This is a genomic window from Streptomyces sp. NRRL B-1140 (assembly GCF_001280065.1).
Classification (GTDB): Bacteria; Actinomycetota; Actinomycetes; order Streptomycetales; family Streptomycetaceae; genus Streptomyces.
In genome coordinates this window covers 114,136-212,319 of the sequence record NZ_LGEA01000173.1, presented here as the reverse complement: position 1 = coordinate 212,319, position 98,184 = coordinate 114,136, and the positions used below count along the sequence as shown (strand labels likewise).

91 protein-coding genes and 2 tRNA genes (1 of these 93 only partly in view) are annotated in these 98,184 nt (G+C 71.4%); 50 read left to right on the top strand and 43 right to left on the bottom strand.

What is annotated here, in order from left to right; translation table 11 throughout:
* Nucleotides 1-1,179: M6 family metalloprotease domain-containing protein (locus tag ADK65_RS36515; protein WP_053675999.1), on the bottom strand; the 1,179-nt coding region annotated here is incomplete at its 3' end.
* A gap of 297 nt (nucleotides 1,180-1,476) precedes the next feature.
* Here ADK65_RS36515 and ADK65_RS36510 point away from each other — a divergent pair.
* On the top strand, nucleotides 1,477-2,121 hold the full coding sequence (locus tag ADK65_RS36510) for a TetR/AcrR family transcriptional regulator (protein ID WP_053675966.1): 645 nt from the start codon (nucleotides 1,477-1,479) through the stop codon (nucleotides 2,119-2,121).
* A gap of 198 nt (nucleotides 2,122-2,319) precedes the next feature.
* On the top strand, nucleotides 2,320-3,861 hold the full coding sequence (locus tag ADK65_RS36505) for an MFS transporter (RefSeq protein WP_053675964.1): 1,542 nt from the start codon (nucleotides 2,320-2,322) through the stop codon (nucleotides 3,859-3,861).
* 97 nt (nucleotides 3,862-3,958) lie between these two features.
* Here ADK65_RS36505 and ADK65_RS36500 read toward each other — a convergent pair whose 3' ends face one another.
* Nucleotides 3,959-4,492: a MarR family winged helix-turn-helix transcriptional regulator gene (locus tag ADK65_RS36500; RefSeq protein WP_053675962.1), complete on the bottom strand. Its 534-nt coding sequence runs from the start codon at nucleotides 4,490-4,492 to the stop codon at nucleotides 3,959-3,961.
* 90 nt (nucleotides 4,493-4,582) lie between these two features.
* Between ADK65_RS36500 and ADK65_RS36495 the strand changes: the two genes are divergently transcribed.
* The gene (locus tag ADK65_RS36495; protein WP_053675960.1) at nucleotides 4,583-5,368 is read left to right on the top strand and encodes a dioxygenase; all 786 of its coding nucleotides are present in this window, start codon (nucleotides 4,583-4,585) and stop codon (nucleotides 5,366-5,368) included.
* A gap of 37 nt (nucleotides 5,369-5,405) precedes the next feature.
* Here ADK65_RS36495 and ADK65_RS36490 read toward each other — a convergent pair whose 3' ends face one another.
* Nucleotides 5,406-5,924: a GNAT family N-acetyltransferase gene (locus tag ADK65_RS36490; RefSeq protein ID WP_053675958.1), complete on the bottom strand. Its 519-nt coding sequence runs from the start codon at nucleotides 5,922-5,924 to the stop codon at nucleotides 5,406-5,408.
* Nucleotides 5,925-6,119: 195 nt separating this feature from the next.
* Here ADK65_RS36490 and ADK65_RS36485 point away from each other — a divergent pair, with 195 nt between their 5' ends.
* Both ADK65_RS36485 and ADK65_RS36480 read left to right on the top strand, forming a co-directional pair.
* Nucleotides 6,120-7,118: a sigma-70 family RNA polymerase sigma factor gene (locus ADK65_RS36485; RefSeq protein WP_053675956.1), complete on the top strand. Its 999-nt coding sequence runs from the start codon at nucleotides 6,120-6,122 to the stop codon at nucleotides 7,116-7,118.
* A gap of 436 nt (nucleotides 7,119-7,554) precedes the next feature.
* Nucleotides 7,555-8,247 (top strand): TetR family transcriptional regulator, encoded by a 693-nt coding sequence (locus ADK65_RS36480; RefSeq protein WP_078956321.1) that lies wholly within the window; start codon nucleotides 7,555-7,557, stop codon nucleotides 8,245-8,247.
* Nucleotides 8,248-8,299: 52 nt separating this feature from the next.
* Here ADK65_RS36480 and ADK65_RS36475 read toward each other — a convergent pair whose 3' ends face one another.
* Nucleotides 8,300-9,283 (bottom strand): helix-turn-helix transcriptional regulator, encoded by a 984-nt coding sequence (locus ADK65_RS36475; RefSeq protein ID WP_053675951.1) that lies wholly within the window; start codon nucleotides 9,281-9,283, stop codon nucleotides 8,300-8,302.
* A gap of 62 nt (nucleotides 9,284-9,345) precedes the next feature.
* On the opposite strand from ADK65_RS36475, the gene ADK65_RS36470 reads away from it, so the two are divergent.
* The 6 genes from ADK65_RS36470 (at nucleotide 9,346) to ADK65_RS36450 (ending at nucleotide 16,017) form a co-directional block, all read left to right on the top strand.
* Entirely contained in the window at nucleotides 9,346-10,851 is a 1,506-nt protein-coding gene (locus ADK65_RS36470; protein WP_053675949.1) for an MFS transporter, read from the top strand.
* A 176-nt stretch (nucleotides 10,852-11,027) separates the two neighbouring features.
* A complete protein-coding gene (locus ADK65_RS36465) occupies nucleotides 11,028-11,789 on the top strand; it encodes a DeoR/GlpR family DNA-binding transcription regulator (protein WP_053675947.1) in 762 nt (253 codons plus the stop codon).
* On the top strand, nucleotides 11,786-12,733 hold the full coding sequence (gene pfkB / locus ADK65_RS36460; RefSeq protein WP_053675945.1) for a 1-phosphofructokinase: 948 nt from the start codon (nucleotides 11,786-11,788) through the stop codon (nucleotides 12,731-12,733). The genes ADK65_RS36465 and pfkB overlap by 4 nt, the downstream gene beginning before the upstream one ends.
* Before the next feature lie 154 nt (nucleotides 12,734-12,887).
* Nucleotides 12,888-14,966 carry a PTS fructose transporter subunit IIABC gene (locus ADK65_RS36455; protein WP_053675943.1) on the top strand — a complete coding sequence of 693 codons (2,079 nt, stop codon included), beginning with the start codon at nucleotides 12,888-12,890 and terminating at the stop codon, nucleotides 14,964-14,966.
* Between the two features lie 116 nt (nucleotides 14,967-15,082).
* Nucleotides 15,083-15,241, top strand: coding sequence for a hypothetical protein (locus ADK65_RS38725; protein WP_159038872.1), 159 nt, complete (start codon nucleotides 15,083-15,085; stop codon nucleotides 15,239-15,241).
* A 128-nt stretch (nucleotides 15,242-15,369) separates the two neighbouring features.
* On the top strand, nucleotides 15,370-16,017 hold the full coding sequence (locus ADK65_RS36450) for a hypothetical protein (protein ID WP_159038871.1): 648 nt from the start codon (nucleotides 15,370-15,372) through the stop codon (nucleotides 16,015-16,017).
* On the opposite strand, the gene ADK65_RS36445 is transcribed toward ADK65_RS36450, so the two are convergent.
* The 4 genes from ADK65_RS36445 to ADK65_RS36430 all read right to left on the bottom strand — a co-directional run bounded on the left by ADK65_RS36445 (nucleotide 16,014) and on the right by ADK65_RS36430 (nucleotide 20,697).
* On the bottom strand, nucleotides 16,014-16,760 hold the full coding sequence (locus ADK65_RS36445; RefSeq protein WP_053675939.1) for a DUF6227 family protein: 747 nt from the start codon (nucleotides 16,758-16,760) through the stop codon (nucleotides 16,014-16,016). The two genes, ADK65_RS36450 and ADK65_RS36445, sit on opposite strands and share 4 nt — an antisense overlap.
* A gap of 191 nt (nucleotides 16,761-16,951) precedes the next feature.
* The gene (locus ADK65_RS36440; RefSeq protein ID WP_078956320.1) at nucleotides 16,952-18,169 is read right to left on the bottom strand and encodes a L,D-transpeptidase; all 1,218 of its coding nucleotides are present in this window, start codon (nucleotides 18,167-18,169) and stop codon (nucleotides 16,952-16,954) included.
* Nucleotides 18,170-18,335: 166 nt separating this feature from the next.
* Complete coding sequence (locus ADK65_RS36435) at nucleotides 18,336-19,364, bottom strand: P1 family peptidase (RefSeq protein ID WP_053675934.1); 1,029 nt, start codon at nucleotides 19,362-19,364, stop codon at nucleotides 18,336-18,338.
* Between the two features lie 100 nt (nucleotides 19,365-19,464).
* Entirely contained in the window at nucleotides 19,465-20,697 is a 1,233-nt protein-coding gene (locus ADK65_RS36430) for a low temperature requirement protein A (RefSeq protein WP_053675932.1), read from the bottom strand.
* A 56-nt stretch (nucleotides 20,698-20,753) separates the two neighbouring features.
* Between ADK65_RS36430 and ADK65_RS36425 the strand changes: the two genes are divergently transcribed.
* Complete coding sequence (locus ADK65_RS36425) at nucleotides 20,754-20,933, top strand: hypothetical protein (protein ID WP_053675926.1); 180 nt, start codon at nucleotides 20,754-20,756, stop codon at nucleotides 20,931-20,933.
* Between the two features lie 49 nt (nucleotides 20,934-20,982).
* Here the strand turns inward: ADK65_RS36425 and mscL are convergent, their stop codons facing one another.
* The 6 genes from mscL to ADK65_RS36395 all read right to left on the bottom strand — a co-directional run bounded on the left by mscL (nucleotide 20,983) and on the right by ADK65_RS36395 (nucleotide 26,789).
* Nucleotides 20,983-21,441 carry a large conductance mechanosensitive channel protein MscL gene (mscL, locus tag ADK65_RS36420; RefSeq protein WP_053675924.1) on the bottom strand — a complete coding sequence of 153 codons (459 nt, stop codon included), beginning with the start codon at nucleotides 21,439-21,441 and terminating at the stop codon, nucleotides 20,983-20,985.
* Between the two features lie 117 nt (nucleotides 21,442-21,558).
* On the bottom strand, nucleotides 21,559-22,149 hold the full coding sequence (locus tag ADK65_RS36415) for an RcpC/CpaB family pilus assembly protein (protein WP_420709150.1): 591 nt from the start codon (nucleotides 22,147-22,149) through the stop codon (nucleotides 21,559-21,561).
* Nucleotides 22,150-22,374: 225 nt separating this feature from the next.
* Nucleotides 22,375-23,235: an S-methyl-5'-thioadenosine phosphorylase gene (locus tag ADK65_RS36410; RefSeq protein ID WP_053675922.1), complete on the bottom strand. Its 861-nt coding sequence runs from the start codon at nucleotides 23,233-23,235 to the stop codon at nucleotides 22,375-22,377.
* Between the two features lie 77 nt (nucleotides 23,236-23,312).
* Complete coding sequence (locus ADK65_RS36405; RefSeq protein WP_053675920.1) at nucleotides 23,313-23,630, bottom strand: FmdB family zinc ribbon protein; 318 nt, start codon at nucleotides 23,628-23,630, stop codon at nucleotides 23,313-23,315.
* Between the two features lie 67 nt (nucleotides 23,631-23,697).
* A complete protein-coding gene (locus ADK65_RS36400) occupies nucleotides 23,698-24,990 on the bottom strand; it encodes an MFS transporter (RefSeq protein WP_053675918.1) in 1,293 nt (430 codons plus the stop codon).
* Between the two features lie 269 nt (nucleotides 24,991-25,259).
* On the bottom strand, nucleotides 25,260-26,789 hold the full coding sequence (locus ADK65_RS36395) for a potassium/proton antiporter (RefSeq protein ID WP_053675916.1): 1,530 nt from the start codon (nucleotides 26,787-26,789) through the stop codon (nucleotides 25,260-25,262).
* Nucleotides 26,790-27,027: 238 nt separating this feature from the next.
* On the opposite strand from ADK65_RS36395, the gene ADK65_RS36390 reads away from it, so the two are divergent.
* Nucleotides 27,028-29,880 carry a penicillin acylase family protein gene (locus tag ADK65_RS36390; protein WP_053675914.1) on the top strand — a complete coding sequence of 951 codons (2,853 nt, stop codon included), beginning with the start codon at nucleotides 27,028-27,030 and terminating at the stop codon, nucleotides 29,878-29,880.
* Between the two features lie 58 nt (nucleotides 29,881-29,938).
* Here ADK65_RS36390 and ADK65_RS36385 read toward each other — a convergent pair whose 3' ends face one another.
* On the bottom strand, nucleotides 29,939-30,562 hold the full coding sequence (locus ADK65_RS36385) for a 5-formyltetrahydrofolate cyclo-ligase (RefSeq protein ID WP_199825763.1): 624 nt from the start codon (nucleotides 30,560-30,562) through the stop codon (nucleotides 29,939-29,941).
* A 93-nt stretch (nucleotides 30,563-30,655) separates the two neighbouring features.
* Between ADK65_RS36385 and galU the strand changes: the two genes are divergently transcribed.
* The 7 genes from galU to ADK65_RS36350 all read left to right on the top strand — a co-directional run bounded on the left by galU (nucleotide 30,656) and on the right by ADK65_RS36350 (nucleotide 36,177).
* Nucleotides 30,656-31,555: a UTP--glucose-1-phosphate uridylyltransferase GalU gene (galU, locus tag ADK65_RS36380; protein ID WP_053675995.1), complete on the top strand. Its 900-nt coding sequence runs from the start codon at nucleotides 30,656-30,658 to the stop codon at nucleotides 31,553-31,555.
* A 4-nt stretch (nucleotides 31,556-31,559) separates the two neighbouring features.
* A complete protein-coding gene (gene glp, locus ADK65_RS36375) occupies nucleotides 31,560-32,900 on the top strand; it encodes a gephyrin-like molybdotransferase Glp (protein WP_053675911.1) in 1,341 nt (446 codons plus the stop codon).
* Between the two features lie 82 nt (nucleotides 32,901-32,982).
* Nucleotides 32,983-33,492 carry a cyclic pyranopterin monophosphate synthase MoaC gene (gene moaC / locus ADK65_RS36370; protein WP_053675909.1) on the top strand — a complete coding sequence of 170 codons (510 nt, stop codon included), beginning with the start codon at nucleotides 32,983-32,985 and terminating at the stop codon, nucleotides 33,490-33,492.
* Nucleotides 33,489-33,989: a MogA/MoaB family molybdenum cofactor biosynthesis protein gene (locus ADK65_RS36365; protein ID WP_053675907.1), complete on the top strand. Its 501-nt coding sequence runs from the start codon at nucleotides 33,489-33,491 to the stop codon at nucleotides 33,987-33,989. The genes moaC and ADK65_RS36365 overlap by 4 nt, the downstream gene beginning before the upstream one ends.
* A gap of 26 nt (nucleotides 33,990-34,015) precedes the next feature.
* Nucleotides 34,016-34,609, top strand: coding sequence for a GNAT family N-acetyltransferase (locus ADK65_RS36360; protein WP_107092474.1), 594 nt, complete (start codon nucleotides 34,016-34,018; stop codon nucleotides 34,607-34,609).
* Nucleotides 34,610-34,805: 196 nt separating this feature from the next.
* Complete coding sequence (gene glpR, locus ADK65_RS36355) at nucleotides 34,806-36,020, top strand: gephyrin-like molybdotransferase receptor GlpR (RefSeq protein WP_053675902.1); 1,215 nt, start codon at nucleotides 34,806-34,808, stop codon at nucleotides 36,018-36,020.
* Nucleotides 36,021-36,103: 83 nt separating this feature from the next.
* Nucleotides 36,104-36,177: transfer RNA gene (locus tag ADK65_RS36350), tRNA-Ala, on the top strand.
* Between the two features lie 163 nt (nucleotides 36,178-36,340).
* On the opposite strand, the gene ADK65_RS36345 is transcribed toward ADK65_RS36350, so the two are convergent.
* Nucleotides 36,341-36,817 (bottom strand): GNAT family N-acetyltransferase, encoded by a 477-nt coding sequence (locus tag ADK65_RS36345; RefSeq protein WP_053675901.1) that lies wholly within the window; start codon nucleotides 36,815-36,817, stop codon nucleotides 36,341-36,343.
* A 128-nt stretch (nucleotides 36,818-36,945) separates the two neighbouring features.
* On the opposite strand from ADK65_RS36345, the gene ADK65_RS36340 reads away from it, so the two are divergent.
* A complete protein-coding gene (locus ADK65_RS36340; protein ID WP_053675899.1) occupies nucleotides 36,946-37,749 on the top strand; it encodes an exodeoxyribonuclease III in 804 nt (267 codons plus the stop codon).
* A gap of 27 nt (nucleotides 37,750-37,776) precedes the next feature.
* Here ADK65_RS36340 and ADK65_RS36335 read toward each other — a convergent pair whose 3' ends face one another.
* Nucleotides 37,777-38,418, bottom strand: a complete 642-nt coding sequence (locus tag ADK65_RS36335) for a MerR family transcriptional regulator (RefSeq protein WP_053675898.1) — start codon at nucleotides 38,416-38,418, stop codon at nucleotides 37,777-37,779.
* Nucleotides 38,419-38,548: 130 nt separating this feature from the next.
* Between ADK65_RS36335 and ADK65_RS36330 the strand changes: the two genes are divergently transcribed.
* From ADK65_RS36330 to ADK65_RS36315, 4 genes are all read left to right on the top strand, one after another.
* On the top strand, nucleotides 38,549-40,069 hold the full coding sequence (locus tag ADK65_RS36330; RefSeq protein WP_053675896.1) for a flavin-containing monooxygenase: 1,521 nt from the start codon (nucleotides 38,549-38,551) through the stop codon (nucleotides 40,067-40,069).
* On the top strand, nucleotides 40,066-41,028 hold the full coding sequence (locus ADK65_RS36325) for an alpha/beta fold hydrolase (protein WP_420709149.1): 963 nt from the start codon (nucleotides 40,066-40,068) through the stop codon (nucleotides 41,026-41,028). The genes ADK65_RS36330 and ADK65_RS36325 overlap by 4 nt, the downstream gene beginning before the upstream one ends.
* Complete coding sequence (locus tag ADK65_RS36320) at nucleotides 41,025-41,909, top strand: SDR family oxidoreductase (protein WP_053675894.1); 885 nt, start codon at nucleotides 41,025-41,027, stop codon at nucleotides 41,907-41,909. Before ADK65_RS36325 ends, ADK65_RS36320 begins: the two co-directional genes overlap by 4 nt.
* A gap of 76 nt (nucleotides 41,910-41,985) precedes the next feature.
* A complete protein-coding gene (locus ADK65_RS36315) occupies nucleotides 41,986-42,207 on the top strand; it encodes a hypothetical protein (RefSeq protein ID WP_053675892.1) in 222 nt (73 codons plus the stop codon).
* Between the two features lie 68 nt (nucleotides 42,208-42,275).
* Here ADK65_RS36315 and ADK65_RS36310 read toward each other — a convergent pair whose 3' ends face one another.
* A complete protein-coding gene (locus ADK65_RS36310; RefSeq protein WP_053675890.1) occupies nucleotides 42,276-45,575 on the bottom strand; it encodes a S41 family peptidase in 3,300 nt (1,099 codons plus the stop codon).
* A gap of 154 nt (nucleotides 45,576-45,729) precedes the next feature.
* Here ADK65_RS36310 and ADK65_RS36305 point away from each other — a divergent pair, with 154 nt between their 5' ends.
* The 4 genes from ADK65_RS36305 to ADK65_RS36290 all read left to right on the top strand — a co-directional run bounded on the left by ADK65_RS36305 (nucleotide 45,730) and on the right by ADK65_RS36290 (nucleotide 48,160).
* Nucleotides 45,730-46,332, top strand: a complete 603-nt coding sequence (locus ADK65_RS36305; RefSeq protein ID WP_053675887.1) for a TetR/AcrR family transcriptional regulator — start codon at nucleotides 45,730-45,732, stop codon at nucleotides 46,330-46,332.
* An 89-nt stretch (nucleotides 46,333-46,421) separates the two neighbouring features.
* A complete protein-coding gene (locus tag ADK65_RS36300) occupies nucleotides 46,422-46,937 on the top strand; it encodes a YbaK/EbsC family protein (protein ID WP_053675885.1) in 516 nt (171 codons plus the stop codon).
* Nucleotides 46,934-47,779 carry a DMT family transporter gene (locus ADK65_RS36295; protein WP_053675883.1) on the top strand — a complete coding sequence of 282 codons (846 nt, stop codon included), beginning with the start codon at nucleotides 46,934-46,936 and terminating at the stop codon, nucleotides 47,777-47,779. Before ADK65_RS36300 ends, ADK65_RS36295 begins: the two co-directional genes overlap by 4 nt.
* A 105-nt stretch (nucleotides 47,780-47,884) precedes the next feature.
* A complete protein-coding gene (locus ADK65_RS36290; protein ID WP_053675991.1) occupies nucleotides 47,885-48,160 on the top strand; it encodes a DUF1876 domain-containing protein in 276 nt (91 codons plus the stop codon).
* A 7-nt stretch (nucleotides 48,161-48,167) separates the two neighbouring features.
* Here ADK65_RS36290 and ADK65_RS36285 read toward each other — a convergent pair whose 3' ends face one another.
* From ADK65_RS36285 to ADK65_RS36260, 6 genes are all read right to left on the bottom strand, one after another.
* The gene (locus tag ADK65_RS36285) at nucleotides 48,168-49,331 is read right to left on the bottom strand and encodes a serine hydrolase domain-containing protein (protein ID WP_053675881.1); all 1,164 of its coding nucleotides are present in this window, start codon (nucleotides 49,329-49,331) and stop codon (nucleotides 48,168-48,170) included.
* Between the two features lie 43 nt (nucleotides 49,332-49,374).
* Nucleotides 49,375-49,821 carry an organic hydroperoxide resistance protein gene (locus tag ADK65_RS36280; RefSeq protein ID WP_053675879.1) on the bottom strand — a complete coding sequence of 149 codons (447 nt, stop codon included), beginning with the start codon at nucleotides 49,819-49,821 and terminating at the stop codon, nucleotides 49,375-49,377.
* 103 nt (nucleotides 49,822-49,924) lie between these two features.
* Nucleotides 49,925-50,386 (bottom strand): MarR family winged helix-turn-helix transcriptional regulator, encoded by a 462-nt coding sequence (locus ADK65_RS36275; RefSeq protein WP_053675877.1) that lies wholly within the window; start codon nucleotides 50,384-50,386, stop codon nucleotides 49,925-49,927.
* 10 nt (nucleotides 50,387-50,396) lie between these two features.
* Nucleotides 50,397-51,164, bottom strand: coding sequence for an energy-coupling factor ABC transporter ATP-binding protein (locus ADK65_RS36270; RefSeq protein WP_053675875.1), 768 nt, complete (start codon nucleotides 51,162-51,164; stop codon nucleotides 50,397-50,399).
* On the bottom strand, nucleotides 51,152-51,913 hold the full coding sequence (gene cbiQ / locus ADK65_RS36265; protein WP_053675873.1) for a cobalt ECF transporter T component CbiQ: 762 nt from the start codon (nucleotides 51,911-51,913) through the stop codon (nucleotides 51,152-51,154). Before cbiQ ends, ADK65_RS36270 begins: the two co-directional genes overlap by 13 nt.
* A gap of 1 nt (nucleotide 51,914) precedes the next feature.
* Entirely contained in the window at nucleotides 51,915-52,973 is a 1,059-nt protein-coding gene (locus ADK65_RS36260) for an energy-coupling factor ABC transporter permease (protein ID WP_053675871.1), read from the bottom strand.
* A gap of 169 nt (nucleotides 52,974-53,142) precedes the next feature.
* On the opposite strand from ADK65_RS36260, the gene ADK65_RS36255 reads away from it, so the two are divergent.
* Entirely contained in the window at nucleotides 53,143-53,508 is a 366-nt protein-coding gene (locus ADK65_RS36255; protein WP_053675869.1) for an SsgA family sporulation/cell division regulator, read from the top strand.
* A gap of 9 nt (nucleotides 53,509-53,517) precedes the next feature.
* Here ADK65_RS36255 and ADK65_RS36250 read toward each other — a convergent pair whose 3' ends face one another.
* The 3 genes from ADK65_RS36250 to ADK65_RS36240 all read right to left on the bottom strand — a co-directional run bounded on the left by ADK65_RS36250 (nucleotide 53,518) and on the right by ADK65_RS36240 (nucleotide 58,801).
* Nucleotides 53,518-55,185 carry a penicillin-binding transpeptidase domain-containing protein gene (locus ADK65_RS36250; RefSeq protein WP_053675868.1) on the bottom strand — a complete coding sequence of 556 codons (1,668 nt, stop codon included), beginning with the start codon at nucleotides 55,183-55,185 and terminating at the stop codon, nucleotides 53,518-53,520.
* Between the two features lie 103 nt (nucleotides 55,186-55,288).
* Complete coding sequence (locus tag ADK65_RS36245) at nucleotides 55,289-56,923, bottom strand: penicillin-binding transpeptidase domain-containing protein (RefSeq protein ID WP_053675866.1); 1,635 nt, start codon at nucleotides 56,921-56,923, stop codon at nucleotides 55,289-55,291.
* A gap of 129 nt (nucleotides 56,924-57,052) precedes the next feature.
* Nucleotides 57,053-58,801: a dolichyl-phosphate-mannose--protein mannosyltransferase gene (locus tag ADK65_RS36240; RefSeq protein WP_053675864.1), complete on the bottom strand. Its 1,749-nt coding sequence runs from the start codon at nucleotides 58,799-58,801 to the stop codon at nucleotides 57,053-57,055.
* Nucleotides 58,802-58,925: 124 nt separating this feature from the next.
* Between ADK65_RS36240 and rsmI the strand changes: the two genes are divergently transcribed.
* From rsmI to ADK65_RS36185, 11 genes are all read left to right on the top strand, one after another.
* Nucleotides 58,926-59,774, top strand: coding sequence for a 16S rRNA (cytidine(1402)-2'-O)-methyltransferase (gene rsmI, locus ADK65_RS36235; protein WP_053675862.1), 849 nt, complete (start codon nucleotides 58,926-58,928; stop codon nucleotides 59,772-59,774).
* A gap of 324 nt (nucleotides 59,775-60,098) precedes the next feature.
* Nucleotides 60,099-60,527 carry a hypothetical protein gene (locus ADK65_RS36230; RefSeq protein WP_053675860.1) on the top strand — a complete coding sequence of 143 codons (429 nt, stop codon included), beginning with the start codon at nucleotides 60,099-60,101 and terminating at the stop codon, nucleotides 60,525-60,527.
* A gap of 79 nt (nucleotides 60,528-60,606) precedes the next feature.
* Nucleotides 60,607-61,497, top strand: a complete 891-nt coding sequence (locus tag ADK65_RS36225; RefSeq protein WP_053675858.1) for a TatD family hydrolase — start codon at nucleotides 60,607-60,609, stop codon at nucleotides 61,495-61,497.
* A 130-nt stretch (nucleotides 61,498-61,627) separates the two neighbouring features.
* Complete coding sequence (locus ADK65_RS36220; protein WP_053675856.1) at nucleotides 61,628-63,115, top strand: ubiquitin-like domain-containing protein; 1,488 nt, start codon at nucleotides 61,628-61,630, stop codon at nucleotides 63,113-63,115.
* A gap of 42 nt (nucleotides 63,116-63,157) precedes the next feature.
* Entirely contained in the window at nucleotides 63,158-64,048 is an 891-nt protein-coding gene (gene rsmA / locus ADK65_RS36215; RefSeq protein WP_053675854.1) for a 16S rRNA (adenine(1518)-N(6)/adenine(1519)-N(6))-dimethyltransferase RsmA, read from the top strand.
* On the top strand, nucleotides 64,045-64,947 hold the full coding sequence (locus ADK65_RS36210; protein WP_053675852.1) for a 4-(cytidine 5'-diphospho)-2-C-methyl-D-erythritol kinase: 903 nt from the start codon (nucleotides 64,045-64,047) through the stop codon (nucleotides 64,945-64,947). The genes rsmA and ADK65_RS36210 overlap by 4 nt, the downstream gene beginning before the upstream one ends.
* 67 nt (nucleotides 64,948-65,014) lie before the next feature.
* Nucleotides 65,015-66,256, top strand: a complete 1,242-nt coding sequence (locus ADK65_RS36205) for a HEAT repeat domain-containing protein (protein WP_053675850.1) — start codon at nucleotides 65,015-65,017, stop codon at nucleotides 66,254-66,256.
* 71 nt (nucleotides 66,257-66,327) lie between these two features.
* Complete coding sequence (locus tag ADK65_RS36200) at nucleotides 66,328-68,139, top strand: ABC-F family ATP-binding cassette domain-containing protein (RefSeq protein ID WP_053675848.1); 1,812 nt, start codon at nucleotides 66,328-66,330, stop codon at nucleotides 68,137-68,139.
* A 191-nt stretch (nucleotides 68,140-68,330) separates the two neighbouring features.
* Nucleotides 68,331-70,106, top strand: a complete 1,776-nt coding sequence (locus ADK65_RS36195) for a PQQ-binding-like beta-propeller repeat protein (RefSeq protein WP_053675846.1) — start codon at nucleotides 68,331-68,333, stop codon at nucleotides 70,104-70,106.
* Nucleotides 70,107-70,161: 55 nt separating this feature from the next.
* Nucleotides 70,162-72,054 carry a PQQ-binding-like beta-propeller repeat protein gene (locus tag ADK65_RS36190; protein ID WP_053675844.1) on the top strand — a complete coding sequence of 631 codons (1,893 nt, stop codon included), beginning with the start codon at nucleotides 70,162-70,164 and terminating at the stop codon, nucleotides 72,052-72,054.
* A gap of 226 nt (nucleotides 72,055-72,280) precedes the next feature.
* Entirely contained in the window at nucleotides 72,281-72,961 is a 681-nt protein-coding gene (locus tag ADK65_RS36185) for a helix-turn-helix transcriptional regulator (RefSeq protein ID WP_078956318.1), read from the top strand.
* Nucleotides 72,962-73,144: 183 nt separating this feature from the next.
* Here ADK65_RS36185 and ADK65_RS36180 read toward each other — a convergent pair whose 3' ends face one another.
* Both ADK65_RS36180 and ADK65_RS36175 read right to left on the bottom strand, forming a co-directional pair.
* Entirely contained in the window at nucleotides 73,145-73,462 is a 318-nt protein-coding gene (locus tag ADK65_RS36180) for a hypothetical protein (protein ID WP_053675840.1), read from the bottom strand.
* A 30-nt stretch (nucleotides 73,463-73,492) separates the two neighbouring features.
* On the bottom strand, nucleotides 73,493-75,172 hold the full coding sequence (locus tag ADK65_RS36175; RefSeq protein ID WP_053675838.1) for a sodium:solute symporter family protein: 1,680 nt from the start codon (nucleotides 75,170-75,172) through the stop codon (nucleotides 73,493-73,495).
* A gap of 164 nt (nucleotides 75,173-75,336) precedes the next feature.
* Here ADK65_RS36175 and galT point away from each other — a divergent pair, with 164 nt between their 5' ends.
* From galT to galK, 3 genes are read left to right on the top strand one after another with little or no spacing between them, the layout of a single operon-like run.
* The gene (gene galT / locus ADK65_RS36170; RefSeq protein WP_053675989.1) at nucleotides 75,337-76,398 is read left to right on the top strand and encodes a galactose-1-phosphate uridylyltransferase; all 1,062 of its coding nucleotides are present in this window, start codon (nucleotides 75,337-75,339) and stop codon (nucleotides 76,396-76,398) included.
* Nucleotides 76,395-77,363 (top strand): UDP-glucose 4-epimerase GalE, encoded by a 969-nt coding sequence (galE, locus tag ADK65_RS36165; RefSeq protein WP_053675836.1) that lies wholly within the window; start codon nucleotides 76,395-76,397, stop codon nucleotides 77,361-77,363. Before galT ends, galE begins: the two co-directional genes overlap by 4 nt.
* Nucleotides 77,363-78,517 carry a galactokinase gene (galK, locus tag ADK65_RS36160; protein ID WP_053675834.1) on the top strand — a complete coding sequence of 385 codons (1,155 nt, stop codon included), beginning with the start codon at nucleotides 77,363-77,365 and terminating at the stop codon, nucleotides 78,515-78,517. The genes galE and galK overlap by 1 nt, the downstream gene beginning before the upstream one ends.
* Before the next feature lie 93 nt (nucleotides 78,518-78,610).
* On the opposite strand, the gene ADK65_RS36155 is transcribed toward galK, so the two are convergent.
* Nucleotides 78,611-79,066 carry a GNAT family N-acetyltransferase gene (locus ADK65_RS36155; RefSeq protein WP_078956317.1) on the bottom strand — a complete coding sequence of 152 codons (456 nt, stop codon included), beginning with the start codon at nucleotides 79,064-79,066 and terminating at the stop codon, nucleotides 78,611-78,613.
* Between the two features lie 309 nt (nucleotides 79,067-79,375).
* On the opposite strand from ADK65_RS36155, the gene ADK65_RS36150 reads away from it, so the two are divergent.
* Nucleotides 79,376-80,143, top strand: a complete 768-nt coding sequence (locus ADK65_RS36150) for a LuxR C-terminal-related transcriptional regulator (RefSeq protein WP_053675832.1) — start codon at nucleotides 79,376-79,378, stop codon at nucleotides 80,141-80,143.
* Here the strand turns inward: ADK65_RS36150 and tamR are convergent.
* The gene (tamR, locus tag ADK65_RS36145) at nucleotides 80,102-80,599 is read right to left on the bottom strand and encodes a MarR family transcriptional regulator TamR (protein WP_053675830.1); all 498 of its coding nucleotides are present in this window, start codon (nucleotides 80,597-80,599) and stop codon (nucleotides 80,102-80,104) included. The two genes, ADK65_RS36150 and tamR, sit on opposite strands and share 42 nt — an antisense overlap.
* A 128-nt stretch (nucleotides 80,600-80,727) precedes the next feature.
* On the opposite strand from tamR, the gene ADK65_RS36140 reads away from it, so the two are divergent.
* A complete protein-coding gene (locus ADK65_RS36140) occupies nucleotides 80,728-81,546 on the top strand; it encodes a trans-aconitate 2-methyltransferase (RefSeq protein WP_053675828.1) in 819 nt (272 codons plus the stop codon).
* Between the two features lie 56 nt (nucleotides 81,547-81,602).
* Here ADK65_RS36140 and ADK65_RS36135 read toward each other — a convergent pair whose 3' ends face one another.
* Entirely contained in the window at nucleotides 81,603-82,280 is a 678-nt protein-coding gene (locus ADK65_RS36135) for a TetR/AcrR family transcriptional regulator (protein WP_053675827.1), read from the bottom strand.
* Nucleotides 82,277-83,290, bottom strand: coding sequence for an acyl-CoA desaturase (locus ADK65_RS36130; protein ID WP_053675825.1), 1,014 nt, complete (start codon nucleotides 83,288-83,290; stop codon nucleotides 82,277-82,279). The genes ADK65_RS36135 and ADK65_RS36130 overlap by 4 nt, the downstream gene beginning before the upstream one ends.
* 296 nt (nucleotides 83,291-83,586) lie before the next feature.
* Between ADK65_RS36130 and ppc the strand changes: the two genes are divergently transcribed.
* On the top strand, nucleotides 83,587-86,319 hold the full coding sequence (gene ppc / locus ADK65_RS36125) for a phosphoenolpyruvate carboxylase (protein ID WP_053675822.1): 2,733 nt from the start codon (nucleotides 83,587-83,589) through the stop codon (nucleotides 86,317-86,319).
* Between the two features lie 66 nt (nucleotides 86,320-86,385).
* On the opposite strand, the gene ADK65_RS36120 is transcribed toward ppc, so the two are convergent.
* The 8 genes from ADK65_RS36120 to ADK65_RS36085 form a co-directional block, all read right to left on the bottom strand.
* On the bottom strand, nucleotides 86,386-87,096 hold the full coding sequence (locus ADK65_RS36120; RefSeq protein ID WP_053675820.1) for an LPXTG cell wall anchor domain-containing protein: 711 nt from the start codon (nucleotides 87,094-87,096) through the stop codon (nucleotides 86,386-86,388).
* A 150-nt stretch (nucleotides 87,097-87,246) separates the two neighbouring features.
* A complete protein-coding gene (locus tag ADK65_RS36115) occupies nucleotides 87,247-87,750 on the bottom strand; it encodes a hypothetical protein (protein WP_107092469.1) in 504 nt (167 codons plus the stop codon).
* 42 nt (nucleotides 87,751-87,792) lie between these two features.
* Nucleotides 87,793-88,395 (bottom strand): aminoacyl-tRNA hydrolase, encoded by a 603-nt coding sequence (pth, locus tag ADK65_RS36110; protein ID WP_053675818.1) that lies wholly within the window; start codon nucleotides 88,393-88,395, stop codon nucleotides 87,793-87,795.
* Between the two features lie 75 nt (nucleotides 88,396-88,470).
* Complete coding sequence (locus ADK65_RS36105) at nucleotides 88,471-89,067, bottom strand: 50S ribosomal protein L25/general stress protein Ctc (RefSeq protein ID WP_053675816.1); 597 nt, start codon at nucleotides 89,065-89,067, stop codon at nucleotides 88,471-88,473.
* A 198-nt stretch (nucleotides 89,068-89,265) separates the two neighbouring features.
* Nucleotides 89,266-90,246 (bottom strand): ribose-phosphate diphosphokinase, encoded by a 981-nt coding sequence (locus ADK65_RS36100; protein WP_053675814.1) that lies wholly within the window; start codon nucleotides 90,244-90,246, stop codon nucleotides 89,266-89,268.
* A gap of 135 nt (nucleotides 90,247-90,381) precedes the next feature.
* Entirely contained in the window at nucleotides 90,382-91,830 is a 1,449-nt protein-coding gene (glmU, locus tag ADK65_RS36095; protein WP_078956316.1) for a bifunctional UDP-N-acetylglucosamine diphosphorylase/glucosamine-1-phosphate N-acetyltransferase GlmU, read from the bottom strand.
* Nucleotides 91,831-91,942: 112 nt separating this feature from the next.
* Nucleotides 91,943-92,017: transfer RNA gene (locus ADK65_RS36090), tRNA-Gln, on the bottom strand.
* A 13-nt stretch (nucleotides 92,018-92,030) separates the two neighbouring features.
* Nucleotides 92,031-92,891 carry a hypothetical protein gene (locus ADK65_RS36085; protein ID WP_053675811.1) on the bottom strand — a complete coding sequence of 287 codons (861 nt, stop codon included), beginning with the start codon at nucleotides 92,889-92,891 and terminating at the stop codon, nucleotides 92,031-92,033.
* Nucleotides 92,892-93,059: 168 nt separating this feature from the next.
* On the opposite strand from ADK65_RS36085, the gene ADK65_RS36080 reads away from it, so the two are divergent.
* Nucleotides 93,060-94,376, top strand: coding sequence for a sensor histidine kinase (locus tag ADK65_RS36080; protein ID WP_053675809.1), 1,317 nt, complete (start codon nucleotides 93,060-93,062; stop codon nucleotides 94,374-94,376).
* 27 nt (nucleotides 94,377-94,403) lie between these two features.
* Here the strand turns inward: ADK65_RS36080 and ADK65_RS36075 are convergent, their stop codons facing one another.
* A complete protein-coding gene (locus tag ADK65_RS36075; RefSeq protein WP_053675807.1) occupies nucleotides 94,404-94,898 on the bottom strand; it encodes an SUKH-3 domain-containing protein in 495 nt (164 codons plus the stop codon).
* A gap of 90 nt (nucleotides 94,899-94,988) precedes the next feature.
* The gene (locus tag ADK65_RS36070; RefSeq protein WP_199825762.1) at nucleotides 94,989-95,600 is read right to left on the bottom strand and encodes a YwqJ-related putative deaminase; all 612 of its coding nucleotides are present in this window, start codon (nucleotides 95,598-95,600) and stop codon (nucleotides 94,989-94,991) included.
* A gap of 377 nt (nucleotides 95,601-95,977) precedes the next feature.
* Here ADK65_RS36070 and ADK65_RS36065 point away from each other — a divergent pair, with 377 nt between their 5' ends.
* Together ADK65_RS36065 and ADK65_RS37805 are read left to right on the top strand one after the other, a co-directional pair.
* The gene (locus ADK65_RS36065) at nucleotides 95,978-96,982 is read left to right on the top strand and encodes an SMI1/KNR4 family protein (RefSeq protein ID WP_053675806.1); all 1,005 of its coding nucleotides are present in this window, start codon (nucleotides 95,978-95,980) and stop codon (nucleotides 96,980-96,982) included.
* Nucleotides 96,983-96,990: 8 nt separating this feature from the next.
* On the top strand, nucleotides 96,991-98,184 hold the beginning of the coding sequence (locus ADK65_RS37805) for an SUKH-4 family immunity protein (protein WP_078956315.1). The gene runs 1,764 nt beyond the window's last position; only the first 1,194 of its 2,958 coding nucleotides appear in the window; it begins with the start codon at nucleotides 96,991-96,993; its stop codon lies beyond the right edge, outside the window.

Sequence of the window (98,184 nt, the reverse complement as noted above, 5' to 3'; positions counted from 1 at the left end):
TGCGCGCGTGCAGCCGCCGCTGTTGCGGCGGGAGTCGGTGACGGTGACCGGGCCCATGCCCGTGTCCACCTCCGCGTCGACCTTGTAGATCAGGACGCCCGGGCGGCACACCGCTTCGTCGTTGCCGGCTTGGGTGCGCAGTTCGACGGCGTAACCGGTGCGGCCGTCGAGAGGGACGAAGACCAGCTTGGAGCCGCCGGCCCGGGCCAGCGGCGTCAGGGTGTACTCCGTGGTGCCGGGGGACGCCGCACAGTGGACCTGGGCGGCGTCGAGCCAGCCCAGCTTCCACTTGTGCCAGCCGAGGAAGTCGTTGTTGGCGCCCCAGTCCTCGCTCATGATGTCCCAGTGGCCGACCGCGCCCCCGCCCTCCGCGGTGTACAGGTCGGGGAGGCCGAAGACGTGGCCGTTCTCGTGGGGGAGGACGCGGTAACCCGTGCGGTCGTAGGAGCCGGAGCCGTCGTCCTGGCGGGAGTAGACGAAGGACGCGTTGGCCACGGGGATGCCGTCGGCCACCGGGGCGTCCGGGTTGCCGGCGAAGGTGACGGACAGGACCGTGTCCAGGGCGGAGGGGCCGGCGTTGGGGCTCACCAGGACGTTCAGCAGGTCGTACGAGCGGAAGTCCACCTCCGGGTCGGCCACGGCCACGAGGTCCTGGACGAGGGTGCGGTAGCCGGGCTCGAACGGGGCCCCGCGCTCTATGGCGTACTCCCGGAAGGACTTCGGCATCCGCAGCCAGCCGGGGATCGGCGTCTCGGGGCGGTAGTCCAGGCGGCCGTAGGAGCTGGTGCGGAACCACTCGCGGGTCTGCGGGAAGAACTCGCGGAAGCGGTCCCGGGCGTCGCCCTCGCCGGGGGCGTCGGAGAAGTCGATCATGAGGGTGAGGGCGTGGACGATGCCGGTGGAGCGGGTGTAGCCGGTGGCCGTGGGGATGCCCTCGGACATCTGGACCTCGTGCGCGCCGCGGATCATGCAGGGGCCGTGTGCGGGGGTGTGGGACAGGACGACCGGGCCTGCTCCCGCCGTGCTGCCGCCCGGGACGAGCCGGCCCGTGCCGGCCGAGGTGGTCACGGTGAAGGTCAGGGCGCTCACACAGGCCAGGGCCGCCAGCCGGCGCCGGGGTTTCCGGCGGCCGGGCGGGCCCGTGCCGCCCGGGCGGGGACGCCGGGGCGGCGGCTGTATGCAAGGGACCTGCAAAGGACCTCCCGCGCCGCGGCAGCCTCCCGTCTCCGGCTGCACCCTTGCGATCACCCTGCGTCGCGGGGTGGGGAGACGCGCGCTGGAAGAGACCGATCGTGGGTTTCTCGCCAGTAGCCGTCGGGACGGCGTGCCGTCGACTTGTGATCCAGGTCACAAGGAATTTCTGCGGGAGCGGGAAATACCGGGGGCCTACTCCCCGTTTAGCCATGTGTCCGACCGAAACGGGGACCCGTTCCCCGGATCGGAGCACCACCCGCTTTCCCACGTGAGGAGCACGCCGTGCAGACCGCCAGTCCCGAAGCGCGCAAGGTGCCCCGGCCCCGCGCCGACGCCCTGCGCAACCGGGAGCGGATCGTCACCGCCGCCCGGGAGATGTTCGTCGAGCACGGCCCCGAGGTGCCGCTCGACGAGATCGCCCGCCGGGCCGGCGTCGGCAACGCCACGGTGTACCGCAACTTCCCGGACCGCGACGCACTCGTCCGCGAGGTCGTCTGCTCCGTCATGGACCGCACGGCCGCGGCCGCCGAGACCGCGCTCACCGAGACCGGTGACGCGTTCGAGGCGCTGGAGCGCTTCGTGCACGCCGCCGCCGACGAGCGGATCAGTGCGCTGTGCCCGATGGTCTCCAGCACGTTCGACCGGCACCACCCGGATCTGGAGGCCGCGCGCGAACGCGTCGAGCGGCTGATCGCGGAGGTCATGGACCGCGCCAGGTCGGCGGGGCAGCTCCGGTCCGACGTGGACGTGGGGGACGTCATGATCGCCGTGGCCCAGCTCAGCCGGCCCCCGGCCGGCACGGACTGCTTCCGGGCCGACCGTTTCGTACACCGCCACCTTCAGCTGTTCCTGGACGGGCTGCGGGCTCCCGCTCGCTCGGTCCTGCCGGGTACGGCCGTGACCCTGGAGGATCTGCGCCGGCCCTGACCGATCCGCCCTGACCGATCATCTGCCCAGCCGGACCCCTCCAACCTGATCCGGACCGAACGGATCCGCACAGCCCGACGAGTTCAGGCCGCCCCACCCGTCTGAACCCTGAACGACAGTCCCAGCGGTCGTCCCCACGGACGAGCCGTCACCTTTCGTCACCTTTTTCCGTCACGAAGTCCCGAAGTGGGTATCCCCATGTCTGAAACAGCCTCCAAGACCCTCGCCGCACCGGCCAGAGAACCGGATGCCGGCCGCTGGAAAGCGCTCGTCTTCATCGCGCTCGCGCAGCTGATGGTCGTCCTGGACGCCACCATCGTGAACATCGCGCTGCCCTCCGCCCAGCAGGACCTGGGCATCTCCGACGGCAACCGGCAGTGGGTCGTCACGGCCTACGCGCTCGCCTTCGGCGGTCTGCTCCTGTTCGGCGGCCGGATAGCCGACCTGTGGGGCCGCAAGCGGGCGTTCGTCCTCGGACTCGGCGGATTCGCCGCGGCCTCCGCGCTCGGCGGCGCGGCCACCAACGAGGCGATGATGTTCGGCGCCCGCGCCCTCCAGGGCGTCTTCGGCGCGCTGCTCGCACCCGCCGCGCTCTCCCTGCTGGCCGTGATGTTCACCGACGCCAAGGAGCGGGCCAAGGCGTTCGGCATCTACGGCGCGATCGCCGGTGGCGGCGGCGCCGTCGGTCTGATCCTGGGCGGCTTCCTCACCGAGTACCTGGACTGGCGCTGGACGTTCTTCGTGAACATCCCGTTCGCCATCGTCGCCGCGGCCGGCGCGTACTTCGTCATCCGTGAGCCGGAGGGTGCCCGCAACCGATCCCCGCTCGACATCCCCGGCGTGATCCTGTCCACCCTCGGCCTGGTCGCCCTCGTCTACGGCTTCACCCGCGCCGAGTCCGACGGCTGGAGCGACTCCCTCACGGTCGGCATGTTCGTCGCCTCGGCCGTGCTGCTGCTCTCCTTCGTGCTCGTCGAGTCGAAGGTCAGGGCCCCGCTGCTGCCGCTGCGCGTGGTCACCGAGCGCAACCGCGGCGGGATCTACCTCTCCCTCGGTCTCGCGATCATCGCGATGTTCGGCCTGTTCCTCTTCCTGACCTACTACCTGCAGATCGTGAAGGGCTACTCGCCGGTCAAGACCGGGTTCGCCTTCCTGCCGATGATCGCGGGCATGATCACCGGCTCCACCCAGATCGGCACCCGCCTGATGACCCGGGTCGCGCCGCGCCTGCTGATGGGCCCCGGCTTCCTGGTCGCCGCGCTCGGCATGCTGCTGCTGACCCAGCTGGAGATCGGCTCCTCGTACGCGGCCCTGCTGCTGCCGGCGATGCTGCTGCTCGGTCTCGGTATGGGTACGGCGTTCATGCCGGCCATGTCGCTGGCCACCCAGGGCGTCGAGCCGCGGGACGCCGGTGTCGCCTCCGCGATGGTCAACACCTCGCAGCAGGTGGGCGGCGCGATCGGCACGGCCCTGCTGAACACCATCGCCGCCTCGGCGACCACGGCGTACGTCACCGATCACATCGCCGGGGCGACCAGCCGGTCCCAGCAGCAGCTGGTCCAGCTGGAGGGCATGGTGCAGGGCTACACCAGCGCCATCTGGTTCGCCGTCGGCATCCTCGTGGTGGCCGCCGCGATCGCCCTGACGTTCGTCAACGCCGGCCGCCCGGGCGGTACGACGGTGGCGTCCTCCGAGGAGGGCGCGGCGGACGAGGTGCAGATCCCGGTCGTCGCCCACTGACGGCCGTACCGCCCACCCCTTCGGGCCACTCCGCAGGCGCGAGGAAGGGGACGCCTCGCACCTGCGGAATCCTGGATCTGCCCCGGCTCCGCGCGGCTCAGCGGAGCCAGGGCAGGTCCGCACCCGCTTCGGCCGGCTGAAGTCCCTCGGCGACGATCCGCATGATCTCGCCGAGGGACTTCTGCTGTTCCGGCGTAAGCCGGTCGAAGACGGCCTGGCGTACGGCCTCGACGTGCCCGGGCGCGGTCCGCCGCAGCACCTGGAGGCCCTCGTCCGTGAGGACGGCGAACTGGCCCCGCTTGTCGTCGGGGCAGTCCTCCCGGCGTACCCAGCCGTTCTTCTCCAGGCGCGCGACGGCGTGCGAGAGACGGGAGCGGGTGATCTTCGCCAGCATCGCCAGCTCGGTCATGCGCAGGCGCCGCCTCGGCGCCTCGGCGAGCTTGACCAGAAGGCCGTAGTAGACGTGCGGCATGCCCGCGTCGCGCTGGAGCTGGCGGTCGAGATGGTCGTCGAGGAGGGTGGCGCCCTCCATGAACCAGCGCCAGACGCGCTGCTCCTCGTCGGTGAGCCAGCGCGGTTCCTGGGGTGGGGCGGTCGAGCCGGTTGTCGGTGCGGATGCGGGTGCCTTCATGTGTTCCACTCTACGTGGCCCCTCCTTGAACTTTAAACAAATGGCCCGTACAGTTTTGTCAGGGAACCACGTTTTGGAAGGAGCCGCAGCATGTCCGCCGCCACGCAGGAGCGCATGCCCGCTCTGTACCTCAGCCACGGCGCGCCGCCCCTGGCGGACGACCCGGTCTGGCCCGGTGAGCTGGCCGCCTGGTCCGCCGGCCTGCCTCGGCCCAAGGCCGTTCTGATCGTCTCCGCCCACTGGGAGGAGGCCCCGCTCGCCCTCGGCGCCACGGAGACCGTCCCGCTCGTCTACGACTTCTGGGGCTTCCCCGAGCACTACTACCGGGTGAAGTACGACGCCCCCGGCGCACCGGAGCTCGCGGAGTCCGTACGCAAACTGCTGCGCGCCCCCGGTATCCCCGTCCAGGACGTCCCCGACCGCGGCCTCGACCACGGCGCGTACGTCCCGCTGGTCGAGATGTACCCCGAGGCCGACCTCCCGGTCCTGCAGGTCTCCATGCCGACGCTGGACCCGGTCCGGCTGATGGAGATCGGCCGCAAGCTCGCCCCGCTGCGGGACGAAGGTGTGCTCATCGTCGGCTCGGGCTTCTTCACCCACAACCTGGCCGCGCTGCGGCAGGGCGGCATCCCCGCCTGGTCGGCCGAGTTCGACGACTGGGGCCGGCGGGCGCTGGAGGCGCGGGACGTGGACGCCCTGCTCGACTTCACCCGCAAGTCGCCCGCGGGGCAGCTGGCCCACCCGCGCACCGAGCACTTCGCCCCGCTGTTCGTGACCATGGGCGCGGCCGACGCGGCCGGTGAGCTCGACACGCAGAAGTCCGTGATCGACGGGTTCTGGATGGGGCTGGCGAAGCGGTCGGTCCAGTTCGGCTGAGGCGGGCCCCGGCGGCGTTCCTGCCCGCGGGGCGCCCCTAGAGCGGCTTCTCGTACCAGGCCACGTCCCAGTACCGGCCGAACTTGCGCCCGACCTCCCGGTACGTGCCGACGTGTCGGAATCCGAAGCGCTCGTGCAGCCGGGCCGATGCCTCGTTCGGCAGCGCGATGCCCGCGTAGGCGCGGTGCAGGTCCTCATCCGAGAGAGCCTCGAAGAGGGCCGTGTAGAGGAGTGTGCCGACGCCACGCCGCCCGGCGCCCGGGGCGACGTACACGGTCGTCTCCACGGAGGTGGCATAGGCGGGCTTCATGCGGAAAGGGCTGGAAGTGGCGTAGCCCAGCACCTCTCCTGTCTCAGGCTCCGTGGCAACCATCAGGCGATGCGGCCCGTCTTCAGGGTGGGAGAGCAGCCAAGGGCGGCGCTCCTCCGGAGTGAAGATCGCGGTATCGAATGTGATCGCCGTCTCACCCACGTAGTGGTTGTAGAGGGCCGTGAGGGCTTCGAGGTCACCCTCGACCCCCGGTCTGACCTGCACCTCTGTGGACTCAGGCGACATCGGTCCTCCTCGTGTGGCCGGACAGGGTACTGCATGATCAGAAAAATCGGAGGCCCGGTTGGGAATTCTGTCCTGATTCCAGTCGTTGTTTCCATCGGATGCAGGGCACCCGAGGAGAGTCCGGAAGAGTCCCGGAAGACGGAGTCCCGCGTCCGAAGGACCACCCGCTGACCTCACCATCGCAAGGGAGCTCGCATGGCAACCCGTGCCGTCGCCCGTCGTCAGTCCGCCACCGGCGAGACGGCCGACGCGGCAAGCAGTGTTCGCGCCCATGGCGGCGAGATCGCCGACCGCGACCTGGTCGGCATGTACCTCGACGAGATCGCGCGCACACCGCTGCTCGACGCCGCCAAGGAGGTCGAGCTGTCGCAGATCATCGAAGCGGGTGTGTTCGCCCAGCAGATCCTCGACGGCCTGGAGGAGAACAAGGCCGGGGCTTCCCCCGAGGAGCTGCAGGCCCTGGTCGACGCGAGCGAGAGCGCCAAGGACATCTTCATCCGCTCCAACCTGCGCCTCGTCGTCGCCGTCGCCCGCCGCTACCCCCGCAGCGGTCTGCCGCTGCTGGACCTGATCCAGGAGGGCAACGCCGGCCTGGTGCGCGCGGTCGAGAAGTTCGACTACCGCAAGGGCTTCAAGTTCTCCACCTACGCGACGTGGTGGATCCGCCAGGCCATCACCCGCTCGATAGCCGACCAGTCCCGTACGATCCGCCTGCCCGTCCACCTCGTGGAGGAGCTCGGCAGGATCCGCCGTGTGCAGCGCGAGTTCAACCGCGAGCACGGCCGGGACCCGGAGCCCGCGGAGATCGCGGCCGAGCTCGGCTCGACGCCGGAGCGCGTCACCGACGTCCTGGACTGGGCCCGTGACCCGGTCTCGCTGAACATGTCGGTGGACGACGAGGGCGAGACCCAGTTCGGCGACCTCCTGGAGGACACCTCGGCGGTGTCGCCCGAGCAGTCGGTGCTCACTCTGCTGCGCAGCGAGGAGCTCGACGACCTCATCGGCCGGCTCGACCAGCGCACGGCGTCGATCATCAAGATGCGCTACGGCATCGAGGACGGCCGGGAGCGCACGCTGACCGAGGTCGGAAAGGAGCACGGCCTGACCCGCGAGCGCATCCGGCAGATCGAGAAGCACGCGCTGCTGGAGCTGAAGAAGCTGGCGCGCAGCACCGGGTTCGACGCGGCGGCGTGATCCGTGCCGAGCGGTACCTCTTCGCCGGAGGCGCGAGACCGCGAGGGAGATGCGAGACGGTGAGCGTCCGGGCGTACGACTCGTTCCCACGGCCAGTGGGTGACGGATCGTGTGCGCCCGGGGGTCACCGCGTACGCCGGGTGGCGAAAGACCGCGCAAACATGGCGGTGTAACGCTGCTTCAATCCACAGACTCAGGGAACAAGACTTCTGGGTCCACCAGTTCGACCCGGGGTCACGAGCCCCGAAACCCCGAAAGCCACGTCCCGTCGCACTCCCCCCGGCGCCGGGACTTTCCCCGAGACCGGGCTTCGGCGTCCTTCCCCCCGGACGCCGGGGCCCGGTTCTCCGCTTCTGGAGGGCGGGGCACCCCGTACCTGAACCACGGGGTGGCCCGCCAGTGGCAGATTGTGTCACATGGGCATAGCCTGCCGAGCGTGAGCAGCACCACCCCGACCCCGCCTGCGTCCTCACTGACCGAGCGGCGGAAGGCCGAAACACGTATGGAGATCGCCCGGGTGGCGGCCGGTCTCTTCGTACGGAACGGCCTGCGCGCCACCCGCGCGGAGGACATCGCCCAGGCCGCCGGTATCGCCCCGCGCACCTTCTACCGGTACTTCGCGACCAAAGAGGAAGCCGTCGCACCCCTGTACGCGACCGGTGCCCGGCGCTGGGTGGAGGCGGTGCGTGCCGCTCCCCCCGACGCCGGTGTCCTGAGCGCACTGGAGCAGGGGGTGCACCACACCCTCACTCCGGGCGTGGGCGTCTCCGTGTCCTCGTGGGAGTGGGTCCGCACACTCCTGCGCCTGGCCGAGGCGACCCCGTCCCTGGGCAGGGTGTGGGCGGAGGTGTGCCATGCGTCGGAGCGGCGTCTGGGGGAGGTGCTGGCGGAACGGGTGACACGTGCAGGGTCCCCGGAGACCGGCGGCGGCGACAACGTTGCCGTGACCGGTGAGCCGTCCGTGGTCAGCCCCGACCTGCGCTTCGCCGCCGCCGTCGCCGGTGCCGCCGTACGGGCCGCGCTGGAGGCGTGGGCCGCGGGGGACGGCCCCGCCGAGGGGCCGGACGGTCCGGCGGAACTCGCCCTGCGCAATCTCGCGGCACTGCGGGACTTTCCGTGGGAGCGGTGACGCGGCCCGCGGGGGCGGTGCCAAGACGCACTGGGGGCGGTAAGGCGACGACTCACGCCCCGCCCGCGTCCGGCGCCCCGGCCGCCTTGCTCAACCGTGCCCCCAGCTCCCGGACGGCCGTCACGAGCTGGTCCGGCTCGTGCACCACGAAGTCGCACTCCAGCATCGCCAGCCGCAGCGCCACCCACTGCACGGCGTCGCCGACGGATCCCCGCAGCCTGCAGCCGCCGTCGTCCAGCGGCTCGGGCGTGCCCAGCCAGGCGGGCACCCGGGCGGCGACGAAGTCGGCCGGTGCGGCGAAGGTGACGTCGAAGTCGTAGGTCCGCTGCCGCCGTTGCATCGAGCGCCGCAGGTACTCCGCCGCGTTCCCGGTCGGCAGCTCGCGCGGCGCGAAGCGGGCTCCGGTGGCGAACGGCTCGCTGACCCGGTCGACGCGGAACGTGCGCCAGTCGTCCCGGTCGATGTCGTACGCCACCAGGTACCAGCGGCGGCCCGTGGACACCAGCCGGCAGGGCTCCGTCAGGCGCCGTGACTCGGTGCCGTCCGCGGCCCGGTAGGCGAACCGCAGCCGCTCGTGCCCGGCGACCGTCGAGGCCATGACGGTCAGCGTCTCGGGCGCGATGCTGGGCCCGTCCCCGCTGGTCAGGGGCGTCGTCGCGGCCTGGAGGGTGGTCACACGGTGGCGCAGCCGGCCGGGCAGGACCTGCTCCAGCTTGGCCAGGGCCCGCACCGAGGCCTCGTCCAGGCCCTCCACCGCGTGCCCCGCCCCGGCGCGCAGCCCGACCGCGATGGCCACGGCCTCCTCGTCGTCGAGCACCAGCGGGGGCATGGCCTTTCCGGCGACCAGCCGGTAGCCGCCGTCGGCGCCCTTGGTCGCCTGCACGGGGTAGCCGAGTTCGCGCAGCCGGTCGATGTCCCGCCGCACCGTGCGGCGGGAGACCCCGAGCCGCTCGGAGAGCTCGCCGCCGGGCCATTCACGGGGTGTCTGCAGGAGGGAGAGGAGCGTCAGCAGCCGGGCCGGAGTATCCGTCGTCATACCGACGAGGATGCCGGACCACTAGGACACGATCTGACCTATTGGGGGTCTAACTTCACAGCATGAACTCCACCGACACCACCCTCGGCACGGCGGGCGGCGGGACCGGCCGCCGGCGCTGGTTCGCCCTCGCGATCGTGATGACCGCGGCCTTCATGGACCTCGTCGACGTGACCATCGTCAACATCGCCATCCCGTCGATCAGGCGGGAGTCCGGCGCCTCCTTCAGCCAGATCCAGTGGATCACCGCCGGTTACGCCCTCGCCTTCGCCGCGGGCCTGATCACCGGTGGGCGGCTCGGCGACATCCACGGGCGCAAGCGGATCTTCCTCGTCGGCATCGGCGGGTTCACGGTCGCCTCCGCGCTGTGCGGCCTCGCGGTGAACCCGGAGATGCTGGTCGCCTCGCGCTTCCTGCAGGGCGGCATGGCGGCGCTGATGGTGCCGCAGGTGCTGTCGATCGTGCACGCCACCTTCCCGGCGCACGAGCGCGGCAAGGTCTTCGGGCTGTTCGGCGCGGTCGTCGGCCTCGGGGCCGTGTCCGGTCCGCTGCTCGGCGCGCTGCTGACCGAGTGGAACCTGTTCGGCTGGGAGTGGCGGTCGATCTTCCTGATCAACCTGCCCGTCGGTGTCGCCGGACTGATCCTCGGCAGCCGCTTCATCACCGAGTCCAAGGCGCCGCGCGCCCTGAAGCTGGATCTGGTGGGCGTCGCGCTGGTGACGCTGGGCCTGTTGACGCTGCTCTACCCGCTCATCCGCGGCCGCGAGCTGGACTGGCCGGTGTGGGGATACGTCCTGATGGCCGGCTCGCTCGTCGTCCTCGCGGTGCTGGTGGCGTACGAGAGGCGCAAGACCGCGCGGGACGGTTCCCCGCTGGTCGAGCTGTCGCTGTTCAAGGTCAAGAGCTTCGCGGCCGGGATCGCCGTGCAGACCGTCTTCGGTGTCGCACTCGGTGTGTTCTTCCTGGTCTGGACGCTGTACATGCAGGAGGGGCTGGGCTGGAGTCCGCTGAAGGCGGGCCTGACCGGGGTGCCGTTCTCGATCGCCGTGTCGGTGGCGGCCGGGATGTCGGTCCAGAAGCTGGTCCCGCGCTTCGGCCGCAAGGTGCTCCAGGCGGGCGCGCTGGTGATGGCGGCCGGGGTGCTGCTCTACATCGGGGAGTCCGGGCACTACGGCCTGGCCATAGAGCCCTGGCAGATGGCGCTCCCGCTCGTCGTCATGGGTGTCGGCATGGGGCTGATCGTCGCGCCGCTGACGGACGCGATCCTCTCGGAGGTGCCGCGCGAGCACGCCGGATCCGCGTCGGGGCTGATCAACACCGTGCAGCAGATGGGCAACGCGCTGGGGCTCGGCCTGGTCTCGGTGGTGTTCTTCGGCTCGGTCTCCGACCGGCTGCGGCCGGAGCAGGTCGGTCCGGCCTTCGTGGACGCCTTCCAGAACGCGCTCGGCTGGGTCGCCGCGGTGCTGGGCGCCATGTTCCTGCTGATGTTCGCGCTGCCGAAGCGGCCCGCCCAGCATGTGGAGGGCGAGCAGGCGCCGGCGGGGGAGAAGGAAGCGGTGCTGGTCTGACCGCGGGAAAACGGGCCCGGCACCTCGGTGCCGGGCCCGTTCGCGTGTCCGCTCCCGTCTCCCTTCCCGCTGTCCCGTCATGCCCGATTGGGTCCGAACCTGTTTACTTTGCGGAAATCTCGGCGTAGCCTCCCGCTGAAACCACACGTTCGGGCATGAGGCGGAGGTGAACGGACATGTATGCACCGGAGCGGCAGCAGGAGATCCTCCGGCTCGCCCGTGACGGCGGCCGAGTGGACGTCGTGTCGCTGGCCGAGGAGTTCCAGGTGACGGCGGAGACGATCCGCCGGGATCTGAAGGCCCTCGACCGTGCCGGACTGGTCCGCCGGGTGCACGGCGGGGCCATCCCGGCCGGGCGCCTCGACTTCGAGCCGGATCTCGCCGAGCGCGAGACGACCGCCGCCGACGAGAAGGACGACATCGCCAAGGCGGCCCTCGCGGAACTGCCCGGCGAGGGCACGGTGATCCTCGACGCCGGGACGACGGTGGCCCGGATGGCCGACACCCTCCCCCTCGGAGCCTCCCTCACCGTCGTCACGCACAGCCTCCCCATCGCGGCCCGCCTCGCCGACCACCCCGGCATCCAGCTCCACCTCATCGGGGGGCGCGTACGGCACCGCACGCGCGCCGCCGTGGACGCCTGGGCGCTGCGTGCGTACGGCGAGATCCGCGCCGACGTGCTGTTCGTGGCCGCCAACGGCTTCTCCGCCGAACACGGCCTGACCACCCCCGACCTCGCCGAGGCCGCCGTGAAGCGCGCGGCCGTGGCCGCCGCCCGACGGGTGGTGCTGCTCGCCGACTCCTCCAAGCACGGCCAGGAGCACTTCGCCCGCTTCGGCGACCTGAGCGATGTGGACCTGCTGATCACCGACAGCGGGCTGAGCCCCGAAGACGCCGTCGCGATCGAGCGCGGCGGCACGGAAGTAGTGCGCGCATGATCCTCACCGTCACCCCCAACCCGTCCCTGGACCGCACCTACGAGGTCCCGTCCCTCGACCGCGGCGAGGTCATCCGCGCCACCGGCGAGCGGATGGACCCGGGCGGCAAGGGCGTGAACGTCTCGCGCGCCGTCGCCGCGGCCGGTCGGCGCACGGTGGCGGTCCTGCCCCTGGGCGGCGCCCCGGGTGCCCTGGTCGCCGACCTGCTCGACCAGCAGGGCATCGAGGTCGCGCCCGTCCCCGTCGCCGGGGCCACCCGCTCCAACATCGCCCTCGCCGAGTCCGACGGCGTCCTGACGAAGATCAACGCGCCCGGCCCCGAGCTCTCCGGCGCCGAACGCGAACTGCTCCTGGAGACCGTACGGCGGCAGTCCCGCGACGCGTCCTGGATCGCCTGCTGCGGCAGCCTCCCGCGCGGCCTCGCCCCCTCCTGGTACGCCGACCTCGTCGCCCGCGCGCACGCCGCCGGGGCACGGATCGCCCTGGACACCTCCGGGCCCGCGCTGCTCGCGGCCCTGCGCGAGCGGCCCGACGTGGTCAAGCCGAACGCCGAGGAACTCGCCGGCGCGGTCGGCCGCCCCCTCGCCACCGTCGGCGACGCCGTGAAGGCCGCCGAGGAACTGCGCGAGATGGGGGCCCGGGCCGTCCTCGCCAGCCTCGGCGCCGACGGGCAGCTGCTCGTGTCCGAGCAGGGCGCCTGGTTCGGCAGCGCCCGCGTGGCCGCCGTCCGCAGCAACGTGGGTGCCGGTGACTCCTCCCTCGCCGGATTCCTGATCGCCGGGGGCAACGGCCCCGAGGCCCTGGCCTCCGCGGTCGCGCACGGCGCGGCGGCCGTCCAGCTGCCCGGCAGTGTGATGCCGACGCCGCGCGACCTGGACCCGGCGGCGGTGACGGTCACGGCCGAGGTCCCGGCGGACCGAGTGCTGAAGGAGCCGGTGTCATGACGTACGACGAGCAGGGCGCACCGTCGCTCGAGCGACGGGCCCCCTCCCCGTTACTCCCGGTTGCCGCCTCCACCCCCGTCACCCCCCACCGCACCCCCGTCCCCCTCCCCGCCCACCCCTCCCACCGGGCGATACGCGTGCTAAGGAGCCCGCGATGAGCGACATGATCACGGCGGACCTGGTCGATCTCGACCTGTCCGCCGACACCAAGGAAGCGGCGGCACGAGCCCTCGCCGAGCGCATGGTGGCCCTGGGCCGGGTGACCGACCTGGACGGCTTCCTCGCCGACGTGGCAGCCCGCGAGGCCCAGATGCCGACCGGTCTCGACGGTGGCATCGGCATCCCGCACTGCCGCAGCGAGCACGTCACCGAGCCGACGCTCGCCTTCGGCCGCAGCGCCGCGGGCATCGACTTCGGCGCCGCGGACGGCCCCGCCGACCTGATCTTCCTGATTGCCGCGCCCGCCGGCGCGGACGACGCCCATCTGACGATCCTGTCGTCGCTGGCCCGGCAGCTGATGAACAGCGAGTTCACCGACGCGCTGCGCGCGGTGAGCGACGCGCCGGCCGCGGCGGCGCTGATCCGCGGCGACGAGCCGGACGCACCCGCACCCGCGGGTTCCGAAGACCCCGTGGCGTCGGCGGGAGCGGCCTCTCCCGCCGCCGCCACGGACACAGCCGACGCCGGTGACACAGCCGAAGCAGCCGACACCGCTGGAGCCGGGGACGAGGAGCGGCCGTTCCGTATCGTCGCCGTCACCTCCTGCCCCACCGGAATCGCCCACACCTACATGGCGGCCGAGTCGCTGGAGAACGCCGGCCGGGAGGCGGGCGTCGAACTCACCGTGGAGCCGCAGGGATCGGCTGGTTTCACCCGGCTCGACCCCCAGGTCATCGCGGCGGCCGACGCCGTGATCTTCGCCCACGACGTGCCCGTACGGGAGAAGGAGCGGTTCGCCGGCAAGCCCACCGTCGACGTCGGGGTGAAGGCGGGCATCAACCGCGCCGCCGAACTCATCACCGAGGTCCGTGAGAAGGCCGCGCGTGGCGAGGTCACCTCCGGATCCGCCCCGGCCACCCCCGTGGAGCGCGGGGGCGAGGCCGGCGAGGGCTACGGCACCAAGCTGCGCAAGTGGCTGATGTCCGGCGTCAGTTACATGGTGCCCTTCGTCGCCGCGGGCGGTCTGCTCATCGCCCTCGGGTTCGCGATCGGCGGCTACAAGGTCGACAAGGCCCCGTCGGTCATGGACCACTTCCTGTGGACGCAGGCCGACAGCTGGGCGGCCCTGCTCTTCCAGATCGGCGGCGTCGCCTTCGGCTTCCTCGTCCCGGTCCTGGCCGGTTACATCGCCTACGGCATGGCCGACCGCCCCGGCATCGTGCCCGGCTTCGTCGGCGGCATGATCGCCTTCAACATCAACGCCGGCTTCCTCGGCGGCCTGGCGGCCGGTCTGATCGCCGGCGGCGTCGTGATGGCGATCCAGAAGGTGAACGTCCCGGCGGCACTGCGCGGCATCATGCCCGTGGTGGTGATCCCGCTGATCTCCTCGGCGATCGTCGGGTTCCTGATGTTCGTCGTCATCGGCAAGCCCATCGCCGAGGCCCAGAAGGGCATGACGGACTGGCTGAACGGCCTGTCCGGCAGCAACGCGATCCTGCTCGGCGCCCTGCTCGGCCTGATGATGTGCTTCGACCTCGGCGGCCCCGTCAACAAGGTCGCCTACACCTTCGCCACGGCCGGTATCGCGGTGGCCAGCCCCAGCGACTCGGCGATGAAGATCATGGCCGCGGTCATGGCGGCCGGTATGGTCCCGCCGCTGGCCATGGCCCTGGCCACGACCGTGCGCGGCAAGCTGTTCACCCCGACCGAGCGCGAGAACGGCAAGGCGGCCTGGGTGCTCGGCGCCTCCTTCATCTCCGAGGGCGCGATCCCCTTCGCGGCGGCCGACCCGCTGCGCGTCATCCCGGCCTCCATGGCGGGCGGCGCGGTCACCGGCGCCCTGTCGATGGCCTTCGGCGCCACCCTGCGCGCCCCGCACGGCGGCATCTTCGTGGTCCCGCTGATCGGCAACCCCTTCCTCTACCTGGTCGCCATCGCCGCGGGTGTCTGTGTCACGACGGCCCTGGTCGTCGTCCTGAAGGGCATGCGCAAGCCGGCCCCGGGCGCGGCCCCGGCCTCCGGCGAGGGCGGCGAGGTCCGGGCGACGGAGACGAAGCAGCCCGTCGCGGCGTGAGGCGGAGCGGGTTCGCCCCATTCGGGGCGTGTGAACCGTTCATGCCACCTGCGAGATAGATCACGAAAATCACGGCCCGGGACCGAAGTCCCGGGCCGTGGTGTCTACTGGGGCGCATGCCCGAGCACGTCTCCCGTCGACCCGACGGCCACCGCCTCCCCGCCCTCCCGCAGCAGCGGCAGACGGGCTCCCGGTCGGAGTCCGTGGAGCTGACCGCCGAGGAGAGAGACGCCTTCGCCGAGCTGGTGCGCCGACTGGGTGACAGGGCGGCCTAGCGCCCCTGCGGCGGTCACGCCGCTTCCGCGCTCGCCGTCCCGCCTCTCCGGTTGCCGAGCCCTGCGCGTCGGCTCACAGTCGTGCTGAGGTGAGGCGTATGCGGGCTCGTCCCCGCACGGTGGCCGTCATGACCGTGACCCTGCTGGGCGTTGTCTCCGGATGTGTGGGTGGAACCGAGGGGAGTGCCCCGTCGTCGCCCGCCGCCCGGGCCACGGTGTCGGAGTCGGCTTCGCCCATGGCGTACACCAGCAAGGCGTTCGCCGTGCCCTTCACGGTGTCCGTCCCCGCCTCGCTCGGTACGCGCCCCGCGCAGGACACCCGCACCTTTCTGACCTGGGACAGGTCGGAGAGCGACAAGGTCAGGTTCCTGCTGCCGGTGGTCGTGTACCCGCCGGGCAAGAACGAGCCCGTCAAGCCACCGGGCAGCTACCGGGCCTATCTGGCCCTCCTGCGCGGGCTGACCGACTATCACGCGAAGTGGCGGGACAGGGTGGGGACCAAGGTCGACGGGCATCCGGCGACGCTGATGACCGCCACCACCGACTGGTCGCTCAACGGCACTCTCGGCTGCCCCGAGGCCGACGGGGACGCTCACGACGACTGCTACGGACTGCAGCCGGAGTACACGCAACGACTGGCCGTCATCGACATCGGCGCACGTACCCCCTTGGTGTCCTGGACCACCGTGAACACCGACCAGCAGCGGGACACAGCGGCTGAGTTCGCCCGTTTCGAGGCGATGCTGCGCAGCGTCAGGTTCTCGGACGCGAGCTAGGACAACTGCGCCGCCCGCCGCTCCATCGCCTCGCGTGCCGCGTCCTCGGTGGCGTACACCTCACACATGTGGCGGCCGTCCGGCGTCGCCGTGTGTTCGACCTCCCAGAGGGAGACCTCGTCGCCGTCGCGCAGCAGGAACGCGTGCTCGTAGAGCGAGAAACCCAGCCCCACCCGGCCCGCGCGGCACGGCCGGCCGAAGGCCTGGGTGATCTGGTGCCCGGACGCCGTGGCCAGCAGCGCCGCCGTGTCCACGCCCGGCCGGTCCACGTTCTCCGCCCGGCGCAGTAACCTGCGCGCGTGGTCCGCCGAATTCTCCGCGGCGTACGCGTGCCGCGGGGTGGGGACCGGTGACAGCTGTACCGTCACCGGCAGTTCGAAGTCCGGGGTGTCCGGCGGCAGCGGCAGCCGCGCGGTGGCGGCACGCAACTCCTCCTCGTCGACGTACACCTCGTGCTGCGGTTCGCTGCCCGGCGCGGTGTTGTGGACGAGCTCCCACAGGGTGAGCGCGGAACCGTCGGCGAGCAGCCAGGTGTGCCGGTACGTCTCCCGGTGCAGGCCCGCGCTGTGGTGCGCGGAATGCAGCGAACCGTCGTGCGCCAGGGCGCAGTCCAGGCGCCTCATCGCCTCGTCCGGTAGCTCGAAGGAGTTCAGGGCGCGGCCGAGGAGTCGCGCGAGGTGCTCCTCCGGAGTCTCGGGCGAGTCGTGGGGTTCGTACGCTGCCGTCTCGTACGGAACGCTCAAGGTGTCTCCCGGCGTTGCTGCATGTCACCTGGTGGGTGCATACCGTAGCCCCTCGGTCGGACATCATGTCCGGGAACCGAGAAAACGTACGTCCGGGAAAACGCGCGGGCCGCGCGAAAAGTTCCCGCGCGGCCCGTTCGGTCCGGCAAAGTCCCCAGTTGGGAAGGTTCTTCAGCCGATTCGCCGAGAGGTCAGGAAGCGCTGTCCGCGGTCCACTGGCTCCACGCCATGTTCCAGCCGTTGAGCCCGTTGTCCGGCGCCACCGTCTTGTCGGGGGAGTTCTTCACGATCACCACGTCCCCGATGAGGGAGTTGTCGTAGAACCACTTGGCGGGCGTGCTGCCGCCGGCTCCCTGGACGTCGGCGAGGCCCACGCAGCCGTGGCTGGTGCCCTGGCGGCCGAAGGGCGGGTTGCCCTTGTTGTACCAGTAGTTGCCATGGATGAACGTGCCCGACGTCGTCAGGCGCATCGCGTGCGGCACGTCCGGGATGTCGTACTCGCCGCCCAGCCCGACCGTCCGGCTGTTCATCCGGGTCTGGACGAACTTCTCGGAGATCACCATCTGCCCGTTGTAGGTGGTGTGCTCCGGGCTGCCCGCCGAGATCGGGATCGTCTTGAGGGTCTTGCCGTCCCGGACCACCGTCATCGTCTGGGTGTTCACGTCGACCGTGGAGACCTGCGAACGGCCCACCGTGAAGGTGACCGTCTTCTTCTGCACGCCGTAGACGCCGTTCGCGCCCTCGACCCCGTCCAGGTCGATCTTCATCGTGACCTTGGAGCCGGCCTTCCAGTACTCCTGGGGCCGGAAGTCGAGCCGCTGCCCGTTGAACCAGTGCCCGACGACCTGCTGCCCGCTGCTGGACGTCACCGTGATGTGCGACTGCACGGCCTTGCGGTCGGTGATGGCCTTGTCGAAGGTGAACGACACCGGCATCCCCACGCCGACCGTCGTGCCGTTGTCCGGCGTGTACGTGCCGATGAAGCTGTTGGACGTCGTCACCGTCGTGAAGATGGAGTTGGCCGCGGCCGTCCGGCCGTCCGCGTCCTTGGCGGTCGCGGATATCTGGTACTTGGTCCCGCGCTCCAACTGCTCCTTGGGCTTCCAGACCTTGCCGTCGCCGGAGACCGAGCCCTCGACGACCTGCCCGCTGCCCGCCACCGTCATCTTCACGTCGGTCAGCTTCCCGTCGCTGACCTTCACGCCGGTGGAGTTGATGGACGCGCCGGTCGAACCGTCCTTCGCCGAGATGGCGATCTTCGCGACGGACGTCTTGGTGCCGCCCTCGCCGCCCTTGTCGTCGTTCTTGGCGTTGGCGCGGCCACCGCAGGCGGTGAGGGTCAGGGCGCCGACCACCAGGGCGGCACAGGCCCCCAGAGTGCGCCGCGCTGAAATGTTCGGCGTTGTCACGGGCTGCTCCCAGTTCGTGTGATGTTGCGTGATCCGCTCCGGTACGTGGGAGTAGAGGGGCCCGGGGGCCGGTCGGGTTCCGTCCGTTCCCCATGAAGGCCGTCACGTGACAGAACCGCGACAAATTCCGGGTCCGCTGTGCATCCGCTGTGCGCAGCGCGCCTGTTCAACGGCCCGCGTACAACTCCGTGTACGACGGCCACGCCCCGCCCGGACCGTCCACCGGCTCCGCGGCCCGCACCGCCCGCACGATCGCGCGCGTCACCACGTCGGCGCCCGCCGCCAGGACCTCGTTCAGGGCGAGCGGGTCCGCGGCGTCCAGGGCGCGGCCGCCGGTCGCCAGGGTGAACACCGTGTCCCCGTCGTTGAGGAGATGCACCGGACGCACCGCACGAGCGATGCCGTCGTGCGCCGTGCAGGCCAGCTTCTGCGCCTGCGCCTTGGACAGCTCCGCGTCCGTGGCGACCACCGCGAGGGTGGTGTTGAGCGGCGGTGGCGTGCTCCTCGCGGCCGTCTCGGCCAGGCGCCGCTGCGCCGCCGCGTGGACCTCCGCCCCCGGGTACTCCACCCGCCCCTGGAACAACTCCCCGTACAGCACCCCCGTTTCCGGATCCACCGTCGACCCCGCCGCGTTGGCCACCACCAGCGCGGCCACCGTGATCCCCGAGCCGAGCACCGTGCTCGCGCTGCCGACGCCGCCCTTCACCACCCCGGTCACGGCTCCCGTGCCCGCGCCCACGCACCCCTGGGGCACCGGGGCGCCCGGCTCGCTCGCCGCGGCCGCCTCGACCGCCGCCCGGCCGGTCGCCGCGTCCGGCCGGGCCCGGAAGTCACCGCCCCGCCCCAGGTCGAACACGCACGCGGCGGGCACCACCGGCACCACATGCGCGGGATCCGCCCCGACCCGGATCCCGCGCCCCCGCTCCTCCAGCCAGGCCATCACCCCCGCAGCGGCGTCGAGACCGTAGGCGCTGCCGCCGGTCAGCACGACCGCCTCCACCTTGCGCACCACGTTGCGCGGGTCGAGCGCGTCCGTCTCCTTCGTGCCGGGCCCGCCGCCGCGCACGTCCACGGCGGCCACCGCCCCGCCCTCCGGGGCGAGGACGACCGTGGTGCCGGTGAGCCAACCGTCGCCGGTGCGTGTCGCGTGCCCCACCCGCAGGCCGGAGACATCCGTCAGTGCGTCAACTGTCATGAGCCACAGTCTCGTCCAGCAGCCGGTCCCGGTGGAGGCGCCGAGCCGGTGGGTGCCGCGTCAGGCCTCGACGAGCGCGTGGCGGGAAGTGCGCAGGCCCTCACCCCATGCGTGTGGCCGGCCCGCTCTCCCCGGCCGTCCGGCGCGCGGCCACCGTCTCTCCCGCCACCACCGACAGCGCGCACACCACACCTGCCGCGAACACCGCCCAGTGCCCGAGGAACGTGCAGCAGATCACCAGCAGGGCCGTCGCCGGCAGCACCACCTGCTGGGTGATGCCCCGCTTGAAGTGGCGCGAGTGCAGGACCCACACCGTGAGCAGGTACAGGGCCGCCGGCAGGGTCACGGCCGCCGACGCCGCCAGCGTGGAGAGGTGCGCCTTGCCGACCGTCTCCTCCACCGCGACTTCGATCCCGGCCCCGATCGCCGCCGCGGAGGCGAACACCAGATAGTGGCCGTAGCCCCACAAGAACGCCTGCCGATTGGATCGCAGATGGCCGTGGACGGGCACCACGAAGTAGATCCACCAGGCCGCGAAGACGATCAGCAGCCCACCCGCCGCGATGGGGAGGAGCTCGCCCAGCGCGTCGTTCTCGTCGATGCCGGACTTCACCGCGACCGTGGCCGCCGCGATCGTCTCGCCCAGCACGATGATCGTGAACAGCCCGTACCGCTCCGCGATGTGCCGGGGGTGCCACGACGTGGTGTGGCCCCTCTCCGCGAGGGGCGGCACGCACATCTCCAGCAGCGCCATCACCAGGAACCACCAGGGCCGCGCCCCCTCGGGCAGGAACAGCAGCCCCAGCCAGCCGGCCTGGCACGCCAGCACGCCCCCGGCGTAGCGCAGGGCGGTCGTGCGCTCCGGGCCCTCCCCGGCCCGGGCCGCCCGCAGCCACTGAGCGGCCATGGCCACCCGCATGATCGCGTAGCCCAGCCAGACCACGAGGTACTCGTGCTCCTCGAACGCCCGCGAGACCCCCGCCGCGAGGACCAGCACACCCGCGATCTGCACCAGTGTGACGACCCGGTAGAGCACGTCGTCGTTGTCGTACGCCGAGGCGAACCAGGTGAAGTTCATCCACGCCCACCACACGGCGAAGAACACCATCGCGTAGTCGAGGATCCCCTGGCCCGCGTGCCCCTCGGCGACGGAGTGCACCAGCTCGCTGCCCGCCTGGGCGACGGCCACGACGAAGCACAGGTCGAAGAAGAGCTCCAGTGGCGAGGCCGCCCGGTGCGCCTCGTCGCGGCCACGGGCCCGGAGCCTGCGCAGCGGTCCCCGGCCGCCTGGTGCGCCGGAGGGGACGGGCGGGGGAGCGGGGCTGGACGTCATGCGTCCCAGCACAGCAGAAGGCACGGGGAATTTCTCCGCGACCGTACCCTGGTTGCATGAGTACCGTCCCCGGCCCCGAGCCGCGCGAGCCGAAGCCCGCGCTGGTCTTCGACGACCCGCTCGACCAGCAGTCCTCCGACGACACCGACCGCGGATGGGGCGAGCGCACCGACTCCGGCGGCAGCGCGGCGGACCTCAAGCGCTTCCTGGACGAGAAGCCGCCCCACCACATCTGAACCGGCCGGGCGGCCGCCCGCAGCGCTCGTCCGGCCGCCCGCAGTGCCGTTACGGCCGGTCGTGTCCCGAGCCGCGCTGGGCGACCAGGGCGTCCCGGATCTCCTTCAGAACCTCCAGCTCGGTCACCTCGATGATCTCCTGCGTGCCCTCCTTGGCCTTCCGGCGCGCCTCCTGCCGGGCCAGGTACTTCGCCATGGGCAGGACCATCAGGAAGTAGACGACCGCCGCGGTGATCACGAAGCTGAGGGCGGCGCCCAGAACGGAGCCCCACAGGATCTGGATGCCCTTGTCGCCCTCGCAGGTCGTGCTCAGGCACGAGCTGTAGTGGTCGAGGTTCTTGGTCCCGATGGCTCCGACGACCGGGTTGATGATCCCCTTCACCACGGCGTTCACGATGTTGGTGAAGGCGGCACCGATCACCACCGCCACCGCCAGGTCGACGACGTTCCCGCGCATCAGGAAGGCCTTGAAGCCCTGCAGGATGCTCGGCTCCTTCTTCTCGCTCACCTCGGGGCGTCTCCTCACACGAGCAGCTTGTGGAACAAAACGCTCCGCAACCTACGTCAACGCCGGGCCGAGGCGGGAACCCGGGTCCCTCGACAAGACACCGGGGCTCCCCGACCCTCACCACAGCGTCACCGCCAACCGCCCCGTGGCACCCGCACCGGCCAGCCGCGCGGCCGTGGCCCGCGGAACCGACAGCACGACCAGCGCCCCGCTGTCGTCCGCACCCTCCACCGCCTCCGGAACCTTCGTGACCCTGGCCCCGCGCGCGACCACCCGGGCAGCGCCACCCCGCACCGCCTCCTCGGCGGCGATGACGTCGACCCGGTCACCGGGCCGCAGCAGCCGCACGGTGGCCGCGTCGGAGATCCGGACCGGGGCCGTCACCGACCCGGCGGCACGACGCGGGCCGGCGGGCTGCTGCCCGGGCAGCGTCACCGTGTGCGCGGGAGGTCTGGCCCTCGGATGACCACGGGCCCCGTCGGTGTCGCGCGGGCCCGCCGCCACGAGCGCCGTCGCGGTCACCGCGAGGCCGACGGCCACGGCCCGCCGCCGGTGCCGGACGAGCCGGCCGGAGCGGTGACCGCCGCGCACCCGTACCGGGTCGAACCGCGGTACCTCACGGGTCGCGGGCACCTCCGCCCCGGGCGGGCCCGAGGCGAGTGACCAGGAGGGAGGAGAGGACACGACCGAGGAACGAGCGAAGGGCACGAAGACCACCACCTGCGACGAGGGACCGGCTTGCGCTCCTTACGATGAGGCCTCGCGCCACCGCCCGCTCGAGCCTGTGGATTCCCGACCGACCTGTGGACAACTCCCTCACCCGAACGGGACGCTCCACCACCTCCCCGAACGGGACGCTTCAGCTCCCGAGCCCAGCCTCAGGAACGTCCCCGGCCCTGCAACGCCCCTCGCGCCCCGGCCCGCCCAAGCCCACTACGGCAGAGCGAACCCCGGATCCATCCCGCCCAGCGCGCTCACACACAGACAGTCCCGCTCGTCATCCGCGGGCAGCCCGGCCACCGCGTCGAACAGCACCCCACGCAGCCGGTCCACGTTCGCCGCGAACACCCGGAGCACCTCGTCGTGGGAGACCCCCTCACCCGTCTCGGCACCCGCGTCGAGGTCGGTGACCAGGGTCAGGGACGTGTAGCAGAGCTCCAGCTCACGGGCGAGCGCCGCCTCGGGATGCCCGGTCATGCCCACCACGGACCAGCCCTGCGCCTGGTGCCACAACGATTCCGCACGGGTCGAGAAGCGCGGCCCCTCGACGACGACCAGGGTGCCGCCGTCCACCGGCTCCCAGTCCCGGCCGCGCGCCGCCTTCAGCGCGACGGCCCGCCCGGCGGGGCAGTAGGGGTCGGCCAGCGACACGTGCACCACGTTGGGCACCGAGCCGTCGGGCAGCGGCAGCCCGTCGAAGAAGGTGCCCGCGCGGGACTTCGTGCGGTCGACCAGCTGGTCCGGGACCAGCAGCGTGCCCGGACCGTACTCGGGTCGCAGGCCGCCCACGGCGCACGGGGCCAGGACCTGGCGCACGCCGACCGAGCGCAGCGCCCACAGGTTGGCGCGGTAGTTGATCCGGTGCGGCGGCAGGTGATGGCCCCGGCCGTGCCGCGGCAGGAAGGCGACCCGCCGGCCGGCGACGTCACCGAGGAAGAGGGAGTCGCTGGGCGGCCCGTACGGGGTGTCGACCTGTATCTCGGTCACGTCGTCGAGGAAGGAGTAGAACCCCGAGCCGCCGATGACGCCGATCCCGGCGCCTGCCTGGTCCGTCGCGTTCGCCTTGTTCGCCATGCCCGCACCCTAACCGCAGGCGGAGACGCCGAGGACCCCGTCGCCCGAGGGCGACAGGGTCCCGTAAGAATCAGGCCTTACGCGGCGGTGGTGCTGCTGGAGGAGCTGCCGGTGCTCGACGAGGAGCTCGCAGTGGAGCCCGACGAGCCGGAGTCGGAGGACGACGAGCCCGAGGACGAGGTGCTCGACGACTTCGCCGGGGAGCTGCTCGACGAGGAGCCGCGGCTGTCGTTCCGGTAGAAGCCGGAGCCCTTGAAGACGATGCCGACCGCCGAGAACACCTTCTTCAGGCGGCCCTTGCAGCTGGGGCACTCGGTGAGGGCGTCGTCGGTGAACTTCTGCACCGCCTCGAGGCCTTCGCCGCACTCGGTGCACTGGTACTGGTAGGTCGGCACTGTCTTCCTCCTGGCACTCTCACTCGATGAGTGCTAACGACGATCCATAGTGACGTATTCCGGCCGCTCAGTCCACTGCCACCGGCACGCGGTGACCCACGCCACGTGCGACGGTCCGGCCGTTGCCCCGCGCCACCAGCCGGGAACGCAGGGCCAGGAGGGTCAGCAGGGCCAGCAGAGTGCCGCCCATCGGCACCAGGAAACCGGCGCCCGACCAGAAGCGGTCCTCCAGCTGTCCGGCGACCGTGACGGCGGCGGCCTGGCCGAGCGCCACCGCGCCGGTCAGCCAGGTGAAGGCCTCGGTGCGCGCACCGGCCGGGACCAGACTCTCGACCAGGGTGTAACCGGTGATCAGGGCGGGCGCGATGCACATCCCGACCAGCAGGCCGAGGCCCGCGAGGACCGGCACCGAGTGGGCGGCCCACAGGCCCGACGCGGTGAGGGCGAGCGCCGTGTAGCCGACGACCAGGCGCCGCTGCGGGGCCGCCTTCCAGGCGATCGCGCCGCACACCACGCCGGAGAGCATGTTGCCCGCGGCGAAGACGCCGTAGAGGACGCCGTTCAGACCCGGTTCGCCGATCGACTCGGTGAACGCCGCCAGCGAGACCTGCATGCCGCCGAAGACGGTGCCGATGCCCAGGAAGGTCACGATCAGCACGCGCACGCCGGGGACGCGCAGGGCCGAAGTGTGCTCCACGCGCGCGTGCCCGCTGCCGGCGACCGAGGGCTGCGTGCTCTTCTGCGCGGCGAACAGCAGTCCGCCGATCAGGGTCAGCGAGGCCTCGGTGACGAGCCCGGCGGCCGGGTCGACGGCCGTGCACAGGGCGGTGGCCAGCAGCGGCCCGACCACGAAGGTCAGTTCGTCCGTGACGGACTCGAAGGCCGCCGCGGTGGTCATCAGTGGCGAGTCCTTGAGCTTCACACCCCAGCGGGCCCGCACCATCGGGCCGACCTGCGGCACCGAGGCACCGGTCGGCACGGCCGCCGCGAACACCGCCCACAGGGGCGCGTCCAGCAGCGCGAGCGCCGTCAGCGTCAGCCCGGCGACCGCGTGCAGCAGCACTCCCGGGATCAGCACGGCGCGCTGGCCGTAGCGGTCGGCGAGGCGGCCGCTGTAGGGCGCGAACAGGGCCATGGAGACGCCGGTGACGGCCGCGGCGGCGCCCGCCGCGCCGTAGGAGCCGGTGGTGTGCTGCACCAGCAGCACGATGGAGATGGTCAGCATCGCGAACGGCTGACGTGCCGCGAAGCCGGGGACCAGGAACGTCCAGGCGCCGCGGGTGCGCAGCAGCCGGCCGTATCCCGGGCGGGCGGATGCCGTCGGGTTCTCCGACGGCTTCGAGGTGACCGTGGACGCCACGGCCCGTGCCTTTCTGCCGCCTGGTAGCGCGGCCCCGTAGCGGGCGGCGCCGAGAGCTGTCCTCTTGCGCGGAACTGCGGTAGATGCCGGGGCCCGGTGAGGAGGGGTGTCCCGACCGCCATACGGTCGCGCCAGCTCTGCGTCAGGCAGAGTTGGTTCGATCTGGGTAACGCCTTCATCGTACAGGGATCAAGGTCGGGTGTGCCTGTGAAAGTGAGCACCATGGGGCTGCCGCCCTGTGAATCACAAAGGGCGCAAAACGTCCCCCCTCAGGCGCTCGACCCGCCCGTGCCCAGCCAGCCGGCCAGTTTGCCGCCGTGCCCCACGGCCCGCAGCCGGTTCTCGGTCGCGTCCCGGACGGGGTCCGTGGCGACCACGAGGAGCTCGTCCCCGCGTTGCAGGATCGTCGTGGGCAGCGGAACGAAGGACTCGCCCCCGCGGACGATGAGGGTCACGGCGGCGCCGTGCGGCAGCCGGAGTTCGGCCACTTCCACACCGTGCATCTTCGATTCGCCGGGGATCGCCACGGACAGCAGATGCCCGCGCAGCCGCTCCAGCGGCGCCGACTCGATGCCGAGGTCGGCGGCCTCCGAACCGTCGCCGAGCCGCAGCTTGCGGCCCAGCCACGGCAGCGTCGGCCCCTGGACCAGGGTGTAGACGACGACCAGCACGAAGACGATGTTGAAGATCCGGCGGCTGGCGTCGACGCCCTCCACCATGGGGATGGTCGCCAGGATGATGGGCACGGCGCCGCGCAGTCCCGCCCAGGACATCAGGGCCTGCTCCTGCCACGGCACCCGGAACGGCGACAGGCAGACCACCACGCTCAGCGGGCGGGCCACCATGGTCAGGACCAGCCCGATGACCAGCGCGGGCACGATGTCGTCGCCCAGCTCGTGCGGGGTGACCAGCAGGCCGAGCAGGACGAACATGCCGATCTGGGCCATCCAGCCGAGCCCGTCGGCGAACCCGCGCGTGGCCGGCCAGTGGGGCAGCCGCGCGTTGCCCATCACCATCGCGGCGAGATACACCGCGAGGAAGCCGCTGCCGTGGGCCAGCGCGCCGGCCGCGTACGCCACCACGGCGATCGCCATGACGGCGATCGGGTAGAGGCCCGACGCGGGCAGCGCCACGTGCCTGAGGCCCCAGGAGCCCAGCCAGCCCACCGCGAGCCCGATGGCCGCGCCGATGGCCAGCTCCCCGATGATCACGCCCAGCAGCGTGTACCAGTGGTCGACCGGGCCGGCCGTGGACAGGGAGACCACGAGGATGACCACGGGGGCGTCGTTGAAGCCGGACTCCGCCTCCAGTGTGCCCGTCACGCGCGGGGGCAGCGGGATCTTGCGCAGCACCGAGAAGACGGCCGCCGCGTCCGTCGAGGAGACGACCGCCCCGATGATGAGCGCCTGCCGCCACTCCAGCCCGATCAGATAGTGCGCGGCCGACGCCGTGACCCCGACGCTCACCGCGACACCGGCCAGCGCCAGTGCCGTGGCGGCCGGCAGGGCCGGCTTGATCTCCTTCCACTTCGTGCCCAGACCGCCCTCGGCCAGGATCACGACCAGGGCCGCGTATCCGATGACCTGGGTCAGCTCGGCGTTGTCGAAGTGGATGTCGCCCACGCCGTCCTGGCCCATGGCGACGCCTATCCCCAGGTACACGAGCAGGCTGGGGAGCCCGCTGCGCGAGGAGATCCGTACCGCTGCGACGGCGACGAGCAGGACGAGCGAGCAGACGAGCAGGAGCTGGTTGAGGTGGTGAACAGTCAGCGGCCGAATCCTTCCCTGGCCCGCACGCACGCGCGCGTGGGCTCACGTACATCGCACATGAAGCGGTGGCGCAGCGCGCCAACTACTTCGTTACCTTACCTAAGTCTTGACGATTTCTTGACGCTTCGGCGGGCAAGATCGAACGTCCGTCCGGGCTTGATCCCGACTCCGCGTCAAGGGGTGCAAGGCCCTGCGCCTATCGTTGCTCCAGCGCTCAGTTAAAAGCACAGCCGAACCTGCCGCTCGCGTTAGGACAGCAAGGACAGCGATGCCCACCGACACCACCGCCTCCACGGGTCAGCAGCCCGGCAAGTCCGGCAGGAGAAAGGGGCGCAAAGCCCGACTTATCGTGCTCGTCCTCGTGCTGGCCCTCATCGGGGGTGTGGCGTACGGGTCGTACTGGTCCATCAGTACCGTCCGGGCCTCCTTCCCGCAGACCAAGGGCACCCTGACGCTGAAGGGCCTCTCGGGTCCCGTCGAGGTCAAACGGGACAACTACGGCATCCCGCAGATCTACGCCTCCTCCGACGCGGACCTGTTCATGGCGCAGGGCTACGTCCAGGCGCAGGACCGGTTCTACGAGATGGACGTCCGCCGCCACATGGCCTCGGGCCGGCTGTCGGAGATGTTCGGCAAGAGCCAGGTCGACAACGACGAGTTCCTGCGCACCCTCGGCTGGGACCGGGTCGCCAAGCAGGAGTACGACACCAAGCTGTCGGCGGCCACGAAGAAGTACCTCCAGGCGTACGCCGAGGGCGTCAACTCCTACCTCCAGGGCAAGAACGGCGAGGACATCTCCCTGGAGTACGCGGCGCTGGGCTTCACCAACGACTACAAGCCGCAGGCGTGGACCCCGGTCGACTCGATCTCCTGGCTCAAGGCGATGGCCTGGGACCTGCGCGGCAACATGCAGGACGAGATCGACCGCGCCCTGCTGACCAGCCGCCTCGGCCCCCAGCAGATCGCCGACCTGTACCCGCAGTACCCGTACGACCGCAACAAGGCGATCGTCCAGGAGGGCCAGTACAACGAGCTGGCGGGGGCGTTCGAACAGGGCGGCACGAGCGGCGCGTCCGGCACCTCCGGCGCGAACGGGACCGGCGGCACCTCCACGGGCACGGCGTCCGGCGGCTCCGGGGCGGGCGGCATCGCCTCCGGCACGCCGGGCACCGAGTCCGGCACGGGCGGCGCCGCCTCCGGTGCCTCGGGCACCGCGGGCCTGGACAGCCAGCTCGGCGGCCTCACCCAGGTCCTGGACGACCTCCCGCCGGCCGTCGGCGTGAACGGCGACGGCATCGGCTCCAACTCCTGGGTCGTCGGCGGGGAGCACACCATCACCGGCAAGCCGCTGCTGGCCAACGACCCGCACCTGTCGCCCTCCCTGCCGTCCGTCTGGTACCAGATGGGCCTGCACTGCCGCAGCGTCTCCAGCGCCTGCCAGTACGACGTCAGCGGCTACACCTTCGCCGGCATGCCGGGCGTGATAATCGGTCACAACCAGAACATCGCCTGGGGCATGACCAACTCCGGCGTGGACGTCACGGACCTCTACCTGGAGAAGATCACCGGCAACGGCTACCTGTACGACGGCAAGGTCAAGCCCTTCACGACCCGCGAGGAGACCATCAAGGTCGCCGGGGGCGAGTCCAAGAAGATCGTCGTGCGGCAGACCGAGGACGGGATGCCCCTGCTGTCCGACCGTGACGAGGAGCTCGTCAAGGTCGGCAAGAAGGCCACCGTCGACACCGCCGCACCCGACCGGGGTGACGGCTACGGCGTCGCGCTGCGCTGGACCGCCCTGCAGCCCGGCACCACCATGGACGCCGTCTTCGCCATGGACAAGGCGAAGGACTGGGGCGACTTCCGCAAGGCCGCGGCGCAGTTCGAGGTGCCCTCGCAGAACCTGATCTACGCCGACAACGAGAACCACATCGGCTACACGCTGCCCGGGAAGATCCCGATCCGCGCGAAGAAGGACAACGGCTCCATCCCCGCGCCCGGCTGGGACTCCGGGTATCGCTGGAAGGGCTACATCCCGCAGGACGCGCTGCCCTACGAGTACGACCCGGAGCGCGGCTACATCGTCACCGCCAACCAGGCCGTGATCGACCCGGACAAGTACCCGTACACGCTCACCGCGGACTGGGGCTACGGCGCACGCAGCCAGCGGATCACCGACCTGATCCAGTCGAAGATCAAGGACGGCGGCAAGATCTCCACGGACGACATGCGCCAGATGCAGCTGGACAACAGCAGCGAGATCGCCCGGCTGCTGGTGCCCACGCTGCTGAAGATCGACCCGGAGAACCAGGACGTCCGCGACGCGCAGAAGCTCCTGGAGGGCTGGGACTACACCCAGGACGCCGACTCCGCGGCAGCGGCCTACTTCAACGCCGTGTGGCGCAACATCCTCAAGCTCGCCTTCGGCAACAAGCTGCCCAAGGAGCTGCGGCCCAAGGGCCAGTGCCTGTGGGTCGAGCCGGTCAACACCACCGGCCCGGCCGACGAGGCCGAGAAGGTCCGCGAGTGCGGCCAGCGCGACCCCGACCAGGCCCAGCCGGACGGCGGCGACCGGTGGTTCGAGGTGGTGCGCAAACTCATGGACAAGCCGGACAGCGACTGGTGGACGACCCCCGAGGGAGTGGGCGCCCGCCCCGCCGCCCACGACCGCGACCAGCTGTTCAAGCGGGCCATGATCGACGCCCGCTGGGAGCTGACCGCCAAGCTCGGCAAGGACATCGACACCTGGAGCTGGGGCCGGCTGCACCGCCTGTTCCTGAAGAACCAGACCCTCGGCACCGCGGGCCCCGGTTTCATCCAGTACGCCCTCAACCGCGGCCCCTGGGAGCTCGGCGGCGGCGAGGCCACGGTCAACGCGACCGGCTGGAACGCGGCCGGCGGCTACGGGGTCGTGTGGGTGCCGTCCATGCGGATGGTGGTGAACCTCGGCGACCTCGACAAGTCGAAGTGGATCAACCTCACCGGCGCCTCCGGGCACGCCTACAGCGCCCACTACGTCGACCAGACCGACAAGTGGGCCGACGGCGAACTGCTGCCCTGGTCCTTCTCGGAGCAGGCGGTCGAGAAGAGCACGGCCGACAAGCTGGTGCTCAAGCCGTGAGCCACTGACGCCGGCAGGACGAGCGGCCCTCCACGCACGCGTGGAGGGCCGTTTCGCGTCAGCGTGCCGGCCCGAACCGCCGTACTCCCGACGGTGTCACCACCGCCTGCACCGGCCGGTCGTGCGGCTCCTCCGGGACGTGCTCGACGATCTCGGAGCCGTACAGCAGCACCACCAGGGCGGGATGAGCGCCCGCCCGCTCCAGTCGTGCCAGGACCCGGTCGTACGAGCCGCCGCCCCGCCCGAGCCGCATCCCGCGCGCGTCCACCGCGAGCCCCGGCAGCAGTACGGCGTCGGCGGTGGTCACGGCGTCCGGCCCGAGACGCTCGCCCGCGGGCTCCAGGAGGGTCATCCGCCCGCCGTGCCGGACCGGCGCGAGCGAGCTCTCGCCCTCGTACGTACCCCAGTCGAGGTCGTTGTCGGGCAGCAGGACCGGGAGTAGCACGCGCACGCCCCGGTCGCGCAGGGCGTCCAGGAGCGCGAGAGTGCCGGGTTCGCTCCCCACGGAGACGTACGCGGCGACCGTCCCGGCCCCCGCCAACTCGGGCAGCTCCAGCGCCCGCCCGGCCAGCGCGGCCGATGTTTCCCGCAGGTCGTCCGCCGTCAACCTGTTCCTCACCACGAGGAGGTCGCGCCGCAATCTCCGCTTGTCAGGCTCGCCCGGACGTGCGATGGGCCTCAATGGTTGCTCCCGTACCGCCGCAATACGCTCATATGAGCTCCTATGATCCGGAGTCACAGATTCCATGCAAAGACACCGGATAGGGTGGCCGACATGACTCAGCACCCTCGGATCAGCAAGGCTGTCATTCCCGCAGCAGGCCTCGGTACCCGGTTCCTGCCGGCCACCAAAGCCACTCCCAAGGAAATGCTGCCGGTCGTCGACAAGCCCGCGATCCAGTACGTGGTCGAGGAGGCCGTCGCCGCGGGTCTCGACGACGTCCTCATGGTGACGGGCCGCAACAAGCGCCCCCTCGAGGACCACTTCGACCGCAACTACGAGCTGGAGTCGGCCCTCCAGAAGAAGGGCGACGCCGGGCGCCTGGCCAAGGTGCAGGAGTCCAGCGACCTCGCGACCATGCACTACGTCCGCCAGGGCGACCCCAAGGGCCTCGGCCACGCGGTCCTGTGCGCCGCCCCGCACGTGGGCGACGAGCCCTTCGCGGTCCTCCTGGGTGACGACCTCATCGACCCCCGCGACCCGCTGCTGCAGCGCATGGTCGAGGTCCAGGAGCAGCGCGGCGGCAGCGTCGTCGCGCTCATGGAGGTCGCCCCCGAGCAGATCCACCTCTACGGCTGTGCGGCGGTGGAGACCACCGAGGACAGCGACGTCGTCCGGGTCAGCGGCCTCGTCGAGAAGCCCGAGCCGGCCGACGCGCCCTCCAACTACGCCGTCATCGGCCGCTACGTCCTCGACCCGCACATCTTCGAGATACTGCGCCGGACCGAGCCCGGCCGCGGCGGCGAGATCCAGCTCACCGACGCCCTCCAGCAGCTCGCCGAGGACGAGAAGATCGGCGGCCCGGTGCACGGCGTCGTCTTCAAGGGCCGCCGCTATGACACCGGCGACCGCGGCGACTACCTGCGTGCCATTGTCCGACTCGCATGCGAACGTGAAGACCTGGGACCGGACTTCCGGACCTGGCTTCGCAGTTACGTAGCCGAGGAGATGTAGCACGTTGAGCAGCGCCGCGCCCCACGTCACCGGCCAGGACCCCTTCGGCCCCGACCACCTCTGGTCGGTGGACGAGCACCTGGAGGACATCCTCGCCACCGTCCGGCCCCTGGAGCCCATCGAGCTGCACCTGCTCGACGCCCAGGGCTGCGTCCTCGTCGAGGACATCACGGTGCCGGTGTCCCTGCCGCCCTTCGACAACAGCTCGATGGACGGCTACGCGGTACGGGTCGCGGACATCGCGGGCGCGAGCGAGGAGTTCCCGGCGGCCCTGGAGGTCGTCGGGGACGTCGCCGCCGGCCAGTCCGAACTGCTCCCCGTCGGCCCCGGTCAGGCCGCCCGCATCATGACCGGCGCCCCGCTGCCGCCCGGCGCCGAGGCGGTCGTGCCCGTCGAGTGGACCGACGGCGGTCTCGGCGAGGGCCCGGTGCACGGCATGCGCGCCCGCAGCCTCGGCCCCGAGGGCGCCACCGGCCACGTGCACGTCTACCGCCCGGCCGAGGCACGCGCGCACGTGCGCGCGAAGGGCAGCGACGTGAAGGCCGGCGACCGCGCCCTGGAGGCCGGCACCGTCCTCGGCCCGCCCCAGATCTCCCTGCTCGCCGCGATCGGCCGCGGCACCGTCCGGGTACGCCCCCGCCCGCGCGTGGTGGTGCTCTCCACCGGCAGCGAACTCGTCCAGCCCGACACGGAACTGGGCACCGGTCAGATCTACGACTCCAACAGCTTCGCCCTCACCGCCGCCGCCCGCGACGCAGGCGCCATCGCCTACCGCGTGGGAGCCGTCGCCGACGACGCCGAGACCCTGCGCTCCACCATCGAGGACCAGCTGGTCCGCGCCGACCTGGTGGTCACCACGGGCGGGGTGAGCGTCGGCGCGTACGACGTGGTCAAGGAGGCCCTGTCCCACGTCGGCGACGAGGACGAGGCCGGCAGCGGCATCGAGTTCCGCAAGCTCGCCATGCAGCCCGGCAAGCCACAGGGCTTCGGCTCCATCGGCCCCGACCACACCCCGCTGCTGGCCCTGCCCGGCAACCCGGTGTCGTCGTACGTCTCCTTCGAGTTGTTCGTCCGTCCCGCGATCCGCACCCTCATGGGGCTGACGGACGTCCACCGCCCGACGGCCCGGGCGACCCTGTCCGCGGAGAAGGCGCTGACCTCCCCGAAGGGCCGCCGGCAGTTCCTGCGCGGCACGTACGCCGACGGCACGGTCACGCCGGTCGGCGGCGCCGGCTCCCACCTGGTCGCGGCCCTCGCCCACGCGGACGCCCTGATCACCGTCCCCGAGGACACCGTCCGCCTCGAACCGGGCGCCGAGGTCGAGGTGGTCCTGCTCGGCCGATAGCCGCTGGTTGGGGGTACCGTGTCGCGCACAACAGGCCCGTGCGCCGCACCGCGTCGGGCCCGGACCGGGAGCGCCACACAGCATGAACACGCAGGACCCACCCTCGCAGGACGGCCTCGCGCAGGACCGGCTGACGCACATCGACGAGGCGGGCGCCGCCCGCATGGTCGACGTGTCGGAGAAGGACGTGACCGCACGCACCGCCCGCGCCAGCGGACGCGTCCTCGTCTCGCCCCGTGTGATCGAGCTGCTGCGCGGCGAGGGTGTCCCGAAGGGCGACGCCCTCGCGACCGCGCGGATCGCCGGGATCATGGGCGCCAAACGCACCCCCGACCTGATCCCGCTCTGCCACCCGCTGGCGGTGTCCGGTGTGAAACTGGACCTGTCGGTCGCGGACGACGCCGTGGAGATCCTGGCCACCGTGAAGACGACGGACCGCACGGGCGTCGAGATGGAGGCCCTCACCGCGGTCTCCGTCGCCGCGCTCACCGTGATCGACATGGTCAAGGCGGTCGACAAGGGAGCGGTCATCACGGACGTACGCGTGGAGGAGAAGACGGGCGGCAAGTCGGGCGACTGGAGCCGGTCATGACGTATCGCGCTCTCGTCGTCACGGCCTCGAACCGGGCCGCCGCCGGGATCTACGAGGACAAGGGCGGCCCGATGGTCTCCGACGGCCTCAAGCGCTTCGGCTTCGAGGTCGACGGCCCGCAGGTCGTCCCCGACGGCGATCCGGTCGAGGCCGCCCTGCGCGCCGGTGTCGACGCCGGCTACGACGTCATCGTGACCACCGGCGGCACCGGCATCTCGCCCACCGACCGCACGCCCGAGGCCACCCGCCGCGTCATCGACCACGAGGTGCCGGGCATCGCCGAGGCCATCCGGGCGTACGGCCGTCAGAAGGTGCCGACCGCGGCGCTCTCCCGGGGCCTGGCCGGAGTGGCGGCCGGCACGCTGATCGTCAATCTGCCCGGCTCCAGCGGCGGAGTGAAGGACGGCCTCGCCGTCCTGGAGCCGCTGCTCGTCCACGCCGTCGAGCAGCTCCGGGGCGGCGACCACCCCAGACCCGGCAGTGGGGGTGCGAGCTGAACACCCCATCCTGGCCCGTGGAGCTGGTGGACGGCGACATCGTCCTCAGGCCGATAAAGCTGCGCGACCAGCGGGCCTGGCGCGAGGTCAACCGGCGCAACCGCGACTGGCTGCGCCCCTGGGAGGCGACGATCCCGCCGCCCGCGCCGGGCGGGCCCATGGCGCACCGCCCCACCTTCCGCCAGATGGTCCGCCATCTGCGCTCGGAGGCGAACGCGGGCCGGATGCTGCCCTTCGTCATCGAATACCAGGGGCGGCTGGTCGGGCAGTTGACCGTCGCAGGGATCACCTGGGGCTCGATGTGCTCGGGGCACGTCGGTTACTGGGTGGACGAGTCGGTGGCCGGCCGCGGGGTGATGCCGACCTCGGTGGCGCTCGTCGTGGACCACTGTTTCCGCACCGTCGGACTGCACCGCATCGAAGTCTGCATTCGCCCGGAGAACGGGCCCAGCCGCCGGGTCGTGGAGAAACTCGGATTCCGCGAGGAGGGGCTGCGGCCGCGCTATCTCCACATCGACGGAGCATGGCGCGACCACCTGGTCTTCGCCCTCACGGCCGAGGAGGTGCCGGACGGCTTGCTGAAGCGCTGGCACCGGGCCCGCGCGCAGAGCAACCCATGAATGCGGCACCACCCGGGAAATTGAATACGTGTTCGAAATTGATCGGTCGATGACCGTCCTAGGGCAATGAATTCCCGGCCTGGGTGGTCTGCTGATCACATCGGTCGCAAAAAAAGTTCGAAATATCAGCCAGATCGTGCGACACACCGGCTCAATTGGCAGATGGCCTCACGCAAACCCCTCTACGGTGTGAGACGTGAGCAGCAGCGGCCTCATCTACGCAGTCATTGTCGGGGCCTGGGCCGCCTACTTGGTGCCGATGTGGCTCCGTAGGCAGGACGAGCTGAACGAGGCCCGTCCGACGGAACGCTTCAGCACCGCCATCCGGCTGCTGTCCGGACGGGCGGGTATGGAGCGCCGGTACGCCAAGGACCTGCGGGCGCGCTCCACCGACGAGGGGGAGCAGAGCGCCGACGCCCCGGACGCCGTCACCGACTCGGTGGACGTCCGGGCCTTCGCCGTGTCCAAGACCCGCCCGCAGACCCAGGCACCCGTCCCCTCGCCCACCCCCGAGCAGCCGGCCCGCCCGGCGGCCCCCGAATCCCAGGCCCGGCAGTCGCCCGCACCCGACCCGGCGCGCTCCGGGCGTCCCCGGGAGCGGGTGCCCGCGGCCCGGCACAACGCCTCGGCGCGAGCGAACCAGGCAGCCGCGGCACGAGCCCGGCGCTCCAAGGTCCTCGCGCGCCGCCGGCGCACCACCACCATGCTGTTCCTCGCCTTCACCCTCGGCGCGATCGTCGCCGCGGTCGGGGGACTGGCGTTCCTGTGGGCCCCCGGCGTGCCCGCGGTCATGCTCAGCGTCTACATCGCCTACCTGCGCTCCCAGGAGCGCCGCCGCTTCGCCTACCAGATGGACCGCCGGATGGCCGAGGCCGCGGCCCAGCGCCTGCGGGAGCGGCAGCGCCAGCCCCGCCGGCGTTCCCTGACCGACGAAGAGGGCGACGAACCGGAGGAGGGAGCCGAGCCGGTGACCGACCCCGGCCTCTCGGCCCTCGCGGCGGACCGGCGCGCCCTCGTCGAGCAGACCGACCACGCGGAGTGGGTCGACCAGCAGCGCGAGCGGCAGCGGCGGCCCGGACAGGGCGGCGACAGCTGGGAGCCCGTGCCGGTGCCCCTGCCGACCTACGTGACCGCCCCGGTCGCCCCGCGGGCCACCAGCGACGTGGACCTCGGCGCCCCCGACACCTGGAGCGCGGCCCGGTCGAGCACGGTGACCCCGGACGCGGAGGCCGACCCCGGCGCCGCCGGCCACCCGGGCGAGCCGCACTCGTCCGCTCAGGACGCCGACGAAGGCGATGGACGCACCGACGCCCGCCGCGCCGCCTCCGCCCGGCGGGCCCGGGAGCGCGGGCGCACCCCGCTGTTCGACCAGTACGAGGACGGGGAGCGGCCCCGGGCCGCGAACGAGTAGCGTCGCGAAGCCGCAGGTGACCGCCCCTCGGGAACGGATTTCCAAGCAGGCCGATCGGGGTGCTAAAGTTTCACTCGTTGCAAGGGCCTGTGGCGCAGTCCGGTAGCGCACCTCGTTCGCATCGAGGGGGCCAGGGGTTCAAATCCCCTCAGGTCCACGCAGCTCAGAGCCCCGGTCGGGAAACCGACCGGGGCTCTGACGTGTGTTCAGCGCCACAACGCTGCCCAGGCTTGGCCCGGCCGTGGATCTCCGCAGCGATCTCACCGCAGACGACAAGGGCCGCGGCCGGGGCGGCCGCTGAGCCCTCGTCAGCCACGTGATCAGAGTCGCTTCGCGAAGCAGCGGCTCGCCTCGTGGTGGCGGTAGTAGCCGAACTTGGCGCACGGCTCATAGCCGCTGGACGTGTACAGGGCAATGGCCTCCGGCTGCTTGGTGCCGGTCTCCAGAACCATACGGATGCGGCCGGCCGCGCGGGCGTCCTCCTCCAGAGCGGCCAGGACGCGCCGGGCCAGCCCCCGGCCACGCATGACGTCGATCACATACATGCGCTTGAGCTCGGCGTCGCCGTCGAGATTGCCCTCGCCGTTGGTGTCCTGGGCGCGCCAGCCGCCCGAGGCGACGGGGGTGCCGTGCTCGTCGTACGCGATCAGGTAGACGCCGTTCGGCGGGTCGAAGTCCGCGGCGGCCATGGGTGTGGCGTCGCCGTCGTCGCCGTAGCGGACGGCGTACTCGGCCTGGACCTGGTCGTTCAGCTTCATGGCGTCGGGATGGTCGAAGGAGACCCGGCGTATGTGCATGGCCGCTACCGTATTCGATCCGGAACTGGACCTCGTCCAGTGTGCGGGTATCGTGCCGGGGTGCTCACTGTGACCTCGGACAACGTGTCCAATCCACGGGGTCGACTGTGCCGTCCGAGGAGAGTGTTTTGCTGACAGTGACCTCTGTGAATGTGAACGGGCTGCGTGCCGCCGCGAAGAAGGGCTTCGTGGAGTGGCTCGCCGGCACCGAAGCCGACGTGCTGTGCCTGCAGGAGGTGCGCGCCGAGCCGGAGCAGCTGCCGGAGCACGTCCGCACGCCCGAGGGGTGGTACGTGGTGCACGCGCCGGCCGCCGCCAAGGGGCGGGCCGGGGTGTCCCTGTACAGCCGCCGCGAGCCCGACCGGGTCCAGGTCGGCTTCGGCTCGGAAGAGTTCGACGGCAGCGGGCGGTACGTGGAGATCGACCTGCCCGGGGTCACCGTCGCGTCCCTCTACCTGCCCTCCGGCGAGGTCGGCACCGAGCGGCAGGAGGAGAAGGAACGCTTCATGGGCGAGTTCCTCGCCTACCTGAAGGGGCTGCGGGAGCGTGCCGCCGCCGACGGGCGCGAGGTGCTCGTCTGCGGGGACTGGAACATCGCCCACCAGCGTGCCGACCTGAAGAACTGGCGCGGCAACCAGAAGAACTCCGGGTTCCTGCCGGAGGAGCGCGAGTGGCTCGGCCGGGTCCTCGACCCGGCCGACGGCGGCTACGTCGACGTCGTACGCGCCCTGCATCCGGACGTCGAGGGGCCGTATTCGTGGTGGTCGTACCGGGGGCGGGCCTTCGACAACGATTCAGGGTGGAGGATCGACTACCACCTGGCCACCACCGGCCTGGCCGAGCGCGCGGTCAAGGGGTTCGTGGAAAGGGCGGCCACGCACGCCGAGCGGTGGTCCGACCACGCGCCGGTGACCGTGGTCTACGACCGTTAGGGCTTCCGCGTCCCCGGTCCACGACCGTCAGGGCTTTCGCATCCTCCGGTCCAGCGCCAGTGACAGTTCCGCCTCCACCGCGCTGCGGGCCAGGGGGCGCAGGCGGGGCAGGTTCTGGGCGGAGGTGTGGCGGAGGACCAGGTCGGTGAAGAGGTCGGCGAGGGCGTCGACGTGGGTGCGGACCTGCTGGGCGGCGCGGAACACCTCCGCGAGGGGGATGCCTTCGCGGACCAGGGCCGACGAGACGTCCAGCAGGCGGCGGCTGATGTGGACGAACTCCCCGCCGTCGGTGCCGAGGTAGCCGAGTTCCATCGCGGCGGCGAGGTTCTCCGGTGTGACCTCGCCCGCGTAGCGGTCGGCGAGTTCCTCGGGGGTGAGGTGGACGGGTTCCTCCTCGGTGGGGCCGCCGACGCCGAGCAGGTCGCCGACGTCCCGGCCGTGGTCGAAGGCCTCCGCCAGTTCCGCGATGCCGTTGAGGGTGTGGCCGCGCTCCAGCAGGGCCGTGATCGTGCGCAGCCGGGCCAGATGATGGTCGTCGTACCAGGCGATGCGGCCCTCGCGGCGGGGTGGCCGGAGGAGTTTGCGTTCGCGGTAGAAGCGCAGGGTGCGCACCGTGATCCCGGCGAGGCGGGCCAGCTCTTCCATACGGTATTCACGCTTCTCGGCCACCTGGGCACCTTAAGGCGTACTGCGGGTAACTTCCTTGTCCCGCCCCCTACCCATCAGTACGCCGCTGCCCTACGCTCCCACTGCGCCAGTGTTCACTGGCGCGGTTCTCGTGGTGTGTGGAGGTGTCGGCATGGGCGAGCGCGAACACGAGCATGTGCGGGTCGCTGTGATCGGGTCCGGGTTCGGCGGGCTGGGGGCCGCCGTGCGGTTGCGCCGCGAGGGGGTCACCGACTTCGTCGTCCTGGAGCGGGCGAGCAGTGTCGGCGGCACCTGGCGGGACAACAGCTACCCGGGATGCCGGTGTGACGTGCCCTCGCACCTCTACTCGTTCTCCTTCGCGCCCAACCCCGACTGGCCGCGCACCTTCTCGGGGCAGGAGCACATCCGCGCCTACCTGGAGCACGTGACGGACGTGTTCCGGCTGCGCCCGCACCTCCGCTTCGACTCCGAGGTGAAGCGGATGAGCTGGAACGCCGAGCGGCTGTGCTGGGACATCGAGACCAGCAGCGGGAACCTGTCGGCGGACCTGGTCGTCTCGGCGACGGGGCCGCTGTCCGACCCGAAGGTGCCGGACATTCCCGGGCTGGAGGCCTTCCCCGGCAAGGTGTTCCACTCGGCCCGCTGGGACCACGACTACGACCTGCGCGGCAAGCGCGTCGCCATGGTGGGCACCGGTGCCTCGGCCGCCCAGATCGTGCCGTCGATCCAGCCCGACGTCTCGCGGCTCACCCTGTTCCAGCGCACGGCGCCCTGGGTGATGCCCCGCATGGACCGGACGATCAGCGACGCCGAGCGCTGGATGCACCGGCGGCTGCCCTTCACCTCGCAGGTGCGGCGCGGACTGCTGTGGGGCATCCGCGAGCTGCAGGTGCAGGCGTTCACCAGGCATCCGAAGCAGCTCGGGCTCGTCGAGGACCTGGCGCGGCGCAACATGGCCCGGTCCATCAAGGATCCGGCCCTGCGGGCGAAGCTCACCCCGGACTACCGCATCGGCTGCAAGCGGATCCTGCTGTCCAGCGACTACTACCCGGCGCTCGCGCAGCCGAATGTGGACGTGATCGCGAGCGGGCTGACCGAAGTCCGCGGTTCGACCCTCGTCGCCGCCGACGGCAGTGAGGCCGAGGTGGACGCGATCGTCTTCGGTACCGGCTTCCACGTCACCGACATGCCCATCGCCGACCGGGTCGTGGGCGCCGACGGACGGACGCTCGCCGAGACCTGGAAGGGCGGCATGGAGGCCCTGCGCGGCGCCTCCGCGGCCGGCTTCCCCAACTGGATGACCGTCATCGGACCCAACACCGGTCTCGGGAACTCCTCGATGATCCTCATGATCGAGTCCCAGCTGAACTACCTCGCCGACTACGTCCGCCAGCTCGACGTCCTCGGCGGACGGGTCGCGCTCGACGCCCGTCCGGACGCCGTGCGCACCTGGAACGACCGGCTCCAGGAGCGCATGAAGCGCACCGTGTGGAACACCGGCGGCTGCACCAGCTGGTACCTCGACGCGAGTGGTCGCAACACCACCATCTGGCCCGGCACCACCGCGGAGTTCCGGCGGGCGACGCGGCGGGTGGATCTCGCGGAGTACGAGGTCCTGCGCGCGCCCGTGGCGGACCGGTCCGTCGCGCGGAAGGCCGGGGTGGACGCGTGAGCCGCCTCCTGCTCCCCCAAGCTCTCGGCTTCGCTCGAGCAGGGGGGACCCCCATCGACTCCGGCCCCTACGCCCCACCCGCCCCGGCGCGCGAGCTGACCGCCGTCTCCGCCGACGGCGCCCGGCTGCACGTCGAGATGCACGGGCCCGACGGCGCCCCGGCCGTCGTCCTCGCCCACGGCTGGACCTGCTCCACCGCCTTCTGGGCGGCACAGATCCGCGACCTGGCCGCCGACCACCGGGTCATCGCCTACGACCAGCGCGGTCACGGCCGCAGCCCCGCGAGCTCCGCGTGCAGCTCCGACGCGCTCGCCGACGACCTCGAAGCGGTCCTCGAGGCCACCCTCGCGCCCGGTGAACAGGCCGTGATCGCGGGGCACTCCATGGGCGGGATGACCGTGATGGCGGCCTCCGGGAGAGCCGCCTTCCGGGCGCACGCGGCCGCCGTCCTGCTGTGCAGTACGGGCAGTTCGCAGCTGGTCGCGGCCTCCACGGTCGTGCCGATGCGGGCCGGGCGGGTGCGGACCTGGCTGACCCGGCGGATCCTCGGCTCCCGGGCCCCGCTCGGGCCGGTCACGCCGCTGGCCCGCCGGATCCTCAAGTACGGGACGATGGGTCCCGGTTCGGCCCCGCACATGATCGAGGCGTGTGCCCGGATCGTGCACGCCTGCCCCCGCAAGGTCCGCCACTCCTGGTCGCAGGTGCTGGATCTGCTCGACCTCGACCACGGCGTGCGGGAACTGGACGTGCCCACGGCCGTGCTCGTCGGTACGGCGGACCGGCTGACGCCGCCGGTGCAGGCCCGGGCCCTGGCCGCCGCCCTGCCGCACTGTACCGGGCTCGTCGAACTGCCCGGCATCGGCCACATGACCCCGGTCGAGGCACCCGAACTGGTCGGCGCGAAGATCCGGGAACTCGCCGCCGCACACATCCACGTCGTGACCGAGGAGAGCGCATGAGCAGGGTGAGCCTTGAGGGCAAGGTCGCCGTGGTGACCGGAGCGGCGCGCGGCGTCGGGGAGTTGCTGGCCCGCAAGCTGTCGGCGCGTGGTGTGAAGGTGGCGCTGGTCGGCCTGGAGCCGGACGCGCTCAAGGAGGTCTCCGGCCGACTGCACAGCGACAGCGACCACTGGCACGCCGACGTCACCGACCACGAGGCGATGGCCCGCGTGGCGAGCGAGGTCGAGGAGCGCTTCGGCCGGGTCGATATCGTCGTCGCCAACGCCGGTGTCGCCACCGGCGGGCCGTTCGCGGACTCCGACCCCGAGTCCTGGCGGCGGGTGATCGAGGTGAATCTGATCGGTTCGGCGGTGACCGGCCGGGCGTTCCTGCCGCTGCTGACGCGCAGCCGGGGCTATCTGCTGCAGATCGCCTCCCTCGCGGCGATCACCCCGGCGCCGATGATGACCGCGTACTGCGCGTCCAAGTCGGGCGTGGAGGCGTATGCGCACAGCCTGCGGGCCGAGGTCGGGCACCGGGGCGTGAAGGTGGGCGTCGGCTATCTGTCGTGGACCGACACCGACATGGTGCGCGGGGCCGACCAGGACGACGTCATGCGGGAGTTGAGGCAGCGGCTGCCCTGGCCGTCCAACAAGACCTACCCGCTCGGGCCTGCTGTGGACCGGCTCGTGGAGGGGATCGAGCGCAGGTCGAGCCATGTGTACGGGCAGTGGTGGCTGCGCGGGATGCAGGGGGTGCGCGGATATCTGCCGGCGGTCATCGGGACGGTGGGCCAGCGCGAGATGCGGCGGTTCGCGGACCGGCTGACGGGCATGCGCACGGGCCTCGTGGGGGCCGGTGGAGCGGCCGACGAACAGGAGCGGACTACGCTCCGTAAGTGATCGACATGCGCAGGGTCACGACCCGTGTGAATCTGATCGAGCCAGATCCCCTCACCCCCAACGGGAGTGAACCCACATGGGTATGAAGGACCAGTTCCAGGAGAAGTCCGAGCAGTGGCAGAACCAGGCTCGCCAGAAGGCGGACCAGGCTCGCGAGCAGATGCAGGGCCGTGGCCGCCGGCGCGACGAGGACATGGACCCCTCGCAGCCGCAGCGTGACCGCGAGCGCACGGAGCCGCAGCGCGACCGTGAGCGTGAGCGTGACGAGGACCGCTTCGACCAGGACTTCGACGCCTGACGTTGCGCGCCGCGGGAAAGGGGTGTCCCTGAGTGGGGTGCCCCTTTCCCCTTGTGCCGACCGGGTGTTCACGCCCTGGGCGGCAGCTTCGGGCGGGAGCGGTCGGGGACGTCGCTGTGGGTCGGCGGTGTGGCGGGCGGGTCGGTCTCCAGCAGTCCGAGTGCCAGTTCCACCGCGTCGGCCAGCTGGGCGTGCCGTCCCTCGGCCCAGTCCAGCGGGGTGCGCAGGACGTCGATGTCGGGGGCGACGCCCTTGTTCTCGACCGACCAGCCGTACGCGTCGAACCAGGCCGCGTTCATCGGCACCGTGATCACCGTGCCGTCGCCCAGCTCGTGACGGCCGGTCATGCCGACCACACCGCCCCAGGTGCGCTGCCCCACGACCGGGCCGAGCTTCAGCAGCTTGAACGCCGCGGTGATCATGTCGCCGTCGGAGGAGGTCGCCTCGTCCGCCAGGGCCACCACCGGGCCCCGCGGCGCGTTCGAGGTGTACGACACCGGCTGGGCGTCGCGAGTCAGGTCCCAGCCCAGGATCGTCCGGCTCAGCGTCTCGATGACGAGTTCGCTGATGTGGCCGCCCGCGTTGCCGCGCACGTCCACGATCAGCGCGGGGCGGGACACCTCCATGCGCAGGTCGCGGTTGAACTGAGCCCAGCCCGAACCGCCCATGTCAGGGATGTGCAGATAGCCGCAGCGCCCGCCGCTCAACTCGCGCACCACCGAACGGCGTTTGGCCACCCAGTCCTGGTAGCGCAGCGGCCGCTCGTCGACCAGCGGGACGACGGCGACTCTCCGTGGCGGGGCCCCGGCCTGCGCCGAGTCCGCCGCCGGGGCATCGGCCGGGGCACCCGTCAGGAGGTTCGCCGGGTCCTGCGCCGGTTCGAAGGTCAGCTCCACCGTCGTGCCGCCCGCGCCGGCCAGCAGGGGGTAGGGGCCCGTGTCCGGGTCCACCGGGCGGCCGTCCACGTGGGTGAGGACCGCGCCCTCCCTGATGCCGGTGCCGGCCAGCGGGGAGCGGGCCTTGGAGTCGGAGGAGTCGCCGAGCAGGATCCGCTTGACCGTCCAGCCGCGCTCCCTGCGTACGAAGTTGGCGCCCAGCAGGCCCTGTCGGCGCTGATAGTGGGGCGGGCCCTCGCTGCGCCGGGAGGCGGTCACGTAGGCGTGGGACGTGCCCAGTTCGCCGAGGGCCTCGCGCAGCAGGTCGGCGAACTCGTCGGGGGAGGCGACCCGTTCGACCAGCGGACGGTACTGGGCCAGCACCCCGTCCCAGTCGATGCCGCACATGCCCGGATCCCAGAAGTAGGCCCGGATCAGCCGGCCGGCCTCCTCGTAGGCCTGCCGCCACTCCGCCGCCGGGTCGACCGTGTGCAGGATGCGGCGCGCGTCGATCCACACGGTGGAGTCGCTGTCGGCCTGCTCGTTGGCCGGGACCGCGCGCAGCTCGCCCTCGTCGACGATCACCAGCCGGCTGCCGTCGCCGCTGACCGCGAACCAGTCGAGATGCTGGGCGAGTTCGGACTTCCTGGCCTTGGTGATGCCGAAGTGCTCCAGGGTCGGGCGGCCGCTGGTGTCGTCCGGGTTGGCGAACGTCTCGCCGAGGGCGCCGGAGATGGGCCAGCGCAGCCACACCAGCCCGCCGCCCGCGACCGGGCGCAGCGCCGAGTACTTGGAGGCGGTCACCGGGAACGGCGTGACGCGGCTCTCCAGCCCCTCGGCCTCGACGGTCACGGCGGCCCCGTGGTCGCCGGCGCCGTCGCCGGCCTCCTCGACGGGGTCCAGGCCACCGGCGGCCGGGCGGCCCTCGGGGTTCAGGGCGAACGGGGAGGGCGTCGCGGAGGACAGCGGCACCAGGTACGGGCGGCAGCCCAGCGGGAAGGACAGGTCGCCGGTGTGCACGTCGTAGACGGGGTCGAAGCCGCGCCAGGACAGGAAGGCGAGATAACGGCCGTCGCTGGTGAAGACGGGGTTCTCGTCCTCGAAGCGGCCGCCCGTGACGTCGACGATCAGCCGGTCGGCCAGCCGGGCCAGCTTGATCTGCCGCAGGGTCCGCCCGATGCCCGGGTGCGACCAGGTGAGCCACCCTCCGTCCGGGGAGAACGCGAGGTCGCGCACGGGACCGTTGACCGACCGGATCAGCTCGGTGACCTCGCCGCCGGTGTCCTCCGTGACGTCCACGAGGAGGAGCCGGCCGTCGTGCGAGGCGACCGCCAGCCGCTCGCCCTCCGGATCCGAGACCAGCTCGTGCACGCGGCCCAGCCGGCCCGGTGCCAGCCGCCGGGGCGCCCGGTCGCCGCTCGCCCGGGGCAGGGAGGCGATCTCGATCGCGTCCTCGCCCTCGGCGTCCGTCACATACGCCACCCGTCCGCTGCCGCCGAGCATCTCCGGCAGCCGCACCCGGACGCCGGGGGTGTCGGTGAGGGTGCGGGCCGGGCCGTCCCGGTGGGTCAGCCAGTACAGGCTGCCGCGCACGACGACGGCGCTGGCCCGCCCGGTCTCGTCGACGGAGAGCCCGTCGAGGTGCCGGGACGCCGCCACCTGGTAGGGCCGCCGCCCGGCCCGCGGCCCGCTCAGCCGTACCTCCAGTGGGCGCGGCTCGGAGTCCGGGGCCAGGTCGTCGACCAGCCACAGGTCGCCCCCGCACTGGTACACCACCCGGGTGCCGTCGCTGGCGGCGTGCCGGGCGTAGAAGGCGTCGTGGTCGGTGTGCCGGCGCAGGCCGGAGCCGTCGTAGGCGCAGGAGTAGAGGTTGGCGACGCCCTCGTGGTCGGAGAGGAACGCGATGCGGCCGCCGACGAACATGGGAGAGTGCAGGTGGCCCCCGATGCCCTCCAGGAGCCGTTCGCCGTGCAGCCAGAGCCGGCCCGTCGCGCCGCCGCGGTAGCGCTTCCAGGAGGCCGGTTCGTGCGGCGGGGTGCCGGTGAGCAGGAGGGACTTGCGCTCCCCGGCCACGTCGGCGACCTGGATGTCGGAGACCGGCCCCCAGGGCAGCTTGCGGCCCGGGTCGCCGTCCGGACCGACCTTGTAGGCCCAGGTGAAGTAGGAGAAGGGCTCGCCGTGCGAGGCCACGGCCAGGATCTCGCCCTCCGGGGTCCAGCCGCAGACCCGGGTGTCGGCGCTGCCCCAGTGGCTCACCTGGCGGCCCGGCCCGCCGTCCACCGGGACGACGTGGACCTCGGGCACCAGGCTGCGCCAGCTCGTGTACGCCAGGTGCCGGCCGTCGGGCGAGAAGCGCGGGTGACCCGCCTTGGTGCGGTCGACGGTGAGTCGCCAGGCCCGGCCGGGGGAGTCGAGCGGGGCGAGCCAGAGGTCGTCCTCGGCCACGAAGCACAGCAGGTCGTCATGGAGGTGCGGCAGACGCAGATAGGTCACGTCCTCATGCTTGGCCCGGGGCCAAACCCGGGCAACTCAGGGCGGAAGTCCCGCAGTGAGCGGCTACATGTACGAAACCGTTTCGTTTCTGTAAAGGGTGCGCTACATTCGTGACGTACGAAACCGTGTCGTTCGCAGCAGGAGGTCGAGAGGGATGACCGAGGTCGCCGCCGCGCGTCGCAGCCGGATCACCCCCGAGCGTGAGGCCGAGCTCTACACGGCCGTGCTCGACCTGCTCCGCGAAGTCGGCTACGACGCCCTCACCATGGACGCCGTGGCCGCGCGCACCCGGTCCAGCAAGGCCACCCTCTACCGCCAGTGGGGCGGCAAGGCGCAGCTGGTCGTCAAGGCGCTCCGCCACAACAGGCCGGTGAAGAACCTCGACGAGGTCGACACCGGTTCGCTGCGCGGCGACTTCCACGCCCTCCTGGCCCGCGTGGACGACGCCGAGATGGAGCAGAACGGCGCGCTGATGCGCGGCCTGGCCACGGCGATGCACGCCAACCCCGATCTCCGCAGCGAGTTCCGGAGCCAGATCATCGAACCGGAGATCGCGGACTCGCGGCGTGTGCTCCAGCGCGCCGTCGACCGTGGTGAGGTGCGTGCGGACTGCCCCGCGCTGGAGTTCGTGTTGCACATGATGCTCGGCGCCTTCGTCACCCGCGCGATCGTCGACGACCGGCCTCCGACCGCGGCCTTCGTCACCTCGTACATCGACGCCGTGGTCCTCCCCGCCCTCGGCGTGCCCACCGAGTAGTCCGTTCCCCTCCGCGGGTCGGCGGCGAGCCGCCCGCGCGCTCCGAACCCACTCGCGTGCGCCCTACACCGACTACTACGGTGCTCCCCATGACGACGACAGCCGCCACGGACGCCGGGAGCTCCGGAGCTCATCCCCGTTTCGCCGAAGCCCTGCGGGAGCTCGGGCTCGGGCACCTCGTGAGCCGGGTCCGCCGCTTCCCCGACGCCACCCGCACCGCCGCCGAGGCCGCCGCAGCGGTCGGATGCGAGCTGAGCCAGATCTGCAAGTCGCTGATCTTCGCCGCGGACAGCGTCCCGGTGCTGGTGCTCATGGACGGCGCCTCCCGCGTCGACCTCGAACTCGTTCGCAGGGAACTCGGCGCCGGCAAGGTCACCCGGGCCAAGGTGGACGTCGTGCGGGAGACCACCGGGTACGCCATCGGCGGCGTGCCGCCCTTCGGGCACCGGACCAAAACCCGGGTGCTCGCCGACCGGTCCCTGCTGGAGCACGACGTCGTCTGGGCCGCGGCCGGGACGCCGTACACCGTGTTCCCCATGGCCCCCGCTGACCTGGTGAAGTACGCCGACGGCACCTTGGCGGACGTGCGCGAGCACACCTCGTGACCCCTCTGGTCACCGCGGCCGTCCTGCTCGCCGCGGTCACCCACGCCAGCTGGAACGCCATCGCCCACAAGATCACCGACAAGCTCGTCGGCTTCGCGCTGATCTCGGGCGGCGGGATGGTCATCGGGCTGGCCCTGGCGCCGTTCGTGGCGTTCCCGGCGGCCGGGGCCTGGCCGTACCTGCTCGGTTCCGCAGCCGTCCACATCGCGTACTACGCCCTGCTGATGACGTCCTTCAGGCTGGGGGACTTCGGGCAGGCCTATCCCATCGCCCGGGGCACCGCGCCCCTCGTCGTGACCCTGCTGGCCGCCCTCTTCGCGCACGAGGTGCCCGACGGGTGGGCCGCCGCCGGGATCGCCCTGTCCTGCGCGGGGCTGACCGGCGTCGCCCTGTGGGGGCTGCGCGGGCGGCGGCCCGACTGGGCGGCGATCGGCGCGGCCCTGGCGACCGGGCTGACCATAGCGGTCTACACCGTCGTCGACGGTCTCGGCGTGCGGGCCTCCGGGTCCTCCCTCGGGTACATCGCCTGGCTGATGGCGGTCCAGGGGGTGGTCATCCCGGCGTACGCGGTGTGGCGCTGGCGCGGGGGGACCGTCGCCGTGCTGCGGCCCTTCGCCGGGGTCGGGCTGATCGGCGCCGCGCTGTCCGTGGCCGCCTACGCGCTCGTCCTGTGGGCCCAGACCCGGGCCGAGCTCGCCCCGATCGCGGCGCTGCGCGAGTCGTCGATCATCGTGGGCGCGGCGATCGGGGCCGTGTTCTTCAAGGAGCGGTTCGGGGCGCCGAGGATCGCGGCGGCCGGGCTGCTCGTCGTCGGGATCGGGCTAATGCTGCACGCCGGATAGGTGCCTGCCGGGCGGGGTTCCACGCAGGAAAGGGGGCCCGTCAGGCGGGTGCGTCCGGCCGGTGCGAGGAGCACCCTGGAACTAAGCGTTCCGGAGGTGATCGTCATGATGCACACCACTGTGGGGTGGCACGTCGAGATGGAGTTCACGGAGGACGACCAGCACACGCGCGCGGCCGCGATGGTCCGCCTGCCCGACGGCAGCGAGGTACGGGCGCACGGGCACGCCAGCCGGCACCGGACCGACGCCAATCAACCCCGGGTCGGGGAGGAGATCGCCGGGGCGAGGGCGCTGAACGAACTCGCCATGCGGCTGCTGACCAAAGCCCACGAGGAGATCGACCAGGCGTCCGGCCGGACCTCCCACCCGATCCACGTCTGAAGCGCCCCTAGAGGTCGAGTACTCCCCGCACCGCCCGCACCAGCCCCTGCGCCCGCGGGTCCGCCGTCACCGTCTTGCGGAAGCCGTTGGTGACGTAGCCGAAGGCGATCCCGGTCTCCGGGTCGGCGAACCCGAGGGCGCCGCCGCGGCCGGGGTGGCCGAAGGATTGGGGGGTGAGCAACGGCGAGGCGCTGCCGTGCAGCATGTAGCCGAGGCCGAAGCGGGTGCCGACCACCAGGACCCGGTCCGGGCCCGCCGACTCCTCGGCCCGGGCCAGCTCGACCGTCTCCGGGGTGAACAGGCGCCCGGCACCGGCCGTGTCGCCGATCAGGGTCGCGTAGAAACGGGCCAGCCCGTCCGCCGTCGCCATGGCGTTCGTCGCGGGGAGGGCGGTCGCCCGGTAGGCGGGGTCGTTCTGGTCCGGGAACGGGGATATCGCGGCGAAGGCCCGGCGCGTGAGGGAGGTGGGGTCCTCGTAGGCCTCGGTGACCGAGCGTTTGGGGCGGGCCCGCAGGCCGCCGGCCGGCTCGGCTCCCTCGACGCGGCCGACCCGCCCGACCCGGCCGGCCTCCGACTCCGGCAGGCCGAGCCAGAGGTCCAGCCCCAGCGGGCCGGTGATCTGCGACGCCAGCCACTGCCCGGCGCCCTGTCCGGTCACGCGCCGCACCAGTTCGTCGACCAGCCAGCCGTAGGTGAGCGCGTGGTAGCCGTGGTCGGTGCCGGGCTCCCACGCCGGGGCCTGCGCGGCGAGCGCCTGCGGGCCCCGCTGCGGGTCGAGCGCGTCCCGCGGGGTGAGCGGCCGGTCCAGGACCGGCAGCCCGGCGCGGTGGTTCAGCACGTGCCGGACCAGCACCCGCTCCTTGCCGCGCGCCTTGAACTCCGGCCAGTAGTGTCCCACCGGCGCGTCGAGGTCCAACTGCCCCCGCTGGTGCAGCAGCAGGAGTACGGCGGCGGCGACACCCTTGGTCGCCGAGCGCACGACCTGGGCCGTGCCGTGCTCCCAGGGGGCCGTGCCGTCGACGTCCTTCGTACCGCCCCACAGGTCGACGACCTTGTGGCCGTCGCGGTAGACGGCGACCGCCGCTCCCCGGTCCCCGAGCGTTTCGAAGTTCCGTACGAACGCGTCCCTCACCGGCTCGAAGCCCTCGGCCACTGTGCCGTGCACGTCCACGCCCGTACTCCTCGTCTCGCCGCTGTGCTCGTGGTGCTCCCCCCTAGCCAAGCAGGATGGTCACGTCGATGTTCCCGCGGGTCGCGTTCGAGTACGGGCAGATCTCGTGGGCCGCGTCCACCAGCCGGGTCGCGAGGTCCGCGTCGACGACCGGCAGCGAGACGCTGAGGGCGACCGCGAGGCCGTAGCCACGCTGCCGGTTGGGGCCGATGCCGACCTTGGCGGCGACCGTGGAGCCGGACAGGTCGTAGCCCTCGCGGTTGCCGACGAGGATCAGGGCGTTGTGGAAGCAGGCGCTGTAGCCGGCCGCGAAGAGCTGTTCCGGGTTGGTGCCGTTGCCGTCGCCGCCGAGCTGCGGGGGCATCGCGACCTTGAGTTCGAGCTGACCGTCCTGGCTGGTCACGTAGCCCTCGCGGCCGCCGTGGGCGGTGGCCTCCGCCACATACATGATCTTCGTCGGGCGGGTGTCGACGGCGGGGCCGTCAGTCATGCTGTCCTCCCCCGGGAACCAAGTGTGCACAAGTACATCGTGCACAAGGTACTGGCCGGTAACACGGGAGCACGATCAGGGGGTGGGCAACCGGCGGTAACGCTCAGCGGGCCCGGTCCGCCGCCGTCTCGGCCCGCCCGGCCAGCCGCCACAGCTCCTCGCGCAGCCGCCCGGCCTCCGCCGCGTCGAGCCCGGTCGCCGTGAGCAGCGCACCGGGCACCCGGCCCGCCCGCTCCCGGAGTTCCTCCCCGCGCCCCGTCACGGCCACCAGCACCGACCGCTCGTCCCGGGCCGACCGCTCACGCCGTACCAGACCGGCCGCCTCCAGCCGCTTCAGCAGCGGCGAGACCGTGCCGTAGTCCAGGCGCAGGGCCGCGGCCAGATCCTTGACGGCTGTCTCGCCGCGCTCCCAGAGGACCAGCAGCACCAGGTACTGGGGATAGGTGAGGCCCAGCTCGTCGAGGAGCGGGCGGTACGCCGCCGTCACCGCACGCTGCGCCGCGTACAGCGCGAAGCACAGCTGCTCGTCCAGCAGCGGCGATCCGTCGCTCTCCTCGTTCGTCACGCGCCCATTGTCACGGACGGGCCGGAGCCGCCGGGACGGAACGCGGGTCGAAGCCGAACGGCAGCTCCAGGCGGTTCGCCCGCATCAGCTCCTCGTCCGAGAGCAGCTCGCCGGTCGGCCCGTCGGCCGCGATCACCCCGTCGCTGAGGACCAAGGAGCGCGGGCACAGCTCCAGCGCGTAGGGCAGGTCGTGCGTGACCATCAGCACGGTCACGTCCAGGGAGCGCAGGATGTCCGCCAGTTCGCGGCGGGAGGCGGGGTCGAGGTTGGAGGACGGCTCGTCCAGGACGAGGATCTCCGGCTCCATCGCCAGCACGGTCGCGACGGCCACCCTGCGGCGCTGCCCGAAGGACAGGTGGTGCGGCGGGCGGTCCTTGAAGTCCGCCATGCCGACCCGCTCCAGCGCCCGCTCCACACGCGCCTCCAGCTCGGGCCCCTTCAGCCCGGCCGCCGCCGGCCCGAACGCCACGTCCTCGCGGACCGTCGGCATGAAGAGCTGGTCGTCCGGGTCCTGGAACACGATGCCGACCCGGCGCCGGACCTCGGCCATGTTCCGCTTGTCCACGGGCAGCCCCGCGACGGTCACCGTGCCGGCGCCGCCGGTCAGGATGCCGTTGAGGTGCAGCACGAGGGTCGTCTTGCCCGCGCCGTTCGGGCCGAGCAGCGCGACCCGCTCACCGCGCGCGACCGAGAAGTCGACGCCGAAGAGGGCCTGGTGTCCGTCGGGGTAGGCGAAGGCGAGGCCGGAGACCTCCAGAGAAGCAGTCACAGGGACCATCCCAGCAGACAGACGAGCAGAGCGGCGCAGGGGAGGGCCAGGGCGTACGACCACTGCGCCCGGGACGCGGTCACCTCGTCGATGACGGGCATGGAGCCGGCGTATCCGCGGCTGACCATGGCCAGGTGCACGCGCTCGCCGCGCTCGTAGGAACGGATGAACAGCGCGCCCGCCGACTTGGCGAGCACACCCCAGTGCTTCACGCCGCTCGCCTCGAAGCCGCGTGACTCCCGGGCGATCCGCATGCGCCGCATCTCGTCGGTGATGACGTCGCCGTAGCGGATCATGAACGACGCGATCTGCACGAGCAGCGGCGGGAGCTTGAGGCGCTGCAGGCCGAGCAGCAGTTCGCGCAGCTCGGTCGTGGCGGCCAGCAGCACCGAGGCCGCGACGCCGAGCGTGCCCTTGGCCAGCACGTTCCAGGCGCCCCACAGGCCGTTCACGCTCAGGGACAGACCGAGGACGTCGACCCGTTCGCCCTCGGCCACGAAGGGCATGAGCACGGCGAACGCGACGAACGGCACCTCGATCAGCAGCCGCCTGAGCAGGAAGCCGGCGGGCACGCGCGCGATGTACGCGACGGCCCCGAGCAGCACGGCGTACAGCCCGAACGCCCACATCGCCTCGCGCGGCGTCGACACCACGACCACCACGAAGGCGAACACGGCCGCGAGCTTGGTGTGCGGCGGCAGGCCGTGCACGGGCGAGTGCCCGTGCCGGTACAGCTTGTGCGCGTGACCCGCTCCCATGTCAGACGCTCGTCAGGCTCGTCGTGTCCGACGGGGACGTGTCCTGCGTGCGGCGGCGGCGCACCGCCCAGAACACCCCGGTGCCCGCGACCACCGTGACGCCCACGCCGATCACACCCGCCAGGCCCCCGGACAGGCGTGCGTCGTCGACGTCCTCGACGCCGTAGTCGGCGAGCGGGGAGCCGGCCGTGGAGTGCTCCTCGGTCTTCTTGTCGATGCCGTGATCGGCGGCGACCTTCTCCAGACCGTCGGGGTTCGCCGAGGCGTAGAAGCTGACGAAGCCGGCCAGCACGAGGGAGGTGACCAGGCCCGCCGCCCACACCTTGCGGTGCGAGGTCCGGGCGGCGACGGGGACGGGCTCGGCCTCGGGCGCGTCGACCAGTTCGCCGTTCACCCGCAGCTTGAGCTTCTGCGTCAGACCGCGTGCCCCGTACACCAGGTCGGGGCGGACGGCGATGACCGCGCCGACGGTGAGCGCGGTGATCACGGCCTCGCCGATGCCGATCAGGACGTGCACGCCGACCATGGCGGTGGCGACCTTGCCGATCGAGACGTCGGTGGTGCCGCCGATCGCGTACATCAGCGTGAAGGCCAGGGCGGCAGCCGGGACGGACACCAGGGCGGCGACGAAGGAGGCCGCGGTGACCGACCTGCGGGTGCGGGGCAGCACCTTCACCAGGCCGCGGAAGAGGGCGTAGGCCACGACCGTCGTGACGATCGCCATGTTGGTGATGTTCACGCCGAGCGCGGTCAGACCGCCGTCCGCGAAGAGGATGCCCTGCATCAGCAGGACGACGGAGACGCACAGGACCCCGGTGTAGGGGCCGACGAGTATCGCCGCCAGCGCACCGCCGAGCAGATGGCCGCTGGTGCCGGCCGCGACGGGGAAGTTCAGCATCTGCACGGCGAAGATGAACGCCGCGACGAGTCCTGCCAGCGGCGCCGTGCGCTCGTCGAGCTCGCGGCGTGCGCCGCGCAGGCTCACGGCGACGGCGCCCGCGGCGATCACACCGGTGGCGGCGGAGGTGGGGGCGTTGATGAATCCGTCAGGTACATGCACGGATCGATGATGTGGCTTGATGCGAACGATTTGCAAGAGCGTGAAGCTCGTTTTATCTCACGCCGGGGTATATCCGGCTCCTAAGGCGCAATCCGGAAAATATGCGACATTAGAGGAGGAGTGGACGTACGGTTTCCACTCGTATTGCGCACGGTGAAGGGGCCGTCCGATGTCCGTAGTCGAGCAGTACGCGCGAGCCCACATCGTCTCGGACGCGGCCGTCCCGCTCGTCGACGAGCTGGAGGCGGTACCGGTCCGGCTGCGCTACGACCCCGACCACGACCCCCGCAGGGTGCGCATGGCGCTGCCGGGTACCGGTGGCGGCGAGTGGACCTTCGGCCGCGAACTGCTGGAGGAGGGGCTGCGGGCCCCCGCCGGAAGCGGCGAGGTGCGGGTGTGGCCCTGCGGCCGGGTGCAGGTCGTCGTCGAGTTCCATACCGCGGAGGGCGTGTCCGTGGTGCAGTTCGAGCGGCAGGCACTGCTGCGGTTCCTGCGGCGGACGTACATGGCCGCCGCGGAACCCGTCACCCATTGAGCCCCGCGCTCAGCCGCCCATCTTCAGCAGCGCCGCCACGATCGGACCCGCCGTCGAGCCGCCGTGCCCGCCCTGCTGGACCACGCCCGCGGCGGCCAGGTCGCCCCGGTAGGCCGTGAACCAGCCGTTCGGCTTCTTCTGCCCGTCGACCTCGGCGGACCCGGTCTTCGCGCCGACATCGCCGCTCACCCCGGCCATCGCCTCCGCCGCCGTGCCGTACGCGGCCGTGTACGACATCAGCTCCCGCAGCTGGGACAGGGTGCCCGCCGGCAGGGTGCGGGAGGCCTTGGCCAGCTTGCGCCCGTCCACGTCCGGGGAGACCAGGTAGGGCTGATGGAACGTGCCGGACTTGACCGTCGCCGACACCGACGCCATGTTCAGCGGGTTCATGCGGACCCCGCCCTGCCCGATCAGCGAGGCGCCCATCTGGGCCGCCGACTGCACCGGCACCGCGCCGTCGAAGGACGGCACACCGATCGCCCAGTTGTTGAGCCCCAGGCCGAAGACCTGCTGGGCCTCCTTGGTCAGGTCGTCGTCCTTCAGCTTCGGGGCCTGGCTGATGAAGGCCGTGTTGCAGGACCGCGCGAAGCTCGCCTTGAAGGTGCCGTTCTTGATCTCGAACTTGTCGTCGTTCTGGAACTTCCAGTGGCCGTACGTGAAGTACTTCGGGCACGGGTGCTTCTTGTCGGCGGAGGCCAGGCCCTTCTCCAGCAGCAGCGACGAGGTGATGACCTTCATCGTGGAGCCGGGGGCAAGGGAGCCCTGGAAGGCGGTGTTGAAGCCGGGGGAGGCGTTGGCCGCGGCCAGGATCTCGCCGGTCGACACCCGCAGCAGGACCACCGACGACCTGGCCTTCTTCGCGACCTTCTGCTCGGCCGCCGCCTGCAGGGCCGGGTCCAGCGTGGTCTTCACCGTGCCGGGAGTGCCCTCGCTCAGCTCCAGCAGGGTCTTGTCGGAGAGGTCCTTGGCCTTGGCGGCCTTGCCGCGTACGACCCGCAGTTCGATACCGGCCTTGCCGCCGGCCTCCTTGCCGTACTTCTCGCGCAGCCCGTCCAGGACCGGGCCGAGGGAGGCGTACTTCTTCGTGGTCAGCTCCCCGCCGTCCCGGTCGAGGGCCTTGACCGGGGGCGTGCCCGCCTCGCCGGTCACCAGCGTGTCCCCGTCCCTCAGGTCCGGATGGACGACCGCGGAGTGCCAGTCGACCAGGGGCTTGCCGTCGGCGGCGCGGCGCGTCACGGTCAACGCGCTGTCGTACGTCAGCGGCTTGTCGGTGCCCTTGTAGGACACCGTGCCCTTGACCGAGAACGGCACCTTGTCACCGGTGGGCTTGCCCGGGGTGAGGGTGACGTCCTTGATGTGGGCGTCCTTGGTGTAGCCGGTGAGCAGCGGACGGGCCGCGGCGGGGTCGTCGGTGGCCGCGGCGGCCTGCGTGACCTTTCCGGACTGCCAGGCGGTGAGGAAGGCGGTGGCGGTGGTTCTGACCTCGGCCGGCGACGGCGGGCCGGTCTTGACCTCGGCCTTCCGGTCCGCCGCCCGCGACCCGTCGTCGGCGGCGGCACCACCGCCGAACAGCGCGTAGGCACCGGCTCCGCCGCCCGCGACGACCACGGCGATCATCCCGCCGATCACGGCGGGTCTCGTCTTCCGTCGCTCGGCGACGCGCCTTCTGTTGCCCACTGCTGTTCTTTCCTCCGCGCTTCCCCAGGGTCCCCGTCGCCCTCAGCTGTCCCATGTCCCAACGACGGCCACCACCCTAGAGTCCCGTCCCGGGACGGTGAGATCAGCCACCGGTTCGTAGCACGGCTGCGACAATCGGCCCGGCCGCGTCGCCGCCGTGGCCGCCCTGCTCGGTCATGGCCGCGGCCGCGACGTCGTCCCGGAAACCGGTGAACCAGCTGTTGGACTTGGCGTTGCCGTCGACCTCGGCGGAACCGGTCTTGGCGCCGATGTCACCGCCGAGTCCGCGCATGGCCTGCATGGCCGTGCCCTGCGTGGCGGTCAGTCGCATCATCTGCTTGAGCTGGCTCGCGGTGCTCGACCGCAATCCCTCGGCCTGTGCCAGTTCCCGGTCGTCCAGCTTCGGCGAGACCAGGTAGGGCTGGCGGAAGGTCCCGGTGATGGCGGTCGCGGTGACCGAGGCCATGTTCAGCGGGCTCATCTGGACCTGCCCCTGCCCGATGGCACCCGCCGCCCGGTCCGGCCCGTCGACCGCGGGCACGTTGCCGTCGAAGGAGACGATGCCGGTCTTCCAGTTGTCCTGCCCCAGCCCGAAGCGGTTCTCCGCCTCCTGGGTCAGCGAGGCGTCCGTGAGCGGCTTCTCGTCGATGAGCTTGATGAAGGCGGTGTTGCAGGACCGCATGAAGCTGTTGGCCAGCGTGGCGTTCTCGTCGGGCTTCATATTGGTCAGGTTCTTGAAGGTCTGGCTCTGCCACACGGCGGTGTCGGGGCAGGGCGCCGGACCGTTCATCGAGGTCACGCCGTTGTCGATGAGCATCGCGGCGGTGATGATCTTCATGGTGGAGCCGGGTGCCGACTGGCCCTCGAAGGCCGCGTTGAAACCGTCCGTGCGGTTGTTGGCCACGGCCAGCACCTCGCCGGTGCTGGGCTTGACGGCGACCACCGACGACTGGGCGAACCGCTTGACCGCCTTCTCGGCGGCCGCCTGCGCGCTCGGGCTGATCGTGGTGGTGAGCTTGCCCGGCTTGCCCTTGGCGAGGGTGAGCAGCGGAGTGTCGGGGGCGCCGTCGCCGTCGTGCCGGACGACCAGCTCGATGCCGGGGGTGCCGCCGGCCTGCTCGCCGTACTTGTCGCGCAGGGCGTCCAGGATCGGGCCGAGGGAGGGGTACTTCTCCTTGGTCAGCTCCGAGCCGTCGCGGCCGACGGCTTCGATGGGCGGGGTGGCCGACTTCCCGGTGACGAGGGTGTCGCCCTTCTTCAGCCCGGGGTGCACGACGGACGGCTGCCAGTCGACCAGCGCCCGCCCTGTGGTGAGCCCGCGCACGACCTTGAGCTCGCTGCGGTAGCTCAGCGGCTCGGACGTGCCGTCGTAGGCCACCTTCGCCTTCACCGCGTACGGCACGGTGGTGCCCCGGGGCGCGCCCGGCGTGATCTTCACATCCGTGATGTGGGCATCGTCGGCGAAGGCGCCGAGCAACTGCTCGGCGGCCGCGTCGTTGTTGGTGTACGACGCCGCCTTCGCGGACGCTCCGGTCTGCCAGGCCTTGAAGAACGCGGCCGTGGTCTCCTTGACCTCGTCCTCGCCGGGCGGACCCGACCGCTTCTGCGCGGCGACCCCGCCCGCGCCGCCCCCGTCACCGCTCAACGCGCTCATGATGTTGTAGGCGCCGTAGCCGGCCCCACCCACCATCACCGCGAACACGCCGCCTATGACGGCGGCTTTGACGCCCTTGCTCATTGGGACGTCCCCTCCCCGTTGAGCCTTCCGCGCTCCTTTGAACGCGTTCAGAAAGCTCGATCCCGGGAGCACTCTATGCGTAAGCGGTTGCTAACGGGACAGGCGTTTCGATTTTTGACCGAACACAGATCACACCCACGTATCCAGCCACATCCGCGACCGCCAGTCGTCGATCGGGATGGCCGTGCCGGTGTAGAGGGGCCAGAAATAGATGAAGTTCCAGGTGATCAGGAGGACCAGGACGCCCGCGGCCGTGGCGCCCGCGACGCGGCGGGTGTCGGAGGAGCGGGGAGGGCCGATGATCGCGCCGAGCAGCATCGCCACCGCCAGGCACAGGAACGGCAGGAACACGACGGCGTAGAAGAAGAAGATCGTGCGCTCCTGGTACATGAACCAGGGCAGGTATCCGGCCGCGATGCCGCAGGCGATGGCACCCGCGCGCCAGTCCCGGCGGAAGAACCAGCGCCACAGGACGTAGAGGACCGCGAAGCAGGCGACCCACCACAGCAGCGGTGTGCCGAGCGCGAGGACCTCGCGGGCGCACTTCTCGCCCGCGTCGGCGGGACAGCCGTCCTTGCCGGGGGCGGGGGACTCGTAGAAGTACGACACCGGACGGCCCAGGACGAGCCAGCTCCACGGGTTGGACTGGTACGTGTGCGGCGACGACAGGCCGACGTGGAACTCGTAGACCTGGTGCTCGTAGTGCCACAGGCTGCGCAGCCAGTCGGGCAGGAACGTCCAGCTGCCGCCCTTGCCGCTGGTCGCGGCCCAGTTGCGGTAGTAGCCGCCGGAGCCGTTCGTGGCGGAGAGGATCCAGCCGGTCCAGGACAGCAGGTAGGTGACCAGGGCGACCGGGACGGTGGCGAGGAACGCCAGGCCCGTGTCGCGCTTGAGGACCGCCGAGTACGGGTGGCGGGCACCGGCGACCCGTCGCGAGCCGACGTCCCACAACACCGCCATCAGGCAGAACGCGGCCAGGATGTACAGGCCGTTCCACTTCGTGCCGATGGCCAGGCCCAGCATCAGGCCCGCGGCCCAGCGCCAGGGGCGCCATCCCAGGCGGGCCGTCTCCGCCGTGTGCCGGTCGGGCCGGGCCCGGCCGTCCTCGGCCGGCGGCAGCGCGGCGGCGAGCTTCGCGCGGGCCTTGTCCCGGTCGACGAGCAGGCAGCCGAACGCCGCCAGCACGAAGAACATCAGCACGCCGTCGAGCAGGGCCGTGCGGCTCATCACGAAGTGCAGGCCGTCCACCGCCATCAGCGCGCCCGCGAGACACCCCAGGAAGGTGGAGCGGAACAGGCGGCGGCCGATCCGGCACAGCAGCAGCACGGACAGCGTGCCGAGCAGCGCGGTCATGAACCGCCAGCCGAAGGGGTCGAAGCCGAACATCAGCTCGCCGAGCCCGATGACGTACTTGCCGACCGGCGGGTGAACGACGTACGCCGCGTCCGCCGGGAGCGTGACGTGACCGCCCGAGGACAGGACGAGGTCGTTGGCGTTCTTGTCCCAGTTGAGCTCGAATCCGCGGTGGACCAGCGCCCACGCGTCCTTGGCGTAGTACGTCTCGTCGAATATCACCGCCCTGGGGCTGCCCAGGTTCCAGAACCGCAGCACCCCCGCCAGCAGCGTGACGAGCAGCGGGCCGATCCAGCCCGACCAGCGCACCAGCCGTTCGGCGAGCGTGTGCCGGATGCCGAGCGCCGCCCACAGCCGCGGGGAGGGCTCGGTGTACGGCGGCACCAGGCGGTCACGGACGTCGCGGGTGTCGCTTCCGGGCTGCCCCTGGTAGCCGAAGCGGCGCAGCCGCTGCTGCCAGGACGGCCGCTGGTCGAGCGGCGCCTGGCCCTGACGGGTGTCCGTGGAGGATGCGGTACTGGTCACCGCGCCATCGTAGGGAACCGTTCTGTGTGAGTCCCGTGCATGGGCGTATGCGTCCGCATCGTCCGCCCCTGGGAAGTCACCCCGGGGAGAAGTCCCCGCCCGCCGCCCCTGGGAGGATGGGGGCGTGATCGGAACCCTCGTACTCGCAGGCACCCCCATCGGCGACATCGCGGACGCCCCGCCCCGGCTCGCCGAGGAACTGGCCGGAGCCGACGTCGTCGCCGCCGAGGACACGCGGCGGCTGCGCCGGCTGAGCCAGGCGCTCGGTGTCACCCCCAAGGGCAAGGTGGTGTCGTACTTCGAGGGCAACGAGTCGGCCCGGACGCCGGAACTGGTCGAGGAGCTCGTGGGCGGGGCGCGGGTGCTGCTCGTCACGGACGCGGGCATGCCGTCGGTGTCCGACCCGGGGTACCGGCTGGTGGCCGCCGCGGTCGAGAGGGACGTGCGGGTCACGGCCGTGCCCGGGCCGTCCGCGGTGCTCACCGCGCTCGCGCTGTCCGGGCTGCCCGTCGACCGGTTCTGCTTCGAGGGGTTCCTGCCGCGCAAGGCGGGGGAGCGGCTGGGGCGGCTGCGGGAGGTCGCCGACGAGCGGCGCACCCTCGTCTACTTCGAGGCTCCCCACCGGCTCGACGACACGCTGTCGGCCATGGCCGAGGTGTTCGGGGCGGAGCGGCGGGCGGCGGTGTGCCGGGAGCTGACCAAGACGTACGAGGAGGTCCGGCGCGGCGGGCTGGGGGAGCTGGCCGCGTGGGCCGCGGAAGGCGTGCGCGGGGAGATCACCGTGGTCGTGGAGGGCGCGCCGGAGAAGGGGCCCGAGGAGGTCGGGCCGGAGGAGCTGGTGCGGCGGGTCCGGGTGCGGGAGGAGGCGGGGGAGCGGCGCAAGGAGGCGATCGCCGCGGTGGCGGTGGAGGCCGGGGTGCCGAAGCGGGTGGTGTTCGACGCGGTGGTCGCCGCGAAGAACGCCGGTGGGTGAGCCGGGTCCGGGGAAGCGGCCGGGGTGCTTGGCGGGGCGCGCGCTGACCGTGGTCGATCGCGCCCGCGCGGCGGAGCCGCACATGGATGCAGACCCGCGCCCTGAAGGGGCGCTCCTTACGAGGCACCAACACCCTCTGAGCAGGGCGCATGTCGTTTGAGCGTGCGCCCCATGGGTGGGCAAAGCACAAGGGGCGCAGGGGCAAGGGACGCCCAAATCGGGGCCAATAGTCGACAGGTCTGCTGCCATCGGTCCGGCCGGGGAGTCCACTGGGTTGCGGGGACGGAATCGTCCTCACGCCACAGCGGACCAACAGGAGCTGGCATGAGTGAGATCGCAGGGCAGACCGGGCTCCGCGCCGGTGCGACCGCAGTCGTCAACGAGTCCTACTCCTTCGCCTGCATGCGGTGCGGGCACGGCTGGGAGCAGTCGTACGAGATAGAGCACCACACGGACGCCGCGGGTCACGAGTTCGTCCTCTACGTGGCCGACGGCAAGGTGGTGCCCTCCCCGTTGAGCAAGCCCGAGTGCCACAACTGCGACAGCCACGTCGTGCGGATCATGCGGCCCGGGCGGGTCGCGTCGGCGCGTGACGCGGCGCACCGGCCCCACCGCGTGCCGCCACCCGCCGGGCCCGTGGAAGTGCCCACCGCGGACGCCGAGACCGGGACGGCGGCCGGCGAGGAGCAGCGCGAGCACCACCACTGGCACCTGTCCGACCTGCTGCACCCCTTCCAGCGCAAGGCGAGCTGACCCGTCCGGCTTCCCTTGTCGACGCCCTCCCCGGTCCTCCCCCACCGGGGAGGGCGTACCCCTTTCGTAGGATCGGTGCATGCCTTCGAACGATGCCGGCCGCCCGGACAAGAACGCGGCCCCGCCCCTCCCGGAACCCCTCCGGGTGCCGGTCGCCGACTCCCACACCCACCTGGACATGCAGTCCGGCACGGTCGAGGAGGCGCTGGCGAAGGCGGCGTCGGTCGGAGTGACGACGGTCGTGCAGGTCGGCTGCGACCTCAAGGGCTCCCGCTGGGCGGCCGAGACGGCCGCGGCCCACGACGCCGTCCACGCCACGGTCGCCCTGCACCCGAACGAGGCGCCCCGCATCGTGCATGGAGACCCCGACGGGTGGTCGCGGCAGGGCGCCCGTGAACCCGGCGGCCAGGCCGCCCTGGACGACGCCCTCGCCGAGATCGACCGGCTGGCCGCGCTGGAGCAGGTCAAGGGCGTCGGCGAGACCGGCCTCGACTACTTCCGCACCGGCCCCGGGGGCAAGGAGGCGCAGGAGCGTTCCTTCCGCGCCCACATCGAGATCGCCAAGCGGCACGGCAAGGCCCTGGTCATCCACGACCGCGAGGCCCACGCCGACGTCCTGCGGGTGCTGAAGGAGGAGGGCGCCCCCGAGCGGACCGTCTTCCACTGCTACTCCGGCGACGCCGAGATGGCCGGGATCTGCGCGAGCGCGGGCTACTTCATGTCGTTCGCCGGCAACGTCACCTTCAAGAACGCCCAGAACCTGCGGGACGCGGTGGCGGTGGCCCCGCTGGAGCTCCTTCTCGTCGAGACCGACGCCCCCTTCCTCACCCCCGCGCCCTACCGCGGACGGCCCAACGCCCCCTACCTCGTGCCGATCACCGTGCGGGCCATGGCCGAGGTGCGCGGCATCGACGAGGACACGCTGGCCCGGGCCCTCGGCGCTAACACCGCACGCGCGTTCGGCTACTGACCCCGCCGCCCGCCTCACCGTACGACTGTGCGTAGTCGCGTCGCTTTGGAGAGTGACGGCCGCTCCGCTAGGTTCTGGGGGCCCTATCCGGACCCCTCTGGACCCCCTCCGGCCCCTGGAGCGTGTCGGCGTGAGCAACGCGCGGTACGAGACGTACGAGACGTATGGCCCCGGTTACGCCGATCCGGTGTACGGCGGGTTCGACGTGTCGCCGGCCGATCTGCACAGCGCCGAGACCCTCGTCCACGGGACGCCGGCGCCCCCCGGCGCCTACGCGGACACCCACCGGCCGGCCTACGCGGACACCTACCGGCCGGCCTACGCGGACACCTACCGGCCGGCCTACGAGGCGCCGACCCTGCCCGCTCTGCCCCGGCAGGGCGGGCAGGACGACGAGCGCGACCCCGGGCCCGTCGGGCACCCCGAGCCGGACCCGGGCGTGCGCGCCGGTTCGCGTGCCGCGGCGCGCACCGGCTCGCACCGCAGGGCCGCGCGCCGGCGCAGGGCGCGCTACGCCCAGCGCCCGGACGGGCCCATGCGGCGGCTGCTCCCGCAGGCCCTCGTCGTCGCCTTCCTGGCGGGCGGCACCACGGCCTTCGTCGCCAAGGACAAGGCGATCGAGCTCAACGTCGACGGCAAGGCCCGCACGCTGCACACCTTCGCCGACGACGTCACCGAGCTGCTGGCGGAGGAGGGGGTCGAGGTCGGCGCCCACGACGTGGTGGCGCCCGGGCCCGGCGCGCGCATCAGCAGCGGTGACGAGGTCGCCGTACGCTTCGCCCGTCCCGTGCGGCTCACCCTCGACGGACACCGGCGTGAGGTGTGGACGACCGCCCACACGGTGGAGGGGGCACTGCGGCAGCTCGGTGTGCGGCACGAAGGCGCGTACGTGTCCACGTCGCGCTCCCGGCGCATCGGACGCGGCGGACTCGCCCTGGACGTGCGGACCGAGCGGACCGTCACGATCATGGCCGACGGCCGCGCCCGCACGGTGCGCACCAACGCGGCGACCGTCCGCGAGGTCGTGGAGGAGGCCGGGATCACCCTGCACGGCCAGGACACCACCTCCGTCCCGCAGGGCGGCTTCCCGCGCGACGGACAGACCGTGACGGTGCTGCGGATCACCGGCGGCAGGGAGGTCCGCGAGGAGCCGATCCCCTTCCAGGTGCGGCGGACGGAGGACCCCACCCTGTTCCAGGGCACGGAGGTCGTGGAGCGGGCGGGCGAGCCGGGCCTGCGCCGGGTCACCTTCGCCCTGCGCACGGTGAACGGAGTCCCCCGGAAGCCGCGCGAGATCAGGTCCGAGGTGGTGCGTGAGCCGAGCCCGCAGCTGGTCAGGGTCGGCACCATGCGGCGCCCGGCGTCCGTGCGGGGCGCCGACCACCTCGACTGGCAGGGCCTCGCGGCCTGCGAGTCCGGCGGCCGGCCCGACGCGGTCGACTCCTCGGGCACCTACGGCGGCCTCTACCAGTTCGACACCCGGACCTGGCACGCCCTCGGCGGCCAGGGCCGCCCCCAGGACGCCCCGGCCGCGGAACAGACGTACCGGGCGAAGAAGCTCTACGTGCGGCGGGGAGCAAGCCCCTGGCCGCACTGCGGGGGACGGCTGCACGGCTAGCGTGAGACAGGGCGCCGGCACACCCCCCGTACCCTTGTCCCCGTGACCAGCAGCCCCACCCCCGACGCCCTCCTGGGCCCCGCCGACATCCGCGAGCTCGCGGCCGCCCTCGGCGTACGCCCGACCAAGCAACGCGGACAGAACTTCGTGATCGACGCGAACACCGTCCGCCGGATCGTCCGCACCGCACAGGTCCGCCCCGACGACGTGGTCGTCGAGGTCGGCCCCGGGCTCGGGTCGCTCACGCTCGCGCTGCTGGAGGCCGCCGACCGGGTCACGGCCGTGGAGATCGACGACGTGCTCGCCGGCGCGCTGCCCGCGACCGTCACGGCCCGCATGCCCGAGCGCGCCGACCGGTTCGCGCTGGTCCACTCGGACGCCATGCACGTCACCGAGCTCCCGGGGCCCGCCCCGACCGCGCTGGTGGCCAACCTCCCCTACAACGTGGCCGTCCCGGTCCTGCTGCACATGCTCGACACCTTCCCGACCATCGAACGCACCCTCGTCATGGTCCAGGCGGAGGTCGCCGACCGGCTCGCCGCCCCGCCCGGCTCGAAGGTCTACGGCGTCCCCTCGGTCAAGGCCAACTGGTACGCCGAGGTCAAGCGCGCCGGGGCCATCGGACGGAACGTGTTCTGGCCCGCGCCCAACGTCGACAGCGGCCTGGTCTCCCTGGTCCGCCGCAGCGAGCCGCTGAGGACGACGGCCGCCAAGCGCGAGGTGTTCGCCGTCGTGGACGCGGCCTTCGCGCAGCGCCGCAAGACGCTGCGGGCCGCGCTCTCCGGCTGGGCCGGATCGGCCGCCGCCGCCGAGGAGGCCCTGGTCGCCGCCGGGGTCTCGCCGCAGGCCCGGGGCGAGTCGCTCACCGTGGAGGAGTTCGCGCGGATCGCCGAGCACAAGGCGAACCTGCACCAGGAGAAGGAGACCGCGTGAGCGTCACGGTCCGCGTCCCCGCCAAGGTCAACGTCCAGCTGGCGGTCGGCGCCGCCCGCCCCGACGGCTTCCACGACCTCGCCAACGTCTTCCTCGCGGTCGGCCTCTACGACGAGATCACCGTCACCCCCGCCGACGAGCTCCGCGTGACCTGCGACGGCCCGGACGCCGACCAGGTCCCCCTGGACCGCACGAACCTCGCCGCCCGGGCCGCCGAGGCGCTCGCGGGGCGGTACGGCCGCAGCCCCGCCGTCCACATCCACATCGCCAAGGACATCCCCGTCGCCGGCGGCATGGCCGGCGGCAGCGCGGACGGCGCGGGCGCCCTGGTGGCCTGCGACGCGCTGTGGGGGACCGGCGCCTCCCGCGACGAACTCCTGGAGATCTGCGCCGAGCTGGGCAGCGACGTGCCGTTCAGCCTGGTCGGCGGGGCCGCCCTCGGCATCGGGCGGGGGGAGCAGCTGACGCCCCTGGAGACCGGCGGCACCTTCCACTGGGTGTTCGCCATGGCCCGGCGGGGCCTGTCCACCCCGGCGGTGTTCCGCGAGTTCGACCGGCTCGGCGAGGGCACGGACATCCCCGAGCCCGTCGCCTCCGGCGAACTGCTCGCCGCCCTCGCCAAGGGTGACCCGGACGCGCTCGCCGCCGCCGTCTCCAACGACCTCCAGCCCGCCGCCCTCTCCCTCTTCCCGGAACTGGCCGCAACCCTGGCCGCGGGCCGGGCCGCCGGTGCCCTCGCCGCCCTCGTCTCGGGCTCCGGACCGACCACCGCGTTCCTGGTCCGCGGCCCGGAGTCGGCAGCGGCCGTGGCGCAGGCCCTGCTGGCGTCCGGCACGTGCCGGACGGTGCGCACGGCATCCGGCCCGGCACCCGGGGCGACGGTGGCGGCCACCGGTTAATCACGTGCCCCGGCCGTTGCCGGGCGCCTAGGATCCCCCAGTTGGTCACGACAGGGGGAGCGAAAGCGTGGAGGAACTGGTCGCGGCCGTACGGCGCGGGGACGCCGACGAGGTCACGGCGCTCCTGGAGTCCGGCGCCGACCCCGACACCCTCGCCGAGGGCCTGCCGGTTCTCTGCCTGGCCGTGGCGGCGTACGACGAACCCGTCGCCGAAGCGCTGCTCCAGGCCGGCGCCGACCCCCTGCGCCGGTTGCCCGACGGGAGCACCCTGCTGCTGCGGGCGGTGGACGGCGGGTCCCACCTGCTGGCCTACGCGCTCGCCACCAGTCGGATCCCCCTCCCGGCACCCGCCCGCGCCGAGTTGCTGGCCCGGGCCCGGCGCTGGGTCGAGGCGGGAGCCGAGGCCGAACTGCGCCGTGTCACCGGACGCACCGGACCCATCGAGCGGATCCGGATCCGGCACGAAGAGATCGGCTGGTGGTGCGAGCAGCTCACGCTCGGCGGGACGACCGTGCGCGACGAGCACGGGGCGGTGCTCACGTCCATGGAGGAGCGCTACGGGATCCGTACGCCCTTCGACGAACTGGTCGCCCGGGCCCTCGCCCACCCCGACCGGGACCACGTCGTCTGGTCGGACGTGGTGTTCACCCTCGGCCGCCGGCTGGACGAGGAGACCTGGCAGTGGACCAGGGACCTCCTCAACCACCCCGACCGGCTGCACCGCCTGCTCGCGGCGGAGACGCTGCTGTTCCTGATCCTCGGCGACCCGCTCAAGGGAGGCGATCCGTTCTGGGAGCGGGGCAGGGAGCTGGTCCCCTGGGCCGAACAGGAGGAGGACCCGGAGGTGCTGGCCGCCCTCCTGAACGCGATGACCCACGACAGCGCCCCGGAGATCGAGGCCGTAGGCCTGTCGCACCTCACCCACCCGGACCCGAGAGTGCGCTCCCTGGTCCCGGACGCCCTGGAGCGCTCCGAGGTCGGCCACTCCCAGGTCCGCCCCGAGGGCCTCGCCGCGGTGCTCACCCTGGCCGGTGACGAGGACCCCGAGGTGCGCGAGGCGGCGTGCCGCTGGCTCGCGCACTACCGGGGTTGCGAGCCGGAGATCGGGGACGCGCTGCTCGCGCTCACCCATGACGAACGGCAGGAGATCCGCATCGGCGCCGTCTCCGGCCTGGCCTACCGCGACGACCCGCGCTGCGTGGAGGCCGAGCACCGGATCGGCCCCCGCGACCCTGATCAGCCGTTCGACGAGAGGCTGATGGACGTGTGGCGCTACCAGCGCCGCCAGGAGGCGGCGGACGGCGGCTGACCGCCCCGGCCGGAGCACCCCCGCGCGCGACTACCCTGGAGGGTCGATCCATCCCCCTTGGCAGGAGAGTAATGGCCGTCAACCTGGTCAATGTCGAGAACGTCAGCAAGGTGTACGGCACCCGTGCCCTGCTCGACGGCGTCTCCCTCGGCGTCTCCGAAGGGGAGCGCATCGGTGTCGTGGGCCGCAACGGCGACGGGAAGACCACGCTCATCCGCATGCTCGCCAAGCAGGAGGACGCCGACACCGGGCGTGTCACGCACTCGGGCGGGCTGCGTCTGGGCGTGCTCACCCAGCACGACTCCCTCGACCCCGAGGCCACCGTCCGCCACGAGGTCATCGGCGACATGGCCGACCACGAGTGGGCGGGCGACGCCAAGGTCAGGGACGTGCTCACCGGCCTGTTCGGCGGGCTCGACCTGCCCGGGTTCCCCAAGGGCCTGGACACCGTCATCGGCCCGCTCTCCGGCGGTGAGCGGCGCCGGATCGCTCTGGCCAAGCTGCTCATCGAGGAGCAGGACCTGCTGGTCCTGGACGAGCCCACCAACCACCTCGACGTCGAGGGCATCGCCTGGCTGGCCCGCCATCTGCAGAAGCGCCGGTCGGCCCTCGTCTGCGTCACCCACGACCGGTGGTTCCTCGACCAGGTGTGCACGCGCATGTGGGACGTCCAGCGCGGCGCGGTCTACGAGTACGAGGGCGGCTACTCCGACTACGTCTTCGCCCGGGCCGAGCGCGAGCGCATCGCCGCCACCGAGGAGGCCAAGCGGCAGAACCTCGTCCGCAAGGAGCTGGCCTGGCTGCGCCGCGGGGCGCCCGCCCGCACGTCCAAGCCGCGCTTCCGGGTCGAGGCCGCCAACGAGCTCATCGCGGACGTACCGCCGCCCCGGGACAGCAGCGAGCTGATGAAGTTCGCCTCCACCCGGCTGGGCAAGACGGTGTTCGACCTGGAGGACATCACCGTCCAGGCCGGCCCCAAGGTCCTCCTGAAGCACGTCACCTGGCAGCTCGGTCCCGGCGACCGCATCGGCCTCGTCGGCGTCAACGGCGCCGGCAAGACGTCGCTGCTGCGGGCCATGGCGCAGGCGGCCCGGACCGACGGGGAAGCCCAGCCGGCGGGCGGACGGGTCCGCGTCGGCAAGACCGTCAAGCTCGCCTACCTCTCCCAGGAGGTCGCCGAACTCGACCCCGCCACCCGCGTGCTGGAGGCCGTCCAGCAGGTGCGCGAGCGCGTCGACCTCGGCAAGGGACGCGAGATGACCGCCGGGCAGCTGTGCGAGACGTTCGGCTTCGGCAAGGAGAAGCAGTGGACGCCCGTCGGCGACCTGTCCGGTGGTGAGCGCCGCCGGCTCCAGCTGCTGCGCCTGCTCATGGACGAGCCCAACGTCCTCTTCCTCGACGAGCCCACCAACGACCTCGACATCGAGACGCTGACGCAGCTGGAGGACGTCCTCGACGGCTGGCCCGGCTCGATGATCGTCATCTCGCACGACCGGTTCTTCATCGAGCGCACCACCGACCGCGTCTTCGCGCTGCTCGGCGACGGCGCCCTGCGCATGCTGCCGCGCGGCATCGACGAGTACCTGGAGCGACGGCAGCGCATGGAGGAGGCGGCGGCGTCCTCGGCCCCCGCCGCCGCGCAGCAGCAGTCCGCGGCCCCGGAGAAGAGCGCGGCCGACCAGCGCGCCGCCAAGAAGGAACTGCAGAAGATCGAGCGGCAGCTCGACAAGGTCTCCGAGAAGGAGACCAAGCTGCACTCCCAAATCGCCGAAAACGCTACGGACTTCGCCAAGGTGGCCGAACTGGACGCGGAGTTGCGGGAGTTGGCCGGTCAGCGCGAGGAACTGGAGATGCGCTGGCTGGAACTCGCCGAGGATGCGTGAAGGGTGCGTGAAGACGCATAACGGCGGCATCACGGGCCGGTCCTCCCTTGGGAACAGGGGGTGATCGGCCCGCTGTGCTGTCGGAACCTGGTGATAGAAAGAGGCGTCTTAGAACTTTATGAAGCATCTCTGAGCCCATCGGGCATCTCAGGGTGTGGCTAAAAATCAGTGATCGAACGGGGGAGCCGCTGATGACTCAGCCGCCCAGTCAGCCGCCGCACGGTGGCTTCGGAGCACCGCAGAACCAGCCGCCGCAGGGCGGTGGTCACGGGGCACCGCAGACCCCGCCGCCGCCCCAGGGCCCGCCGCAGCACGGGTACGGCTACCCGCAGCAGCCCGGTCCGTACGGGCAGCCGGGACAGCCGGGCCCGTACAACCCCGGCCCCTACGGCCAGCCGCAGCAGCCCGGTGCGTACGGGCAGCCGGGGCCGTACGGTCAGCCGCAGCAGCCGGGCCCGTACGGCCAGCCCGGCTACGGCTACCCGCAGCAGCCGCAGTACCCCGGCGCGCCCGGCACCCCGCCCGGGGGCGGTTCGAACAACCCCTTCAAGGGCAAGCCCGCCCTGATCATCGGTGCCGCGGTCGCCGCGCTGCTCGTGGTCGGCGGCACCGTGTGGGCCGTCACCGGCGGCGACGACGGCAAGGGCAAGAAGAAGCCCGTCGCCCAGAAGACCGACGACGCCAAGGCCGGCTCCTCCGCCCCGGTCAACCCCGGTGACGGCAGCGGCGACGGCGGCGAGGACCCGGAGGACCTCAACGCGGGCCGCCAGGCCGGCGAGGCCAAGGTCCTCTGGTACAAGGAGGCGCCCGACGCCCCCGGCTCAGGCGCCGACGCCGACGGCATGTGGATCACCGGCAAGACCGCGGTGAAGGCCGCCTACAAGCAGCTCTCCGCCTACAACGTCGGTGACGGCAAACCGTCCTGGGACACGATCACCTTCCCGCAGAAGATCTGCGCGACGACCCCGCAGAAGACGTCCGACGACAAGATCGTCGTCGCGTACATGAGCGGCGGCAGCGACCGCGCCAAGTGCAACCAGCTGCAGGAGATCGACCTGGTCAGCGGCGACAAGGGCTGGAAGGGGCAGGTCGCCGACGGTGCCCTCTTCGACTCCACGCTCTCCGTCGAACTGTCCATCACCGGCAAGACGCTGATGGTGGGCCGCTCCCAGTCCGGCACCGCCTACGACGTCACCAACGGCGACAAGCTCTACGACAAGAAGAAGTACGGCAACGCCTGCTTCCCCGCCGCGTTCGCCGGCGGCGAGAAGCTGATCGCCGTCGCCTCCTGCGGTGCCGGCACCGACAAGGAGCACGACGAGGTCCAGGAGCTCGACCCGAAGACGGGCAAGGCCAAGTGGACCCAGCCGTTCGACAAGGGCTGGCGGGTCGCACGCACCTACTCGGTCAGCCCGCTGGTCGTCTACAGCACCAACGAGGACAAGAAGGCCTGGAACATCTCCACCTTCACCTCCGGCGGCAAGTTCCGCTCGCAGGTCGGCTTCGACGAGGACTTCGCCCCCGAGTGCGGCTGGGCCATCCTGGAGCGCGACCTCACGGGCTGCCAGGGCGTGGCCGTCGACGACAACACGCTGTACCTGCCGACCAAGGCCACCACCGGCGCCAACGAGGTCGTCGCGATCGACCTCGCCAACGGCAAGGAGAAGTGGCGTGTGAAGTCACCCGCCGACGAGTCGATGCTGCCGGTGAAGACCGAGGGCGGCAAGCTCATCGCCTATGTGGAGCCGTCGTACGACGCGGGCGGGCAGATCGTGTCCATCCCGACCGGCGGCAGCAGCCACAAGCCGTCCAAGCTGCTGCAGAACCCCGAGAGCGCCGCGGACATCGAGAACAGCTTCTTCTCCAAGGAGATCGACTGGGTCGACGGGCGCTTCTACATCTCGACGTCCCGGCTGAGCGGGAACGACGACACGAAGGAGAAGTTGATGCTCGCCTACGGCAAGTGACTCCTCCTTCCGCACTCCCTTCGTCGCCCGTCCCCCTCCCCGAGGTACCCACGCCATGACCCAGCCGCCGCCCCCGCCGCCCCAGCAGCCCCCGCAGGGAGGCGGCTTCGGCCCGCCCCCGGAGCAGCCGCCCCAGGACCAGCCGCCGCAGACCCCGCCGCCCGCGGCCGGGCCGAACCTCGGCAAGGCCCCGGAGCCGGGGTACGGGTACCCCCAGGCGCCGCAGACCCCGCAGGCCCCTCCGCCGGCCGCCCCGCAGACGCCGCCCCAGCCGCCGCAGGGTTACGGCTATCCGCAGGGCGCCCCGGCGCCCCAGCCTCCGCAGGCCCCGCCCGGCTACGGTTACCCCGGTCAGCAGCCGGGGCCGTACGGGCAGCAGCCGCAGGCACCGTACGGGCAGCAGCCGCAGGCGCCTTACGGGCAGCCCGGCTACGGGCAGCAGCCCGGTTACGGCTATCCGCAGCAGGCCGTGCCGCGCCAGCCGCAGGCCGGACAGCCGGGCGGCGGCAGGAAGTTCACCGCGCAGATGCTGATCATCGTTGCCGCGGTCGTGGCGATCGCGTTGATCATCGGCGGCGGCGTCTGGTACTCCAAGTCCGGCAAGGACGAGGGCAGGGAGAACGACACCGCCGGTCAGAGCGGCGGCACCGGCGGCACGGACGACGGCAACGGCGGCACCGCCTCCGGCAAGGAGAAGGCACCGTCCGACCCCGGCGCCAAGGTCCTCTTCCAGGTTCCGGCGCCCGAGGTGAAGAACGACAGCACCGTCGTCGTCTCCGGCTCGTGGCTCACCGACAAGGCGTACGTCAAGAGCGGCGTCGCCCGGATCGTCGGCTACGACCGCGACAAGGGCGACGAGCTGTGGAAGCTCCCGCTGGCCGGTCCGGTCTGCCAGGCCAGCCGCCACGTCACCGACGACAACCTGACGGCGGTCCTCTACCAGCCGGCGATGCCCACCAAGGCCGACCCCTCGCACGGGTGCAGCCAGATCGCGCTCATCGATCTCGACGCCGGCAAGCGACTGTGGACCAAGACGGTCAAGACCGGTGACCAGTTGGTCAACTTCGACAACATCACCCTCAGCGGGAAGACCGTCGCCGTCGGCAGCACCAGCGGCGGCGCCGCCTTCGACGTCTCCGGCAAGCTCCTGTGGAGCCCGAAGCCGGCCGACTCCTGCTACGACGCCGGTTACGGCGGCGGCGAGAAGCTGGTCGCGGTGCGCAAGTGCGGTTCCTATGACCAGCGGCAGCTGCACATCCAGACCATCGACCCGAAGTCCGGGAAGGTGATCTCGGAGTACAAGATGGCCGAGGGCATCGAGTACGCGAGCATCGTGTCGACCAACCCGCTGGTGGTGGCCGCCGACGTCGGCGACTCCGCGGGCGACGGCAGCGGCATCTCCGACTTCTTCTCCATCGACGGCAGGACCGGCAAGCTGCGCACCCGCATCTCCGCGCCGGGCGAGCAGTTCGCGGCCCGCTGCGAGGGCATCACCCGCGTCGAGGCCTGCAACCTGCTGGCCGTCGGCAACGACCGGCTGTACCTGCCGACCGAGGAGCACGACGGCACCGGCAAGTACAGCCAGACCAACGAGATCGTCGCCTTCGACCTCGCCACCGGCAAGCAGACCGGGCAGCGGGCCGACGCGGGTGACGGTTTCACGATCTCGCCGCTGCGCATGGACGGCGGCAACCTGATCGCGTACAAGCGTCCCCCGTACGACAAGGGCGGACAGGTCGTGTCCATCGCCGGGGGCAGCTTCAAGGAGACGTTGCTGCTGCGGAACCCCGCGACGGAGACGGTCCGCGACATGGAGACCAGCATGTCGCCGGAGTACTCCGAGGTCCTGTACTCCGAGGGGCACCTCTACATGTCCAAGGTGTACGCGAGCAAGCGGTCGACCGTGCGCGACAAGGAGTACCTGGCGGTCGGCTTCGGCACGGGCTGATCATCCGGTGACCGACTCGGGTTCCCTTCGGCCCCGTCCCTGATCAGGGACGGGGCCGTTCCTGTGGGGCGCGGTCAACCCGGGGCGAGAGGACTTTCGGCGATCCGGGGCGATTCTCGCCGGTAGGGGGAGCGCAACGTCGAACAAGCGTGTAGCTTCCGGGGGCATGAAGGCGGGGGAGCCGGGGGGCTTCCGTGGGGGGCTGGGGTGACTGGGGGGTTGCTCGATGGGAGTGCGGCTCATGGTGGTCGACGACCACCGATTGCTGGCCGAGGCGCTGGCTTCGGCGCTGAAGCTGCGGGGGCACCGGGTGCTGGCCGCGGCGGCGCCGGCCGCGGGTGCGGCGGAACTGGTGATCACGCGGGCGCCTGAGGTGTGCCTGCTGGGCACGGCGGCGCCGGCCGAGCCGGGGATCTTCGACCCGGTGGTGAGGATCAAGCGGGAGCGGCCGCAGGTGGCGGTGCTGGTGCTGGGGCCGGTGCCGAGTCCCCGGGGTATCGCGGCGGCGTTCGCGGCGGGGGCGTCGGGGTACGTCCGGCACGACGAGCGCATAGAGGGTGTCGAGCGGGCGATCATGAAGGCGCGGGCGGGGGAGGCGGCGGTGGCGCCGCAGCTGTTGCAGGGGGCGTTCAGTGAGTTGCTCAACCCGGCGGCCCAGCCGGACGACGAGGGGCAGCGGTTGCTGGCCATGCTCACGCCGAGGGAGGTCGAGGTCCTGGTCCGCGTCGCGGACGGCGAGGACACCCGCCTGATCGCGGCGGGCATGGGCATCGCACCGTCGACGGCGCGTACGCATGTCCAGCGCGTGCTGATGAAACTGGGTGTGGGGTCGCGCCTGGAGGCGGCGGCGCTGGCGGCGCGGACGGGGTTGCTGGACCGGGCGGGGCCGGTGCGGCGGGAGCCGTGAGCCGTCTGACCGGCGGTGCGGGTGCAGCCCGCCCCCGCTGCGGGCATGCGTGCCTCCCCCAGTGCCTTAAGGGCCTGGGAGGTGCCCCCAGGGCGGCACGGGTGGGCGCAGCGGTACCTCGCTCCGCCGAGTCGCGGGCCCACCCGGCCCCGGCACCGACGCCGCGCACCGGACGCCCCCGGGTCACTCCACCCGCTCGTCGTCCTCAGGCTCAACCCCCGGAGGCGCCGGCGCCGCAGGCCTCAGCTTCAGCCATGCCAGGAAGAACAGGCCCAGCAGCAGCATCCCCAGCCCGGTCCACAGGTTGATGTTCACACCGGCGGCCTTGTCGATGTCAGCGTCGGACGCCGTGAACCCCGCGATCGTGACGATGACGCCGTAGATCACGAACAGCCCGCCGATGATCCGCCGGATGTCGAACAGCCGCGCGGCGGTCGCCGACTTGCCCTGCAGTTCGGTTACTTCCCGCTGCAGGTCCTTCTCGGAGTAGGACTCGGACATGTGCGATCACACTCCTCGGTCAAGGGTCGGTCAGAACGAGAACGGGATGTAGCAGGCCGCGGCCAGGACGACCGCGCCCCAGCCCAGCAGGGCCGGCTTGCGGTACCAGGCCTCGTCGCCGGGGGCCGGCGGCTCCGCCATGCCGGGCGAGCGCGTGCCGTAGACCAGTCCCTGCAACTCCTCGGTCGGCTTGGGCGCCGTGAACAGCGACACCGCCACCATCACCACCGCGCCCGCGACGAAGCCCGCGATCGCCGAGACGAAGTTGGCCCCCTGGTCGGAGGGGATGTCGACGATGTCCTGCTTGTAGAGGACGAAGTAGTTGACCATCGCGGCGGTGGTGCCCGCGATGAGCCCCCAGAAGCCCGACTTCATGGACGCCCGCTTCCAGAACATGCCGATGATGAAGACGACGAACATCGGCACGTTGAAGAAGGAGAACAGCGTCTGGAGGTAGGCCATGATGTTGGAGAAGGACCGCGCGAGGAACGCCGTGCCGATGGAGGCCAGGACCCCGATCGCGGTGATGAGCCGGCCGAAGCGCACGTAGTACGCGTCCTCGCGGCCCTTCACCACGTACTTCGCCCAGATGTCCGTCGTGAACACGGTGTTGAAGGACGACACGTTCGCCGCCATGCCCGCCATGAAGGCCGCCAGGAGGCCCGTCACGGCGATGCCCAGGACGCCGTTGGGCAGCAGCTGCGACATCAGGTAGGGGATCGCGTCGTTGTACTGGAGGTCGGAGCCGGACGTGCCGATCTTCGGCACCAGCACCGCGGCGACCAGGCCCGGGATCATCACCAGGAACACGATGAAGATCTTCGGGAACGCGGCGATCAGGGGGGTGCGCTGGGCGGCCGAGAGGTTCTTCGCGGACAGCGCGCGCTGCACCTCGGCGAAGTTCGTCGTCCAGTATCCGAAGGAGAGGACGAAGCCGAGGCCCAGGACGATCGTCAGCCAGTTCGCGCCGAGCGGGTTGTCGCTGCCGATGCCCGTCCCGCCCCAGGACGTCATGAAGTCGGCGCCATGGCTCTTGGTGAGGGAGTCGGACAGGCCGTCCCAGCCGCCGACCTTCTTCAGGCCCAGCAGCGTGATCGGGATGAGCGCGGCGAGGATGACGAAGAACTGCAACACCTCGTTGTAGATCGCCGACGACAGTCCGCCGAGCGTGATGTAGGCGAGGACGAAGAACCCGGCGACGACGATCGCCACCCACTCCGGCCAGCCCAGCAGCGCCTCGACGACGATGGCCAGGGCGTAGAGGTTGACGCCGGCGATGAGGATCGCGGCGAAGGCGAAGAGGACCGAGCTGAGGAGGTGCGCCGCCTTGTCGAAGCGCATGAGCAGGAATTCGGGGACCGAGCGGACCTTGGAGCCGTAGTAGAAGGGCATCATCACCAGGCCGAGGAAGACCATGGCCGGGATGGCGCCGATCCAGTACCAGTGTGTGGTGTAGACGCCGTACTGGGCGCTGTTGGCGGCCATGCCCAGGATCTCGGTGGCGCCCAGGTTGGCCGCGATGAACGCCAGACCGGTGACCCAGGCGGGCAGGGAGCGGCCGGAGAGGAAGAAGTCGAGACTGGTCTTCACCGAGCGCCGGGCGGCGAAGCCGATGCCGAGGACGACGAGGAAGTAGATGCCGAGGATGGTGTAGTCGAGCCAGTTCGTGGGGAGCCGCAGCTCGGCCGACAGACAGGTGGGGGTTTGCATGAGCCCTCGCTTCGTTGCGCGAACCGGTACCTCGCGGGATCGTCTTCTCCGCCTTCAGCAATTGAACCCGTCATGTGATGCACTTTGTTGGATTGTGATGTTGACGGTTGGGGAGGGCGGTGTTTTTATATGTTGGGTTCTGTTTGAAGGACAAGGAGTCCGGCGTGAAGAAGACCTCGACCCGGCTGGCCGACGGTCGCGAGCTCATCTACTACGACCTGCGTGACGACAGCGTGCGGGACGCGGCCGACCGCCGGCCGCTGGACCGCACCGTCACCACGTCCGAGATCCGCCGTGACCCCCTCCTCGGCGACTCCGTCGCCATCGCCTCGCACCGTCAGGGCCGCACCTACCACCCCCCGGCCGACGAGTGCCCCCTGTGCCCCTCGGCGGGCGATCGCCTCAGCGAGATCCCCGACTCGTCCTACGACGTCGTCGTCTTCGAGAACCGGTTCCCCTCGCTCGCCGGCGACTCGGGCCGCTGCGAGGTCGTCTGCTTCACCTCCGACCACAACGCGTCCTTCGCCGGCCTCACCGAGGAGCAGGCGGGCCTGGTGCTGGAGGCCTGGACCGACCGCACCTCGGAGCTGTCCCATCTCCCCGCCGTCGAGCAGGTGTTCTGCTTCGAGAACCGGGGCGCCGAGATCGGCGTGACCCTCGGCCATCCGCACGGCCAGATCTACGCCTACCCCTTCACCACTCCCCGCACCGCTCTGATGCTCCGCTCGGTCGCGGCCCACAAGGAGATGACCGGCGGGGAGAACCTCTTCGACGCCGTCCTGGAGCGTGAACTCGCCGGCGAACGGGTCGTCCTGGAGGGTGACCACTGGGTGGCCTTCGTGCCGTACGCGGCGCACTGGCCGTACGAGGTCCACCTGTACCCCAAGCGCCGCGTGCCCGACCTGCTCGGTCTGGACGAGGACGCGCGCACAGAGTTCCCCAAGGTCTATCTGGAACTCTTGAGGCGCTTCGACCGGATCTTCGGTGAGAGTGAGCCCCCGACGCCGTACATCGCGGCCTGGCACCAGGCCCCGTTCGGCGCGCTGGAGGAGTTCGACGGGGTCGTGCGCGAGGACTTCGCGCTGCACCTCGAGCTTTTCACCATCCGCCGCACTTCCGGCAAGCTGAAGTTCCTCGCGGGTTCCGAGTCCGGCATGAACGTGTTCATCAACGACGTGCCGCCGGAGCGCGCGGCCGAGCGACTGCGAGAGGTAGCGAGTTCATGAGCGGAAAGTACCTGGTGACGGGCGGTGCGGGATACGTCGGCAGCGTGGTCGCGCAGCACCTGCTGGAGGCCGGTCACGAGGTCGTCGTCCTCGACAACCTCTCCACGGGCTTCCGCGAGGGCGTCCCCGCGGGCGCGTCGTTCGTCGAGGGCGACATCCGCGATGCGGCCAAATGGCTGGACTCCTCCTTCGACGGTGTGCTGCACTTCGCCGCCTTCTCACAGGTCGGCGAGTCGGTCGCGAAGCCGGAGAAGTACTGGGACAACAACGTCGGCGGCACCATGGCGCTGCTGGCCGCGATGCGCGAGGCGGACGTCCGCACGCTCGTCTTCTCCTCCACGGCGGCGACGTACGGCGAACCGGAGCGGGTCCCGATCACCGAGTCGGCGCCCACGTCCCCCACGAACCCCTACGGCGCCTCGAAGCTCGCGGTCGACCACATGATCACGGGCGAGGCGGCGGCGCACGGCCTGGGCGCGGTCTCCCTGCGCTACTTCAACGTGGCGGGCGCCTACGGCGCGTACGGCGAGCGCCACGACCCCGAGTCGCACCTGATCCCGCTGGTCCTCCAGGTGGCGCAGGGCAGGCGCGAGGCGATCTCGGTGTTCGGCGACGACTACGCGACACCGGACGGCACGTGCGTGCGCGACTACATCCACGTCGCGGACCTGGCCGAGGCCCATCTCCTCGCCCTGAAGGCCGCCGCCCCCGGCGAACACCTGATCTGCAACCTCGGCAACGGCAACGGCTTCTCGGTCCGCGAGGTCGTCGAGACCGTCCGCCGGGTCACGGGCCACCCGATCCCCGAGGTCGTGGCCCCGCGCCGGGGCGGCGACCCGGCGGTCCTGGTGGCCTCGGCCGCCACCGCCCGCGAGAAGCTGGGCTGGAACCCGTCCCGCGCGGACCTCGCGGGAATCGTCGCGGACGCGTGGGACTTCGCGCAGAACATCGCAAGGGAGCAGTAGTGGGCGCACAGCAGGTGCGGGACGGTTTCGAGGAGCTCTACGGAGCCGCCCCCGAGGGGGTCTGGGCGGCCCCGGGCCGCGTCAACCTCATCGGTGAGCACACCGACTACAACGACGGCTTCGTGATGCCCTTCGCGCTGCCGCACACCGCCGTGGCGGCCGTCTCACGGCGCACGGACGGCGTGCTGCGCCTGCACTCGGCGGACGTCGAGGGCGGGGTCGTCGAGCTGCGCGTCGACGAGCTGGTGCCGGAGGCGGACCGGAACTGGACGGCGTACCCGTCGGGTGTGGTGTGGGCGCTGCGCGAGGCCGGTCACCCGGTCACCGGCGCGGACATCCACCTCGCCTCGACGGTCCCCTCCGGCGCGGGCCTTTCGTCGTCCGCGGCGCTGGAGGTCGTGGTCGCGCTGGCCCTCAACGACCTGTACGAACTGGGCATGAGGGGCTGGCAACTGGCCCGCCTGTGCCAGCGCGCGGAGAACGTCTACGTCGGCGCCCCCGTCGGCATCATGGACCAGACGGCGTCGGCCTGCTGCGAGAGCGGCCACGCCCTGTTCCTCGACACGCGCGACCTCTCCCAGAAGCAGATCCCCTTCGACCTCGCGGCCGAGGGCATGCGCCTGCTGGTCGTGGACACCCAGGTCAAGCACTCCCACAGCGAGGGCGAGTACGGCAAGCGCCGCGCCGGCTGTGAGAAGGGCGCGGCCCTGCTGGGCGTCGACGCGCTCCGGGACATCCCCTATGCCGACCTGGACGCGGCCCTGGCCCGCCTGGGCGACGAGGAGGAGGTCCGCCGCCTGGTCCGCCACATCGTCACGGAGAACGCACGCGTCGAACGGGTCGTCTCCCTCCTCGAATCCGGCGACACGCGCGCGATCGGCCCGGTCCTGGTCGAGGGCCACGCCTCCCTCCGCGACGACTTCCGCATCTCCTGCCCGGAGTTGGACCTGGTCGTCGACACGGCCCTGGCCGCCGGCGCCCTGGGCGCCCGCATGACGGGCGGCGGCTTCGGCGGCTCGGCGATCGTCCTCGCTGAGGAGCAGGACGTGGACGCCATCACCAAGACGGTGACGGAGGCCTTCGCGTCGGCGGGCTTCACGACCCCCCGCGTCTTCGAAGCGGTCCCGTCCCCGGGCGCCCGCCGCCTCCTCTGACCGACCGGACGGAAGCGGCGCCCTCGTTCCCACGGGGCGCCGCCTTCTTCGTCATCCGGGTCGGCGGTCGACGGACTGCCGTGACGGGCCGCCTCAGCCCAGCCGCTTCGTCAGCATGTACTCCGTGACCCCCGGCGGATAGTCCGGCACCGCGCACACCACCTCGTACCCCTGCTTCACATAGAACCGCGGTGCCTGGAAGTCCCAGGTCTCCAGGCGGGCCGCGCTGCAGTCGCGGGACGTCGTCGCGATGTGTTCCGCCTGGGCGAGGAGCCGTGCGCCCAGGCCCCTGCCGCGGTGGCGTTCGTCGACCCACAGATAGGTCACGTGCAGCCACGTCGCCCAGGTGTAGCCGACCAGTCCGCCGGCGAGATCGTCGGTGTCGTTCACAGCCCACACGTGCAACGGGACGTCCCGCTCGCCGGGTGTCCCGCGCAGGGCGCGCAGGACCGGAGAGGCGGCTGTGTTCGTGTCCCGCAGGCGTGTGCGGAGCAGATCACGTCGGGCCTTGTCGACTTCTGTCTCAAGACGGAACATGCGGCACACCATAAACGCGTCGGTCGGTCAGTTCTGCAAATAACCTTCCGCTCCGGGCCCCCGTCCGTACCCTGATGAACAGCACCGGTGGGGGCCGGTGCCGATCAGGGGGCGAGACAGCCGGGTACGACGCCCGGGGTGGGGGTGGCGGTTACTGCACGGCGGCGGCCGTGCGGCTGCGGCGACCCGGACAGGCCGCCGCGGTACCGACGGACCGTCGGACGCGGCGGACCCGGCCACTCCGGCGTCGTACCCGCGCGGTGTCAACCCCCGACGATGGGGTATCCCCTGCTCTTCGGGAGCACTGGGGAAGGGGGTTACGTGGTTCGCATCCGAGTCCTGGTCGTCGACGACCATCGCATCTTCGCCGAGTCACTCGCGGCGGCGCTGGCCGCCGAGCCCGATGTCGACGTCTCCGCGGCCGGCAGCGGCCCGGCCGCGCTGCGCAGCCTGGAGCGCGCCGTCGCCGAGGGCAGGCGGTTCGACGTGCTGCTCGTGGACGCCGACCTGGGCGGCAAGGTACCGGGCGCCCGCCCGGCCGTACCCGTGCAGGAGGGCAACGAGGACGGGCTCGTCGACGGGATCTCCCTCGTCACGGGAGTGCGCTCCGCGCAGCCCAGCGTACGGATCGTCGTGCTCGCCGAGAAGGACGATCCGCGCCGGGCGGCGCTGGCCCTGCAGGCCGGCGCGTCGGGCTGGGTCGCCAAGGACTGCTCGCTGTCCCGGCTGCTCACGGTCATCCGGGGCGTGCTGCGGGAGGAGACCCATCTGCCGCCCGCCCTGCTGACGGGGGTGCTGCGGGAGCTCACCGCCGCCCGCAAGCACCGCACCGAGAGCGAGCGCCTCGTCGAGTCCCTCACTCCGCGTGAGCGCGAAGTGCTGCGGTGCATGGTCGCGGGGCTGGGGCGCAAGGCCGTCGCCGAGCGCCTGTTCCTGTCGCCGCACACCGTGCGGACCCACATGCAGAACGTCCTCGGCAAGCTCGGCGTGCACTCCACCCTCGCCGCCGTCGCCCTGGCGCGGCGGGCCGGGGTCGGGCCCGCGGACCTAACCGGGGATGTTGTCGAACGGGGCGGTCAGCTGGCGTAGCAGCGCCGCCAGATCGCCGCGCTGGGCCCGGGAGAGCTCCGCGAGGATCGCGCGCTCCTGGTCCAGCAGGCCCGCCAGGGCCTGGTCCGCGCGGTCCCGGCCCTCGTCCGTCAGCCGGACCAGGACGCCGCGGCGGTCACTGGGATCGGGGAGCCGCTCCACCAGGCCCTTCTTCGCCAGGCGGTCGATGCGGTTCGTCATCGTGCCCGAGGTGACCAGGGTCTGGGTGAGGAGCTGTCCCGGGGAGAGCTGGTACGGGGTGCCCGCCCGGCGCAGGGCCGTCAGCACGTCGAACTCCCACGGCTCCAGGTTGTGCTCGGAGAACGCCAGCCGCCGTGCCCGGTCCAGATGCCGGGCCAGCCTGCTCACACGGCTGAGCACCTCGAGCGGTTCCACGTCGAGGTCCGGGCGCTCCCGGCGCCACGCTGAGACCAGCCGATCGACCTCGTCCTCCATGACGATCAGTGTAGTGGTTGTGTCGACGTAGAGTCTCTTGACGTCCAGTTTCTTGACATCGAGATAATGCGAGGGTCACGCTGGGTGTGCGTTTCCGCACGGCCGCCATCAGCGCACCAGGAGGACCCATGCCCGCAGCCGCCCCCACCTGGGACCCGGCCCAGTACCTCCGTCACGCCGGCCACCGCGCCCGCCCCTTCGCCGACCTCCTCGCCCGCGTCCCCGACCCGCCCGGCGCGCCGGCCCGCGTCGCCGACCTCGGCTGCGGTCCCGGCAACGTCACCACGCTGCTCGCCGCCCGCTGGCCCACCGCCCGGATCACCGGCTACGACAACTCCACCGAGATGCTCGACATGGCCCACGTCGAGCACGAGGGGCCCACGTCCGGAGGCGGCCGTCTCGACTTCTCGCACGCCGACGTACGGACGTGGACACCCGGCGAGCCCCACGACCTGATCATCAGCAACGCCACGCTCCAGTGGGTGCCCGGGCACGTCGAACGGTTCGCCGACTGGGTGGCCGGGCTGAAACCCGGCGGCACCCTCGCCTTCCAGGTACCGGGCAACTTCGACGCCCCCAGCCACCGGCTCATGCGCGAACTCGCCGCGTCACCGCGCTGGCGTGGCCGGCTCGCCGACACCCTGCGCCACGCCGACGCCGTCCTCACCCCCGAGGCCTACCTCGAGCGGCTGACGTCGCTCGGCTGCGCGGCCGACGTGTGGGAGACGACGTACCTCCACCTGCTGCAGGGCGAGGATCCGGTGCTCGACTGGGTGAAAGGGACCGGGCTGCGCCCCGTACTGACCGCGCTGGGCGACGAGCCGGAGGCGCGGGAGGCCTTCGTCGCCGAATACCGGGCGGCCCTGCGCGAGGCCTACCCGGCAGGCCCGCACGGCACGCCGTTCCCCTTCCGCCGGGTGTTCGCCGTGGCAGGGAAGCCGGGCTGACAGTCACCGCCCCCCGGATCACGCCGGCCGGGGCGGTGCGGCCGCGTCCTGCGGCCTCAGGCCTTGCGGCGCCCTATCAGGTGCGGCTTGGCCTCTATCCCGTCCAGGCCGTGCCAGGCCAGGTTCACCAGGTGCGCGGCCACCTCGGCCTTCTTCGGCCGGCGCACGTCCAGCCACCACTGGCCGGTCAGGGCGACCATGCCGACCAGGGCCTGGGCGTACAGCGGGGCCAGCTTCGGGTCGAAGCCGCGGCTCTTGAACTCGCGGCCCAGGATGTCCTCCACCTGCGTGGCGATGTCCGAGATCAGCGAGGCGAAGGAACCCGTCGACTGGGGGATGGGGGAGTCACGGACCAGGATGCGGAACCCGTCCGTGTACTCCTCGATGTAGTCCAGCAGCGCGAACGCCGCCTGTTCGCACAGTTCGCGCGGGTGACCGGCGGTGAGCGAGCTGGTCACCATGTCCAGCAGGCGCCGCATCTCACGGTCCACCACGACCGCGTACAGCCCTTCCTTGCCGCCGAAGTGCTCGTACACCACCGGCTTGGACACCCCGGCCTTGGCCGCGATCTCCTCCACCGACGTGCCCTCGAAACCCTTCGCCGCGAAGAGCGTGCGACCGATCTCCAGCAGCTGCTGACGGCGCTCGGCACCGGTCATCCGGGTGCGACGCGCTCGCCGCGGCTTGTCATTGCTGGGGGTGCTGCTCGAGTCGGTCGCCACAGCGACCATCATGCCGCCTCGACGGGCTCCTTCCCGCGCGGGGAGCCGCCTTCCCCGGTGTTACGGCGCGAATCGATACGCGAGCGTGACGGCCACCGCACGTCGTACGCCCAGCCCGCCTTCTCGAACCAGCGGATCAGGCGGGCACTCGAGTCGAGCTGGCCGCGCATCACGCCGTGCCGGGCGGACGTCGGATCGGCGTGGTGCAGGTTGTGCCAGGACTCACCGCAGGACAGGATCGCCAGCCACCACACGTTGCCCGAGCGGTCACGCGACTTGAACGGGCGCTTGCCGACCGCGTGGCAGATCGAGTTGATCGACCAGGTCACATGGTGCAGCAGCGCCACCCGGACCAGTGAACCCCAGAAGAACGCCGTGAACGCGCCCCACCAGGACATCGTCACCAGACCGCCGATCACCGGCGGCAGCGCCAGCGACACCACCGTCCACAGGACGAACTGACGGGAGATGGTGCGCAGCGTCTTGTCCTTGACCAGATCCGGCGCGTACTTCTCCTGCGGCGTCTGCTCCTCGTCGAACATCCATCCGATGTGCGCCCACCACAGGCCCTTCATCAGGGCCGGGAGCGTCTCACCGAACCGCCACGGCGAATGCGGGTCGCCCTCCGCGTCGGAGAACTTGTGATGCTTGCGGTGGTCGGCCACCCAGCGCACCAGCGGGCCCTCGACCGCCATGGAACCCGCGATCGCCAGCGCGATCTTGAGCGGCCGCCTGGCCTTGAAGGACCCATGGGTGAAGTGACGGTGGAAGCCGATCGTGATGCCGTGGCACCCGAGGTAGTAGAAGAAGACCAGCAGACCGAGGTCCAGCCAGCTCACCCCCCAGCCCCACGCCAGCGGCACCGCCGCCAGCAGCGCGAGGAACGGAACGGTGATGAAGAGGAGGAGGGCGATCTGCTCGATGGACCGCTTCTGCTCGCCGCCCAGCGTGGCCAAGGCGGCGTCGGAGTCCTGACCGGGCGCCTTGGGAGCATCCTCGATCACGTCGGAACTACTGGTCATACGCGTCCCCTGGGGGGTATGTGGAGGAAGGAAGGAGTGGCCGGGCACGTGAACCGTGACGTGCTTCCCTACGGTTCCGTAACCTACGGCATCGTAAGTATGGCAGTGCGTCGCCGGGCGGCAAGAGCCCGCGAGTCTGCGCGTCCCGGCCGACACCTATCCTGGAGTCGGTCGGACAGCGCGGTCCGCTCTGATTTCTTCCCGGATGTCCGATCCGTAAGCGGCTGCCCCGCCGCGCGAGACGCCGTCCGGGTTCCCCTCCCAGACGAGCTTCAACACTGCAAGGAGCCGCACCTGTGAGCAGTGCCGACGACCAGACCACGACGACGAGCAGCGAGCTGCGAGCCGACATCCGCCGGCTGGGCGACCTCCTCGGCGAGACCCTCGTCCGCCAAGAGGGCCCCGAGCTGCTGGAACTCGTCGAAAAGGTCCGCCGCCTCACCCGCGAGGACGGCGAGGCCGCCGCCGAGCTGCTGCGCGGCACCGAACTCGACACCGCGGCCAAGCTGGTCCGCGCCTTCTCCACCTACTTCCACCTGGCCAACGTCACCGAGCAGGTCCACCGCGGCCGCGAGCTGCGCGCCCGCCGCGCCGCCGAAGGCGGACTCCTCGCCCGTACGGCCGACCGGCTCAAGGACGCCGACCCCGAGCACCTGCGCGAGACGGTCCGCAACCTCAACGTCCGGCCCGTCTTCACGGCCCACCCCACCGAGGCCGCACGCCGCTCGGTGCTGAACAAGCTCCGCCGCATCGCCGCGCTCCTGGAAACCCCGGTCATCGAATCCGACCGGCGCCGCCTGGACACCCGACTGGCCGAGAACATCGACCTCGTCTGGCAGACCGACGAACTGCGCGTCGTGCGCCCCGAGCCCGCCGACGAGGCCCGCAACGCCATCTACTACCTGGACGAGCTGCACGCGAACGCCGTCGGCGACGTCCTGGAAGACCTCACCGCCGAACTCGAGCGCGCCGGCGTCAAGCTCCCCGACGACACCCGCCCCCTCACCTTCGGCACCTGGATCGGCGGCGACCGCGACGGCAACCCCAACGTCACCCCCCAGGTGACCTGGGACATCCTCATCCTTCAGCACGAACACGGCATCAACGACGCCCTGGACACCATCGACGAACTCCGCGGCTTCCTGTCCAACTCCATCCGCTACGCCGGCGCCACCGAGGAACTCCTGACCTCCCTCCAGACCGACCTGGAGAACCTCCCCGAGATCAGCCCCCGCTACAAGCGCCTCAACGCCGAAGAGCCCTACCGGCTCAAGGCCACCTGCATCCGGCAGAAGCTGGAGAACACCAAGAAGCGCCTCGCCGAGGGCACCCCCCACGTCGCCGGCCGCGACTACCTCGGCACCGGCGAACTCCTCGCCGACCTGCGGATCATCCAGGCCTCCCTGCGCGAACACCGCGGCGGCCTCTTCGCCGACGGCCGCCTCGCCCGCACCATCCGCACCCTCGCCGCCTTCGGCCTCCAGCTCGCCACCATGGACGTCCGCGAACACGCCGACGCCCACCACCACGCCCTCGGTCAGCTCTTCGACCGGCTCGGCGAGGAATCCTGGCGCTACGCCGACATGCCCCGCGACTACCGCGCCAAGCTCCTCGCCAAGGAACTCAGGTCCCGGCGGCCGCTCGCACCCACCCCGGCACCCGTCGACGCCCCCGGCGAGAAGACCCTCGGCGTCTTCGGCACCGTCAAGCGCGCCCTCGAAGTCTTCGGACCCGAGGTCATCGAGTCCTACATCATCTCCATGTGCCAGGGCGCCGACGACGTCTTCGCCGCCGCCGTCCTCGCCCGCGAAGCCGGACTCGTCGATTTGCACGCCGGCTGGGCCAAGATCGGCATCGTCCCGCTCCTGGAGACCACCGACGAGCTCAAGGCCGCCGACACCATCCTCGAGGACATGCTCTCCGACCCGTCCTACCGGCGCCTCGTCGCGCTCCGGGGCGACGTCCAGGAGGTCATGCTCGGCTACTCCGACTCCTCCAAGTTCGGCGGCATCACCACCAGCCAGTGGGAGATCCACCGCGCCCAGCGCCGCCTGCGCGACGTCGCCCACCGCTACGGCGTACGCCTGCGCCTCTTCCACGGCCGCGGCGGCACCGTCGGCCGCGGCGGCGGCCCCACCCACGACGCCATCCTCGCCCAGCCCTGGGGCACCCTCGAAGGCGAGATCAAGGTCACCGAACAGGGCGAGGTCATCTCCGACAAGTACCTCATCCCGTCCCTGGCCCGCGAGAACCTCGAACTCACCGTCGCGGCCACCCTTCAGGCGTCCGCCCTGCACACCGCGCCCCGCCAGTCCACCGAGGCCCTCGCCCGCTGGGACGCCGCGATGGACGTCGTCTCCGACGCCGCCCACGCCGCCTACCGCCGCCTCGTCGAGGACCCCGACCTGCCGACGTACTTCCTCGCGTCGACACCGGTCGACCAGCTCGCCGACCTGCACCTGGGCTCCCGGCCCTCCCGCCGCCCCGGCTCCGGCGTCTCCCTCGACGGCCTGCGCGCCATCCCCTGGGTGTTCGGCTGGACCCAGTCCCGGCAGATCGTCCCCGGCTGGTTCGGCGTCGGCTCCGGCCTCAAGGCCCTGCGCGAAGCCGGCCTCGACACCGTCCTCGACGAGATGCACCAGCAGTGGCACTTCTTCCGCAACTTCATCTCCAACGTCGAGATGACCCTCGCCAAGACCGACCTGCGGATCGCCCAGCACTACGTCGACACCCTCGTCCCCGACGAGCTCAAGCACGTCTTCGACACCATCAAGGCCGAGCACGAACTCACCGTCCGTGAAGTCCTGCGCGTCACCGGCGAAGACGAACTGCTCGACGCCGCACCCGACCTGAAGCAGACCTTCGCCATCCGCGACGCCTACCTCGACCCCATCTCCTACCTCCAGGTCGCCCTGCTCAAGCGGCAGCGCGAGGCCGCCGAAGCCTCCGGGCAGCCCGACCCGCTCCTCGCCCGCGCCCTCCTCCTCACCGTCAACGGCGTGGCAGCCGGCCTGCGCAACACCGGCTGAACCACCCCCGGACACGACTGTGCCCCCGAGCCCCTACACGGGCTCGGGGGCACAGTGCCTTCCGGATCAGCCGCGGCCGGCCCTCCGGCGCCGCAGCACCAGGAACCCGCCACCCGCCACCAGCGCAGCCGCCACACCGGACAGCACACCCACCGGCGCCCCGTTGCCCGTCTCGGCGAGATCACCGTCGCCCCCACCCTGCGGCGACGGCGAAGAGGACGGCGACGCAGACGCCGGCACACCCCCACCGGCCGACGCGCTCGGCGACGCCGACGCACCCGGACCACCCGACGGCGACCCGGACACCCCCGACGAAGGAGACGCCGACGCCGACGCCGAACCCGACGGCGTCGAACCACCCGGCTCCTGCTCGTCCTCGCAGTCCGACCAGAACACCTTGTGCTTGGCGGACCCCTTCTCACCCTCGAACGTCCAGAACAGCTTGTAATGCCCGTCGGCCAGCGACAGATCCTCCGTCCGGCCGTGACCCTCGGCATCCAGCGACAGCACACCGGACTCCACCGTCTCCCCCTTGTTCTCACTCGGAGGGATCGCGTCGATGTGCCAGTCCACCTTCTGACCACCGTCAAAACCGAAGGCATCCAGATAGAAGGCACACACATGCGGCTCGTTACGGGTCAGCTCCTCACCCGTGGCGGCGTCATGGATCTTCACCGTGCCGTTGTCACCGGGCGCAGTGGCATGGGCGGCCGGAGCGAACAGAAGGGCCGCGGAAGCAGCAGCGCAGACAGCGCCGAAGCGGGAGAGAGTACGCATACGGGTAGTCCATCTTCGAGAAGTGACCGGGAAGATGTGGAGGGGGCGGCTCAGCTTCCAGCCTCGCCCGGCAGCACGTCAATCACGAACGCACAACACTCGCCCCACCAGGAACAAAAGCCTCTCCAGCAGAAGAGAACGCCCAGCCCCTCAGACGGCCACGAACACCGCCGTCAGCAACGCCACCCCCGACAACCCCATCACCCACGCGAGCCGCGTCCGCAGCAGACCACCCGCCACCACGACCGACGCCAGCAACAACGCACCGCCCAGCGGAACCCACGCGTACAGCACCCCCGCCGGACCCGAACGCACCGCGTCATCACCACCGGGCTTCACGACCACCGTGTACGTCCGGCCCCGCTCCACCGCGACCGACTTCTCCAGCACCACCCGCGCCCGCGGCTGCGCACCCGCCGACAACGGCGTGAACCGGCCCCAGCACGACTCCGGCCCGCACCGCACCACCTCGACCGTGCCCTGCTCCCGGCCCTTCGTCAGCATCACGTGCTGCGCCGTACCCCACGACGCCCACACCCCCGCGATCAGGATCAGCACCGCGACCGTGCCCATCGCCGCGAACCGCCCGAACCGCAGCACGACGGCCGAAGCCCGGGACGAAGAGGGGGCAGAGGCAGACATGGCCGGGATCATTGGCCATGCCTGAACGGCCCGTCAACCTCGGTGGGTGACAAGTCAGGAGTTGTACGAGCTTTGCGCCCGCTCCAACCCCTCGATCACCAGACACTCCACCGCATCCGCCGCCCGGTCCACGAAGTAGTCCAGCTCCTTGCGCTCCGCCGACGAGAAATCCTTCAGCACGAAATCAGCCACCGGCATCCGCCCCGGCGGCCGCCCGATCCCGAACCGCACCCGGTGATACTCCGCACCGAACGCCTTCGTCATCGACTTCAGCCCGTTGTGCCCGTTGTCCCCGCCACCCAGCTTCAGCCGCAGCACCCCGTAGTCGATGTCCAGCTCGTCATGCACCGCCACCACATGATCCACCGGCACCTTGTAGAAATCCCGCAGCGCGTTCACCGGACCGCCCGACAGGTTCATGTACGACATCGGCTTCGCCAGAACCACCCGCCGGTTCAACGGCCCGGGCGGCCCGATCCGGCCCTCCACGACCTGCGCCTGCGCCCGGCCGGCCCGCTTGAACCTCCCCCCGACCCGGTCAGCCAGCAGATCGGCCACCATGAAACCCACGTTGTGCCGGTTCCCCGCATACTCCGGCCCCGGATTGCCCAGCCCCACGATCAGCCACGGAACGGCCGCATCGGTCGTCACGTCCAAGTCTCCTTCCGTACATACGCGTCGGCCGCTGCCCCGCACGGGAACAGCGGCCGACGAAAACGACGAGCCAGAGGATCAGGCCTCGGCGGCCTCTTCCTCAGCGGCCTCCTCGTCCTCGGAGACCTCCTCGGCCTGCGCGGCCAGCACCTGCAGGACGACAGCGTCCTCCTCGACGGCCAGCGTCGTGCCCTTCGGCAGCGTGATGTCCTTCGCCAGGATGGAGTCACCCGCCGCCAGACCCTCGACGGAGACGGTCACGGACTCCGGGATGTGCGTGGCCTCGGCCTCGACCGGCAGCGCGTTCAGCACGTGCTCCAGAAGGAAGCCACCCGGGGCCAGCTCGCCCTCGGTGTGCACCGGGATCTCGACCGTGACCTTCTCGCCGCGCTTCACCAGCAGCAGGTCCACGTGCTCCAGGAAGCCCTTCAGCGGGTCACGCTGCACCGACTTCGGGATCGCCAGCTCGTTCGACTTGCCGTCGATGTCCAGCGCGATCAGCACGTTCGGCGTACGCAGCGCCATCAGCAGGTCGTGACCCGGCAGCGTCAGGTGGATCGGGTCCGAACCGTGCCCGTACAGGACACCCGGAACCTTGTCTTCACGACGGATACGGCGCGCGGCACCCTTGCCGAACTCGGTGCGCGTCGCGGCGGAGATCTTCACCTCGGACATAGTCACTCCTCGAAATCAGAACGGACGTGGTCACCCGGCCACGAACGGCCTGCTACGAAGAGCGCGTCGATAACGGACCACCGCCTCCGGAAACGGAAACGGCCTCCCTCGCCGAGCAACTGCAGCAGTCTACTCGGAAGGGGAGGCCGCACCCAAAAGGATCTACGCCGGCACCACCCGGTGCCCGCCGCTCGGCGCCTACTGCTCGTCGAACAGGCTCGTCACCGAACCGTCCTCGAACACCTCACGCACCGCGCTCGCGATCGTCGGCGCGATCGACAGCACCGAGATCTTCTCCAGATCCCGGCTCAGCTCACCCGGCGTCGGCAGCGTGTCCGTGAACACGAACTCACTCACCCGCGAGTTCTTCAGCCGGTCCGCCGCCGGGCCCGAGAGCACCCCGTGCGTCGCCGTCACGATCACGTCCTCCGCACCGTGCGCGAACAACGCGTCCGCCGCGGCACAGATCGTCCCACCGGTGTCGATCATGTCGTCCACCAGCACACACACGCGCCCCTTCACCTCACCCACGACCTCGTGGACGGTGACCTGGTTCGCGACGTCCTTGTCACGCCGCTTGTGCACGATCGCCAGCGGCGCACCCAGCCGGTCACACCAGCGGTCCGCGACCCGCACCCGGCCCGCGTCCGGCGACACGACCGTCAGCTTCTCCCGGTCCACCTTCCGGCCCACGTAGTCCGCCAGCAGCGGCAGCGCGAACAGATGGTCCACCGGACCGTCGAAGAAGCCCTGGATCTGGTCCGTGTGCAGATCCACCGTCAGGATCCGGTCCGCACCCGCGGTCTTCATCAGGTCCGCGATCAGACGCGCCGAAATCGGTTCACGCCCACGGTGCTTCTTGTCCTGCCGCGCGTAACCGTAGAACGGCACGATGACCGTGATGGAGCGCGCCGACGCACGCTTCAACGCGTCGATCATGATCAACTGCTCCATGATCCACTTGTTGATCGGAGCCGTGTGGCTCTGGATCAGGAAACAGTCCGCGCCACGCGCCGACTCCTGATACCGCACATAGATCTCACCGTTGGCGAAGTCGAAGGCCTTCGTCGGGACAACCCCGACACCCAGCTGTTGGGCGACCTCCTCCGCAAGCTCGGGGTGGGCGCGGCCGGAGAAGAACATCAACTTCTTCTCGCCGGTCGTCTTGATCCCGGTCACAGCACTGTCTCCTCAGAGGTGTCGCAGCTGGGTGTCGAGAGACCTCGCAGCCGGCTTGCCGGAGGCCGTCTCAGCTGGTGGGGGTGCGGGTGTGCACTTATCACCGTACGCCGTGTTTGAGGCATCGGTTTCCGGTCAGCCCTCGCCGGCCGACTCCCGGGAAGCCGCCTCAGCCGCCTTCGCGGCCGCGCTCCCCGGACGCTTCCGAGCCACCCAACCCTCGATATTCCGCTGCTGACCACGGGCCACGGCCAGCGAACCCGCCGGCACATCCTTCGTGATCACGGACCCCGCAGCGGTGTACGCACCGTCCCCCACCGTGACAGGCGCCACAAACATGTTGTCCGAACCCGTCCGGCAATGCGAACCGATGGTCGTGTGGTGCTTCTCCTGCCCGTCGTAGTTCACGAACACGCTCGCGGCACCGATGTTCGTCTGCTCACCGATCGTCGCGTCCCCCACGTACGACAGGTGCGGAACCTTCGTCCCGTCCCCGATCGACGCGTTCTTCGTCTCCACGTACGTCCCGATCTTGCCCTTCACACCCAGCCGCGTCCCCGGACGCAGATACGCGAACGGCCCCACCGTCGCCTCCGCGCCGATCTCGGCGCCCGCGGCCACGGTGTTGTCCACCCGCGCACCCGCACCCACACGGGTGTCGCTCAGCCGCGAATTGGGCCCGACCTCCGCGCCCTGCGCCAGGTGCGTGCTGCCGTGCAGCTGCGTACCCGGATGAACGACGGCGTCCTGCTCGAACGTGACCGTCACGTCGATGAACGTCGTCGCCGGATCGATCACGGTCACACCGGCGAGCATCGCCTCCGTCAGCAACCGGTCGTTCAGGATCCGCCGCGCCTCCGACAGCTGCACACGGTTGTTGATCCCGGCGATCTCACGGTGGTCACCGGCCACCGACGCCCCCACCCGGTGCCCCGCCTCACGCAGGATCCCGAGCACGTCCGTCAGGTACTCCTCGCCCTGGCTGTTGTCCGTCCGCACCTTCTTCAGCGCGTCCGCCAGCAACGGCCCGTCGAACGCGAACACACCCGAGTTGATCTCCCGGATCGACCGCTGCGCGTCGGAGGCGTCCTTGTGCTCCACGATCGCCGTGACGGCACCCGTGGCCTCGTCCCGGACGATCCGCCCGTACCCCGTCGCGTCCGGCACCTCGGCGGTCAGCACGGTGACCGCGTTGCCGTCCGCGGAGTGCGTCTCGGCGAGGGCCCTCAGGGTCGCACCGGTCAGCAGGGGAGTATCCCCGCACACGACGACGACCGTCCCGTCGACCGACCCGCCCAGCTCCTCCAGGCCCATCCGCACGGCGTGCCCGGTGCCGTTCTGCTCCGCCTGCACGGCGGTACGCACGTCGGGGGCGATCTCACCGAGATGGGCGGTGACCTTCTCACGGGCGTGGCCGACCACGACGACCAGATGCTCGGGCTGCAGCTCGCCCGCGGAGGCGAGCACATGACCCACGAGACTGCGACCGCAGAGCTCGTGCAGGACCTTGGGTGTGGCCGACTTCATACGGGTGCCCTCACCCGCTGCGAGAACGACGACGGCTGCCGGGCGGTTGGCGCTCACGGGATGCCCTTCGGCTGTGGATGGGGTGGGGTGACATCCGCAGGATACCGGGGGGTTTTGTGGGGGGCATGGGTGCGGGCCCTGACTTGTCAGTCAGGGCCCGCACCGAGCATGGCTCCCCCGCCAGGACTCGAACCTGAAATACATTATCCAAAGTAATGTGTGTTGCCGATTACACCACGGGGGATCACCAGGGCAGCCTACGCGGTTCGCCGCTTGGCCTCCACCACCATGCCAGACCACCAGCCTTCGATGCGACGGTACAAGTCGGCTCCCTTCAGGACTCTGATGGCCAGACAGCCCCGGTATGAGTCGCCGACGTTCTTGCGGACGGTCTTGGCGTTGTGCTTTTTGAGGGTCGTCTTGTAGAAGGCGGAACGGTCGGCGCCTACGAGATCGGACCAGTACTGCTCAGCTGCTGTCACATCGGCCGTCTCGTGGATCATGACGGTGTACCGCAGGCGCTCACGCTCAACGCCAAGAAGGTCCAACCAGGCCAGGAAGACCTCAATCATGCCGGGGTCGCTGTTGACGAAGATGACGGTCTCGCGGCGGGCGTACGGTTTGTCCTTGGTTCCTTCTGCCCAGTACAAACCGACGCCCAGGAGGAACAATTCGCGGTCCGACATCTCGGCGATCTCTGCGGCGGCCGTCGCTTTGGTCTGCTGCCGCTCCGCGTCCCGCACCGCCAGTTCGTGCTCCCACCTCCGCTGCGCCGCCAGTTTCGCCTGCTCCGTCGGGTCGCGACGCTCCGGCTTCGGTAGGTCCCGTACCCACAGGGAGATCGAACTCCTGGAGCACCCCAGCTCCACCTCGATCTGGTCGTACGTCCAGCCCTGGAGGCGGAGCTCCCTCGCCCTTTCCCTCAGGTCGTCCTTCGCCCGGGGGCGCTTCGTCCAGGGCGGGGGCGGTTCGCCTTTGACCAGTTGGTTGAGGATGTCGTTGTTGTAGATCTTCAGCTCGTCCCGGATCTGGCGGAGGCTGAGGCCTTGGCGGCGGAGCGCCACCGCCTTCTCCCGCAACCCCTCGAAGTCGGCGTATTTGCCTGTTGCATGTGCCATACGCATACCGTCCGGGCGGAATGATCGCCTCCGGGGTCGAACGGTGAGCGATTCAGCAGTTCGAGGGATATCGGGTGGTATCGCGGCCGAACGGTCACGGAGTGTGGTGTGGGCCCGTGCGGGAAATGGGACGGAAAAGCGGCGGGGGCCGCCCGTAGGCTGGGAGGCATGACCGCGACGGGGGAAGACCATGTGACGGCCCGGGGAGGGCCGTGGTGGTGGGCCAGGCGGCGTAGTGCCGTGCTCGATGTGAGCCTGGCCGTGGTGTCCGCGCTGGAGTGCGCGCTGGAGGGGATCCCGTTCGCCGGGGACGCGGGGGTTCCGGTGGCGGTGGGGGTCGTCTTCGGGCTGCTGGCCGGTTCCGTGCTGCTCGTGCGGCGGCGGTGGCCGATCGCCGTGGTGCTGGTGTCGATCGCCATCACGCCGGCCGAGATGGGCTTCCTGATGGGCGTCGTCGGCCTGTACACGCTGGCCGCGGCCGAGCTGCCCCGGCGGATCATCGGCTCGCTGGCGGGGATGTCGCTGGTGGGGACGTTGATCGTGACGTTCGTGAAGACGCAGCAGGACATGTCGCGCGGGGACCTGGAGATAGGGGACTGGTTCGTTCCCTTCGCCGCGATCACGATGTCGCTGGGGTTCACGGCGCCGCCGGTGCTGATGGGTCTGTACGTGGGGGCGCGGCGGCGGCTGATGGAGAGTCTGCGGGAGCGGGCGGACAGTCTGGAGCGGGAGCTTCAGTTGCTGGCGGAGCGGGCGGAGGAGCGGGCCGAGTGGGCCCGGAACGAGGAGCGGACGCGGATCGCGCGGGAGATGCACGACGTGGTGGCGCACCGGGTGAGTCTGATGGTGGTGCATGCGGCGGCGTTGCAGGCGGTGGCGCGGAAGGATCCGGAGAAGGCTGTCAGGAACGCCGCGTTGGTGGGGGACATGGGGCGGCAGGCGCTGACGGAGCTGCGGGAGATGCTCGGGGTGCTGCGCAGTGGTGGGGACGGGCTGCGTGAGCCTGCGGCGTCGACGCCGACGCCGGCGGTGGTGCCGTTGGCGGCGGTGGGGGTGGCTGCGGCCGCGGCGGCTTCGCGGGTGGCGGACGACGAGGGTCCGTGTCTGGCGGAGATCGAGGAGCTGGTGGGGCAGTCGGCGGCCGCGGGGATGGTGGTGGCGTTGTCGGTGGAGGGGGATGTGCGGTCGTATGCGCCGCTGGTGGAGCAGACGGCGTATCGGGTGGTGCAGGAGGCGTTGACGAACGTCCACAAGCACGCGGCCGGGGCGAAGACGTATGTGCGGTTGGCGCATCGGGCGTCGGAGATCGCGATGCAGGTGGAGAACGAGCCCGCTGAGGAGGCGGCGTCGTCGGCGGGGTTGCCGTCCGGGGGGAACGGGCTGGTGGGGATGAGGGAGCGGGTGTCGGCGCTGGGTGGGGTGTTCGTGTCGGGGCCGACGGATGCGGGGGGTTTTCGGGTGTCGGCGGTGATTCCGGCGTCGTAGCCCGTTCCGGTCGGTGCCGGCCGGTGGTCAGCCGGTGGTGAGGCGTGGGGGCTGGGTGCCGGCGATGAGGGTGGCGAGGGCGTGGTCGATGTCGGGGCCGAGGTACCAGTCGCCGGTGTGGTCGAGGGTGTAGACGCGGCCGTCGGTGTCGATGGCGAGGAGGGCTTGGCTGTCGGTTTCGGCGCCGAGTGGGCAGACGTCGGTGCCGAGGGCGCGGCCGAGGTCGCCGAGGGTGCGGGCCATGTGGAGGCCGTGGAGCGGGTCGAGGTGGAGGGTGGCGGGGGCGACCTGGCGGCCGGGGCCGGTGGGGGTGATGTGGAGTCCGCCGAATTCGGCCCAGGCTTCGACGGCGGCGGGGAAGACGGTGTGGCGGTGGCCTGCGGGGGAGGTGTGGTCGCGCAGGGCGTCGGCCCAGATCTCGGCTTGTTTGATGTCCCAGCGTCCGGGTTGCCAGCCGGCGGCGCGCAGGGCGGCGTCGACGGGTACGGCGAAGCGGGTGGTCGAGGTGCGGTCGGTGTGCATCTGCCCTTCGTCTCGTCGAGGTCATGGGGTGGTGGCGGGTGTGCGTGTGCGCGCCCGGGGGTGTGGCTGTGCGGTGTGGGGGTGGGGGCGTCAGTTGTTCTGGGACGCGGGGTCGACTATGCGGACGCCGAAGTGGGCGCTGAGCGCGGTGCAGGCGCGGCAGGGGGTGGCGAAGCTGCCGTGGAGGGGGTCGCCGTCTTCGCGGATGCGTCGGGCGGTGAGTTTGGCCTGCTTGAGGGCTTTGCGCGCTTCGCCGTTGGTCATGGGTTTGCGTGCGGCGCGTTTGCTGCGTGCGGCGTCGGCGGCGGCGATGTGGCGGGAGATGAGGATGGTTTCGGCGCAGCGGCCGGTGTAGCGGTCGCGTTGGGCGCTGGGGAGGGTGTCGAGGAAGTCCTGGACGAGGGGGTGCAGGGCGGGGGGTGTGTCGGCGCGGGCGGCGGTGCCGGTGAGGGTGGTGCCGCGGACGGAGAGGGCGGCGGCGATGGTGGGGAGGATGCCGTCGCGGCGGTGGCGGAGGGCGGGGGCGTGGGTGGTTTCGGTGGTGCTCCAGCCGATGCGGGGGTCGCCGCCTCTGGGGTCGCCGTGGTCGCCGGGGCGCGGGGTGCCGGCCAGGGGGCCGGTGGCGCGGCTGCCGCCTCTGGGGTCGCCGTTTCGTGGGTCGGTGGACCTGCCGGTGTGTGGTCCCGTCTGGGTCGCGTTCATGATCGTCTTCCCCTCCGTGCATCCCCCCGGGGGTCACAGACTGCCAAATGCCGTGGCTGGTGCGGAAGCTGGGGCGCGGCGACACGCCCGTAGCGGGTTGTGCCGTCACGGTGGGGTGACGGCTGGTCACGGAAGCGGAGGGGGTGCCGACCGGTGCCGGTGACCGGTGTCGTCGTACCGCATAGGCTGTCGGCACCGCGGGCGATGCGGTGATCCGTTCGGAGATCGATGCCGTGAACCGGAGGGGGATCCTTCAGGTCGGCGCGTGCGGTGAAGTGCAGTGAAGTCGAGACAGCAGACGTGACAGTCGATACGGGTCGTAGTGCGCCGAGGATGGTCAATACGGGTCGTACAGAGTGCCGCAGGGGGCAACCGCCATGACGACAGGTCGGCTCGGGCAGCAAGCCGCGCCGCCGAACGCGGCCTATGCCGGGCAGGTCGTGCATTTCCCGGATCCGGTCCGGGCGGCGCGTCACCCGAGAGGGGTACGGGTCGACGAGCGCGGTTACCCCGATTTCTCGGCTTACGCGCGGGCGGCCGCGGAGATCGCGGAGCCGCCGGAGGGTTTCGGTGTCGACGAGTTGCGGCTGACGGACTACGTGTCGGCGAACACGGCGTTGTCGGCGTCGGGGCACGAGTTGTGGGACACGGTGCCGGCGGTGGCGACGCCGCACGGCTGGACGTGGCACCACGTGGTGGGTACGCGGCGGCTGGAGCTGGTTCCGGTCGAGGTGAAGGCGCTGCTGCGGCATCACGGGGGTGTGGCGACGTCGGGTGTCGACCATGCCAAGCGGGGCACGCGGCCGTTGCAGGAGACGCGTCCGGCGCATTTCGGGCTGCCGAAGTCGGGTGTGGCGGTGACGGAGTCGCAGGTGCAGGGCGTGGAGGAGGACCTCGGCTACCGGCTGCCGGGTGCGTACCGGTCGTTTTTGAAGGCGGCGGGTGGCTGTGCTCCGGTGGGTGCCGCGCTGGACGCGGAGCTGGGGCTGCTGGTGGACCAGCCGTTCTTCACGGTGCGCGACGAGGCGGCGGTCAATGACCTGGTGTACGTCAACAAGTGTCTGCGTGACCATCTGACCAAGGACTATCTGGGGATCGGTTTCGTCCAGGGCGGGTTGCTGGCCGTGAAGGTGAAGGGCGCGCGGATCGGTTCGGTGTGGTTCTGCGCGTACGACGACGCGCGGGACGTGGATCCCTCGGTGCCGCCGGCGGAGCGGGTGGAGCGGTTGCTGCTGCCGTGCGGGGACGACTTCGACGTCTTCCTGTCGCGGCTGGCGGGCAATCCGCCGGAGTTGGAGACGGTGGCGAACCTGATGGTGGACGGCGGGTTCGCGCGTGTGGTGCCGGTGGGCGCTGTGTCGTCCTCGGCTGTGGGGGAGTGAGGCCGGCGATGGTGACCTTCGCGCAGGCGCAGGAGCGCGCCGAAGAGTGGATCAACGGGGATGTGCCGTCGTACCAGCATCGTGAGGTGCGGGTGCGGGAGTTCGACCTGGGGTTCGTGGTGTGGGCCGAGGACCGGGCGGACGGGCCGCGGTCGGACGGCGGTGCGCAGCGGCTGGTGATCGCGCGGGACAGCGGTGAGGCGACGTTGTGGCCGGGGTTGCCGGTGGGTGAGGTGATCCGCCGGTACGAGGAGGAGTACGGCCGTGCGGACGCGGTGGACGAGCCGGCCCCGGCGGCGCCCGCGGCGCGGGTGGATCTGAACCAGACGTCGTTCCTGCTGACTCCGCCGGAGTGGCTGCAGGACGCGGCGGACAAGTTGGGGATTCCGGATCGGCGGGGTGCGGGTGCGGGTGCGGGCGAGGGGGCCGGGGCTCAGGAGGCTTCTGCTGCCGGGGAGTCGGGTTCCGGCTCTGCTGTCGGCGCTGCTTCCGGTCCGGCGGCCGGCGGGGGCCCTTCGACTCCTGCGCAGGGCGTGCCCGCCGCGCCGGGCAGTGGTGCGTCGTGGCCGGTGGCCGGAGGCGAGGACTCCGGGACCGGCGCTGATGCTTCCGGGGCTCCGGCGGCTCCGGCGGCTCCGGGTGTGCCGGAGGGGGCGACGCCCTGGGCCGGTACGGACACCACCGCGGACGCGGGGGACGACCGTTCCGTGCCGCTGCCTGCGACGGTCTTCGCGCCGCCGCTGAGCGAGGCGGACAGCGACACTCCGCCGCCTTCGACGACGCCCGAGGCCAAGACGACGCTGATGTCGGGCGGCAGTCAGCTTCCGCCCACGGCGCTGTCACCGGCGGTCGACGACCCGAACGCACAGGAGGCGGGGGCAGCGCCCGCGCCCGGGGGCCCGGGGTACGGCTATCCGGCGGCGCCGGCGGGTGCTCCGGGGATGCCGGGGACGCCGCCCGGCGGTGTGCCGCAGGGCAGCACGCCTGCGCCCGCGCAGGGCGGTCAGCCGTACGGGTATCCGCAGCAGCCGGTCGGCGCGCCGCCGCACGGCAGTATGCCGCCACACGGGAGTACGCCGCCGCCGGCCGCCGCGCCGGGTGGGGCCCCGTACGGGTATCCGCAGGGGGCCGCTGCCCAGGCCGGGGACATCGCCGACGCCGCGACCAGCAAGGCGGCTCCGCCGCCCGGGCGCCGGACTTCG

Excerpts from the sequence above, each read along its gene's own strand:
- ADK65_RS36505 (WP_053675964.1), top strand. The coding sequence starts at position 2,320 with ATGTCTGAAACAGCCTCCAAGACCCTCGCCGCACCGGCCAGAGAACCG.
- ADK65_RS36500 (WP_053675962.1), bottom strand. The coding sequence starts at position 4,492 with ATGAAGGCACCCGCATCCGCACCGACAACCGGCTCGACCGCCCCACCC.
- ADK65_RS36495 (WP_053675960.1), top strand. The coding sequence starts at position 4,583 with ATGTCCGCCGCCACGCAGGAGCGCATGCCCGCTCTGTACCTCAGCCAC.
- ADK65_RS36490 (WP_053675958.1), bottom strand. The coding sequence starts at position 5,924 with ATGTCGCCTGAGTCCACAGAGGTGCAGGTCAGACCGGGGGTCGAGGGT.
- ADK65_RS36485 (WP_053675956.1), top strand. The coding sequence starts at position 6,120 with ATGGCAACCCGTGCCGTCGCCCGTCGTCAGTCCGCCACCGGCGAGACG.
- ADK65_RS36475 (WP_053675951.1), bottom strand. The coding sequence starts at position 9,283 with ATGACGACGGATACTCCGGCCCGGCTGCTGACGCTCCTCTCCCTCCTG.
- ADK65_RS36470 (WP_053675949.1), top strand. The coding sequence starts at position 9,346 with ATGAACTCCACCGACACCACCCTCGGCACGGCGGGCGGCGGGACCGGC.
- ADK65_RS36465 (WP_053675947.1), top strand. The coding sequence starts at position 11,028 with ATGTATGCACCGGAGCGGCAGCAGGAGATCCTCCGGCTCGCCCGTGAC.
- pfkB (WP_053675945.1), top strand. The coding sequence starts at position 11,786 with ATGATCCTCACCGTCACCCCCAACCCGTCCCTGGACCGCACCTACGAG.
- ADK65_RS36455 (WP_053675943.1), top strand. The coding sequence starts at position 12,888 with ATGAGCGACATGATCACGGCGGACCTGGTCGATCTCGACCTGTCCGCC.
- ADK65_RS38725 (WP_159038872.1), top strand. The coding sequence starts at position 15,083 with ATGCCCGAGCACGTCTCCCGTCGACCCGACGGCCACCGCCTCCCCGCC.
- ADK65_RS36450 (WP_159038871.1), top strand. The coding sequence starts at position 15,370 with ATGACCGTGACCCTGCTGGGCGTTGTCTCCGGATGTGTGGGTGGAACC.
- ADK65_RS36435 (WP_053675934.1), bottom strand. The coding sequence starts at position 19,364 with ATGACAGTTGACGCACTGACGGATGTCTCCGGCCTGCGGGTGGGGCAC.
- ADK65_RS36430 (WP_053675932.1), bottom strand. The coding sequence starts at position 20,697 with ATGACGTCCAGCCCCGCTCCCCCGCCCGTCCCCTCCGGCGCACCAGGC.
- ADK65_RS36425 (WP_053675926.1), top strand. The coding sequence starts at position 20,754 with ATGAGTACCGTCCCCGGCCCCGAGCCGCGCGAGCCGAAGCCCGCGCTG.
- ADK65_RS36410 (WP_053675922.1), bottom strand. The coding sequence starts at position 23,235 with ATGGCGAACAAGGCGAACGCGACGGACCAGGCAGGCGCCGGGATCGGC.
- ADK65_RS36390 (WP_053675914.1), top strand. The coding sequence starts at position 27,028 with ATGCCCACCGACACCACCGCCTCCACGGGTCAGCAGCCCGGCAAGTCC.
- galU (WP_053675995.1), top strand. The coding sequence starts at position 30,656 with ATGACTCAGCACCCTCGGATCAGCAAGGCTGTCATTCCCGCAGCAGGC.
- moaC (WP_053675909.1), top strand. The coding sequence starts at position 32,983 with ATGAACACGCAGGACCCACCCTCGCAGGACGGCCTCGCGCAGGACCGG.
- ADK65_RS36365 (WP_053675907.1), top strand. The coding sequence starts at position 33,489 with ATGACGTATCGCGCTCTCGTCGTCACGGCCTCGAACCGGGCCGCCGCC.
- ADK65_RS36345 (WP_053675901.1), bottom strand. The coding sequence starts at position 36,817 with ATGCACATACGCCGGGTCTCCTTCGACCATCCCGACGCCATGAAGCTG.
- ADK65_RS36330 (WP_053675896.1), top strand. The coding sequence starts at position 38,549 with ATGGGCGAGCGCGAACACGAGCATGTGCGGGTCGCTGTGATCGGGTCC.
- ADK65_RS36320 (WP_053675894.1), top strand. The coding sequence starts at position 41,025 with ATGAGCAGGGTGAGCCTTGAGGGCAAGGTCGCCGTGGTGACCGGAGCG.
- ADK65_RS36315 (WP_053675892.1), top strand. The coding sequence starts at position 41,986 with ATGGGTATGAAGGACCAGTTCCAGGAGAAGTCCGAGCAGTGGCAGAAC.
- ADK65_RS36305 (WP_053675887.1), top strand. The coding sequence starts at position 45,730 with ATGACCGAGGTCGCCGCCGCGCGTCGCAGCCGGATCACCCCCGAGCGT.
- ADK65_RS36300 (WP_053675885.1), top strand. The coding sequence starts at position 46,422 with ATGACGACGACAGCCGCCACGGACGCCGGGAGCTCCGGAGCTCATCCC.
- ADK65_RS36290 (WP_053675991.1), top strand. The coding sequence starts at position 47,885 with ATGATGCACACCACTGTGGGGTGGCACGTCGAGATGGAGTTCACGGAG.
- ADK65_RS36280 (WP_053675879.1), bottom strand. The coding sequence starts at position 49,821 with ATGACTGACGGCCCCGCCGTCGACACCCGCCCGACGAAGATCATGTAT.
- ADK65_RS36270 (WP_053675875.1), bottom strand. The coding sequence starts at position 51,164 with ATGGTCCCTGTGACTGCTTCTCTGGAGGTCTCCGGCCTCGCCTTCGCC.
- cbiQ (WP_053675873.1), bottom strand. The coding sequence starts at position 51,913 with ATGGGAGCGGGTCACGCGCACAAGCTGTACCGGCACGGGCACTCGCCC.
- ADK65_RS36255 (WP_053675869.1), top strand. The coding sequence starts at position 53,143 with ATGTCCGTAGTCGAGCAGTACGCGCGAGCCCACATCGTCTCGGACGCG.
- ADK65_RS36245 (WP_053675866.1), bottom strand. The coding sequence starts at position 56,923 with ATGAGCAAGGGCGTCAAAGCCGCCGTCATAGGCGGCGTGTTCGCGGTG.
- ADK65_RS36230 (WP_053675860.1), top strand. The coding sequence starts at position 60,099 with ATGAGTGAGATCGCAGGGCAGACCGGGCTCCGCGCCGGTGCGACCGCA.
- ADK65_RS36225 (WP_053675858.1), top strand. The coding sequence starts at position 60,607 with ATGCCTTCGAACGATGCCGGCCGCCCGGACAAGAACGCGGCCCCGCCC.
- ADK65_RS36200 (WP_053675848.1), top strand. The coding sequence starts at position 66,328 with ATGGCCGTCAACCTGGTCAATGTCGAGAACGTCAGCAAGGTGTACGGC.
- ADK65_RS36195 (WP_053675846.1), top strand. The coding sequence starts at position 68,331 with ATGACTCAGCCGCCCAGTCAGCCGCCGCACGGTGGCTTCGGAGCACCG.
- ADK65_RS36190 (WP_053675844.1), top strand. The coding sequence starts at position 70,162 with ATGACCCAGCCGCCGCCCCCGCCGCCCCAGCAGCCCCCGCAGGGAGGC.
- ADK65_RS36185 (WP_078956318.1), top strand. The coding sequence starts at position 72,281 with ATGGGAGTGCGGCTCATGGTGGTCGACGACCACCGATTGCTGGCCGAG.
- ADK65_RS36180 (WP_053675840.1), bottom strand. The coding sequence starts at position 73,462 with ATGTCCGAGTCCTACTCCGAGAAGGACCTGCAGCGGGAAGTAACCGAA.
- ADK65_RS36175 (WP_053675838.1), bottom strand. The coding sequence starts at position 75,172 with ATGCAAACCCCCACCTGTCTGTCGGCCGAGCTGCGGCTCCCCACGAAC.
- galE (WP_053675836.1), top strand. The coding sequence starts at position 76,395 with ATGAGCGGAAAGTACCTGGTGACGGGCGGTGCGGGATACGTCGGCAGC.
- ADK65_RS36155 (WP_078956317.1), bottom strand. The coding sequence starts at position 79,066 with ATGGTGTGCCGCATGTTCCGTCTTGAGACAGAAGTCGACAAGGCCCGA.
- tamR (WP_053675830.1), bottom strand. The coding sequence starts at position 80,599 with ATGGAGGACGAGGTCGATCGGCTGGTCTCAGCGTGGCGCCGGGAGCGC.
- ADK65_RS36140 (WP_053675828.1), top strand. The coding sequence starts at position 80,728 with ATGCCCGCAGCCGCCCCCACCTGGGACCCGGCCCAGTACCTCCGTCAC.
- ADK65_RS36135 (WP_053675827.1), bottom strand. The coding sequence starts at position 82,280 with ATGATGGTCGCTGTGGCGACCGACTCGAGCAGCACCCCCAGCAATGAC.
- ADK65_RS36130 (WP_053675825.1), bottom strand. The coding sequence starts at position 83,290 with ATGACCAGTAGTTCCGACGTGATCGAGGATGCTCCCAAGGCGCCCGGT.
- ADK65_RS36120 (WP_053675820.1), bottom strand. The coding sequence starts at position 87,096 with ATGCGTACTCTCTCCCGCTTCGGCGCTGTCTGCGCTGCTGCTTCCGCG.
- ADK65_RS36115 (WP_107092469.1), bottom strand. The coding sequence starts at position 87,750 with ATGATCCCGGCCATGTCTGCCTCTGCCCCCTCTTCGTCCCGGGCTTCG.
- ADK65_RS36105 (WP_053675816.1), bottom strand. The coding sequence starts at position 89,067 with ATGTCCGAGGTGAAGATCTCCGCCGCGACGCGCACCGAGTTCGGCAAG.
- ADK65_RS36085 (WP_053675811.1), bottom strand. The coding sequence starts at position 92,891 with ATGGCACATGCAACAGGCAAATACGCCGACTTCGAGGGGTTGCGGGAG.
- ADK65_RS36080 (WP_053675809.1), top strand. The coding sequence starts at position 93,060 with ATGACCGCGACGGGGGAAGACCATGTGACGGCCCGGGGAGGGCCGTGG.
- ADK65_RS36075 (WP_053675807.1), bottom strand. The coding sequence starts at position 94,898 with ATGCACACCGACCGCACCTCGACCACCCGCTTCGCCGTACCCGTCGAC.
- ADK65_RS36070 (WP_199825762.1), bottom strand. The coding sequence starts at position 95,600 with ATGAACGCGACCCAGACGGGACCACACACCGGCAGGTCCACCGACCCA.
- ADK65_RS36065 (WP_053675806.1), top strand. The coding sequence starts at position 95,978 with ATGACGACAGGTCGGCTCGGGCAGCAAGCCGCGCCGCCGAACGCGGCC.